118 protein-coding genes (1 of these 118 running past the window's edge) are annotated in these 115,343 nt (G+C 39.8%); 87 read left to right on the top strand and 31 right to left on the bottom strand.

Annotated features, from left to right (window positions below; genetic code table 11):
- From FN960_RS12530 to FN960_RS12455, 16 genes are all read left to right on the top strand, one after another.
- A protein-coding gene (locus tag FN960_RS12530; RefSeq protein ID WP_143849075.1) for a 1,2-dihydroxy-3-keto-5-methylthiopentene dioxygenase crosses the window boundary here: on the top strand, window positions 1-395 show its 3' portion. Its footprint begins 142 nt before the window's first position; 395 of the gene's 537 nt are visible here — the last part of the coding sequence; its start codon lies beyond the left edge, outside the window; its stop codon occupies window positions 393-395.
- Between the two features lie 841 nt (window positions 396-1,236).
- A complete protein-coding gene (locus tag FN960_RS12525) occupies window positions 1,237-2,190 on the top strand; it encodes a phosphate ABC transporter substrate-binding protein (protein WP_143849074.1) in 954 nt (317 codons plus the stop codon).
- A gap of 104 nt (window positions 2,191-2,294) precedes the next feature.
- Window positions 2,295-3,230: a phosphate ABC transporter permease subunit PstC gene (gene pstC, locus FN960_RS12520; RefSeq protein ID WP_143849073.1), complete on the top strand. Its 936-nt coding sequence runs from the start codon at window positions 2,295-2,297 to the stop codon at window positions 3,228-3,230.
- Window positions 3,230-4,120, top strand: a complete 891-nt coding sequence (pstA, locus tag FN960_RS12515) for a phosphate ABC transporter permease PstA (RefSeq protein ID WP_143849072.1) — start codon at window positions 3,230-3,232, stop codon at window positions 4,118-4,120. Before pstC ends, pstA begins: the two co-directional genes overlap by 1 nt.
- Before the next feature lie 18 nt (window positions 4,121-4,138).
- Window positions 4,139-4,942, top strand: coding sequence for a phosphate ABC transporter ATP-binding protein PstB (gene pstB / locus FN960_RS12510; RefSeq protein ID WP_260681999.1), 804 nt, complete (start codon window positions 4,139-4,141; stop codon window positions 4,940-4,942).
- A gap of 21 nt (window positions 4,943-4,963) precedes the next feature.
- Window positions 4,964-5,746 carry a phosphate ABC transporter ATP-binding protein PstB gene (pstB, locus tag FN960_RS12505; protein WP_143849178.1) on the top strand — a complete coding sequence of 261 codons (783 nt, stop codon included), beginning with the start codon at window positions 4,964-4,966 and terminating at the stop codon, window positions 5,744-5,746.
- A gap of 22 nt (window positions 5,747-5,768) precedes the next feature.
- Window positions 5,769-6,419: a phosphate signaling complex protein PhoU gene (phoU, locus tag FN960_RS12500; protein WP_143849070.1), complete on the top strand. Its 651-nt coding sequence runs from the start codon at window positions 5,769-5,771 to the stop codon at window positions 6,417-6,419.
- 123 nt (window positions 6,420-6,542) lie between these two features.
- Window positions 6,543-6,914 carry a DUF1516 family protein gene (locus FN960_RS12495; protein WP_143849069.1) on the top strand — a complete coding sequence of 124 codons (372 nt, stop codon included), beginning with the start codon at window positions 6,543-6,545 and terminating at the stop codon, window positions 6,912-6,914.
- 27 nt (window positions 6,915-6,941) lie between these two features.
- On the top strand, window positions 6,942-7,400 hold the full coding sequence (locus FN960_RS12490) for a GNAT family N-acetyltransferase (RefSeq protein ID WP_143849068.1): 459 nt from the start codon (window positions 6,942-6,944) through the stop codon (window positions 7,398-7,400).
- Window positions 7,393-10,254 carry a PD-(D/E)XK nuclease family protein gene (locus FN960_RS12485; RefSeq protein ID WP_143849067.1) on the top strand — a complete coding sequence of 954 codons (2,862 nt, stop codon included), beginning with the start codon at window positions 7,393-7,395 and terminating at the stop codon, window positions 10,252-10,254. Before FN960_RS12490 ends, FN960_RS12485 begins: the two co-directional genes overlap by 8 nt.
- Window positions 10,251-13,577, top strand: coding sequence for a UvrD-helicase domain-containing protein (locus FN960_RS12480; protein WP_143849066.1), 3,327 nt, complete (start codon window positions 10,251-10,253; stop codon window positions 13,575-13,577). Before FN960_RS12485 ends, FN960_RS12480 begins: the two co-directional genes overlap by 4 nt.
- 93 nt (window positions 13,578-13,670) lie before the next feature.
- Entirely contained in the window at window positions 13,671-15,656 is a 1,986-nt protein-coding gene (locus FN960_RS12475; protein ID WP_438799883.1) for a chemotaxis protein CheW, read from the top strand.
- Between the two features lie 26 nt (window positions 15,657-15,682).
- A complete protein-coding gene (locus FN960_RS12470; protein ID WP_143849064.1) occupies window positions 15,683-16,123 on the top strand; it encodes a chemotaxis protein CheW in 441 nt (146 codons plus the stop codon).
- Between the two features lie 19 nt (window positions 16,124-16,142).
- Entirely contained in the window at window positions 16,143-16,514 is a 372-nt protein-coding gene (locus FN960_RS12465) for a response regulator (protein WP_143849063.1), read from the top strand.
- Window positions 16,515-16,646: 132 nt separating this feature from the next.
- Entirely contained in the window at window positions 16,647-16,943 is a 297-nt protein-coding gene (locus FN960_RS12460) for an IDEAL domain-containing protein (RefSeq protein ID WP_143849062.1), read from the top strand.
- Between the two features lie 256 nt (window positions 16,944-17,199).
- Window positions 17,200-17,340 carry a lmo0937 family membrane protein gene (locus tag FN960_RS12455; RefSeq protein WP_143849061.1) on the top strand — a complete coding sequence of 47 codons (141 nt, stop codon included), beginning with the start codon at window positions 17,200-17,202 and terminating at the stop codon, window positions 17,338-17,340.
- Between the two features lie 24 nt (window positions 17,341-17,364).
- On the opposite strand, the gene FN960_RS12450 is transcribed toward FN960_RS12455, so the two are convergent.
- Window positions 17,365-17,559, bottom strand: a complete 195-nt coding sequence (locus FN960_RS12450; protein ID WP_143849060.1) for a hypothetical protein — start codon at window positions 17,557-17,559, stop codon at window positions 17,365-17,367.
- A 116-nt stretch (window positions 17,560-17,675) separates the two neighbouring features.
- Here FN960_RS12450 and FN960_RS12445 point away from each other — a divergent pair, with 116 nt between their 5' ends.
- The 3 genes from FN960_RS12445 (at window position 17,676) to FN960_RS12435 (ending at window position 20,744) form a co-directional block, all read left to right on the top strand.
- Window positions 17,676-18,509 (top strand): dimethylarginine dimethylaminohydrolase family protein, encoded by an 834-nt coding sequence (locus FN960_RS12445; protein ID WP_143849059.1) that lies wholly within the window; start codon window positions 17,676-17,678, stop codon window positions 18,507-18,509.
- 76 nt (window positions 18,510-18,585) lie between these two features.
- Window positions 18,586-20,073, top strand: coding sequence for an acyl-CoA carboxylase subunit beta (locus FN960_RS12440; RefSeq protein WP_143849058.1), 1,488 nt, complete (start codon window positions 18,586-18,588; stop codon window positions 20,071-20,073).
- 83 nt (window positions 20,074-20,156) lie between these two features.
- Window positions 20,157-20,744, top strand: coding sequence for a hypothetical protein (locus FN960_RS12435; RefSeq protein WP_143849057.1), 588 nt, complete (start codon window positions 20,157-20,159; stop codon window positions 20,742-20,744).
- Window positions 20,745-21,371: 627 nt separating this feature from the next.
- Here the strand turns inward: FN960_RS12435 and FN960_RS12430 are convergent.
- Complete coding sequence (locus tag FN960_RS12430; RefSeq protein WP_260681995.1) at window positions 21,372-21,935, bottom strand: GerMN domain-containing protein; 564 nt, start codon at window positions 21,933-21,935, stop codon at window positions 21,372-21,374.
- A gap of 175 nt (window positions 21,936-22,110) precedes the next feature.
- Here FN960_RS12430 and FN960_RS12425 point away from each other — a divergent pair, with 175 nt between their 5' ends.
- The 6 genes from FN960_RS12425 (at window position 22,111) to FN960_RS12400 (ending at window position 26,169) form a co-directional block, all read left to right on the top strand.
- Entirely contained in the window at window positions 22,111-23,199 is a 1,089-nt protein-coding gene (locus FN960_RS12425; protein WP_143849056.1) for an AI-2E family transporter, read from the top strand.
- A 61-nt stretch (window positions 23,200-23,260) separates the two neighbouring features.
- Window positions 23,261-23,632 (top strand): rhodanese-like domain-containing protein, encoded by a 372-nt coding sequence (locus FN960_RS12420; protein ID WP_143849055.1) that lies wholly within the window; start codon window positions 23,261-23,263, stop codon window positions 23,630-23,632.
- Window positions 23,633-23,715: 83 nt separating this feature from the next.
- Complete coding sequence (locus FN960_RS12415; protein WP_143849054.1) at window positions 23,716-23,991, top strand: YbyB family protein; 276 nt, start codon at window positions 23,716-23,718, stop codon at window positions 23,989-23,991.
- 59 nt (window positions 23,992-24,050) lie between these two features.
- A complete protein-coding gene (gene yjfP / locus FN960_RS12410; protein WP_143849053.1) occupies window positions 24,051-24,818 on the top strand; it encodes an esterase in 768 nt (255 codons plus the stop codon).
- Between the two features lie 39 nt (window positions 24,819-24,857).
- A complete protein-coding gene (locus FN960_RS12405; RefSeq protein ID WP_143849052.1) occupies window positions 24,858-25,679 on the top strand; it encodes a YitT family protein in 822 nt (273 codons plus the stop codon).
- A 13-nt stretch (window positions 25,680-25,692) separates the two neighbouring features.
- A complete protein-coding gene (locus FN960_RS12400) occupies window positions 25,693-26,169 on the top strand; it encodes a BsuPI-related putative proteinase inhibitor (RefSeq protein WP_143849051.1) in 477 nt (158 codons plus the stop codon).
- A gap of 865 nt (window positions 26,170-27,034) precedes the next feature.
- Here the strand turns inward: FN960_RS12400 and FN960_RS12395 are convergent.
- From FN960_RS12395 to FN960_RS12370, 6 genes are all read right to left on the bottom strand, one after another.
- Window positions 27,035-27,214, bottom strand: a complete 180-nt coding sequence (locus tag FN960_RS12395; RefSeq protein WP_143849050.1) for a hypothetical protein — start codon at window positions 27,212-27,214, stop codon at window positions 27,035-27,037.
- 14 nt (window positions 27,215-27,228) lie between these two features.
- Window positions 27,229-30,225 (bottom strand): DEAD/DEAH box helicase, encoded by a 2,997-nt coding sequence (locus FN960_RS12390; protein ID WP_143849049.1) that lies wholly within the window; start codon window positions 30,223-30,225, stop codon window positions 27,229-27,231.
- Window positions 30,218-31,477, bottom strand: a complete 1,260-nt coding sequence (locus FN960_RS12385; protein WP_143849048.1) for a hypothetical protein — start codon at window positions 31,475-31,477, stop codon at window positions 30,218-30,220. The genes FN960_RS12390 and FN960_RS12385 overlap by 8 nt, the downstream gene beginning before the upstream one ends.
- A gap of 163 nt (window positions 31,478-31,640) precedes the next feature.
- On the bottom strand, window positions 31,641-32,240 hold the full coding sequence (locus tag FN960_RS12380) for a YkzI domain-containing protein (protein WP_143849047.1): 600 nt from the start codon (window positions 32,238-32,240) through the stop codon (window positions 31,641-31,643).
- A gap of 775 nt (window positions 32,241-33,015) precedes the next feature.
- Window positions 33,016-33,474 carry a GNAT family N-acetyltransferase gene (locus FN960_RS12375; protein ID WP_143849046.1) on the bottom strand — a complete coding sequence of 153 codons (459 nt, stop codon included), beginning with the start codon at window positions 33,472-33,474 and terminating at the stop codon, window positions 33,016-33,018.
- 79 nt (window positions 33,475-33,553) lie between these two features.
- Window positions 33,554-34,372 (bottom strand): Cof-type HAD-IIB family hydrolase, encoded by an 819-nt coding sequence (locus FN960_RS12370; protein WP_143849176.1) that lies wholly within the window; start codon window positions 34,370-34,372, stop codon window positions 33,554-33,556.
- A gap of 150 nt (window positions 34,373-34,522) precedes the next feature.
- Between FN960_RS12370 and ctaG the strand changes: the two genes are divergently transcribed.
- The 12 genes from ctaG (at window position 34,523) to FN960_RS12310 (ending at window position 48,223) form a co-directional block, all read left to right on the top strand.
- Complete coding sequence (gene ctaG / locus FN960_RS12365) at window positions 34,523-35,437, top strand: cytochrome c oxidase assembly factor CtaG (protein WP_143849045.1); 915 nt, start codon at window positions 34,523-34,525, stop codon at window positions 35,435-35,437.
- 13 nt (window positions 35,438-35,450) lie between these two features.
- A complete protein-coding gene (locus FN960_RS12360) occupies window positions 35,451-36,047 on the top strand; it encodes an SCO family protein (protein WP_260681994.1) in 597 nt (198 codons plus the stop codon).
- Between the two features lie 221 nt (window positions 36,048-36,268).
- The gene (argC, locus tag FN960_RS12355) at window positions 36,269-37,306 is read left to right on the top strand and encodes an N-acetyl-gamma-glutamyl-phosphate reductase (protein ID WP_143849044.1); all 1,038 of its coding nucleotides are present in this window, start codon (window positions 36,269-36,271) and stop codon (window positions 37,304-37,306) included.
- A gap of 16 nt (window positions 37,307-37,322) precedes the next feature.
- Window positions 37,323-38,558, top strand: a complete 1,236-nt coding sequence (gene argJ / locus FN960_RS12350) for a bifunctional glutamate N-acetyltransferase/amino-acid acetyltransferase ArgJ (protein ID WP_143849043.1) — start codon at window positions 37,323-37,325, stop codon at window positions 38,556-38,558.
- An 18-nt stretch (window positions 38,559-38,576) separates the two neighbouring features.
- Entirely contained in the window at window positions 38,577-39,362 is a 786-nt protein-coding gene (gene argB, locus FN960_RS12345) for an acetylglutamate kinase (protein ID WP_143849042.1), read from the top strand.
- Window positions 39,363-39,380: 18 nt separating this feature from the next.
- The gene (argD, locus tag FN960_RS12340; RefSeq protein ID WP_143849041.1) at window positions 39,381-40,535 is read left to right on the top strand and encodes an acetylornithine transaminase; all 1,155 of its coding nucleotides are present in this window, start codon (window positions 39,381-39,383) and stop codon (window positions 40,533-40,535) included.
- A gap of 66 nt (window positions 40,536-40,601) precedes the next feature.
- Window positions 40,602-41,684, top strand: a complete 1,083-nt coding sequence (locus FN960_RS12335; protein WP_143849040.1) for a carbamoyl phosphate synthase small subunit — start codon at window positions 40,602-40,604, stop codon at window positions 41,682-41,684.
- Window positions 41,677-44,820 (top strand): carbamoyl-phosphate synthase (glutamine-hydrolyzing) large subunit, encoded by a 3,144-nt coding sequence (carB, locus tag FN960_RS12330; RefSeq protein ID WP_143849039.1) that lies wholly within the window; start codon window positions 41,677-41,679, stop codon window positions 44,818-44,820. The genes FN960_RS12335 and carB overlap by 8 nt, the downstream gene beginning before the upstream one ends.
- Window positions 44,821-44,839: 19 nt before the next feature.
- The gene (argF, locus tag FN960_RS12325; RefSeq protein ID WP_143849038.1) at window positions 44,840-45,790 is read left to right on the top strand and encodes an ornithine carbamoyltransferase; all 951 of its coding nucleotides are present in this window, start codon (window positions 44,840-44,842) and stop codon (window positions 45,788-45,790) included.
- Window positions 45,791-45,834: 44 nt separating this feature from the next.
- On the top strand, window positions 45,835-46,020 hold the full coding sequence (locus tag FN960_RS12320) for a YjzC family protein (protein ID WP_185971028.1): 186 nt from the start codon (window positions 45,835-45,837) through the stop codon (window positions 46,018-46,020).
- A gap of 500 nt (window positions 46,021-46,520) precedes the next feature.
- Window positions 46,521-47,264, top strand: a complete 744-nt coding sequence (locus FN960_RS12315; protein WP_143849036.1) for a hypothetical protein — start codon at window positions 46,521-46,523, stop codon at window positions 47,262-47,264.
- Window positions 47,265-47,320: 56 nt separating this feature from the next.
- Window positions 47,321-48,223, top strand: a complete 903-nt coding sequence (locus FN960_RS12310; protein ID WP_143849035.1) for an NAD-dependent epimerase/dehydratase family protein — start codon at window positions 47,321-47,323, stop codon at window positions 48,221-48,223.
- Here the strand turns inward: FN960_RS12310 and FN960_RS12305 are convergent.
- A complete protein-coding gene (locus tag FN960_RS12305; RefSeq protein WP_143849034.1) occupies window positions 48,220-48,591 on the bottom strand; it encodes a VOC family protein in 372 nt (123 codons plus the stop codon). The genes FN960_RS12310 and FN960_RS12305 overlap by 4 nt on opposite strands.
- A 1,562-nt stretch (window positions 48,592-50,153) precedes the next feature.
- On the bottom strand, window positions 50,154-51,746 hold the full coding sequence (locus tag FN960_RS12300; RefSeq protein ID WP_143849033.1) for a peptide chain release factor 3: 1,593 nt from the start codon (window positions 51,744-51,746) through the stop codon (window positions 50,154-50,156).
- 639 nt (window positions 51,747-52,385) lie between these two features.
- Between FN960_RS12300 and FN960_RS12295 the strand changes: the two genes are divergently transcribed.
- The 3 genes from FN960_RS12295 (at window position 52,386) to FN960_RS12285 (ending at window position 53,226) form a co-directional block, all read left to right on the top strand.
- Window positions 52,386-52,589 (top strand): hypothetical protein, encoded by a 204-nt coding sequence (locus FN960_RS12295; protein WP_143849032.1) that lies wholly within the window; start codon window positions 52,386-52,388, stop codon window positions 52,587-52,589.
- Window positions 52,590-52,657: 68 nt separating this feature from the next.
- Window positions 52,658-52,849: a ComZ family protein gene (locus tag FN960_RS12290; protein WP_143849031.1), complete on the top strand. Its 192-nt coding sequence runs from the start codon at window positions 52,658-52,660 to the stop codon at window positions 52,847-52,849.
- A gap of 56 nt (window positions 52,850-52,905) precedes the next feature.
- On the top strand, window positions 52,906-53,226 hold the full coding sequence (locus tag FN960_RS12285) for a hypothetical protein (protein WP_143849030.1): 321 nt from the start codon (window positions 52,906-52,908) through the stop codon (window positions 53,224-53,226).
- 25 nt (window positions 53,227-53,251) lie between these two features.
- Here the strand turns inward: FN960_RS12285 and FN960_RS12280 are convergent, their stop codons facing one another.
- A complete protein-coding gene (locus tag FN960_RS12280; RefSeq protein WP_143849029.1) occupies window positions 53,252-53,539 on the bottom strand; it encodes a hypothetical protein in 288 nt (95 codons plus the stop codon).
- 192 nt (window positions 53,540-53,731) lie between these two features.
- On the opposite strand from FN960_RS12280, the gene FN960_RS12275 reads away from it, so the two are divergent.
- The 6 genes from FN960_RS12275 (at window position 53,732) to FN960_RS12250 (ending at window position 60,122) form a co-directional block, all read left to right on the top strand.
- Window positions 53,732-54,670 (top strand): beta-ketoacyl-ACP synthase III, encoded by a 939-nt coding sequence (locus FN960_RS12275; protein WP_143849028.1) that lies wholly within the window; start codon window positions 53,732-53,734, stop codon window positions 54,668-54,670.
- Window positions 54,671-54,698: 28 nt separating this feature from the next.
- Window positions 54,699-55,940 (top strand): beta-ketoacyl-ACP synthase II, encoded by a 1,242-nt coding sequence (gene fabF / locus FN960_RS12270; protein ID WP_143849027.1) that lies wholly within the window; start codon window positions 54,699-54,701, stop codon window positions 55,938-55,940.
- 400 nt (window positions 55,941-56,340) lie between these two features.
- Window positions 56,341-56,862 carry an RNA polymerase sigma factor gene (locus FN960_RS12265; protein ID WP_143849026.1) on the top strand — a complete coding sequence of 174 codons (522 nt, stop codon included), beginning with the start codon at window positions 56,341-56,343 and terminating at the stop codon, window positions 56,860-56,862.
- Window positions 56,862-57,590: a hypothetical protein gene (locus FN960_RS12260; RefSeq protein WP_143849025.1), complete on the top strand. Its 729-nt coding sequence runs from the start codon at window positions 56,862-56,864 to the stop codon at window positions 57,588-57,590. The genes FN960_RS12265 and FN960_RS12260 overlap by 1 nt, the downstream gene beginning before the upstream one ends.
- A 17-nt stretch (window positions 57,591-57,607) precedes the next feature.
- Entirely contained in the window at window positions 57,608-59,506 is a 1,899-nt protein-coding gene (gene asnB, locus FN960_RS12255; protein ID WP_143849024.1) for an asparagine synthase (glutamine-hydrolyzing), read from the top strand.
- Window positions 59,507-59,720: 214 nt separating this feature from the next.
- The gene (locus FN960_RS12250; protein WP_143849023.1) at window positions 59,721-60,122 is read left to right on the top strand and encodes a hypothetical protein; all 402 of its coding nucleotides are present in this window, start codon (window positions 59,721-59,723) and stop codon (window positions 60,120-60,122) included.
- 125 nt (window positions 60,123-60,247) lie between these two features.
- Here the strand turns inward: FN960_RS12250 and FN960_RS12245 are convergent, their stop codons facing one another.
- Window positions 60,248-61,165 carry a phosphotransferase family protein gene (locus FN960_RS12245; protein ID WP_143849022.1) on the bottom strand — a complete coding sequence of 306 codons (918 nt, stop codon included), beginning with the start codon at window positions 61,163-61,165 and terminating at the stop codon, window positions 60,248-60,250.
- A 26-nt stretch (window positions 61,166-61,191) separates the two neighbouring features.
- Window positions 61,192-62,262 (bottom strand): DUF3900 domain-containing protein, encoded by a 1,071-nt coding sequence (locus FN960_RS12240; protein ID WP_143849021.1) that lies wholly within the window; start codon window positions 62,260-62,262, stop codon window positions 61,192-61,194.
- A gap of 144 nt (window positions 62,263-62,406) precedes the next feature.
- On the opposite strand from FN960_RS12240, the gene FN960_RS12235 reads away from it, so the two are divergent.
- Genes FN960_RS12235 through FN960_RS12215 form a run of 5 tightly spaced genes read left to right on the top strand, consistent with a single transcriptional unit; the run spans window position 62,407 to window position 65,752 of the window.
- Window positions 62,407-62,739 carry a PadR family transcriptional regulator gene (locus FN960_RS12235; RefSeq protein WP_143849020.1) on the top strand — a complete coding sequence of 111 codons (333 nt, stop codon included), beginning with the start codon at window positions 62,407-62,409 and terminating at the stop codon, window positions 62,737-62,739.
- Window positions 62,729-63,631, top strand: a complete 903-nt coding sequence (locus tag FN960_RS12230) for a permease prefix domain 1-containing protein (RefSeq protein WP_143849019.1) — start codon at window positions 62,729-62,731, stop codon at window positions 63,629-63,631. The genes FN960_RS12235 and FN960_RS12230 overlap by 11 nt, the downstream gene beginning before the upstream one ends.
- A gap of 11 nt (window positions 63,632-63,642) precedes the next feature.
- Window positions 63,643-63,822, top strand: coding sequence for a hypothetical protein (locus FN960_RS12225; RefSeq protein ID WP_143849018.1), 180 nt, complete (start codon window positions 63,643-63,645; stop codon window positions 63,820-63,822).
- Entirely contained in the window at window positions 63,812-64,690 is an 879-nt protein-coding gene (locus FN960_RS12220; protein WP_143849017.1) for a permease prefix domain 1-containing protein, read from the top strand. Before FN960_RS12225 ends, FN960_RS12220 begins: the two co-directional genes overlap by 11 nt.
- Window positions 64,691-64,702: 12 nt before the next feature.
- On the top strand, window positions 64,703-65,752 hold the full coding sequence (locus FN960_RS12215; protein WP_143849016.1) for a hypothetical protein: 1,050 nt from the start codon (window positions 64,703-64,705) through the stop codon (window positions 65,750-65,752).
- 26 nt (window positions 65,753-65,778) lie between these two features.
- Here the strand turns inward: FN960_RS12215 and FN960_RS12210 are convergent, their stop codons facing one another.
- The 3 genes from FN960_RS12210 to FN960_RS12200 all read right to left on the bottom strand — a co-directional run bounded on the left by FN960_RS12210 (window position 65,779) and on the right by FN960_RS12200 (window position 69,723).
- Entirely contained in the window at window positions 65,779-68,328 is a 2,550-nt protein-coding gene (locus FN960_RS12210) for a CBS domain-containing protein (RefSeq protein ID WP_143849015.1), read from the bottom strand.
- Between the two features lie 82 nt (window positions 68,329-68,410).
- Window positions 68,411-69,037, bottom strand: a complete 627-nt coding sequence (locus FN960_RS12205) for a hypothetical protein (RefSeq protein ID WP_221936805.1) — start codon at window positions 69,035-69,037, stop codon at window positions 68,411-68,413.
- Between the two features lie 95 nt (window positions 69,038-69,132).
- Window positions 69,133-69,723: a cell wall hydrolase gene (locus FN960_RS12200; protein ID WP_143849013.1), complete on the bottom strand. Its 591-nt coding sequence runs from the start codon at window positions 69,721-69,723 to the stop codon at window positions 69,133-69,135.
- A 358-nt stretch (window positions 69,724-70,081) separates the two neighbouring features.
- On the opposite strand from FN960_RS12200, the gene FN960_RS12195 reads away from it, so the two are divergent.
- Together FN960_RS12195 and FN960_RS12190 are read left to right on the top strand one after the other, a co-directional pair.
- Window positions 70,082-70,867: a CAP domain-containing protein gene (locus tag FN960_RS12195; protein WP_260681993.1), complete on the top strand. Its 786-nt coding sequence runs from the start codon at window positions 70,082-70,084 to the stop codon at window positions 70,865-70,867.
- Between the two features lie 290 nt (window positions 70,868-71,157).
- Entirely contained in the window at window positions 71,158-71,730 is a 573-nt protein-coding gene (locus FN960_RS12190) for a DUF2087 domain-containing protein (protein ID WP_143849012.1), read from the top strand.
- A 350-nt stretch (window positions 71,731-72,080) separates the two neighbouring features.
- Here FN960_RS12190 and coaA read toward each other — a convergent pair whose 3' ends face one another.
- Window positions 72,081-73,034, bottom strand: a complete 954-nt coding sequence (gene coaA, locus FN960_RS12185) for a type I pantothenate kinase (protein ID WP_143849011.1) — start codon at window positions 73,032-73,034, stop codon at window positions 72,081-72,083.
- Between the two features lie 171 nt (window positions 73,035-73,205).
- Window positions 73,206-73,955, bottom strand: a complete 750-nt coding sequence (locus tag FN960_RS12180; protein WP_143849010.1) for a GTP pyrophosphokinase — start codon at window positions 73,953-73,955, stop codon at window positions 73,206-73,208.
- A gap of 148 nt (window positions 73,956-74,103) precedes the next feature.
- Between FN960_RS12180 and FN960_RS12175 the strand changes: the two genes are divergently transcribed.
- The 3 genes from FN960_RS12175 (at window position 74,104) to FN960_RS23190 (ending at window position 75,935) form a co-directional block, all read left to right on the top strand.
- Window positions 74,104-74,940: a DUF2268 domain-containing putative Zn-dependent protease gene (locus tag FN960_RS12175; protein ID WP_260681998.1), complete on the top strand. Its 837-nt coding sequence runs from the start codon at window positions 74,104-74,106 to the stop codon at window positions 74,938-74,940.
- Window positions 74,941-74,994: 54 nt separating this feature from the next.
- Window positions 74,995-75,741, top strand: a complete 747-nt coding sequence (locus FN960_RS12170; RefSeq protein WP_143849008.1) for a YjbA family protein — start codon at window positions 74,995-74,997, stop codon at window positions 75,739-75,741.
- A gap of 65 nt (window positions 75,742-75,806) precedes the next feature.
- On the top strand, window positions 75,807-75,935 hold the full coding sequence (locus FN960_RS23190) for a hypothetical protein (protein ID WP_260681992.1): 129 nt from the start codon (window positions 75,807-75,809) through the stop codon (window positions 75,933-75,935).
- Window positions 75,936-75,997: 62 nt separating this feature from the next.
- Here FN960_RS23190 and trpS read toward each other — a convergent pair whose 3' ends face one another.
- Window positions 75,998-76,987: a tryptophan--tRNA ligase gene (trpS, locus tag FN960_RS12165; RefSeq protein ID WP_143849007.1), complete on the bottom strand. Its 990-nt coding sequence runs from the start codon at window positions 76,985-76,987 to the stop codon at window positions 75,998-76,000.
- Between the two features lie 150 nt (window positions 76,988-77,137).
- Between trpS and FN960_RS12160 the strand changes: the two genes are divergently transcribed.
- On the top strand, window positions 77,138-78,256 hold the full coding sequence (locus tag FN960_RS12160) for an MGDG synthase family glycosyltransferase (RefSeq protein WP_185971019.1): 1,119 nt from the start codon (window positions 77,138-77,140) through the stop codon (window positions 78,254-78,256).
- Here the strand turns inward: FN960_RS12160 and FN960_RS12155 are convergent.
- On the bottom strand, window positions 78,183-78,371 hold the full coding sequence (locus tag FN960_RS12155; RefSeq protein WP_143849005.1) for a hypothetical protein: 189 nt from the start codon (window positions 78,369-78,371) through the stop codon (window positions 78,183-78,185). The genes FN960_RS12160 and FN960_RS12155 overlap by 74 nt on opposite strands.
- Before the next feature lie 73 nt (window positions 78,372-78,444).
- Between FN960_RS12155 and FN960_RS12150 the strand changes: the two genes are divergently transcribed.
- Window positions 78,445-78,966: a TlpA family protein disulfide reductase gene (locus FN960_RS12150; RefSeq protein WP_143849004.1), complete on the top strand. Its 522-nt coding sequence runs from the start codon at window positions 78,445-78,447 to the stop codon at window positions 78,964-78,966.
- On the opposite strand, the gene FN960_RS12145 is transcribed toward FN960_RS12150, so the two are convergent.
- Window positions 78,950-79,495, bottom strand: coding sequence for an HD domain-containing protein (locus tag FN960_RS12145; protein WP_143849003.1), 546 nt, complete (start codon window positions 79,493-79,495; stop codon window positions 78,950-78,952). The two genes, FN960_RS12150 and FN960_RS12145, sit on opposite strands and share 17 nt — an antisense overlap.
- Before the next feature lie 145 nt (window positions 79,496-79,640).
- On the opposite strand from FN960_RS12145, the gene trhA reads away from it, so the two are divergent.
- From trhA to pepF, 9 genes are all read left to right on the top strand, one after another.
- Window positions 79,641-80,285, top strand: coding sequence for a PAQR family membrane homeostasis protein TrhA (trhA, locus tag FN960_RS12140; RefSeq protein WP_143849002.1), 645 nt, complete (start codon window positions 79,641-79,643; stop codon window positions 80,283-80,285).
- A gap of 155 nt (window positions 80,286-80,440) precedes the next feature.
- The gene (locus FN960_RS12135; protein WP_143849001.1) at window positions 80,441-80,671 is read left to right on the top strand and encodes an excisionase family DNA-binding protein; all 231 of its coding nucleotides are present in this window, start codon (window positions 80,441-80,443) and stop codon (window positions 80,669-80,671) included.
- A gap of 35 nt (window positions 80,672-80,706) precedes the next feature.
- Entirely contained in the window at window positions 80,707-81,903 is a 1,197-nt protein-coding gene (locus FN960_RS12130; protein ID WP_143849000.1) for a putative glycoside hydrolase, read from the top strand.
- Window positions 81,904-82,588: 685 nt separating this feature from the next.
- Window positions 82,589-83,164, top strand: coding sequence for a GNAT family N-acetyltransferase (locus tag FN960_RS12125; protein ID WP_143848999.1), 576 nt, complete (start codon window positions 82,589-82,591; stop codon window positions 83,162-83,164).
- A gap of 14 nt (window positions 83,165-83,178) precedes the next feature.
- Window positions 83,179-83,319, top strand: a complete 141-nt coding sequence (locus tag FN960_RS22840; protein ID WP_185971018.1) for a hypothetical protein — start codon at window positions 83,179-83,181, stop codon at window positions 83,317-83,319.
- Window positions 83,320-83,613: 294 nt separating this feature from the next.
- Window positions 83,614-84,009, top strand: a complete 396-nt coding sequence (gene spxA / locus FN960_RS12120) for a transcriptional regulator SpxA (protein ID WP_143848998.1) — start codon at window positions 83,614-83,616, stop codon at window positions 84,007-84,009.
- A gap of 276 nt (window positions 84,010-84,285) precedes the next feature.
- A complete protein-coding gene (gene mecA, locus FN960_RS12115; RefSeq protein WP_143848997.1) occupies window positions 84,286-84,939 on the top strand; it encodes an adaptor protein MecA in 654 nt (217 codons plus the stop codon).
- A 169-nt stretch (window positions 84,940-85,108) separates the two neighbouring features.
- A complete protein-coding gene (locus FN960_RS12110; protein ID WP_185971017.1) occupies window positions 85,109-86,326 on the top strand; it encodes a competence protein CoiA in 1,218 nt (405 codons plus the stop codon).
- A 50-nt stretch (window positions 86,327-86,376) separates the two neighbouring features.
- Window positions 86,377-88,179 carry an oligoendopeptidase F gene (gene pepF / locus FN960_RS12105; RefSeq protein ID WP_143848995.1) on the top strand — a complete coding sequence of 601 codons (1,803 nt, stop codon included), beginning with the start codon at window positions 86,377-86,379 and terminating at the stop codon, window positions 88,177-88,179.
- On the opposite strand, the gene FN960_RS12100 is transcribed toward pepF, so the two are convergent.
- The 3 genes from FN960_RS12100 to FN960_RS12090 all read right to left on the bottom strand — a co-directional run bounded on the left by FN960_RS12100 (window position 88,176) and on the right by FN960_RS12090 (window position 89,767).
- Window positions 88,176-88,346 (bottom strand): hypothetical protein, encoded by a 171-nt coding sequence (locus FN960_RS12100; RefSeq protein ID WP_498034074.1) that lies wholly within the window; start codon window positions 88,344-88,346, stop codon window positions 88,176-88,178. The genes pepF and FN960_RS12100 overlap by 4 nt on opposite strands.
- 104 nt (window positions 88,347-88,450) lie before the next feature.
- Window positions 88,451-89,359 (bottom strand): ClpXP adapter SpxH family protein, encoded by a 909-nt coding sequence (locus FN960_RS12095; RefSeq protein WP_260681991.1) that lies wholly within the window; start codon window positions 89,357-89,359, stop codon window positions 88,451-88,453.
- Window positions 89,360-89,374: 15 nt separating this feature from the next.
- Window positions 89,375-89,767, bottom strand: coding sequence for a globin domain-containing protein (locus tag FN960_RS12090; RefSeq protein WP_143848993.1), 393 nt, complete (start codon window positions 89,765-89,767; stop codon window positions 89,375-89,377).
- Between the two features lie 210 nt (window positions 89,768-89,977).
- Here FN960_RS12090 and FN960_RS12085 point away from each other — a divergent pair, with 210 nt between their 5' ends.
- Window positions 89,978-90,667: a lytic transglycosylase domain-containing protein gene (locus tag FN960_RS12085; RefSeq protein ID WP_438799881.1), complete on the top strand. Its 690-nt coding sequence runs from the start codon at window positions 89,978-89,980 to the stop codon at window positions 90,665-90,667.
- A gap of 461 nt (window positions 90,668-91,128) precedes the next feature.
- Here FN960_RS12085 and FN960_RS12080 read toward each other — a convergent pair whose 3' ends face one another.
- Window positions 91,129-91,719: a CYTH domain-containing protein gene (locus FN960_RS12080; RefSeq protein WP_143848992.1), complete on the bottom strand. Its 591-nt coding sequence runs from the start codon at window positions 91,717-91,719 to the stop codon at window positions 91,129-91,131.
- 181 nt (window positions 91,720-91,900) lie between these two features.
- Between FN960_RS12080 and FN960_RS12075 the strand changes: the two genes are divergently transcribed.
- The 5 genes from FN960_RS12075 to fabI are packed head-to-tail and all read left to right on the top strand — an operon-like array spanning window position 91,901 to window position 95,500.
- Window positions 91,901-92,284 carry a UPF0738 family protein gene (locus FN960_RS12075; protein ID WP_143848991.1) on the top strand — a complete coding sequence of 128 codons (384 nt, stop codon included), beginning with the start codon at window positions 91,901-91,903 and terminating at the stop codon, window positions 92,282-92,284.
- Window positions 92,285-92,305: 21 nt separating this feature from the next.
- On the top strand, window positions 92,306-92,938 hold the full coding sequence (yjbM, locus tag FN960_RS12070) for a GTP diphosphokinase (protein WP_143848990.1): 633 nt from the start codon (window positions 92,306-92,308) through the stop codon (window positions 92,936-92,938).
- A 23-nt stretch (window positions 92,939-92,961) separates the two neighbouring features.
- Window positions 92,962-93,759 (top strand): NAD kinase, encoded by a 798-nt coding sequence (locus tag FN960_RS12065; RefSeq protein WP_143848989.1) that lies wholly within the window; start codon window positions 92,962-92,964, stop codon window positions 93,757-93,759.
- Entirely contained in the window at window positions 93,752-94,660 is a 909-nt protein-coding gene (locus FN960_RS12060; RefSeq protein ID WP_438799880.1) for an RluA family pseudouridine synthase, read from the top strand. The genes FN960_RS12065 and FN960_RS12060 overlap by 8 nt, the downstream gene beginning before the upstream one ends.
- Before the next feature lie 60 nt (window positions 94,661-94,720).
- Window positions 94,721-95,500, top strand: a complete 780-nt coding sequence (fabI, locus tag FN960_RS12055; RefSeq protein WP_143848988.1) for an enoyl-ACP reductase FabI — start codon at window positions 94,721-94,723, stop codon at window positions 95,498-95,500.
- A 113-nt stretch (window positions 95,501-95,613) separates the two neighbouring features.
- Here fabI and FN960_RS22835 read toward each other — a convergent pair whose 3' ends face one another.
- A complete protein-coding gene (locus FN960_RS22835) occupies window positions 95,614-96,027 on the bottom strand; it encodes a hypothetical protein (RefSeq protein ID WP_185971016.1) in 414 nt (137 codons plus the stop codon).
- Between the two features lie 134 nt (window positions 96,028-96,161).
- Here FN960_RS22835 and FN960_RS12045 point away from each other — a divergent pair, with 134 nt between their 5' ends.
- The 3 genes from FN960_RS12045 to FN960_RS12035 are packed head-to-tail and all read left to right on the top strand — an operon-like array spanning window position 96,162 to window position 98,447.
- Window positions 96,162-96,509, top strand: a complete 348-nt coding sequence (locus FN960_RS12045; RefSeq protein ID WP_143848987.1) for a DUF1360 domain-containing protein — start codon at window positions 96,162-96,164, stop codon at window positions 96,507-96,509.
- Between the two features lie 7 nt (window positions 96,510-96,516).
- Complete coding sequence (gene rfbD / locus FN960_RS12040; protein ID WP_143848986.1) at window positions 96,517-97,341, top strand: dTDP-4-dehydrorhamnose reductase; 825 nt, start codon at window positions 96,517-96,519, stop codon at window positions 97,339-97,341.
- Window positions 97,338-98,447, top strand: a complete 1,110-nt coding sequence (locus FN960_RS12035; protein ID WP_143848985.1) for a glycosyltransferase — start codon at window positions 97,338-97,340, stop codon at window positions 98,445-98,447. The genes rfbD and FN960_RS12035 overlap by 4 nt, the downstream gene beginning before the upstream one ends.
- 271 nt (window positions 98,448-98,718) lie before the next feature.
- Here the strand turns inward: FN960_RS12035 and FN960_RS12030 are convergent, their stop codons facing one another.
- From FN960_RS12030 to FN960_RS12020, 3 genes are all read right to left on the bottom strand, one after another.
- On the bottom strand, window positions 98,719-99,666 hold the full coding sequence (locus FN960_RS12030) for a CgeB family protein (protein WP_143848984.1): 948 nt from the start codon (window positions 99,664-99,666) through the stop codon (window positions 98,719-98,721).
- A 4-nt stretch (window positions 99,667-99,670) separates the two neighbouring features.
- Window positions 99,671-100,381: a hypothetical protein gene (locus tag FN960_RS12025; protein ID WP_143848983.1), complete on the bottom strand. Its 711-nt coding sequence runs from the start codon at window positions 100,379-100,381 to the stop codon at window positions 99,671-99,673.
- Between the two features lie 96 nt (window positions 100,382-100,477).
- On the bottom strand, window positions 100,478-101,200 hold the full coding sequence (locus FN960_RS12020) for a BMQ_0737 family morphogenetic spore coat protein (RefSeq protein ID WP_143848982.1): 723 nt from the start codon (window positions 101,198-101,200) through the stop codon (window positions 100,478-100,480).
- Between the two features lie 499 nt (window positions 101,201-101,699).
- On the opposite strand from FN960_RS12020, the gene FN960_RS12015 reads away from it, so the two are divergent.
- From FN960_RS12015 to FN960_RS12000, 4 genes are read left to right on the top strand one after another with little or no spacing between them, the layout of a single operon-like run.
- Window positions 101,700-102,821, top strand: coding sequence for a DegT/DnrJ/EryC1/StrS family aminotransferase (locus tag FN960_RS12015; RefSeq protein WP_306461617.1), 1,122 nt, complete (start codon window positions 101,700-101,702; stop codon window positions 102,819-102,821).
- Complete coding sequence (locus FN960_RS12010; RefSeq protein WP_143848980.1) at window positions 102,818-103,864, top strand: Gfo/Idh/MocA family protein; 1,047 nt, start codon at window positions 102,818-102,820, stop codon at window positions 103,862-103,864. Before FN960_RS12015 ends, FN960_RS12010 begins: the two co-directional genes overlap by 4 nt.
- A 2-nt stretch (window positions 103,865-103,866) precedes the next feature.
- Window positions 103,867-104,817, top strand: coding sequence for an NAD-dependent epimerase/dehydratase family protein (locus FN960_RS12005; protein ID WP_143848979.1), 951 nt, complete (start codon window positions 103,867-103,869; stop codon window positions 104,815-104,817).
- A complete protein-coding gene (locus FN960_RS12000) occupies window positions 104,814-105,803 on the top strand; it encodes a glycosyltransferase family protein (protein WP_143848978.1) in 990 nt (329 codons plus the stop codon). The genes FN960_RS12005 and FN960_RS12000 overlap by 4 nt, the downstream gene beginning before the upstream one ends.
- 86 nt (window positions 105,804-105,889) lie before the next feature.
- Here the strand turns inward: FN960_RS12000 and FN960_RS11995 are convergent, their stop codons facing one another.
- Window positions 105,890-106,894 carry a DUF4855 domain-containing protein gene (locus FN960_RS11995; RefSeq protein ID WP_143848977.1) on the bottom strand — a complete coding sequence of 335 codons (1,005 nt, stop codon included), beginning with the start codon at window positions 106,892-106,894 and terminating at the stop codon, window positions 105,890-105,892.
- 149 nt (window positions 106,895-107,043) lie between these two features.
- Here FN960_RS11995 and FN960_RS11990 point away from each other — a divergent pair, with 149 nt between their 5' ends.
- The 5 genes from FN960_RS11990 (at window position 107,044) to FN960_RS11970 (ending at window position 112,115) form a co-directional block, all read left to right on the top strand.
- Complete coding sequence (locus tag FN960_RS11990; protein ID WP_143848976.1) at window positions 107,044-108,030, top strand: glycosyltransferase; 987 nt, start codon at window positions 107,044-107,046, stop codon at window positions 108,028-108,030.
- A 13-nt stretch (window positions 108,031-108,043) separates the two neighbouring features.
- Window positions 108,044-109,066, top strand: coding sequence for a glycosyltransferase (locus FN960_RS11985; RefSeq protein ID WP_143848975.1), 1,023 nt, complete (start codon window positions 108,044-108,046; stop codon window positions 109,064-109,066).
- Window positions 109,066-109,761 (top strand): N-acetyltransferase, encoded by a 696-nt coding sequence (locus FN960_RS11980; protein ID WP_143848974.1) that lies wholly within the window; start codon window positions 109,066-109,068, stop codon window positions 109,759-109,761. Before FN960_RS11985 ends, FN960_RS11980 begins: the two co-directional genes overlap by 1 nt.
- Before the next feature lie 131 nt (window positions 109,762-109,892).
- Window positions 109,893-111,146: a nucleotide sugar dehydrogenase gene (locus tag FN960_RS11975; protein ID WP_143848973.1), complete on the top strand. Its 1,254-nt coding sequence runs from the start codon at window positions 109,893-109,895 to the stop codon at window positions 111,144-111,146.
- Between the two features lie 12 nt (window positions 111,147-111,158).
- Window positions 111,159-112,115, top strand: a complete 957-nt coding sequence (locus tag FN960_RS11970) for a GDP-mannose 4,6-dehydratase (RefSeq protein WP_143848972.1) — start codon at window positions 111,159-111,161, stop codon at window positions 112,113-112,115.
- Here FN960_RS11970 and FN960_RS11965 read toward each other — a convergent pair.
- Window positions 112,112-112,564 carry a hypothetical protein gene (locus FN960_RS11965; protein WP_143848971.1) on the bottom strand — a complete coding sequence of 151 codons (453 nt, stop codon included), beginning with the start codon at window positions 112,562-112,564 and terminating at the stop codon, window positions 112,112-112,114. The genes FN960_RS11970 and FN960_RS11965 overlap by 4 nt on opposite strands.
- A gap of 94 nt (window positions 112,565-112,658) precedes the next feature.
- On the opposite strand from FN960_RS11965, the gene FN960_RS11960 reads away from it, so the two are divergent.
- Together FN960_RS11960 and FN960_RS11955 are read left to right on the top strand one after the other, a co-directional pair.
- Window positions 112,659-114,368: a glycosyltransferase gene (locus FN960_RS11960; protein ID WP_185971015.1), complete on the top strand. Its 1,710-nt coding sequence runs from the start codon at window positions 112,659-112,661 to the stop codon at window positions 114,366-114,368.
- Window positions 114,369-114,495: 127 nt separating this feature from the next.
- Window positions 114,496-115,343: NTTRR-F1 domain (locus tag FN960_RS11955; RefSeq protein WP_143848969.1), on the top strand; the 848-nt coding region annotated here is incomplete at its 3' end.

Genomic DNA, 115,343 nt, shown 5'->3' with positions numbered 1-115,343 from the left:
TAAATGATGAGAATAAAGAGCAGGTGCTGGCTACATTTGATGAAGAAATTCGTTCTTTAGCAGAGCGCCGTGGCTACAAAAACTGGGATGTGATCGCTCTTAATGAGGACACACCTGATTTAGAAGCACTGTTGAAAAAATTCGAACAAGTGCACACTCATACAGAAGATGAAGTTCGAGCGATTACAGCAGGATCCGGAACATTTGTCATTAAAGGAGAGGATACTGGATACTTTGATGTAAATCTATCCCCAGGAGATGTCATCTCTGTTCCGGTGAACGTGCCACATTTCTTTACCCTCTCAGATGAGCGTCAAGTTGTCGCCGTCAGATTATTTATCGACCCAGAAGGCTGGGTCGCACACTCATTTAATGATCCTGATTTCCAGAAATAAAGAATATTTGGACAGAGTCTCTGAAGAACTAAACTTCAGAGGCTTTTTTTTTTGGTGGAGATGAGAAGGAGTGTGAGCGTAAACGAATTGAAACAGGAAGAATTTGCTTAGTAAGAGCCAAGGGGGCATTACCAAGAAGAAAGCGCGTAATACCAAGAGGAAGGCCCAGCTTAGCAAGAGCCGGAGGATGTACCAAGAAGAAAGCACGTAATAGCAAGAGGAAGAACCCGCGTAGCAAGAGCCGGGGGATGTACCAAGAAGAAAGTGCGCCATACCAAGAGGAAGGTCCAGCTTAGCAAGAGCCAAGGGTCAATACCAAGAAGAAAGCGCGCCATACCAAGAGGAAGAACCCGCATAGCAAGAGCCGGAGGGTGTACCAAGAAGAAAGCACGTAATAGCAAGAGGAAGAACCCGCGAACCCGCATAGCAAGAGCCGGTGGTCATTACCAAGAAGAAAGCAGGTAATACCAAGAGGGAGAAGCGACATAGCAAGAGCCGGTGGTCATTACCAAGAAGAAAGCAGGTAATACCAAGAGGGAGAAGCGACATAGCAAGAGCCGAGTGTCAACACCAAGAGGAAACCCCGCACTACCAAGAGCCTGAGCATGTTACCAAGAAGAACCCCCGCAACACCAAGAGGAAGCCCTCACTTAGCAAGAGCCAAGGTCACTATCAAACTCAATTAACGCTTTGTAAAGAAAATAAAATGACGGCGCTTACTTTCTCTTTACACAATCTTTACATTCAAACCACAACAAATTAATAGTACAAGATTATACTTCAGTTGAAAGAGGGGCACATGCCCGGTTCACATTAGAAGAGAAAATGGGAGGGTCTATTCTTGAAAACAAAAAAACTTTTATTGATGATGGTTTTAACTCTTATGATTGCGATCATCGCAGCTTGTGGTAACGCAGAAGAGGGTGGCACTGACACTGGTACTGATACTGGTGGCACAGATACCGAGGAAACAACGGATGAAGGCGGAGACGATGCTGCTGCAGGAGATGCAGAAGGCTCACTTGTTCTTTCCGGTTCTAGTGCGATCCAGCCACTAATGGCTGCTGGAGCAGAAGAGTTTATGATGGAAAACCCTAACGCTGATATTCAAGTACAAGCTGGTGGATCTGGACAAGGTCTAAGCCAAGTTGCTGACGGTTCAGTTGATATTGGTAACTCTGATGTATTTGCTGAAGAAAAAGAAGAGATTCCTGCTGAAGATTTAGTTGACCACCGCATTGCAGTTGTAGGAATGGGACCTGCTGCCCACCCTGAGGTTGGTATTGAGGACATTTCTACTGAAGATTTAATCGCTGTATTCACTGGTGAAGTTACAAACTGGTCTGAGCTTGGTGGCGCAGATCAAGAAATTACTCTTGTTAACCGTCCGGATTCTTCTGGTACGCGTGCAACATTTGTAAACTATGCATTAGATGGCGCTGAGCCTGCTGAAGGAATTACAGAGGATTCTTCTAACACAGTTAAACAAATTATTTCTGAAACTCCAGGTGCGATTGGTTACCTAGCATTCTCTTATTACACGGATGATACGGTTCTTCCACTTAATTTAGATGGCGTAGAGCAAACAGATGACAATGTAACATCTGGTGAATTCCCAGTTTGGGCTTACATGCACTCTTACACAAATGGTGAGCCAGAAGGTCTAGCTAAGACGTTCCTTGATTACATGATGAGTGAAGATGTACAACAAGTAATCGTTCCTGAGCTTGGATATATTCCTTCTACTGACATGCAAGTAGAGCGTGACGCTGAAGGAAATCAAACAGACTTATAAAAAAACGTAATAATAGGCTGTAGAGGGTTGGGCATAGATAAAATCCAATGCTCTCCGGCCTTTATCTCATTATTCATTACTATCTTGCAAGGGGGCCATTCGTTATGGCGGCACAGCAGCAGACTGTCCACGACCGTTTATTAAGAAAAAATAACCGTAGTGCAGAGAAGATTGAGCGCAAGGGGAAACTCATTGTTTATGGGTGCGCATCAATTATCATTCTGGCTACCATTTCAATCACGCTTTTCCTGATGACTAAGGGACTTCAGGCATTTGTTGTGAATGGAGTTAATCCAATCAGCTTTTTAACAGGTTTAGATTGGAACCCAACCCGAAGTGAAGCCAATGGAGGACCTGTATATGGGGCTCTCCCGTTTATATTTGGTTCATTTGCCGTTACCATTTTATCCGCACTAGTAGCCGCTCCGCTTGGGGTTGGGGCTGCTATTTATATGATTGAAATTGCACCTTCTTGGGGCAGACGTATTCTTCAACCTGTCATAGAACTACTCGTAGGAATTCCATCCGTTGTGTACGGATTTATTGGTCTAACTGTCGTCGTTCCATTTGTGAGACAGTACGTTGGCGGTCAAGGCTTCGGATTGCTTGCCGGAACGATTGTTCTTTCAGTTATGATTCTTCCGACAGTAACGAGTATAGCTACAGATGCGCTTCGCAGTTTGCCGAACGGCTTACGTGAGTCTTCGCTTGCATTAGGAGCCACTCGTTGGCAAACCATAAGAAGAGTGCTTTTACCTGCTGCATGGCCAATGCTTTTAACGGCTATTGTACTTGGGATGGCACGAGCGTTTGGTGAAGCACTTGCTGTACAAATGGTTATCGGAAATGCACGGACCATTGCTGATTCACTTACAGATCCTACAGCCACGTTAACAACGATTATTACACTTAATATGGGGCATACGGTACAAGGAAGCGTCGATAATAACGTACTTTGGTCACTTGGACTAATCCTGCTTGTCATGTCTTACATTTTCATTATTATTATTAGATTCTTATCTTCTAGGAGGTCATTTTAATGAATACAAAAATGACTGATAAGCTTGCAACAGGATTATTTACAGTGATTGCAGGAATTATTGTTGCTATTTTGGCTGGTTTAATAGGATATATCTTTTACCGAGGATTTGGCGTGATCAACTGGTCATTTTTAACTTCACCACCTAGTTCATTTAGAGCTGGAGGCGGAATTGGACCACAGCTATTTAACTCATTTTATATTCTTTTCTTAACGATGGTATTTACAGTTCCTCTTGGTATTGGTGGAGGAATCTACATGGCGGAGTATGCAAAGCCTGGTAGAATTACCGACTTTATTCGTACGTGTATTGAAGTCTTAGCTTCACTACCTTCTATTGTCGTTGGTATGTTTGGATTATTATTGTTTGTTTCTATTACTGGATGGGGTTACACCATTATAGGGGGAGCTCTTGCGTTAACAGTGTTTAATTTACCGGTTATGGTTCGTGTGTCTGAGGATGCCATAACAAGTGTGCCTCGTGATCTGAAGGAAGCAAGCTTTGCTTTAGGTATAACGCATTGGGATACCATTCGTACGGTTATTTTACCAGCGGCGGTTCCATCAATTTTGACAGGCGTTATTTTAGCTTCGGGACGTGTGTTCGGTGAAGCAGCTGCGTTATTATTTACTGCAGGTTTGACAACACCTCGATTAAATTGGGGGAATCTAAATCCGTTTAGTGAGACTTCACCATTAAATGTGTTCCGTCCTGCTGAGACGCTTGCTGTACACATTTGGAAGGTAAATACGCAAGGACTTGTGCCTGATATTCGGGCCATTGCTGATGGTTCTTCTGCTGTATTGGTTATTGCTGTTCTGTTATTTAACTTATTGGCGAGATGGTTCGGTAAGGCACTTCATAAGAAACTAACTGCTTCAAAATCTTAAGGGGGTAAGCACATGTCTATGTTAACTGCGGAAAGGCAAGGGGCTAAATCTGCTAAGATGACGGATGAGGCGAATACAATTCTTAATGTGAAGGATTTAAATATTTATTATGGCAATAATCATGCGGTTCAAGAGCTTTCAATGGGGATTGATCAACAGGCTGTAACAGCTTTAATTGGACCTTCAGGCTGTGGGAAATCAACTTTTTTACGTAGTATTAATCGAATGAATGATCTGATTCCAATTTCACGTAATACAGGAGAAATTGATTATCAAGGGTTAAATTTATTGTCAAATGAAGTGAATGTGGTAGCGCTAAGAAAAGAAATCGGTATGGTGTTTCAAAGACCCAATCCATTTCCAAAATCAATCTATCATAACCTCGTTCACGGACTTCGTTTTCATGGAGTACCTAAAAATGAATGGAAAGAGCGTGTAGAGGATTCACTACGAAAAGCTGCTCTTTGGGATGAAGTAAAGGACCGTTTATACGAATCTGCACTATCTCTTTCAGGCGGACAGCAGCAACGTTTATGTATTGCACGCACGCTTACTATAAAGCCAAACGTGCTCTTGTTGGATGAACCAGCTTCGGCTCTAGATCCGATAGCCACGGCAAAAATTGAGGAACTTATCTTAGAGCTAAAGAAAGAGTTTACGATTGTTATTGTGACACACAATATGCAGCAGGCATCTAGAATTTCAGATAAAACAGCCTTTTTCTATAATGGCCGTTTAATAGAATACAATCAAACAGATAAGTTGTTTTCTACTCCGGATGTAAAACAGACAGAGGATTATATTTCAGGTCGATTTGGATAAGGGGAGTGTTGGGACATGACAATGACAGCTGAAAAGTCTTCACAAGCATTGCAGACCGTTTATAACATTAAAGATTTTAACTTATGGTATGGCACAAATCACGCGCTTAAAAATGTATCATTTGATATTAATGAATCAGAGGTTACAGCCATTATTGGGCCGTCTGGTTGTGGGAAGTCAACGTTTATTAAGACGTTAAACCTCATGATTAATATGAATCCGGTCGTTAAGATGTCAGGTGATATTGTTTATAAGGGTGATAGCCTTTTAACTGGTAAACCAGATCTGGTTGATTTACGTAAGAAGGTTGGAATGGTCTTTCAAAAACCAAATCCATTTCCAAAATCGATTTATGAAAATGTAGCTTACGGACCACGTGTTCATGGCATTAAGAAGAAGCAAGAACTTGATGAAATTGTAGAAAAAAGCTTACGAGATGCAGTTTTATGGGATGAAGTGAAGGATCGTCTGCATACAAATGGTATGGGGTTATCTGGTGGACAGCAGCAACGTCTATGTATCGCTAGAGCTTTAGCAACAACACCTAGTGTTATTCTAATGGATGAACCAACCTCTGCATTAGATCCAATTAGTACATCAAAGGTAGAAGAGCTAATTGATGAACTAAGAAAAAAATACACAATTGTTATCGTGACACACAATATGCAGCAGGCTGCACGTATTTCAGACCAAACAGCTTTCTTTTATATGGGTGAATTAATGGAAATTGGGGAAACAAACAAAATCTTTACGAATCCGGATAACCCTAAAACAGAGCAGTACATTTCTGGACAATTTGGCTAATAAAAAATAAGGGGGGGCGTTTATGCTAAGAAGTTCGTTTCATCAACATTTGGAAGATGTAAAAGACCAGATCACGCGATTGGGTGAAGAGGTTCTTATACAATTCGATAAGTCTTTGGAAGCTTTTGAACAATCGGATCGTGAGTTAATTGATCATATTATCCAACATGATGCGAAAGTGAATAAATTAGAATTGGATATTAACAATGAGGTTTTCCAGTTGATTGCGCGACAACAACCTGTAGCGACTGATCTGCGAAACTTAATTGTAGCCATGAAAATCTCAGGTGATTTGGAACGAGTTGGTGATTTAGCTGTTGACCTTGCTAAAGTATCGAAACGCATTGACCCGAGCTCGTATCTAGAAAAAAAACAAGAGCTATTGACTATGGCTGGCGATGCAAGAAGTATGCTTAAAGAATCCCTAGAGGCCTTTAAAACAAAGAACCTGATTGTTGCTCAAAAAATGGCTGCATTAGATGATAAGGTTGATGAGCAATTTGGTCGTTTTATTAAAAGATTGTTCAAAGATGGTACAACTGAGCACGATGCTGAACAGCTGACACAGCTGGCTTTTATTGCACGTTATATAGAGCGTATTGCTGACTACGCAACAAATGTCGCAGAGTGGGTCATCTATGAATCGAACGGAGAACATTTTGATCTAAACTAGTAGACCAAAGAGCAGGGGAGACCTGCTCTTTTTTTGTGTATGTTTATAAGCAATATGATACACTTTGAAGGAAGTATAGAATGGATGTAAGCATTGCCGGGCAAGTGAGGCAGGAGGATTATTATGGATGCGCAACTCTTTCTAATTTATTATAAAATACACGTGGCTACATGGCCGTTAATTTTAATATTATTTACCATTATTTTTGTAAGTAACAAGATAGGGCTTCTATTTTTTAATCGGATGCTGCGAACATTGCTTTGGTTTTTGTATGTGCTTTCCATGTTGTCAGGTACAGCTGTGCTTTATGCCTATCAGTTTCCTGCTCAGTATGTGATTAAAGGACTCATCTCACTAATCTTAATCTACTCTATGGAAGTCATTCTAAGGAAAACAAAACGGAAGCAACGTGGGACATCCATTTATTGGTTTATTGGCTTTGCAGCGTTATCTATTATTCTATTGTTAGGATTTAATGTGGGTCTACATTCATAATTTTGATAAGAAATGAGGAACAACTAGATGAATTGGGTTACTAAAACATTTACAGAACTGCACACACAGGAGTTATATGACATTATCCAAGCACGAGTGAATGTCTTTGTCGTGGAACAGGATTGTCCATATGAAGAGTTGGATGGTAAGGATCAGGAAGCCATTCACTTGCTAGGATATCAGGGAACGGAGCTGGCAGCGTATGCAAGACTGTTTCTTCCTTCCGCAGAAAGAGAGCATGCTTCTATCGGGAGAGTACTGGTAAAAAAAGAATATCGGGGTACAAGTAGTGGCAGAGAGTTAATGACAAAAGCAATTTCTGTGCTTGAAGGGTATCAACAGAAGACCATTCAAATTCAAGCTCAATATTACTTAGATCGTTTCTATCGCTCCTTTGGATTTTCGCCTATTTCAGACGTTTATCTTCTTGATGATATTGATCATGTAGATATGCTAAGAGTGCAAAAGGAAACATCGCATGCTTAGGCAGAAAGTTATCGGAACGGCACTTGTAGACATAGGAAGCAGTCAACGATTGGATCTATATGCCAAGGAAATGAGAGAGATGGATCCATCCATTCTCTATATAATGCCCTCTAGTTCATGGTTGAGAGCAGCTAGACAATCAAATCAGCCATTTATGTTTGGCACGTTTGATGATTTAGCCATTCGTACGCTTCAAATGCATAAGAAGGCGTTTCTTTCTTTATCAGAACAAGAAAGAACGCTTTTTTTTCAACAAATACTTGAGCAGGAACAAGCTAGAGACAACCGTTCGCCCAAGGAGAAAGCAAAAGCATTGTCAGATACATATGGTCAGTTAAAAAGGCTTGGCGTTTCTACGGATTCAATCACCCATCCATTAGAAGCATGTAAGCCCATATTTAAATCTTATGAGAAGTTAACAAAAGAGCAGCAGGTGCTAGATCCTGAAAATCGAATGCTATATGCTGCAGAACTACTTAAACAGCAATCCACTGCATCTAATTGGCATGTGATTGTCGATGGGTTTTATGATTTCAGCCCACTCCAATTTGTATTACTTGAAGCATTGCTACAAGCAGATATAAAGGTTACCGTCTACCTGCCTCATTTTGAATCCTTAGATATTGTGACAGAAACACTGGATGACCTTAAAAAAATGGGCTTCAACACAGATCGGTTTAAGATTCAACCAACTTCTCCTAAGACAAATCGTGTTTCTTTAATTAAGGCGACGACCACCCGTGAGCAATGGACGGGGGTGGTTCAGGCGATGGCAGACCAGACAGATGAAGTAGGGATTCTACATGCTCCTGATGAGAAAGAAAATTGGATGCGTGTAGCTAAAGAAGCAGGGGTTCCAATTACCCTACCTATCACAAAAAAAATGGGTCAAACATCCATCTATATGATCGTTGACTTTATTCTTAAACCGTTACACACAAAAGAAGAAGAGGTAGAACTGGCTTCTTTACTACTACACATATTTGGCGTAAGAGGAACGGCTTACGCAAAAGCGATGCATCAGCTTCAACGCAGTGGTACAACGGGTCTGGAAAAAGTAGAAGAAAGCCGTCAAAGGATCGGTCAGTTCGATCGAAATTCATATGAAGGGATTGTTGACTATTTACATAGGCTCGAAACCGTGTTGGACGAGCTAGCAATTGCTGAATGGTTAGATCGGCAAATAAAAGAAATGACCCAAGCGGGCGCGATCCAAGATCTTTTAATTGAAGAGAAGGCTTTGCAGCAATTAATGGATCTACTTCGTACAAAGAGGGAGAGCTTCAGCCAAAATCAAATTGGCCAATTTAAGGTATCTGCTTCTTTCATACATGATCTGGTAAGGGCTAACCTTGATCAAAAGGATCTACTTCGGGAACAAGGGTTTCGCAACGGGGTTCCATCATTGTATTGGCAAAATGCAGCTCAGTTTACAGGCAAAACATTATTTATTCCTTCCATGGGGGCGGAGCAATTCCCAGGAACATATAGATTATCTGGCTACGTTCAGGAAACGGATATCTATCTTTATGATATACCGTATGGAAAGCCTACGCACTTACATTTTCGTAAGAAGCAAGCTGCCTACTTTAGACAGTTGTTTTTTGTGGCAGAGGAATTGGTGTTTAGCTATGTCGAAGGAGTTGACCCAAATCATCCTTTGTTACCAACCGTCTTCCTTGATGGCCAATCCATCGAAAGTAGCTGGTCATTTGAAAATAGAATGAGAAAGAAAATGGCTCACACTCGTAAAGAGTATATAGAAATGATCGCGTATTGGAAGGGCAAAAAGAAAAGTGTGCAGGATCTTCCAGCGGATATTTCAGCGATGGAGCACTCTCTTCATCGTTTAGAGACTGGTGAAGAAGCAATCTCTAACGAAATGGAACAGCGGTTGAAACAACAGCCTACTGTTGCGATAACGGCTTTAGAGAGCTACGCTCGTTGTCCAATCAGGTTCTCGCTTGAGCGTTTATTACAGGTGTCAGAGCCGGATGCACAGGATGAAGGTGTTTCCTTTCTGCTTATCGGCCACCTCGTACATACATTAATTGAATGGTTGTATCAGGAATTAGAGATCGTTGGCCAACCCTTCTCCTCCTTATCCGAACAAAAAAAACAGCAGGTCCCTCAATTAATTGAACAAAAGATAGATGAAAGCTGGTTGCTTATTGAAGAAGAGAATCCACACATTTCAAAGCTTGAGCTGAATCTATTAAAGCAGCAATGGGTAAATAGATTGCTGGAATGGTGGGAAGCAGAACGTAAACTGTTCTGGGATAACGAATCGCTAGGTGCAATGTCCATTCACTCACTAGAGCAGTCACTGACATATGAGCTGCTAAGTAAAAGCGGGGAGCCGATACGATTAACAGGAAAGATTGACCGAGTGGATATGATCGATTCGGAGTTTGTTATCTATGATTATAAAACGGGTTTATCTACGTTAAAAATGGAGGAGGTACGTGCAGGGTTAAAGCTACAGCTTCCACTCTATAGTTATATTCTTAAACAGACCCTAGATCTTAGGAATGATCATGCTCATGAGGCATTGGGGGCTTCTTATATTTCTTTACGTGCACCTAGTCAAAGAAGTAATAATGGAATCTGGCATGAGCGCGAAATAGGTAAGCCATCTCGTTTTCTTGTCAGCTCTCGATGCCAGAATAAGGAGCCGGAAATAGGCACTGAGTCCTTTTTGAAGAAGTATGAGCTTGAGGAACGAATTCAGACACTTTGGCAAGGCATGAATAGCTCGTTTCCAGTTAAGCCATTAGATTGTCGGGATAGCTGCCCGTATGGTCCAATATGCCGTGTGACAGATGATCAAAAGGAGGCAGCCGCTGAGATATGAGTATGACATTTAATACACAGCAGGAAGAAGCGATTTATTCAAAGCAAACTCTAGTAGTTGTCGCAGCAGGTGCTGGCTCAGGAAAAACGAGAGTTCTAACAGAGCGAGTGTTGCATTTAAGTGAATTGGCTTATGCACAGCCTAAAGAGCCACATGGGGCAGCCATTGATTCAATTACTGCCATCACATTCACAGAAAAAGCTGCTCGAGAGATGAAGCAACGGATACGAGTAAGCATAGAAAATAGGATTCAATCTGCTCCATCTGTCCAAGAGCAAAACCACTGGATTGGGCAAAAGGAGGCATTGGATCGTGCGGTCATAACGACCTTTCATAGCTTCTGTCAAAGGCTGCTGCACCAGCATGCTTTTCAAGCAGATTTACCAGCAGCCTTTCAAATTATCGATGACGTGGATGCAAATCTTATCAAACAGGATGTACTTCAATCCCTTTTCTCATCTGTTGATCATTTTCGTAAGGCGGAACCATTTTTTGAAGCAATTAGTATGGACCAACTTGGGGACGCGATTGTTCAAATACACGATCAGTTAAGAGAGCTTGTTCCCGGGGAAGCAGCTATTCAGCAGCTTGATGTTGAGTGTATGTGGAACTCACAGGTAGAGGCAAGTAATCAGAGCTGGATCCAGCACATGAAAGCTTTTGATCACGCAGGTAAGGAAGCAGTAAGGAGCTTTCCAACTACGGGGTTGTCAAAAGCAAATGAGAATCATGTATCACGACTCACCGAATTCTTTGATCGACAGACACCTAAGTCGTTTAATGAAGAGTATATAAAAGCACTTACCGAAGTGATGCCAAAACGAGTAAACAGTGCTTGGAAGGAAGGCATTCCTAGTTTATATGATTTGTTTGAAACTCAGTGGAAACCACTTAAGGAACGTTTGAAGAAAAAGGAAAATTCGGTTGACCCAAAGCAAACAAAGGTCTTTTTGGAGAAATTCATGAGGCTTATCCAAGCATTTGACCTTCTTTATCAAGAGCGAAAAATGTTTCAAGGGGTGCTAGACTTTGCTGATCTTCAGCAGAAAGCGTTAAAGCTATTGGAGGATCCTGACATTCAACGGTCCTGCAGAGAAGAATTCAAGCACTTTATGGTTGATGAGTTTCAAGATACAAACGCGCTTCAGCTGGAGGTTTTACAACGAATTCAACCTATGTATCGCTTTTTAGTTGGGGATACCAAGCAATCCATTTATCAATTTCGTGGAGCCGATGTCACGATCATGAACGATCTTGAACAGCAAGCACAGGCTGCAGATCAAAGAATTTTAATGAATAAAAACTATCGAACGATTGAACCTATTGTCTCTGCGGTAAATACGATTTTTTCACATGCAATGGCTCAGATTCAGGAATACTCATATCAAACGTTATATCAGCCACTTGACGCCTTCCGTACACCAAATCCAGAGTTAACAGATGCTGTAGAGGTAGTCTGTGGCGAGCAAGAAGAGTATGACCTCATTGCCAATCGAATGATTGAATTGGTTCGTTCCAAAGAAAAAATCGTTGGGGAAGATTCTTTATGGAGACCTGCATCTTGGCATGATTTATCAGTATTAATTCCAACGAGGACACATTTACGTAAATTGGAGAAAGCTTTAAGAGCGAAGCAAATTCCATATGAAGTGCATAGCGGGGTTGGCTTTTTCGAACGACAAGAGGTCGTTGATTTTTTGACCTTGCTTCGCTGGTTAGATAAGCCTTACGAGGATTTTTACGTACTGGCCTTATTAAGAAGCCCGTTAATTGGGTTAACCATCAATGATTTTCTATATATAAAATCCGCCTGCAAAGAAAATCAGTCCATAGGGGAATACGTCTGTTTAGATGATCACGTACTACACCATAACCATTTGCCTGCAGAAATCTTGAATGCAATAGGTACGCTGAGGAAGTGGATTGAACAATGGGTTCCCTTTCAACCATTCCCAAGCCTTGAGGAATCTTGCTACGAATTATTGGAGGAAACGGGTTTAAAATCAGCTCTGTTACTACAATCTAATGGCCTGCAACGGGTTAGAAATGTCGAGAAATTAATTGAAATTCTGGCAGATCAAAAACAACCGAATTTGCGCAAGCTATTAACATCTGTCCAGGAGAGAGTGCAATGGAGTGAGAAGCAGGGTGATGCAACAGTAGAAAGAGCGGAGGGTGACACGGTTACGATTATGACTGTGCATGGTTCAAAAGGTTTGGAATTCCCAGTTGTATTCCTACCACAGCTGCACCAAAGACCTCAAAAGGACTCAGGAAGATTTCGGTTTCACCCGCAACTTGGGATTGTAATGAATTTGGAGGCGAAAGATCGTGGCTGGACCACTCCCGGTTTTGAGCTCGTTAAGGATGAAGCCGATCATAAAGCTGTCGAAGAAGCCAAACGATTATTTTATGTTGCAGCCACAAGAGCAAAAGACAAACTCATTCTAATCAATGGCGAGGACAAGGCTTCCGAGAACTCTTGGTTACACATGATTGAACAAACAAAGAGTACCGATACAACGTGGTTCACCGAGAAATACGTGAGTGATGAAGAGCCTTGGCTTGCTGAAGACACAGATGTATATACCCCACCTCCAATATTAAAGGATACAATTGAAACGCGGGTGCCTATCTCAGTCAGCGAGATTGTTGCATGTTTACACAATCCTTCTCTCTATTTTGATCAGTATTTAAGAGAACGTGATACCACTTCATTTCATGCTCATCATGATGGAGAAAGGGAGTATCACTTAGCTGCGAACCTTGTAGGTACCTTAGTACACCGTGCGATTGAGTTAGTTGATCTAGGTTGGACTGATGAGAGGGCGGTAACCATTGCTTTAGGGGAACAATATCAGACACATGAGCTTTATAAGCAATATGAGCGTGAAGTGAATCAGCTACTATCCGTCTATAAACAGCTTTCATTAGGTGAACAGATTGCTAACGAATGGCTGTTTACTATGGACTGGGGCAGAGCAGAGGTAACGGGCATCATTGATAAAGTTGTGGTTAAAAACGGTGAAGTAGGTATAGTAGATTTCAAAACGAATGTACTACCTCATGCAAAAGAAGAACTCATAAATTATTATAAACCACAGTTATTACTCTACAAGTGGGCATTTGAACAGAGGACCGGGAAAGCTGTACATAAACTGTACCTAGTTCTTTTAAGAGATAAAGAGCAGACCCTTTATGAGGTTAAAGTGACTGAACAAGATGAGCAGACTCTAAAAAATACGATTGAAAATATAGTGAAATTAAAAACAACTGGCTTAACTATTGAAACCTCTACACTCTCAGACCGATATAATGAATAGAAGAGATGAGACTACTCATTTTTATATCACATATCCGTTAGATGTAAATGTTGCAGAGTAGGTAGATCAAAGAATGAGGTGGACGTAGTTTTGATGAATTCAGAGTACTTGGCTGTTTTCCTTGATGAAAGTCAGGAACATCTACAAACAGTAAATGATAACCTGTTAAAGCTGGAAAAGCAGCCCGAGGATGAATCGATAATAGGTGAAATATTTCGATCAGCCCATACATTAAAGGGAATGTCAGCCACGATGGGCTTTGAGGATTTAGCACATCTTACTCATAATATGGAAAATGTTCTTGATTTAATCAGGAATAAACAAAAGCAAGCAACAACAGAGATCATTGATGTGATGTTCCAATCTGTGGATTCGCTTGAAAATATGGTCAATGATATTGCCAATGGTGGCACTGGTAAGCTCGACGTTACGGAGTTAGTTAGCTTACTCGAGAGTATAGAGCAAGGGAAAAACCCGGCAATACCTGAAGTAGCTGCCACGGCAGAGCAGGTAGATTTAATTGAAATATATGATGAGTATGAACGGACCGTTCTTGAAGAATCTCTTGAACAGGGTTACTCTGTTTATCAAATTAAAGTAGTACTTGATGAACATGCTATGCTCAAAGCTGCTCGAGTTTTTATGGTTTTTGATGTCCTTGGACAGGTCGGAGAAGTGATTAAGTCTTCCCCAGCAGCAGAGCTATTAGAGGAAGAGAAATTTGAATTGGAATTCCTTGTGACGGTTATTTCAAAGGTATCAGGCGATGAAATTAAGCAGCGAATTCAAAAGGTCTCTGAGATAGCAGACGTTTTCGTTCAATCAATGACACGTTTTGTACAAGCGGAGCAGAGGGAGCAAGAGGAATTAAAACCTGTTAACCCAGCTTCAGCTTCAACAGATAAAGAACCTCAACAAAAATCGGTAGAAACAAACAAAACCATTCGAGTGAATATTGAACGACTGGATGTCTTAATGAACTTATTTGAGGAGCTAGTGATTGATCGTGGCCGCCTTGAGCAAATTTCAGGGGACTTAGATAATGCAGAGCTTACTGAAACTGTTGAGAGAATGTCACGAATCACGGGTAACCTTCAAGAAATCATTTTAACCATGCGTATGATGCCAGTTGAGACAGTGTTTAATCGTTTTCCTCGGATGGTCCGTACACTTTCAAAGGAATTGAACAAGCAGGTTCGCCTTGAAATTGAAGGAGCAGAAACGGAGCTAGATCGAACCATTATTGATGAAATTGGTGATCCACTCGTTCATTTAATAAGAAACTCCATTGACCACGGCATTGAAACACCTGAACAACGTGAGGCGTTAGGCAAACCAACTCAAGGGACGGTTCAGCTTAAGGCTTACCATAGTGGTAATCATGTTTTTATTGAGATTATCGATGATGGGGCTGGAATTAGCCGCGAAAAGGTTTTGGCAAAAGCGTTAAAAAATCAGATTATTACAGAGGATGAGTCTGCTCAGTTAACAGACTCTCAAGTATTTGGACTTTTATTTGAACCAGGTTTCAGTACAGCCGAACAAATTACAGATATTTCTGGTCGAGGCGTAGGTCTTGATGTTGTTCGTAACACATTTGAATCACTTGGTGGGATTGTTACGGTTCAATCAGAGCTCCAAAAGGGCTCTACCTTCTTGATTCAATTACCATTAACATTATCAATTATCGATGTGATGCTTGTTGAAACAGGGAAAGAGAAATATGCTATCCCGTTATCATCCATTGTAGAGACTGCGATTGTTCATAAAAAGGACCTCTTTAGTGCACATGGTCAGAAGGTCATTGATTTTAGAGGCAAGGTTGTACCACTCGTTTTCATGAGAGATGCGTTTAACATACCTGGACAACAAGCAGATGAAGACTTCCTTTCATTAGTTATCATTCAAAAAGGCGAGAAGACCGCTGGCTTAGTTGTTGATTCATTAATTGGCCAGCACGATGTTGTGCTTAAATCACTTGGAAACTATCTAACCAATGTATTTGCTATTTCAGGTGCCACAATACTTGGTGATGGCGAAGTGGCATTAATTGTTGATCCAAACGCCTTAATTAAATAGATTGATGGAAAAAAGGAGAGTCTGCGATGAGTGTTGAGGTATTAGATGAGCAGATGAAAGTAATCATCTTTCAAATGCATGAAGAAGAATACGCTATTAAAGTTAGTGACATCCAATCAATTGAGCGTATGCAATCCGTTACAAGAATTCCAGGAACACCAACCTTTGTAAAAGGGGTTATGAATTTACGTGGTGTGATTACACCAGTCATAGATTTAAGAGAAAAATTTGGCTTAGAGAAAAAGGATTCGGATGAATCAACGCGAATTCTTATTACAGCTAGTGATGATCTAACACTGGGGTTGGTCGTTGATGGTGCCAATGACGTCATGGATATTCCTCTAAATAAAATTGAACCAACACCAGAGGTTGTAGGTGGTGTAGAAGCTCACTATCTTGATGGTGTAGTTAAGCTTGGTACAAGATTATTTAGCTTGCTTAACTTAGAAAAGGCAGTGCAGGAATAGCAAAGAAGAGGTGGACAAAATGACCTCCATATTAATTGTGGATGATGCAGCATTTATGAGAAAAATGATTAAGGACATTCTTCTTGATGCAGGCTTTAATGTAGCAGGCGAAGCTGAAAATGGAATTCAAGCGATTGAACAATTTAAGGCATTAAAGCCTGATCTCGTAACGATGGACATTACAATGCCCGAGCTTAATGGAATCCAGGCATTAAAACAAATTATTCAGCTAGATCCTTCAGCTAATATTGTGATGTGCTCGGCGATGGGACAGCAAGCATTGGTATTGGAAGCCGTTCAATCCGGAGCCAAGGATTTTATTGTTAAACCCTTTCAAAAAGAACGTGTGATTGAAACGGTGGAGCAGGTCCTTCAGGCAGCTCAAAGATAGAAAGATATAAGACAGTGTGTTCTTCGAGACAGCTGTCTTTTTGTCTACCTATTGGTTTCAATCGACAATAAACGGGGTAATTAAAAAATATCAGTATAATCGATAATTCATTTGGAATAGGAGGAAAATTAGATGAGCAACCAATTCGCAATGGATAAAGAGGTTCTTAAGCAGCTTGAGATCATAAAAAGTCTGCAGAAACGCTCGCAGGCTGCCGTCTATTCTCTCTATGCACAGGCTGTACTTGAATATTCTCTTTACTATCATAAAAAGGACCAATTGTTACATCTTATTGATGAAGCACTGGTTAAAAGAGACGAAGAACAGTTTATGTCCTTAACGAATGATTATGCAGCATTGCTTAATGAACATAAAGATGGAAAGACGATTTATGATCATGGGTTTAAATTGCACCTAACATTTCAATAAGAGTACGGGGCTGTCTAAAAGTATGACCCCTTACCACTTTTAATAGTGATAAGGGGTATTTTTTGAATTCACATGTTGTATCGGTCCGTGACTAAGATCTCTACATAATGTCCTATTTTTCATTAGGAATGTCGGTTCGAACAACACGAATGTGAGTAATCCAAACATAGTTACTTTTAGCGCAGCACTTATTTTACTAAATTGGTGCATACTATTGTTTGAATGAAAGTCTTTTATAGGGAAATGGGGTGATAACATGTTATGGACAATTATTATGATCATTCTCGGACTTTGGTTGGTTGGTCTTATTTTTCGGATTGCCGGAAACTTTATTCACATTTTGCTACTCGCAGCTGCTATTGTGTTAGTATATCAGCTAATTGTTAAACGAAGGTGACATAAGCAAAAAGCTGGCTGCCAGTCAGCTTTTTTGTTCATTCTCCAGAAAATCATGATAGCCGTTTAAGAGAATCGGTGAATTGGCAATATAGAGTTGATACATATAAAGTATCGCTTCTTCCTTATTACACATATTTAATTCTATATAGTGAAAAGCAGAGCTCAGATATGAATCGCGTTGAATCCAAGCTAATACTTTTTCTGGATCAACATTCATGGGAGGTAACCTCCTTTTTTTAAAGGCTCAGCATCAGTATATGTGATCCATTTTAAGCAGGTTCGCATCTAATAAAGAAAAGTCAATGTTCCAGATAATAATGATGAGGTGAGCTAATGAATACACTTTTATGTAAAACTGAGTATGATTCGTTAAAAGAGGTTATCCTATGTCCTCCCGAGTACATGAGTATAAAAGAAGTGATTAATTCGATTCAGGCTCACTACAAGCAAGACAATATCCATATACCGACGGCTTTAAAGCAGCATCAAGGATTAAAGCAAACACTTACGTCCCTTGGCGTACATGTAGTAGAACTCCAAGCGGATCGTCATTACCCTGAACAGGTGTTTACAAGAGATATAGGGTTTGTTATTGATGATATCCTTTATCTGGCTTCTTTGGAGCGCCCTATAAGGCAGGGAGAGGAGATGTACCTTAAGCAATATGCTGAGGAAAATCAACTAAGCTTCCAGAAGATGACGGAAGGAACCATTGAGGGTGGCGACGTTATCATTGATGGTGAAGATGTATTTATTGGAATTAGTAGCCGTACAAGCGCTTCGCTCATTGAACGCTTTAAACAAAATCATCCAGGCAAAACCATTCATCCTATTCATTTCGATGATTCTTATCTTCATTTAGACTGTGTATTTAACCCAATCTCAGAGGATATAGCATTAATCTACACAGATGCAATTGAGCCCGAGTTTGTTTCGCTACTGAAACAGAAGTACACATGTATAGAAGTATCTAAACGAGAACAATTTTCTTTAGCAGTTAATGTACTTTCCTTAGGGGAAGGAAAAGTGATTGTCTTACCAGAAAATACAGAGACGAATGCTCAACTTAGGGCAAAGGGCTTTGATTTATATGAAGTACCCTTTTCTGAAATTATTAAATCTGGTGGCTCCTTTAGATGTGTGACAATGCCCTTACACCGAGCTTGATGTACTTTCACTCATAGTATGCTGAATAAACCCACTCTTTATTGGACATATAAAAGAGAGATAGAGAGGTGGGTTTATGCACGGGAAGCATGCACTTGAGAACTATCAAAAACAGATGGAACAGATTCAGGCGGAAGAAGAGATCAAGAAAGATAAGCAGCGCCATAAAGGAAAATATTCCGCTCGAGAAAGAGTGGAAATGCTACTAGATCCAGATTCTTGGACAGAGTTTCAGCAATTTGCTTCGGGCTCATTATCTGATAAAACGCTAGTAAATGATGGCGTAATTATTGGAGTTGGCACGATAGACGGGAGAAAGGTATGTGTCTTTTCTCAGGATTTCACTGTAGCTGGTGGTTCTTTAGGTGAGATTCATGCCAAGAAAATTTCCTGGCTTATGGATCTTGCGGCGGATATGAACGTCCCGCTAATTGGATTAAATGATTCTGGAGGAGCTAGGATTCAAGAGGGAATCTCTGCCCTTGAAGGGTATGGCCAAATCTTTGAACGTAACGTTAAATATTCAGGAGTGATTCCTCAGATATCCGTCATTCTTGGTCCATGTGCTGGCGGTGCTGTGTATTCGCCAGCTTTAACTGATTTTGTCCTAATGGTTGAAAAGTCTAGTCAAATGTTTATAACGGGCCCAAAAGTAGTAAAAGCTATGAGCGGTGTGGCGATTGAAGCTGAAGCATTGGGTGGAGCATATATGCATGCGTCTCAAAGTGGTAATGCTCATTTGACTGCCATCTCAGAAGAAGAGGCATTTAAAAAGGTTAGGAAACTGATTGCACTTTGGACTCCTCAGACTCACCATATCAAGGCACCTCAAAAAACATCGTTAATCAACCTACTACCCGCCCATCACAAAAAAAGCTACGATATGCATACGGTCATTTCCTCAATTATAGATGAGGACTCTTTCCTTGAGATTCATGAAAAATTCGCTCGGAACTTAATTGTTGGTTTTGCCAGGCTTAATGGTAGATGTATAGGTATCGTGGCCAATAATCCTAAAGTAATGGCAGGCTGTATTGATCTGGACGCCTCAGACAAATGCGCAAGATTCATTAGATTTTGTGATGCATTTGAACACCCAATCTTGGTCTTGGAGGATGTTAGTGGATTTATGCCGGGGCTTCAACAGGAACAAGCAGGCTTGATCAGGCATGGAGCAAAAATTATTTACGCCTTTGCAGAAGCAAGCGTACCAAAAATTACCGTCATTATCCGTAAGGCCTATGGTGGCGCTTTTGTGGCACTAAACAGTAAAGCTATAGGCGCTGATTTTGTTTATGCATGGCCTGGATCTGAGGTGTCTGTAATGGGTCCAGAAGGGGCAGCGGCTATTCTATATTCGGATCAATCCCAAAAAAGTAAGGAAGAGAAAATGAATGAATATCGTGATCAATTTGCCGATTCACGTCATGCTGCTCAAAAAGCCTTAATAGATGAGATCATTCATCCGGATGATACCAGAAAACGATTAATTATGTCCTTTTCACTTATCCAATCGAAAAAAAGGTCAATTCTCAAAAAAAAACACGGAAATATGCCCCTATAAGAGGGTTCCTTTTCTTATGACTTCTCTCGTGTACTGCTCTGTGGTAGCATGAGAAGGAGAAATGGTAGGAGAGGAAGAGACGTTTGGTTGTATTAAGTGAATGGATTTTTCAGTTTCTTTTAGTTGGGGTGTTAGTCATTATTGCATTAGGGGGAGCTCTTGTAGCTACTCGCTTTTCTAAGGAAAAAAAGAAGAATAAACGTAATGATCATATTATGGCTATTCTTATTAGTGCTTTTTGTGTGGCTACATACTTTAGTGTGACACAGATCATACCACAAGCATTTGATGGAGACTTGATCGTAACAGAGAATCAGGAACGTTCAGTTGAGCAGGCGCATGTGCGGTTTATTTCATTGCCTTTTCCATATAAAATGAACGAATACGAGCTACAGCCGGTTTCAATGATGCTTAACCATTCAGAGCGGGAAGAGGTCATCATGGTAGAGACTAATGACTTTACGCAGCTGACGGCTTTCGCATCAGACAATCCATCCTTTGTACGTTCCGATCGTTCAGTTAATATGGTGCAGTATGTTCAGCAGGTGATTCAACCTGTAGCTAATGACATAGCTGAACAGGCAAGCAGTGAAGACGAGCTGAGCGAGTACATTCTTTCAGAGCTGTCTTTACAGTTTCCAGCGCATGATTTTTATAGCCAAGGATCGTAAGAAGGTAAAAACATACTAAGAGGTTGAGAAAGAACTTTATAACTAAAAGAAAAGCTGACAATGTTGGAGTCAATCCATTCAATTGTTCAGCTTTTTATATTGTATTGTCGCTCTAGAAATATACTTCGCTTGCATAAGGACATGGAGGGTATCAGAGAATGGGTTCTTCGGCTGCGCTCCCGAAAATGGGGGCACTTACCCGAGGCAAGGTAATGAGCTAACTCGACTCCGTCGATTTATCTCATTAAACCTTTTCATCCCGCAGGTGTCGGCCCGCCATTTTCGTCCGCTTGTTTAGATAGGTATTGGAATTAGTATTTATACAATCATAAGGACTTTACCCGTAAGGAAACGATTATTTTGGTAACGTATTTTAATTCTTGGCAAAATCCTCATTTGTCTAATTTAGAACATGAGCGTAGGTTTCTCCTGGAGCGGTGTGCCGAGCTCATCCAAACTTATAGCTCTCACGTCCTTATTACATACTATGAATAGCACTAAATATAAGTATGTAAGTTTTAAACCAGCGCAGTGTATTTCCGAAGCGGATCTTATCTCTTCGTTTCAAAATAGAAGACCCAAACGATGATATGTTAGATCAACATAAACGTTTGGGCCTTACTATTTTTAGGATTCTACTAATTCATATGATTCTGGGTCATTTTCAGCTGTAATAGGTTCATCTGTTTGAATGTGGCCAAATAATTGTTCCTGACTTTCTCCGTCTATTAAAATTTGCGTTTGTTCATATCCAAACTGGTCCATAATTAACGCTACTTGTTGAAGTAGCATTTCTTCTGTTCCAGATCCTACTTGAATGTCAAGAAATTCTGGAGAGAAGGACACATGGGCGATACCATCATGGTCTTCAACAGATTGTAGCTCGATCGATGTGTCAGTCAGTGAGGTTAATTCTGCTTCATCAGACTCTGGACCCTCAAGCCACATATTAAGCGCCTCTATCGCACCTTCCATTTCATCAGATGAGACCTCTCGTTCTACTCGATAAAGCTCCTCAACATTTTCATCTGGGAAAAATAAGTAAACACTATGCATAGCTGTTTCTTCATCCGACGTTTCCTCTTCCGGCTCGTTTTGTCCTGTGTCTGTTTCGGGTACCGGCTCGTTTCCTTGACCGCATGCCATTAGCATAAGGGATGTACCAAATGCGACTAGCAGTTTAACTTTCAATGAAACCCCTCCTAAGGTAGAAAAGTAACAGTCTTGATACTATCTCTTACCCTAAGCTAGTATATATTAAACAAATGACTTTTTGTAGACGGCTAAATCAAATTCTCTCTTTATTTCCGTTTGCGACTTAGAATGATATACTAAAAAAAATGAATGTGGAAGGAACTTGTCTATTATGCCTCAGTCAAAGTATTTTAAAATAGGTCTTGGTATTGCGCTCTTTTTGTTAATCGTATACCTAGCCTCGTTGGTAAGTTTTATTTTTCAACCTATCGCTGTTTTATTTCAAACACTTTTTGCACCGATTGTCATTGCAGGCGTTTTTTATTATTTATTACGCCCATTTGTTAATCTGTTAAGCAAAAAAATTCCTAGAGGGCTTTCCATTCTTCTAGTTTTCTTACTGTTAATTGGATTAATAACAACCTCTGTTCTGCTGATTGGTCCTGAAATTCAAAAGCAGACAAGAAGTTTAATCGATAACGTTCCTTCCTTTGTGGAACAGGGTGAGGAGATGTTGCTCACGTTACAGGAAAATGAATATGTTCAAAGCTTTCAACAATCTGGTCAGCATTCACTTGATGATATGATAGAGAATTTCTCAAGTAATATTGAAGGATATGTTGCTTCAATTGGATCTAATTTAGTCAAAGTTATTGGAGCTGTAGCTAGCTTTGTAATTGTTCTGGTCATTTTCCCATTTGTCTTGTTTTACTTACTTAAAGAAGGGGATAAGGCACCTGCGTTCATGCTTAAGTTTCTACCTGAAAAGCAGCAGCATGAAGGTCGTCGTATTCTTGGAGATATGGATAAAGCTTTAAGCTCTTATCTACAAGGGCAGATTCTCGTAAGTATTTGTGTAGGGATTCTTTGCCTCATTCTATACTTAAGCATTGGATTGGAATATGCATTAGTCCTTGCGATTATTGCCATGCTTACAAATGTTATCCCTTTTATTGGACCTTGGATAGGAACCGCACCAGCAGTTATTGTTGCCTTATTTGACTCGCCATTCATGGTGCTTGCCGTCATTATAGGTGTGCTTGTTATTCAGCAAATCGAAAGTAACTTAATCTCACCGCAGATTATGGGTCGACAGCTTAATGTCCATCCAGTTACGATCATCTTTCTCTTATTATTTGCCAGTCAGTTTGCTGGCTTGGTTGGATTGCTTCTGGCAGTACCTTCCTATGCTGTTGGGAAAGTAATTGTATCTCACACCTATCGCTTAATTAAACTGAGAAGAGGAAAGCCTGTTCATTGACAGAGGCTAGCATCTTCCTTACACTATACAGAAACTACACAATTAAAAGGGTGAGGGTAGAATGTCATATGAAGATGAAGGCATCATTCAAATGGATGCAGAAGAGCTCCGTGAATTGCTCGTTACAGGGGCAAAGGAACCTATTCTAATTGATGTTCGTGAACTAGATGAATATGCAGAAGCACATATTCCTGGAGTGCCACTGATACCAATGAATACTATCGCAAGTTTATCAGCAGAGTTAGATCGTTCTGCTTCGTATGTATTCATTTGTCGGAGTGGTAAGAGAAGTCAAAATGTGGCCCTATTTCTAAAGGAACAAGGAATTTTGAATGTACGTAATTTTGTTGGAGGCATGATCTCCTGGCAGGGCGACATAAAATCCGGGTTGGAATGGGTAGTAAAAGATGTTAATGAGCTGAAAAAAGATTAATTTTGCATTGAAACGCTAGGATGATGTTTAATAACCACTGGATTAGGAAATTATACTCAAGTAAGAGGGAAGGGGAGATATACATGGGATTAAAAAAATGGCTTGTATTTTCAGCTGTTGCTGGTGCTGTCAGTGGAACAGCAATTTGGTTAAATGATGAATCAAGGCGTGCCAGAGTTTCCAAAGTTATACGCAACTCTTACCAAAAAGTATCGAATAAGGTAACACCAGGCGGTGAGAAATCGACTGAAGAGCTTGGCAACCCTATTCCAGAATCAGCTGATAGTAAGATGGTTGGTGAAGGTGCCTTATACAGTGTTCAGCGTTACAACGAGAAACAACAATTGAACCATAAGTAAGCCACCTATTTTGGTGGCTTTATCTTTTGGTAGATACCATTAAAGGAGACGAAGGGACCATGATTTCGATTGAGAGAGAGCAGCTTGGGGATATTTCACTTCTTCATGTTGCAGAAGAGAAGGTCAGAGATCAACTAAATCAACCCGCAATTTTCTTTTTTCATGGGCTGACCAGTGCAAAGGATCAGAATTTACATATTGCGTATCATTTAGCTGAAGAGGGTTATCGAGTTATCTTGCCTGATGCGCTACATCATGGCGAACGAGAAGGTACAGTAACCGGCGAGCAAAGAACAATGCTTTTATGGGAAATTGTGATGAATTCGATTAATGAATTACAGCAGTTAAAGGATCATTTTACCCATAACGGCCTAATAGATGAGAAAAGAATTGGGGTTGCTGGAACGTCTATGGGGGGAATTACAACCTATGGTGCACTGACGCAATATCCATGGATTCATACGTCGGCAACGCTTATGGGTACTGCGTATTATGAACACTTTGCAAACCAACAAATTGAGCAAATGAGAGCTCATGGCATTTCGATTCCAGATACCCTCGCAAGCGCAACACTTAAGAGATTAGCGGCATTTGACTTATCAAAACAGCTTTCCACGTTATCAGATAGACCCTTGATGATTTGGCATGGTGAGAAAGATCAGATTGTTCCTGCAAGCTATTCTACAACGTTGTATAATGAACTTGTTCCCAATTATAGTGACAGACCAGATCATCTTGCATTATATTTGGAGAAAGAAACAGGACATGCTGTCTCCAGACAGGCAATTTTCCAAATGAAGAGTTGGTTTACTAAGCATATGTTATAGATGTAATACAGGCAGTGAGAAAACAGTAGAGGTGTACGAATGCTTAAAGAAATTCAGAAAGTTATAATCATTATCATTGGATCGGCTCTGCTTGCAGCCTCCTTAAACTTTTTCTTAATACCTGCAGATGTTTTTGCAAGTGGTTTTACCGGGATATCTCAGCTCTTGGCCTCGGTCTTTAATCTATCTACGGGGTTACTATTATTCCTTTTAAACATTCCTGTGGCTATACTTGGCTGGATGAAGGTTGGAAAAAGCTTTACCATTTACAGCTTTGCGAGTGTTGCGGTGACATCTTTTTTTCTTGAGGTCCTACCAGAGTATGCATTTTCACAGGATATTCTTTTAAATGCCGTATTTGGCGGCGTGCTTGGGGCTGTTGGCGCAGGATTAATGCTTAGATGGGGTGCTTCGTCTGGAGGACTAGATATCATTGCGTTAGTATTAGCTAGGTACAGTGATCGTCCAGTTGGCATTTACTTTTTTATTCTAAACAGTTTAATTGTGCTTGCAGCGGGGATCTTTTTTGATCCGGAAAAAGCCTTATACACTTTAGTTGCTCTTTATGTTACTTCACGTGTTATTGATGCCATTCATACGCGCTACGTGAAGCTTACGGCTATGATTGTGACCAAGCATGCTGAGGAACTAAGAACAGCGATCCATGAGCGATTGACCAGAGGGATTACAAGGGTGCCAGCAATGGGAGGCTATACTTCAGATGATAAAGAAGTGTTGTTTATTGTATTGACCCGTTATGAACTGTATGACCTAAAAACCATCATTGGTGATGTGGACCCATCTGCGTTTACCAATATTGTTGAAACCGCAAGTGTATACGGATTGTTTAACAAACAATAGGGAGTGAATAGCGATGATAAAAGACTGGAGAGTATTAGCAGCTACTGCGTTCATTCTGCTACTAGCAGCATGTGGTCAACAAACGGAAGCGCCAGGGGAAGGAAATAACGATGTGGAGGAGGGAGTAGAGGAAATGGATGGTTGGAATCTAGAAGTAACAGCAACAAATGAAAATGATTCGTTACTTGTTGAAATGGTTTTGACTAATGGCACGGGAGAAGCACAAGAAGTTGGATTTCCTAGCTCACAATCATATGAACTTGTCCTCACAGATGAAGCAGAGGAAGAAGTGTATCGTTTTTCTGAAGGCAAAATGTTCACGATGGCCATCGTTTCAGAAGAAATTAGTGATGGAGAGTCTTTCACTTATCAGGAATCGATTCCGACTAGTGATTTGGAGCCTGGTCCTTACACGCTGTTAGTTGAAATCGTTGGTAAAACTCAAGAGCAAGAAACGCTACCTTCAACAACCATTGAAGTGGAGATTTAATATTTATTAAAGATCCTGTAGTAGAAGTATCTTTGTTACAAGAGGGTGGGACAGAACGATATCTTATAGATAAAAGACGAACAATGCCGCTACAGAATGTGCCGCTTTCCACAGGCACGGACTCATCCATAAAATCGAAAAAGTGCCACTTCGCTTTCGGTCTGCCGCGTAGGAAGATTATCTAGCCTCTGTATGTGTCTACTTGGTGCCTGCCACTAACCAAGCGAACGAAAGTGGAGGGCCGACACCTGGGGGATGAACAGGACGTCACTGAAAAAGTCATATAATAATGAGCTGAATGGCGCCGCTACAGGAGAACCCTACGCTTTCCGCGGGAACGGCCTCAGCCCTCGAAGTGGAAAACCACCACTTCGATGTCTTCAGACTCGTTCTGTTCCGCAGGAGTCTACGGGTTCTCCTTCCGCTCATGTTCCTGATTAGACAAAGGACCAACTTTCCTATCTAGGGAAATGAGGTCTTTTTTTTGTTTAAAAGATAAATACCAGCATTCCTTTTTAAAAAAGTTATGTAGATCTTGCGTGTTTAATCTCTCACATACTTTGTGCCTGCTACTCATTAAGCGGACGAAAATGGAGGGCCGACACCTTTTCATCCCGCGGTAAGCGTGCCCCCATTTTCGGGAGCGGCAACCGAAGAACTCATTCTCAGTTTACCTCCAATTCCTCCATGTATTTATACAAGCGAAGTGTATTTCTGGAGCCACATCCTCCTTCTTATTTTTATACAATCAAAAAGCTGAAGAATGAATGGAGACTCCAACATTCTTCAGCTTTTCTATTAGTTATAATAATTCTGTCCCAACCACCTCCTATGTTACTCACATAGGAGTGGGGCGACGGTTATACTAAGCATCTTCTGTTTTTTCTGTATGAAGTCTTTCTTGGGCAGCTTGTTGGATTGCTTGGCGAAAAGCGGCCCATTCCTCTCCTTCATCCTCGCGAAAGCCTTCAGTTTTCATGACGTGCGTGTTTACGCGAGTTTGTGCATTCCAAAATTGTTTAAACAGTGGATCCACATTTTTCACCAAACAAACTCCTCTCAGTCTCGAGATAATCTGATAAGATCTAATACTTCTTCATCCGTCATTTCAGTAAATTTGGCAGCATCCGCAGATAGAATTTCATTCGCTAGTGATTGTTTGCTTACAAGCATTCTGTCAATTCGCTCTTCGATTGTACCTGTTGTAATTAATGTATGAACCGTCACATCAGAGGTTTGCCCTATTCTAAAGGCGCGGTCGGTTGCTTGGTTCTCTACAGCAGGATTCCACCAACGATCATAATGAATCACGTGATTTGCAGCAGTTAAATTTAATCCGACACCTCCTGCTTTTAAAGAAAGGACAAATGCCGTAGTGTTTTGATTTGATTGAAAATCCGTGATAACTTCCTGTCTTTTTGCTCTTGTTAAGCTCCCATGAAGAAATGGCACTGGTTGACTAAAGCGTTGCTCTAGCTCATGAGTAATGATTGCGCCCATCTCTTTGTATTGGGTAAAGACAAGTACTTTTTCTTGGTTGGCTCTAATTTCATCAATAAGCTTGAGAAACTCCTCCCATTTACCAGACTGATGGTCACTTACGCTTTTTAATTTTAAGAAGTGGGCAGGGTGGTTACAGATTTGTTTTAAACGCGTTAAGCTTTTTAAAATGAGGGATCGTCTTTCCATGTTTGTAACCTCATTAAGCTGTTTGCTGACTTCTTCTACAACCGCTTGATAATATGCTGCTTGCTCCAAACTTAAGTGAACATGATGAATCTTTTCGTGTTTTTCTGGTAAATTCAGCTTTAATGATAAGTCATCTTTTTTTCTACGTAAGACAAAGGGTTTAATGGTTGCCTGTAATTGTGCAAGGCGGTCTGGGTCTTTGTCTTTCTCGATGGGTTTAATAAAACGATTCTGAAAGGTAGTAAATCGTCCTAATAAACCTGGGTTTGTGACATCTAATAGAGACCAAAGCTCACGTAAACGGTTTTCAATAGGTGTTCCTGTTAAAGCAAGAATATGACTCGCTTTGAACTGTTTAATTACTCGCCTTTGCTTAGTGTCTACATTCTTTATATGCTGAGCTTCATCAAGTATCATACTATTCCATTGAATCATTTTAAACGCCTCAGCATCCCGGACAGCAAGCTGATAAGAGGTAAGTACGACGTCCCATTCCTCTAAAGCTTTACTGTTTATCATTTGGTTTATTCTTGTTTGTCCATGATGAATAAAAACCTTTAGATCGGGAGCAAATTGCTTTGCTTCTTGCGTCCAGTTGAATAGCAGTGACGTAGGGCAAATTAACAAAAATGGCGTGTTATGCTTTTTGGATTTTTTTTGAGCTTCTTTTATATACAGCATATAAACAAGGGTTTGAATAGACTTGCCCAAGCCCATATCATCCGCAAGAACCCCACCAAATCCTGCTCTGCGTAAATGTGAAAGCCAGGAGACGCCCTCATGCTGATAGCTTCTTAGTTCACCTTGAAAGTTTTCTGGCAGATCAATAGGAGTTGGTTTATCCTTAAACACCTGAGTCAGGCTTGCCTCCATCTCCTCTTGCCACTCGACCTCCCAATCAACATCAACGTCTTCAGCAAATGCAAGATTGTCTTCATCTAATTGAAGAGCATCTAAATACGTAGCTTGTGAATTGAATTGGTCTAAATAGGTCTGTAGTCTTTTGGCCATAGAAGGATCCCAAGCTACCCATTGGCCGTTTTGATAAATGAAAGGCCTTTTTTCTTCCACATATTGTGAGAAATCATCGGAAGATAATACTAAGTCCCCAATGGCTACGTTATATGTGAAGTCTGCAACACTTTGCCAATTTAATAATGGCTCGCTTGTCGCCAGTTCATGTTTAGGTGTTTCTACAGATAAGTGAACACTAAATTGCTTACGTTGCTTTAACCACTGTGGAACAATGAGGTAAATATCCTTTTGATTTAATACTTCCGCATAGCTGGTACATAATGAAAAGACTTCATCAGCACTCAATTCAACCTGAGACTCGGCTAAACTTAATTGATCTAAATAGGGCACAACCTTAGAGATGATCTGGCTATCTGATTTTAATTGACTAATTGGATTGATCCTCCAAGGATGATTACCTTTCTCCAAATCACTCATCTCAATAATATAAGATGGATGTAGACGATCAGCTAAGCAAAGCTTTACTTGCCAAGCTTCCTCAGGGTCAATTGGCTCCTCAATACGTAGAGCGGTCTGGAATGGTAAACGCTTTACGGTTCCTAGCTCTTGAGCGAGACTTTTAGAAGAAGTGGTTTGGTTAAGAGATTGAGATGAGGCAAGTGACTGCATAAACGATTTCCAGCGATTATCAACACTTTCCTGCCACTGCTTAAAGGCTATATCAACCTCCGGATCCGCCATGAGGGAACGGATGGCTGCGTCTGTTATTAGGTGCAGAGCAGACCTTACTTTTTCTTCTCTCTCAGACTGTTCAGACTCTTTTTGCATGAAGGACTGTTCAGCATATAAAGCCAAACTCGATAGTGGGACGGCCTCTGTCCACGAACGTAGCGGAATTTCTTCATCCTTGAGCTTCCAACTACCATTATTAGCAGGCTGGAAATGCCCCTGAGTAATTAGCTTCCATATTTCCTCAGCTAAATCTAACCACACCTTCAAATCTTGTCCTATTTCTACATTGGGAAGGAAACGCCAGCTTCTCATGAGGGGAAGCTGATGAAGAAACTCATCGTTTGATAAGCGAATGCCTTCTACTGGAAAAGGATAGGTTTTTGTTTGAGGATCAGCCTGATAAACAGTAGCCTCTCCTGCTGGTGATTGGATTTGACGATTAATAAGAGGCGTTTGTAAGACCGCTTGACTGGTTTGAACAAACGTTCCAAAAAAAGATGCCGGATCGTTTTGATAAAGCAGTAGCTTTAACTCAAAGGGTGAAAAAAGAAAAGGGTACTTAAAGCTATCAACCTGATCAAATCGTGATTTCTTTTCTTGCTCGGCCCAAATAAAAAAAACGTTTTGAATCCATCCCCCATGTATAATCATTTTACGCATGAATGACATTCAGCTCCTTGATAAATGCACGGTAGGTCTTATACTCTGATTTCATTAACCGCATATATTCTTGAAAACGCTCCATTTCATGTTCATTTGAATAGAGCAGTCGTAATTGGTTTACGTAATAAGCTGCTCTTTCATAATGAGCGCGTGATTTCTTTTCAGCTAATCTAACGACAAATTGATGAAAGATAGGGATCACTAATTTTGGTGCCTTTACCATCATATCTTCAAGCAATTGTTCTTTTTCTTCTTGTAACCGCAACGGATTCCGTTCATATAGTAAAAAGTACTCGGCAGCCGTCTCAAAGCTTTTTGACTCTTTAAGTAGCTTTACATAGACTTGTACGGTTTGTGATTGATGGAGCTGTTTTTTTAATCTAGGTAAAACGTATTTAATAATCTGCTCTTTCTTTTCTTGACTTTCATGTGCTGTCAAGGCTGTATAGCGCTGAAAGCTTGGTGCTAGTAGCCAGCGATCCCAAACATCGGGAAGCAAATCTCCGCTTTCATTTAGCTGGGATTTGCTTTTATCGGCAAAGCTTTGAAGGGACCCATAACGACCATTCCGTTGATCAGGAAACAATTGTTTTAGCCAAACTAAAATTGTTTTCCAGCGGGTACGCTTCTCTAAGCAGCGAAAATGAGGCGTAACTTGTTGCTCGCTCCATTTGTGATAACGTTGGGTGAGCTGTTCTAGCGCTTCTTTTTCCCGTCCTGCAAGTAGAGTGACATAGCTTTTAATCAGAATTGCATCTGCGGATTTAAAGTGAAAAGAATGAGTGCGAAGTTGCTCATCAATCTTTTCAATTTGACTTCCCGACAAATGAGGAACTAGTTGTTGCACAAGTTTAGGCCATGGCGAGAAGAGGGTTCCTTCTGTCTTTTTAATTTGGTTGGTCGTTCTTTTCAAAAAAGATGTCACGCTAACAGCATCTCGATCTGCAGCTATATGTTCTATCAACTTGTCACCTAACGACCCAAAAAAATGTTCAAATCGTCTATGTGTCTGCTCCAGAGCGTTTTCATTATGACACAGCGAAAATACTCCATTTATATATATATAATAACCAAGTAAGGGCATTTCTTTTACTTGTGTATGAATGATGTTCTTTGCTTCAGATGAAATTAATTCTAAATGGCTGGCTGTAAAATAACGAGAGGCAGCCAATTTTTTATACGTAGAATGGATAGCAGGGGTTAAGACTGCTATGAATTCTTTTTCCTTGTTATGATCAGGCATTTCCATGCACATCACCTCATCTGTTTTAAACCATCTCTCTATTGTACCTTTTAAATGTAGAGAAATAAAGTCAGAGAGGATTTGGTGGTAGGAAGCTATGTATGTATCCGCTCAAAAAATGCAAGCACCAGAATCTGTGCTTGCTGTATGAATATCTTTATGTGAGCCACTAAAGAAGCTGTCTAACTTGATCACGACGATTAATTAATCGTTTTAATCGTTGTTTATGAGCCAACACTTTTTCATTATCATTTGTTTGGAGTGATTCAAATAACTCCATTAGCACATAATCAATTTCAAGGTTCATCATATTAAAAATGGTTTGAGGTTCTAACGCTTTTCCGTCATCCCGATACTGGACCATCGAGCCATTTCGGTTCATCATGACCTTTTCACTCCCGTCGATTTCTATCATGGATTCAATGTCTCCAGCTTGGTATGAGGTAATGTACATAGGGCCATCGCTTGCCCTTTTTACGACTCCATTCCCTTTTTCACATTGCAGCAGCTTCTCCAATGCACCAGCAAGCGTTTCATCATAAATATTTAACTTGTCTGCCGATAATGTAAGGAACGTTGAATTCCGAATAAAAGGAAGCTCGTGAATGTAATCTTCCATTTCAATCATTAAGAAAATGGTGGTAGTATCGTATCTCCAGAAGAGTGAGTAGTGCTGACTCATCATTCGCTTGATGAACTGATGAAGAGCCGTTTTGGTCAGCTCGATGTAGACCTCTGAAAATTCCACATCTATATACGCATCTCTCATGAGTATGCACACCCCTTTTCAAGCATCAAAAACAGTAGTTAAGTTTGCTTCATCATATGTAAAACCAGCAAAAAAAAGACGCAAAAAACCCAAATCAACTAAAATTGGGCAGGGGATGTTTATACTGTTGGTCATATATAGCTGGACATGCTTTAAAATCTTCAAGTTTATGTGTAAATGAACTTGGGGATCTATGGATAGAGGACGGCTTATGATTCGTTTCTTCGTCCGTCGCTCCCGAAAATGGGGGCACGCTTACCGCGGGAAGGTAATGAGCTAACCCGACTCCGTCGATTTATCTCATTGAACCTTTATATCCCGCAGGTGTCGGCCCCCATTTTCGTTCGCTTAATTAGAGATGTATAGGAATTAGTATTTATACAATTAAGGTTTTCAACTGTGAGGCAAAGACTCTCTTAGTAACGTGTTTGGCAAACTATTCATTTGTCTAAACAGGAACATGAGCGGAAGGAGAAAACGTAGACTCCTACGGAACAGAACGAGGCAGACCGACATTGAAGTGGCGCCCTTCCACTTCAAGGGCTGAGGCCGTTCCCGTGGAAAGCGTAGGTTTCTCCTGGAGCGGTGCGAAGAGCTTATTACTACTCAGTGTATTTACGAAGCGGAGTCTAACTCTCGGCTCTGACACAGAAAACCCAAACGCTGATATGTTCGATCAATTGACGTTTGGGTCTTTGTGAGATTCACAGACTTATGTTCCAAGCTATTTTAGGTTTAACATATAATACATGATATATTATAAGAGGGATGAAAATTAAAATCGAAAGCCGTAGCGTTTGGAAATTACATCATAAAAACCAAGTGAATTGTAGAGTGCTTTAGTTGCAGCATTGTTCCGTCCCGTCTCTAGTTCAATTCCTTTGATTTGTTTTTGCTCAGCCCAGTAAATGATACGTAAAAGTAGCTTCTTGGCAATTCCACGATTACGAAATTCTTTTGTCACAAATAGATCATTTAACCAGATATACTGTCCACCTTTACCTAAGCTGAGGCCAACATTTAAAAAGGCAGCGCCGACAACTTGTTTTTCTTCGCATAGAGCTATAAAGAGGTGAGCCTTTGAATTCGGTTCAAGCGCACGGTTTATCGTTCGCTCAAGCTCAATGCGTCCATCCTTTGGACCGATGGACTCCATTTGTTCCATTAACAAATCAACAATTTGGGAACGCAGGGTCGTATCAGCCCCATTATCTACTTCCATAATCTCAACCATCGTTTTCCTCCTAACAGAACAATTAGCACTCTATAAGTTTATCACAAAAAAGCTTATAGAAAGACCATAAGTCACGGTATTACTTTATGGTCAGGTTCAGCACTTCCTCAAGATAGTCTGCTATGCCATCCTCTTCATTTGTTCCAGTCACAAAGTTGGCAGTGGTTTTTAACTCAGGGATAGCGTTACCCATGGCAATGCCCTTACCAGCGTATTCAATCATTTCGAGATCATTATCTTCGTCTCCGAATGCAATAATTCGTTCACGTGGAACACCATAATAATCAGCAATGCGCTTTAATCCGACTGCTTTATTTACTCCTGCACGAATAACCTCAATAATACTCCAAGGTGCTCCCCAAACTCGTTGTTCAATGACTTCTGCATGTGATTGATCAAGAAGGTCTCGTAATGCTTCACTTTGATTCTCTTGAGGGTGAATTAATACAGAGGTTGGATTGTCCTTTATTAACCTTAATAAATCACCATATTCCAGGGGATCACGTCCTGCAGTAAAGGCCTCTACAAATAATTCATCCTGATATCTTAAATAAAAGTCATCAATAACCTCAACCATAATGTTACTCACATTAAAAGCCTCGCAGGTTTCAATGACGGTTTTAGCGGTCTTAAGGTCAAGAGGAGTGTGAAAGGCTCCAAAGGCAGGTTCGTCTGGATGATGAACAAAGGCCCCATTAAAATTAACCATCGGGGTATTTAAAGCTAATTCCCGATAATACTGAATAGAAGCTCTCACTGGTCTTCCTGTTGAGATCGCTACGAAGTGGCCTTCTGCTTTTGCTTCGGCAATTGCTCGTTTAGAGCGATTAGAAATTTGTTTATTGTCGGTTAGCAATGTCCCATCAAGGTCCAATGCAATGAGATGTTTAGTGGTCATAAGTAATTCCTTTCTGTTCAATACACTTATAAGTTCACGTAATTGTGCCAAATCCCTACCTGCTAGTACGCTTTCATTTGTGGTATAGTGTAGAAAACAAATGGCTTTTAAGCGGGATGAGAGATGCCCGTCAGTAAGGAGGAGAACCTCGTGGAGTCAGTGTGGACATCGTTCGGGTTTCGTGCATTATGGACACCGGAACTGTTAGTAGGTATTGTTATTCTAGCTATTTTGTATGGGTGGCTAATTCATATAGAAAAAAAGCGTGTCGCAGTTGATAAGCACACCAAACTACGCCATAAATTGTATTTTGGCTTAGGTCTGCTTGCACTTTATGGTGGCTGGGGCAGTCCGTTCTATTTAACAGGTCATATGATCATGAGTATTCATATGCTGCAAATGGTTTTGGCTTATTTTGTAGCCGTACCTTTGTTGTTATTAGGTATCCCTACATGGCTACTTGAACAAATGTCAGCCTACCTTAAGAAAAAGGGACTTCAGCCAGTTATTCGTTTAATCGGTAACCCGATTTTAGCGCTTTTTCTATTTAATGGCCTCTTTTCATTCTATCATGTCCCTTTTATGTTTGACAGTCTGATGCAATCACCTGTGTTACATAGCTTCTATCAGTATGCTTTACTCTTTGCTGCTGTATTAATGTGGTGGCATATGTTAGCCCCACTTCCGAGTGCGTATCGTTTGTCAGACCTACGAAGAATTGGGTATATCTTTGCAAACGGAATCTTAATTACACCTGCATGTGCACTCATTATATTTGCACCAGAAACGATGTATGCTACATATACAGACCCGCTGGTTTGGGCTAATGTTATGTCATATTGTCTGCCCGCAGGTTCGGAAATACCTATGGGATTATTTAACGGTCCAGCAACATTTAATCTTCTAGACGCTAGAATGGATCAACAGCTCGCTGGAGTTCTTATGAAGATCATGCAGGAAATTGTTTATGGTATTACAATTGGCTATGTATTTAAACAATGGTTACGTAAAGAAAAGCAGCAAGAGGGTGCAGTGACTATAAGTGACGTTCCTACAACGCATTAAGGGAGAGATGAAAGTGACTAGGTCTATTATTTTCAGCTGTATGCTACTGTTCTTGGGTGGATGCAGTTGGATGTATGCTATAGATGGAGAAGATGAAGAGAATTTTGATATTAGTGCTGCAGGTATGGAGGTTACTGAACTCGAATTCTTGAATCAAGAAGGGGAAGAGCAACAAACAAATGACTTTGAAGGAGGGTATTGGCTAGCAAATATGGTATTCACCTCTTGTCCAGAAATCTGTCCAATAATGTCTCCAAACATGCAGAACCTGCAGGCGACAGCCATAGACGAAGGGATCCCACTCCAATTTGTGTCCTTTACAGTGGACCCTGAAACAGATTCACCAGAGCTATTAAAGCAATATGGGACTAATCTAGGGGTAGACTATAACTCTTGGACCTTTGCCACGGGTTACGAGCAGGAAGAGATTGAGACCTTTTCGCTTGAAACCTTTAAATCTCCTGTACAGAAAGTAGAAGATGGTTCAGATATCCTTCATGTAACGGCATTTTTTCTAGTAGATGACGAAGGAACAATCATTAGAAAATATGATGGCTTAGAAACCGATCAAACAGCTATCGTTCAGGATCTGAAGGACACGATAAAATAAATAATTATACATGATTTTTGAATAAATAATAAACGTTTGTTGGCAAAAGAGCGTAACCCGATTCACGATAATTGGGTTACACTCTTTTTTATTTGCGTGTAAAAGAAAAGAATAGATTAAGTTGAAAATAAAATAAAAATACAGTTGAATTTATTTTTATTCATATTTATAATGAAACACAAGAGAAAATCATAGAGATATAGAAACGGAGCGGGAGCTAGATGAGAATTGGTATTGTAGGGGCAACGGGATATGGTGGAGCAGAGCTTCTGCGTCTATTAAACAATCATCCCGAAGTGAAAAATATTCACTTATATACATCATCTAAGGATGGTGTACATATTGATGAAACGTACCCACACTTAAAAACAGTGTACGATAATACGTTACAACCGTTTAATTCAAAGGACGCTGGTAGCCAATCGGATTTAGTATTTATGGCGACACCACCGGGCGTTTCAGCTGAACATACTCAGGAGGTTAGGGAAGCGGGTGCCAAGGTCATTGATCTATCAGGTGATTTGAGATTAAAAGATCCAGACGTTTACTCTGCATGGTATAAGCGCCCTTCCGCACAAGCAGAAACCATTCATCAGGCCGTATATGGATTAAGTGAGTGGAATGAAGAAGCGATTCGCTCAGCGTCTATTATTTCCAATCCAGGATGCTATCCTACTGCGGTTTTATTAGGTCTTGCACCTCTTATTCAACAGGATGTAGTAGATACGCGCTCAGTAATAATTGATGCGAAAACAGGTACGTCTGGTGCGGGACGATCGGCGACAATGGTTACTCATTTTAGCGAAATGAATGAGAACTTTAAGATCTATCAAGTCAATACTCACAAGCATACACCTGAAATCGAGCAGCAGCTTTCCATATGGAATAGCAACATGGGTGCTATTACATTCCAACCCCATTTAGTTCCGATGGTCCGAGGAATTATGGCTACCATGTATCTTCAGCTGAATAAGCAGCTCACTGTCGAACAAATAGCTGATCTATACAATGAAGCATATGACAACAAACCATTCGTAAGAGCAAGAAATAACCATAGCTTTCCAGCAACAAAAGAAGTATATGGTAGTAACTACTGTGATATTGGTTTATCGTATGATGAGCGAACGGGAAGATTAACAGTGGTATCTGTTATAGATAATATGGTAAAGGGAGCAGCGGGTCAGGCAATTCAAAACATGAATATTATGAATGGCTGGGATGAAAAAACAGGGTTGAATTTCACCCCTGTTTATCCATAAAGGGGAGTTTTTAAAGATGGAGATGACAAAGCAATCAACATATGTGGAGTTAGTAGAAGACGGGTCTATTTTGACACCAGAAGGATTTAAAGCGACTGGGATCCACGCAGGATTAAAGAAAAAAAGAAAAGATCTTGGGGTTATTTTATGTGAGGTACCAGCAAATGTAGCAGCTGTTTATACATTAAATCAAATTCAGGCTGCACCCTTAAAGGTGACACAGGAATCCATTGCAGTGGATCACAAAATTCAAGCATTGGTTGTGAACAGTGCCAATGCCAATGCTTGTACTGGTGAGAGAGGGCTGCAAGACGCTTATACGATGCGCCAAGCCTCCGCTGAACAATTTGGTCTTGATCCACATCTAGTTGCTGTGACATCAACTGGAGTGATCGGAGAATATTTGGCCATTGATAAAGTGAAAGCAGGAATTACGTTATTGAATCCAAACAATGAAGCCGGTGCAGCGGTTGATTTTAATGAAGCTATCTTAACAACAGATACAACAACGAAGCAGACCTGCTTTCAAACAACAGTTGATGGGAAAACCGTCTCAGTGGGAGGTGTTGCCAAAGGATCCGGTATGATTCACCCAAACATGGCGACGATGCTTTCCTTTGTTACAACGGATGCTGTAATTGAATCTGACGTTTTGCAAAAAGCTTTATCATCCATAACAAATCAGACGTTTAATCGGATTACAGTAGACGGTGATACATCTACAAATGATATGGCGGTTGTAATGGCTTCAGGATTAGCGGGTAACCAAACGTTATCACCTGAACATCCTGACTGGGAAGCCTTTTATGAAGCATTAAAGCTTGCTTGTGAATCTCTCTCTAAGCAAATAGCCAGAGACGGCGAGGGAGCTACTAAGCTAATAGAAGTACAAGTTGTTGGAGCTCTAAACGATGAAGAGGCAGGAAAGGTAGCCAAACAAATTGTTGGCTCTGACCTTGTAAAATCAGCAATCTATGGAAAGGATGCCAACTGGGGCAGAATTATTTGTGCCATTGGCTATAGTGAGTGTACGCTCGATCCAGATTCCATTGATATTGCTATAGGAGATCTATTGACCTTAAAGAACAGTCAACCTGTTGAATTTTCAGAGGAGCAAGCAACGGCGTATATGACAAATAAAGATACAATCATCATTCATGTGAATCTAAATATTGCACATGGTGAAGGAAAAGCATGGGGCTGTGATTTAACCTATGACTACGTTCGTATTAACGCGGGATATCGTACTTAAACAAAAGGGGGTGCAATAATGTCAGGGATTGTAGTGATTAAATGTGGTGGAAGTACGTTAAGTGACCTATCGGATGCTTTTTTTCACAGTATTGTGCAACTAAAGCAAGAAGGCAAACATCCCGTTCTGGTTCATGGTGGGGGTCCAGATATTAATCGAATGCTTGAGCAACTTTCTATCAAGAGTGAATTTGTTGAAGGACTAAGGAAGACCACAACAGATGTGCTAGAAACCGTTGAGATGGTGCTCTGTGGAAGAGTTAACAAAAAGCTTGTGAAGCGGACTCAGGATAGTGCTGGATTAGCAGTTGGATTAGCAGGATGTGACGCAAACCTTCTTATGGTTCGTCCTGTGGACCTTGATAAGCTTGGATTTGTTGGGGAACCGATATCTGTACACACAGACCTCATCCACTCACTCATTGAACAAGACCTAATTCCAATTATTGCGCCAATTGGCGTTGATGAGGATGGTATTCACTACAATGTGAACGCGGATACTGCAGCAGGTGCGATCGCTGAGGGATTAGATGCTGAAGAACTCGTATTTGTAACAGATGTAGACGGAATCTTAAAGGACGGAAATGCTCTAGATCACGTGACGGATCATGAGGTTCATCAGTATATAGACCAAGGAGTAATATACGGGGGAATGATTCCAAAGGTTCGCGCAGCTCTTAAAAGTTTAAATGGATCATTACCGTTTGTACGAATTGTTAATGGCAAACATGCATTATTTGCGGCAGGAAAAGGGTTAAAGGGTACAAAAATTACGAAGCAGGCAACCATTGAATCTGTTTCATAAAAAGAGAGCAGGGATCCTATGAGTTCATTGTTTCCAACCTATCAAAGATGGGAGTTAAGCGCAAAATCGGGAAAAGGAGCGACATTAAAAGATACGAATGGAGCCACCTACCTTGATTTTGTTGGAGGAATAGCGGTTTGTAATCTTGGGCATTGTCATCCAAAAGTAATAGAAGCTCTTACTACGCAAGCAGAATCATTATGGCATGTATCTAACTTATTCCAGATTGAAGGACAGGAACAAGCTGCAGCCATGCTTGCTGAGCAAAGCAGTGGAGATTATGTTTTCTTTTGTAATAGTGGAACAGAGGCAAATGAAGCGGCGATAAAGCTGGCAAGAAAGCATTCTGGAAAAAATCACATCATTAGTTTAAAGAATTCCTTCCATGGTAGAACACTTGGAAGCATGGCGGCGACAGGTCAGTCTAAAATTCATGAGGGCTTTGGGACGATGTTACAAAGCTTTAGCTATGCAACCTTTAATGATATTGAGTCAGTTAAAGAACAAATATCAGCTGATACGGCCGCGATTATGATTGAAGTGGTCCAAGGAGAAGGTGGAGTTCGAATAATAGAGCCTGAATTTGCACAGCAGCTTCAAGCCCTTTGTAAGGAATATCATATTCTTTTAATTGTTGATGAGGTGCAAACCGGAATTGGTCGAACAGGGAAGCCATTTGGTTATCAGCATTTTGATCTATCACCAGACATTATCACTGTAGCAAAGGGACTAGGGAATGGTTTTCCAGTTGGCGCGATGATTGGAAAGGACTTTCTTCAGCCAGCATTTCAGCCAGGTAGCCATGGATCAACCTTTGGAGGCAACCCATTAGCGATGGCTGTAGTAAAGGCAGTCCTCGAAACCGTTTTTGAGGATCAATTTCTTCAGCAGGTGCAAGAGAAAGCTGAAGTGTTTCAAACCTATCTTCACCAATCACTTCAAGGCAAAAAGAGTGTCAAGGACATTCGAATTCTTGGTTTAATGGCTGGTATTGAATGCCATGAACCGGTTGCTGAATTTATTACACAAGCGAGAGAGAGAGGATTATTGGTTCTACAGGCTGGACCAAATGTCATTAGACTCTTGCCTCCACTCGTTGTAACGAATGAAGAGCTTAAACAAGCAGCAGATATATTGGCACAGGTTGTCGATCAAAAGACAGCGGCAGTTTAATATGCCATCAGATGAATAAATAAACGAAATGAAGAGTAAATATACATTTCGAAAGGGAGGGCCATCATGAAGGGCTACGTCGTACTTGAAACCGGCGAACAGTTTGAAGGTGTGCTACACGGAGTAGAACAAGATCAAGAAATACACGCAGAAATCGTTTTTTTTACAGGCATGACTGGCTATCAGGAAGTATTGAGTGACCCTTCCTTTAAAGGACAAATGGTCGTGTTTACGTATCCGTTAATTGGAAATTATGGGATTAATCCTTCTGATTATGAAAGCATCGAGCCCCAGGCAGAGGCGTTACTCATTAGTGAGTTAAACGGTACAGGTCATCATTATGAATCGAATCAACCTCTTGCTAGCTGCCTCAGCCATGCGGGGATTCCATATGTAACGGGAGTGGACACACGAGCGATTGTAAAAAGAATTCGTAAGCACGGGGACATGAGGGCGGTTCTGACCACAAATCCTGTGGCGGTCAACTTTAGTCACTCTAAACCTTTGGGAGAACAAGAGATTGTGCCTTCAGTATCTGTTCAATCAATTGAGACGTATGGATTAGGGGCTCATCATATTGTATTAATGGATTATGGATACAAAAAATCAATTTTAAGTGAATTGCTAGCACTGGGTCATAGAGTTTCGGTTGTACCTTATGATACCTCCTACAAAAAAATAAACGAACTAAAACCTGACGGAATCCTGTTATCAAATGGACCAGGTAACCCTAAGCAGCTTGAACAGTTTCTACCAACCATTAAAAAGTTAGCTGAAACGTATCCTACACTTGGTATTTGTCTTGGACATCAGCTATTAGCTCTAGCCTTTGGTGGTGACACAGAGAAGCTAAACTTCGGCCACCGGGGAGCCAATCAACCAGTCATTGATCGTCAAACGCATAAGGTTTATATGACATCACAAAATCACAGCTATGTAGTGAACGAAGCATCCTTAATTAACACTTCATTAACTGCTAGGTTTTACAATATAAATGATGGGTCTATAGAAGGGCTAGAACACCAAACGCTGCCGATTCTTTCTGTTCAGTTTCATCCGGAGGCACATCCAGGACCAAGCGACAGTGCAGAGCTATTTACACTATTTAATGAGATGATGAGTCAAGGGAGAGAGAGCTTGTATGTATAAGAAGGGAGACCTGCAGTCAGTACTCGTCATTGGATCAGGTCCAATTGTGATTGGTCAGGCTGCGGAGTTTGATTACGCAGGTACTCAAGCCTGCATGGCATTAAGAGAAGAAGGTATTAGAGTCATTCTTGCGAACAATAACCCTGCGACAGTTATGACCGATGAAGCATGTGCAGATGTCGTCTATTTTGAACCACTCACTGTGGCGAGCATTGAAGCTATTATCAAAAAGGAGAAACCAGATGGATTGCTGGCCACGTTAGGAGGTCAAACAGGACTTAATCTAGCTTTAGAGCTTCATGACTCCGGGATTCTTGCCGCAAATAACGTGGATCTTCTTGGTACTCCAATTGACTCCATAAAAAAGGGAGAGGATAGAGATTTATTCCGTTCATTAATGAATGAATTAAATGAGCCTGTTCCTGAAAGTGAGATTGTGACAACGGCAAATGAAGCCATTGTTTTTGCTGAGAAGGTTGGTTATCCAATTATTGTCCGCCCGGCCTATACATTAGGTGGAGCTGGAGGTGGCATTGCCAAGGATGAAGGGCATCTTCTTCAAATTGTATCTGGGGGTTTAGATTTAAGTCCCATTAATCAATGTTTAATTGAAAAAAGCATCGCTGGCTTTAAAGAAATTGAGTACGAGGTTATGCGAGACGCAAATGATACATGCATTACGGTGTGTAATATGGAGAACATCGATCCTGTTGGAATTCATACGGGGGATTCGATTGTGGTTGCACCTTCCCAGACGCTAACAGATGTTGAATATCAGATGCTTCGTTCAGTATCCGTTAAGATTATCCGGGCGTTAGGAATTGTTGGGGGCTGTAACATCCAATTTGCACTAGATCCAAATAGTAAGCAATATTATTTAATTGAAGTAAACCCACGGGTGAGCCGTTCTTCGGCGCTTGCTTCCAAGGCGACTGGGTACCCAATAGCTAGAATGGCAGCAAAGCTCAGTATCGGCTATTTGCTGCATGAATTAAAGAATCCAGTAACAGGTCATACGTATGCTAGCTTTGAACCTGCTTTAGATTATGTTGTTGTTAAATTTCCTAGATGGCCTTTTGATAAGTTTACGCAAGCGGATCGCTTACTTGGTACTCAAATGAAGGCCACGGGTGAAGTGATGGCAATTGAACGTCATTTAGAGGCTGCACTGCAAAAAGCAGTCCGCTCACTGGAGTTAAAAACTCAAGGGTTAAAGCTTGTTTCTATGAAGTCTTGGTCAACTGAACAGCTATGGCAGGTTGTCACACAGCCAGATGACAGGAGATTTTTCGCAATGCTTGAATTACTACGTCGCGGTGTAACAAAAGAACAGCTTCATTCAGCTACTGGGATTAATTCATATTTTTTAAGTGCTTACGAGAATCTTACTCATGCAGAGAAGCTCATCCAAGCAACCAGTATTGAAGCAGTTAGTAAAGCAGAGCTGCTTCATTTTAAAAAGTTGGGATTCACCGATTTGATACTTGCTGAATACTGGAAAGCAAGTGAACAAGATGTAAGAGCTCTTAGAAAAGCACATGGCTTATCACCTTCATATAAAATGGTTGACACCTGTGCTGGTGAGTTCGCTGCATCGACAGCTTATTACTACTCGAGTTGGGATGGTGAGAATGAGGCGATCCCGAGTGACAACAAGAAAGTACTTATTCTTGGATCAGGACCTATAAGAATTGGGCAAGGAATTGAGTTTGACTATTGTTCCGTACACGGGGCCTATAGCTTGCGCAATTTAGGCTACGAAACGATCATCATGAATAATAATCCAGAAACCGTGAGTACCGATTATGTAACAGCTGATCGTCTCTACTTTGAACCGCTAACTGTGGAAGATGTTCTTTCCGTTGTGGAGCTAGAACAGGTTGAAGGAGTGGTTATTCAGCTAGGCGGTCAAACAGCTATCTCATTACTTGAAGGACTGGAAGCAGCAGGTGTCCACGTATATGGAACGAGCTTTGATACCATTGACCAATTAGAGGATCGTGGACGATTTTATGAATTCATGAATAAAGTTGAAGTGCCACATATACCTGGTATTACGGCTCACAATGAATCAGAGTTGTTTCAGGAAGCTAAAGCTATCGGTTACCCTGTGTTAATCCGTCCTTCCTATGTTATTGGTGGTCAAGGCATGCGAATTTGCACGTCAGAGGAAGAGCTAGCGGCTTATTTAAATGAAAACGAAACGGTGTTATATCCACTCTTGCTTGACGCCTACTATCCTGGGAAGGAATTAGAAGTTGATGTGCTGACGGATGGAGAAGATGTGTATATAGCAGGAATCTTTGAACATATTGAGAAAGCCGGTGTTCACTCGGGAGACAGCCTGGCCGTTACTCCTCCATTCTCACTTTCAACTCAAGTGAAGGAAACGGTTTTAAACTATACAAAACAAATAGCAAAAGGCATGGACTTTAAAGGCATATTTAATATCCAGTTTGTTTATCATCAGGAAATCTTATATGTCATCGAGATAAACCCTCGTGCCTCAAGAACCGTGCCCATTTTTAGCAAAGTTAGTGGAGTATCATTAATTGATAGCACTGTAAAGCTGTTAATGGGTGCAACATTGTCTGAAGCAGGGCTTGAAGCAGGAGTTGCAAAAGAAAATTCATTCTACACAGTTAAAGCCCCTGTGTTCTCTTATCAAAAGCTTTCAGCCCTTGATCCATTGCTTGAAGCAGAAATGAAATCAACAGGTGAACTAATTAGCATAAGTCATTCACTGCCTGAAGCCTATCACAAAGCCTTTGCCTGGGCACAGGGTCAGGTGCCAGCCTTGTATAAACAAGAAGGCTCTATTTACCTAGATATCCATGATGACTATCAAGAGGTAGTTACACCTTATAAGCAACTGCTTAGTGAGCACGGCTTTCGCTTAGTGGACACTGACTTTGACAATTGGCTGCTCACTAAGGATGCCATTGCCTTAATCAGCTTACCTAAACCAGGATTTAAAAATGGCAAGGATCTTCGCATATCAGCCTTGGCAAACAGACTAACCGTCATTTCTGAATTAAATACACTTGAAGCCATGCTTAAGGGACGTAATGCTGACGCTATTTCCGTCCGTTCTCTACAAGAATGGAAGCAAAGTGATCAAGTCCCAGTATCATAAAATAAGAAAGGAGCACCAAATGTCACATTCACCTGAAATCGCACCTGCCAGTATGACAGGACGTCACCTCTTATCATTTTTGGAGTACAGCTCCGAGGAAATTAACCAGCTCCTTCATAGCGCAAAGACCTATAAGGAACATCCAGAATTAAAACAAGGCGTCCTTTCTGGGAAGTCATTAGGCATGATTTTCGAGAATGCCTCTACTCGTACACGTGTTTCATTTGAAGTTGGACTTACTCAAATGGGGGGACATGCATTATTTCTGAGCCCACGTGATCTGCAAATTGGTAGAGGTGAACCAGTTAGAGATACGGCTCAGGTCTTATCTCGGTACTTAGACGCCATTATGATTCGGACAAACTCTCATGAGCTCGTTGAAGAGTTTGCCCATTATGCTACGGTTCCAGTCATCAATGCACTCACAGATGCATATCATCCATGCCAGGCATTAGCGGATTTATTAACCATCCAGGAACAAAAAGGGATCCTAAAAGGTCTAAAGCTTGCCTATTTCGGTGATGGTAATAATGTTGCGCATTCGCTTTTAATTGCAGGGGCAAAAATGGGAATGCATGTTGTCTTAGCTACTCCATCTGAGCATAAGGCCGATCAAGAAATTGTAGCACTTGCAAAGGAAATTGCATTAACGACCGAAGCCATTATCGAAGAGACAACAGATGCACATTCAGCAGCTAAAGATGCTGATGTCGTCTACACAGACGTGTGGGCTAGTATGGGTTTTGAAACAGAACAGTCCTTACGTGAACAATCTTTAGCTGCTTATCAAGTAAATGAGGAGCTGCTTTCAGAAGCCAAAGAGGATTATATCTTCTTACATTGCCTCCCCGCTCATCGTGGAGAGGAAGTAACGGCTGAAGTAATAGATGGCAGCCACTCCGTCGTGTACGATCAAGCGGAAAATCGACTTCATGCACAACAGGCTATTCTTGCGGCATTAATTGGCTGAGTAAATCCTAGTTTAATGCGGGAAAAATAGATCCTAAGGGAGGGATTACCTTGGGACAAAGTCGACAATTCATTGCTGGACAAAAAGCTCCGAATAATGGAATTTACGTTGAAATTGGGGAAACGGGCAGTACGGTGAATGACCCGCAGTCTATCCAATTAAAAGCAGGTCAGACATTTCCTGAATTAACTAATCACAATCGTAAGTGGACACCAAAGCGTAAGCCTTAACTTGAAACTGTTACAAAGCCATTTAGCTTTGTAACAGTTTTTTTTAATACTATTTGGTTAAGGGGAGTCATATAATGAGGAACACAAACAAATGAAACCCAAATAGAGGCAGTAAATGCATGAGTTTGTAAAGTCGGTGAAGTCTTTATAACTAGGCTTATGTTCACCTCAGTAGGAGTCTCCGGCTTCTCCTGTAGCGGCGCCATTCAGCTCATTTTTAAATGACTTTTTCAGTGGCCCAGATGAAAAGGTTTAATGAGCTAACTCGACTTCGTCGATTTAGCTCATTACCTTCCCGCGGTAAGCGTGCCCTCATTATCGGTAGCGGTAGCCGAAGAAACAAACCAATGGCCTTTCTTTATCTCTATACATCGATGTCATTTACACAAAAGTATAGACTTATCGTATAGTGACCTAATTTGCTTGAATCATGGTCCAAGTCTAGGGACTAGTGCATACGCTATCCATATCAGTGACTGTATTGATTAGGAGAATGCACGATGTATGTATCACGTTATTACAAACTAAATAACCGCTGGAATGTGAAGTATATACCTGATAAACCAAATGGATTTGCTGTATTTTTAATCAGTGGTCAGAATGATTCTGTTGAGGAGGAAACGTCAATATGGGAGCACCATCCTGAGAAAAGGGTGTTTCTTGAGAGTCTTCTTAAGCGGGGTTACACAGTGTTAACATCCGAACTCATTCCAAATCATTGGGGAAATGATGCAGCCTGTATGCATTCTGAGCAGATTATTCACCTTCTGCAAAAGTCTGAGATAGTAAACAAACAAATTCATCTATTTGCAGAAGGTACAGGAGCTATCGCAGCTTTAAAATTACTTCGACGCGATGAGATTCAATTTCGCTCGATGATATTTTTTAATCCGTGCATTTACATTGAAGCATATTATGAGTTAGAGAAACAAAACAGACTTTATTATAAGAAGATGAAGCATGAGCTTGCCACTGCTTATGGTATGAAACCAGAACGAATTCACTCACAGTGGGCAAGACAGATTGTGGAACCTTCATTCCAAAAAATTTGGCCACCACTACTGCTCATTCATCGTATGGATGAAAAAAGATTTCCGTTACCCTTTCATTCACGAAGGTTGGAACAAGAATTAATACGCAAAAAACAGCTTGTTTTTTTAAGATTATATAGCTCTACTAGGCCATTTCATTCAATTGTTGAGCCGACGTTACTGTTTTTTCAGAAGCATGAGCATGTACTGTAACCCTCTTTGTAAATTCGGAAAGAGGGTTAAATGTATTGATGTAAAGGAGAAGAGCCGTGAAAAAAGCTGTAGTTACCGGAGGACTAGGTTTTATCGGATATCACCTTTGTCAGGCCCTGTTAGAAGAAGGTGTGGAGGTAATCTGTATAGATATAAACCAAAAAGAATGGAAGCAGGAGCATGAAGAAAAGCTTATGAGAATGGGGCGTAATGCGCTCTTTGAGTTCTTTCATATGGATCTTGACCAAATAGATTCTCGTTTGAAAACTCATTTATCATCAGCAGACGTTGTTTTTCATATGGCATCCCCAGTTTCAAAAGATAGCAAATGGCCGATGAAGCATCAAACCATCCATCAGGCAAATATGTGGGTCCAGCAATTGTGTGAGGGGATGAAAGAGAATGCTAAATTCATTTTTCCATCAACAGTAGAGGTATATGGAGATGTGCCAGGTCTTATAACGGAAGATACCCCCCTACAACCAGTATCGCCATATGGAGTAATTAAGGCGGACGTAGAAGAGTACATTAAAAAACAAACGCCAACAAACAGTGTCCATTATCAAATTGTAAGATTGCCTACAATCTACGGTCCATGGCAACGACCTGATATGACGTTTTGTCAGCTTATTCGAAAACAGCAAGACATCTATCAGGACCGTTCCACCTTGGATGTGCTTTATGTGACGGATGCAGTGGCTGGGTTAATTCTCTCGGCAAACAGTAATGATACTTCAGAGATTTATCATTTGTCTTCTGGAGAAGAGGGGCGATGGTTTACTTGCGCTAAACTTTTGGGTGCTGAAGCAGACTTATTAAAACGTACTCATTCCAGATCTTCACTCAGCCCCGATAAAGCTAAGAATCAGCTAGGCTTTGAAGCAAGGATGCCGATTGAAGAGGGAATTCAGTTACAGATAGACCATGAAAAACAATGGCAGAAGCTTCGAGACGTTTAGCTTTCTCGTTGTAAAATTTCAATGCGATTACGAAAAGGGTCGTACACATAAAATCGTTTATAGCCCTCATAACGAGTGTCGAACTCAACGTCAATTTGATACTGTTGAAGCCGCTCTGCAAGATCTTCTAAATGAGAAGTATAAAGAGCAGGGTGGGCTCTTTCTGCAGGGACAAAAGGTGTTTCAATCCCAATATGTAAAGAGATACTTCCTTGTTCAAACCAGCAGCCACCATTGGCTCGCATTTGTGCGGGCTTTTCAACTTCCGTAAACCCCAAGATGTCTTTGTAAAACCGGCGTGCTTTCTCTTCACCACCAACCGGCGCAGCTAATTGAACATGATGTATGGATTCTAAGTATTCAGTCATTTTTCATTCCTCCTCTTCTTTCTTTAAGTATACCTGATCTTGGAAGTAAGGTGCATTGGTTTTGATTAGATAGCTTAGTGAATCAGTAAATAACCTAAATTATCGTATAAAATAGCCAAATATAAGAATAACGAGAAGCGTAAAGCTCATTCAGACTAAGGTCCTCGAATCAGAATCACAAACTGAGTGAACAAATGAATGAAGGAATATATGTATAAACTAGCGAAGTGTATTTCCGAAGCGGAGCCAACCTACCTCTCCCGTTTTAACAAAGAAGGCCCAAACGCTGATGTTAGATCAACATCAGCGTTTGGGCCTTTAAAAGAATCAAATGCTTATATCTGAAGCTCGGTCAAGTGCTTATTAATATGTAAGGACTAATTGTAATATCGACCTAAAACTAGCGTACAAAATAGGAGGGGCGACACCTGCGGAATAAAAAGGAGGTCACTGAAAAGGTCATTTAGAAATGAGCACATTTGCACCGCTACAGGAGAAAACTTCGCTTTCCACGGGAACGGCCTCAGCCCTTGAAGTGGAAGGGCGCCACTTCAATGTCTTCAGACTCGTTCTGTTCCGTAGGAGTCTGCGTTTTCTCCTTCCGCTCTTATTCCCGATCAGACAAATGACCATCATTCCTGTCTAAAGAAATGAGGGTTGTTTTTTTGTTTGATAGAAGGTTCACTATCATATAAAGCTTCTTTTTCAGTAACCTCGGTAAAAAGGTTCATTGTATAAGATGGCGAAGCCCGTTAGTACAGGTACTCCCTCGGTAAGTGTACCCCATTTTCGGGAGCGAAGATCGAAGAACTCATACTCAGACTTGCCCCAATTTCCTTATGTACATCTGCAAGTAAATAAGTTGAAAAGTTATCTGGACTCCACGTAAGTCATCTCTCATATACTTGATGCCACCACTCTCACCAAGCGGACGAAAATGGTGGGCTGACACCTGCGGGATGAAAAGGTTCATTGAGATAAAAGGGCGAAGCCCGTTAGCTCAATACCTTCCCGCGGTAAGCATGCCCCCATTTTCGGGAGCGACAACCGAAGAACTGTTACTCAGATAACCTCCAATTCCTCTATGTACTTAAGCGTATGAAGTGTATTCTGGAGTAACATCTACCCTTATTTGTACAATAAAAAAGCCGAACAATGAATGGAGAGACTCCAACATTCTTCAGTTTTTAGATTAGTTATAATTCTTTTGTCCAGCCTCATTCGAAAATCCACTTCACGAACTAAATTAAAGGACGAACAAATCACTTGAATAGGATTTACAGAACCGCTACAGTAGAATTCTTCGCACCCGCAAGAACGGCCTCAGCCCTTGAAGTGGAAAACCACCACTTCGATGTCAGTGACTTGAAAATACGTGATACACTACATTGGAAAACAAACAAATAATAAATTATGAGACATCTATCTTTATTTCCTAAGCGGAGACTACCTCTCCCCTAATAACAAAGAAGGCCCAAATGATGATTTGAAAGATCAAAATCATCATTTGGGCCTTCATAAGGATCAACACTTATGTCTCAGGCTCTATAATAGTCACATTCCTATTGTTCTTTAAAAAACGAATTCTCATGGAAGGTGAGGTCAGGATATTTTTCTTGGGCGGTACGCATTTGGAATTCGTTTTCAAATAATGCCACAATGCGCTCGTCTCGATCCGTGACAAGATTTTTTTGTGTTTTTTTGAACTTAGTAAACGCTTCTTCTGGACCAGTTATCCAGCGAGCGAAAGTAAACGGCTGACGTTCTAACTGAATGTCTACGTTGTACTCGCTTTTTAATCGTTGCTCAAGCACTTCAAATTGAAGCACACCAACCACTCCCACAATTTGCTGCTCTACAAAGCGATTATAGGTTTTAAACAGCTGAATTGCACCTTCTTCGGTTAATTGATGAATACCTTTTTCAAACGATTTGTGCTTTAACGCCTCTTTTACTGAAATGGCGCTAAAGTGCTCTGGTGAGAAGTGAGGCATCTCTGCAAACTCAAAAGAGCCACCCTCCACAAGAGTATCCCCAATACGTAAATTACCTGGATCAAATAACCCTAGAATGTCCCCTGCATAGGCCTCTTCAACAATATTACGAGATTGAGCCAGAAGCTGAGTAGGCTGAGCTAACTTTATATTTTTGCCAATCCGCACATGCTTGACAGACATGCCACGCTCAAATTTACCAGAAGTGATCCGTAAGAAAGCAATTCGATCACGGTGAGCAGGGTTCATATTCGCTTGGATTTTAAAAATAAAGCCTGAGAACTTTTGATGCTCTAAAGGATCAATCAGACCATTTGAGCTATTTCTTGGGGCTGGGCAAGGAGCAAGATTTAGCATATGTTCCAGATAGGTCTGAACACCAAAGCTTGAGACAGCACTACCAAAAAAGATTGGAGTTAGTTGTCCATTGGCAATTAATTCTGCGTTGTACTCATCTCCTGCGACATCCAAGAGCTCAATTTCTTCACGGAATTGTGAAACAAGTTGTTCATCATTAATCGCTTCATCTAATTTAGGATCATCTGGTCCCGAAAGTTGGATGATATCAATATCTTTTGGGTTATCGGGGTTATAAAGCTCCAGCTTCTTTGCATGACGGTCATAAACACCTGAAAATGACTGTCCCATTCCAATTGGCCATCCCATTGGGTAAGAACGAATGCCAAGCAAATCCTCAAGCTCTTCCATTAATTCAAATGGATCACGTCCTTGACGGTCAAGCTTGTTAATAAATGTAAAGATGGGTATACCACGCATCCGACAGACTTTAAATAGTTTTTTGGTTTGGGCTTCGACCCCTTTTGCTACATCAATAAGCATCGTCGCAGAGTCAGCTGCTGTTAATGTTCGATACGTATCTTCACTAAAGTCCTGGTGGCCAGGCGTATCTAGAATGTTGACATTGTATCCATCATATTCAAATTCAAGCACCGAGCTTGTTACCGAAATTCCACGTTGCTTTTCGATTTCCATCCAGTCACTGACGGCGTGTTTACTGTTTTTTCTACCTTTAACAGTACCAGCTTCACGGATGGCACCACCAAAAAGCAATAGCTTCTCTGTTAATGTTGTTTTACCCGCATCGGGGTGCGATATAATCGCAAAGGTTCGTCTTTTTTCGATTGCCTCTTTATAATTCATTCTATATCCTCATTTCTTTCAGTAGGTCTTACAGTTTTTGTTATTTATCAAATTACATGTGTTATGTTAATTCTTACATTAACGTCTACCACCTTAATTAAGCGCACAAAATTGGAAGGTCGCCACCTACGAGATGTACAGGTGGTCACTGAAAAACGATCTTTCTAAGACTGTAAACGTTCATCAATTGTTTAACTCAGAACGTTAGCGAAAGGAGAATCCGTAGACTCCTGCGGAACAGAACGAGTCTGAAGACATTGAAGTAGTGGTTTTCCGCTTCAAGGGCTGAGACCGTTCTTGCGGGTGCGTGGGGTTCTCCTGTAGCGGCGCCAGTCTGCTCATTCTTACATGACTTTTTCAGGGACCTTGATGTACAGGGCAAGGTTGAAGTGAACTGGAAAGGCTAGTATAGTTCAACGCCTGACCTCGGGTAAGGGTGCTCTCCAATTTCGGTTTCCCGCTATTGTATATTACATAGAAATATCATAAATCCTGTTCATATGCACACTGCTTTTTATTATAGCAAGGTTTCAGCCTGAATACATCCTTCTGAAAAAAATAGCCTAGTAGCGAAACCTATAAAACAAACAGCTCGTAACAAAGAGTGGAGACATACTTAAGGATGGGAGAGGTTTATTCATGCAAGACTTTATTATTACCTTTGAATTCGAAAATTCCAGCTCTAAGCAAATTATGCTAACAAAGGAATCATACCAACAGCTTGAGGATGAGATCACACAATCAACGAATCAATGGTGGACAATTAAAGGAGAGCTTGTCAATTTATCGAAAGTGATGAGCATTAAAATTGTCAATCTGACAGAACAGCGAGGACTAGCGTAAGCTAATACTTGCGATGAACTCGTGACCATAGTATCTTTGAGTAGATATATTTGAATGAGGTGGATACAATGGTCAATCCAGAGTTAAATATGAAATTAATGCAGCTAGCCATGAAGCACCTTCCAGAGGGACAGGCGTTTTTTAATCAAAAAGGAATTGAGCTAGACTTTGAGGATATGCAGCCTATGCTAGAACTTTTTCTAAAAGTAATGGGTGAAGCGTACGAATTGGGTAAATCAGAAGCAGAGACACAAGAATAATAAAAAAGACTCAGACGGTGAACCGTGATGAGTCTTTTTCTATGGAGGCAATTGTAATGAATAAGGAAGACAAGCTTAAAGCATTAGGTGAGGAAATGAAAAAAGGAATTGAGTTAATTAGGGATAAGAAGGACCAAGAAGGACTCGAGAAGCTACAGCCCTTTGCTGAGCTTATGCGTTCAGGAAATGCAAGGCAAATGAGGGTATTTGTGAACATTGGTCTTGCTCAGTTACGTTTACAGGATATTGAAGGATTTTTGCAAACGTATGAAGAAGTTCAAGGTATTCCAATTAAATCAGAAAAGGATCAAACGTTACGTAACGAGATGGATGAGTGGTTTAAGTTATTGATGGAGCGATTAGAGAAGGAGCAATAAAAAAAGAGCAGAATCTTAATAAAGGTTAAGATTTGCTCTTATCTTTTGGATCTGTTGTATCACTGGAAAATTCTTTTATTTTTTTTGAGAGAAATGATTTAGCAGCTGTCGCCATTGGCGCTAGCTGTTCAATCACTGGTCCCATGGATTGAACAAGTTCTATGACCTGTTCCATTTGCGAGGCGTCTTTGTTTTCTGTATCTTTTGATTCAGATTTCTTACCCTGCTCAGCCTTTGGCTCAGGTCTTGAACCAAACATCATATTCGAAAAAAAATCATCCGGTCTATCTCGTTTAGGCTCTTGATCACTCATAACTTCACCTTCCTTAGGATTAATATATGATATGAAAATGCCTGGTGTGTGAGGGTATATGCCTGTTTTGGGACGCTCTGAGCGAGGGCTCAGTCTAGACAGAAAGATGAGTTTACAGTAAACTTAGTATCAGGTACTAATAATTTGTCGTAACACATGTGCGAGAGCCTAGTGTGAGAGGGGAAAACAATCATGGCAAATGCAGGGATTTTGGGTATGGGAAGCTACATTCCTGAGCGAGTGTTTACAAATGCAGACTTTGAGAAAGTGTTGGATACGTCAGATGAGTGGATTCGTACAAGAACAGGTATAGAAGAACGCCGCTTTGCTGGTGATGATGTGGATACATCAGATATGGCATATGAATCAGCTGTTAAAGCCTTAGCACAAGCTGAGGTCAAAGCGGAGGATATCGACCTTATTTTGGTTGCTACGGTTACACCAGATATGGCATTTCCAACAGTTGCTACTCTTGTTCAGAAAAGACTCGGGGCTGTGAATGCTTCTGCAATGGATATCAGTGCGGCCTGTGCTGGCTTTATTTACGGTATTGTGACAGCCCAGCAATTTATTGAGACCGGTGCATACAAAAATGTTCTTGTTATCGGTGTGGAGAAGCTTTCAAAAATAACTGATATGAGTGATCGAAATACAGCTGTACTTTTTGGTGATGGCTCAGGAGCTGCTGTTGTTGGTTCTGTTACTGAGGGTAAGGGAATTCTCTCTTTTGATCTTGGTGCAGATGGCGGCGGTGCTATGCACATCAACAAGCGAGGCGATTTTATGGAGATGAATGGTCGCGAGGTATTTAAATTTGCGGTCAGACAAATGGGGGAGTCTTCATTAAAAGTCATCGAAAAAGCAGGTTTAAATAAGGAAGATGTCGATTATCTCATTCCACATCAAGCAAATATTCGCATTATGGAATCAGCAAGAGAGAAATTGGACCTTCCTTTAGATAAAATGTCTGTAACAGTTAATAAATATGGAAACACTTCCTCTGCTTCTATTCCAATGGCAATGGTAGAGGAGCTTGAGCAAGGTAAAATTAAAGACGGAGATGTATTGGTCTTAGTAGGTTTTGGTGCAGGTCTTGTATGGGGATCCATCGCCATCCGTTGGGGAAGATAAATACAGATAACATAAAGGAGCAGATATCGTGGATAAAAAACGAGTAGTGATTACAGGAATGGGTGCCGTAACACCGCTTGGATTAGATGTAGATTCAACGTGGGAAGGAATTAAAGATGGGCGAACTGGAGTAAAACCACTTACACGTGTGGACGCTGATCAATTTCCAATGAAGGTTGCAGCCGAAATTACAGACTTTGAACCAGCTAATTATATGGACAAAAAAGAATCACGTAAGATGGACCGTTTTACACAATTTGCAGTTGCCTCAGCTACGATGGCACTAAAAGATGCGGGCTTAACGATTGATGAATCGAACTCTGCACGAGTTGGAGTATGGATTGGTTCAGGTATTGGTGGAATGGAAACCTACGAACAGCAATTTAAAAGCTTTCTTGAAAAAGGACAGCGTAGAGTTAGTCCGTTTTTTGTCCCAATGCTAATTCCGGATATGGCATCTGGTCAGGTGTCCATTTTAACAGGCGCAAGAGGCGTTAACTCTTGTTCAGTCACAGCGTGCGCGAGTGGAACAAATTCCATTGGAGATGCTTTTAAAGTTATTCAACGTGGTGACGCGGACGCAATGATTACAGGGGGGGCAGAAGCGCCAATTACAAATATGTCGATTGCAGGCTTTTGTTCAGCTAAAGCAGTAACTCACAATGAAGATCCGGCCAAAGCATCGCGCCCCTTTGATGCTAATCGCGATGGATTTGTGATGGGTGAGGGAGCAGGGATTTTAATTCTTGAAAGCCTAGACTCAGCTCTTGAGCGTGGAGCTCATATTTATGCTGAAATCGTCGGCTACGGTGCAACAGGAGACGCACACCACATTACAGCTCCAGCTCCAGGTGGAGAAGGTGGAGCACGTGCCATTCAGATGGCTATCGATGATGCAGGTTTGCAGCCTGGAGATATTCAGTATATTAATGCTCATGGAACAAGCACACCACTTAACGAGAAGTTTGAAACAATGGCTATTAAGTCTGTTTTTAAAGAGCATGCTTATGATTTGGCAGTGAGCTCAACGAAATCAATGACTGGCCACTTACTTGGTGCCGCAGGAGCGGTAGAGGCCATTTTCTCTATTAAAGCAATTGAGGAACAGATTCTCCCTCCAACTGTTAACTACGAAACGCCAGATCCAGATTGTGATTTGGATTACGTACCGAATGAAGCACGGAAAGCAGATGTTACAGCCGTTTTAAGTAACTCACTTGGTTTTGGCGGACATAACGCAACATTAATTTTTAAGAAATTCCAGCAATAATTATATAGGAAAAAGCTTGTCGACAAATATTAGTTGTCGGCAAGCTTTTTTTGGGTTGGATAGATGCCGCTTCTAAAAGTTTTTAAACATTTCTGTTATTTATAGGGTTTTCGTCACAATCTGATATGGAATTACCTTTCTTGTTCAATATTAAGTCAACAAATGTAAGGATATCGGTGTCATTTGCCCTATTCTTTTAATAAAACCCTACCTTATATCCAAATCTATTCAAGAAATCTCTGAAAATGGGTTTTCATTATAACGCACATCAAGTATGATGAAGTGTGGAATTTTTTACTTTTTTCAAATGGATGAAAACTTTTTAGCGAAAAGACAGGTATATATATAGAGAGCGTCTTTAAGGCGCTTGTCGGTTCGCGGGGTAGGAGGCTCTTAACCATTGGAGCAACATGAGATTGTTAGACGAGCACTTGCCGGGGATCGAGAAGCTTTTGAATTATTGTATGAGTTAAAAGCAGAACAAGCTCTTCGCACAGCAATAGCGATAACTAGAAATAGAGAAATAGCAAAAGATGCTGTACAGGAAACATTTATTCGGGTGTATCAAGCTAGAGATCAATACAATCAAGAGCATCCATTCGATCCGTGGTTCTATCGTATCTTGATTAATGAATGCAATCGCGTATTAAAAAAAGAAAACAAAATCATCGAGCGATTAAAGAAGATCATTTCCTTAGATACCACAGAGGAGATGACGCAACATGATTACTCTGATCTATATGAGTCTCTTCAGCAATTACCTGAAAAAAACCGAATTCCTCTTATTTTAAAATATTTAAGAGGATTCACGGAAATAGAAATAGCCGAAATAATGCAAGTAAATCAAAACACAATTAAGAGTCGTTTGTATAAAGGAAGGCAAAAATTGAAAGAAATAATAGAGAAGGGAGATCAAAATTGATGCAGGACTTGGATGACAAGCTAAAAAAAACATTAAATGACCATACAAAAGTAACGACACACGAACTTGAAGAAATGTACATTCATGTTGAGAAGAACTTAAATCGTAGACGAACTGAAAAGAATCAAATATCTTTTCATCTTGCTTTAAAAGTTCTGGCACCAATTCCTGTAATCGCTCTTTTCTGGTTTAGTTTAGATCAGTTATACTTTCAAGCTGAGCCTGATGAAGCTCCTTTAATGAAGGTGGATTCTGTTGAAAGAACATCGAGAGCTGAAGGAGAAGATAAGCAGCTAGTAGAGACTGAATACGTTCTTCCTTCTTTAGAAGATACAATGTATGAATGGACGAACCAAGACGGTTTGGTTCAAGAAATTAGACTCAGGGAACCTCTTGTAGAAGGGTATCCAGATGTATCTATGACCATAAAAAAAGAAGCAGAGTTATCGCCCGAAGAGGCAATGCAACATATCATGTTTGATTTAGAAGAAATGAACATTGAACGTGTTCACGCACCTGAACCGGTCTCTGAACCTCTTGATGCTATAAAACTATACGCAGACGAAGGCATGAATTGGGACGCATCCGTTTATCGCTATTATTTTGTAGATGATCTTAATGGAGGTAGCTACATTATTACACAAACCTTTTTTCTTGAAGCGTTAGATGGGCATGGGGCTAATTTTGATGATTATATTAGTGAATTTGAGATAAATAACATTAAGTAAGTTGGAGGAATATAGATATGTGCGGATTTATAGGAGAAATGATTTCGAGTAATACAACGTTCATTGAGCAAAACAAATGGGAACAAGCATTAGAAGCGATTCATCATAGAGGACCAGATTCAACCGGTACATATATGAACGACTTCGTTTCTTTTGGTTTTAAACGACTCAGCATTATTGATATAGAACATGGGCAGCAACCCTTGTCCTATCAAGATAAGTATCATATCATTTTTAATGGCGAAATTTATAACTATAAAGAGCTTCGCCAATCGTTAATTGAGGCAGGATATACATTTGAAACCCATACAGATACAGAGGTTATTGTTGCTCTTTATGCTCAAAAGGGACAAGACTGTGTGAAAGAGCTCCGAGGCATGTTTGGCTTTATGATTTGGGACGACGAAAAGCAAGAATTGTTTGCGGCACGAGATCAATTTGGAATTAAGCCTTTTTATTATGTAGAAACAAAAGAGAGGCTTGTTGCAGCATCCGAAATGAAAAGCCTTCGAATTCTTGATTCGTATGCAGGCGTTTCTGAGGAAGCAATCCAGCACTACCTAACCTACCAATATGTGCCAGAGCCATTAACACTTTCTCAGGCTGTTAAGAAGCTAGAACCAGGACATACATTAACCAAAAAGCCGAATCAGCCAGCCGTAATTAAACCATACTTTACAAAAACCTTTAACCAAGGGTCAAAGTCAGTTGATGTTTATGCCAAGCAAGTCATTAATGTGTTAAAGGACTCTGTAGCCAAACATATGCGTAGTGATGTTCCGGTGGGAGCCTTTCTTTCTAGTGGAATTGACTCAACCACAATTGTAGCCCTAGCTAAGGAACATAATCCAGGATTAAAAACGTTTACAGTAGGATTTGACCAGGAAGGCTTTAGCGAGGTAGATATAGCCTGCGATTCGGCAGCTAAATTAAATGTAGAGAACATTCATAAGCATATCTCACCTGAAGAGTTTACGCGAGAGCTGCCAAAGATTATTTGGCATATGGATGATCCCGTAGCGGATCCAGCAGCTGTGCCGCTTTATTTTGTAGCGAAAGAAGCAAGCAAACATGTCAAGGTTGTTCTCTCAGGAGAAGGTGCAGATGAGCTGTTCGGTGGCTACAACATTTACCGTGAACCAATGGCACTAAAATATTTTAATAGCTGGCCAGCTCAAGCAAAACGAATGATGAATAAATTGGCAGTAGGATTGCCTGAAGGTGTAAGAGGTCGTAACTTCCTCATCCGTGGAACAACACCGATAGAGGAACGCTATATAGGAAATGCCAAAATCTTTACAGAACAAGAGAAAAAACAAGTATTAAAGCTTTACCAAGACAATTACTCGTATACAAACCTAACTAAGAAGTTGTATCAAGAGGCGCTTGCCTATCCTGACTCAACAAAGATGCAGTATATTGACCTGCACACTTGGCTCCCGGGTGACATCTTAGTGAAGGCAGACCGTATGACCATGGCACACTCATTGGAGCTTCGTGTACCATTTCTAGATAAAGAAGTATTTGAAGTCGCAAGACACATTCCTGAGTCGGCCAAGCTAGCTAATGGAACGACCAAATATGTGCTTCGTGAAGCCATTAAGGATGTTGTACCTGACTCCATTCTTAACCGGAAAAAGCTAGGCTTTCCTGTGCCGATTCGTCACTGGCTAAAAGACGAATTGTATGATTGGGCAAAAGATATTTTGACGATTAATAAAGCTTCTACAGAGATTTTTGATCAAAAACAAGCCTTAGCTCTATTGGAAGAACATGCGACAGGCAAACGAGACAACAGTCGAAAGCTTTGGACGATTATCTGTTTCTTAATCTGGCATTCTCTTTATATCCAAAATCTAGGGAGTAGTGAGAAAGCGATTCAAGAGATCGCGGAATTGCAGAGAAGAACAAGCTAATTAAAGTTGAGCGAGTCTGAGATAGAAATGCTTTAAAGAGTCTAACAATTGTGTTGGTATCACGCATAATTGTTGGGCTCTTTTATGTTAGAACGGAGAGTTACAATTTATAGTACTGTAAACCATCAACGTAAAGAATATGTTCTCTTAAAAGACTATCAATAATTGGATAAACTTGCTAAAATATAGAAAAAAGAAGGAGGGGAAATATACTTTGTTTAAGCGTCTTAGGTCTACCGTTATTAGATATTCAATCTGTTTAATTTCTTTTTGTTTCATGGTATATATGCTCTTTAAAGATGAACCGTTTGGGCTGGACATATTGCAGGTCGGCACGCTATCATCTATTCTTTTACTAATCGTATTTGCTAATGTCTTAATCGTAGCTCTTATTGATTATGCACAAGGAAAAAGTCACTCAACATCCCCTTTGGAGGAAATCTTAACTGGAGCCTTTTTTCTTGTCTTCAGTTTGATATTGTATGTGATGAACGAGAAACAACTCATTTCTACTTCACTAGTATTTCCATTTGCGCTTTCCTTTGTATTTTTATTGAAAGGGAGCATCCGATTAATAAACGCTAGACGTAAAATGAACTTGGCAGAAGAAGAGTAGGTAAGTTAAGCAGAAGGTTTAGTTACTTAAGAGGTAACAATTATGAAGAAACTAGAGTGTAGCAACATGTTGATTTCAAAAGCAAAACCGGGTAAACGCACATAATTGTAGACCCGGTTCATTACTTATAATTCATTTAATAGCTGATATAATTTATTCTTTATAAACTGATAAGCCTCCATATTCTCCTGTTTCGCATAGAAACGCAAACCGTCTGTTGCTTTAAAGAGTAGAGTGGCATAAAGTCTTTCGTGAAAGTGTGGAATGTCTATGCCTTGTTTATTCCAAGCAGCTTTCATCTTTTCAGGAAAGTTTAATTCAGGTGCCCAGAAATGAAGTCCGGCTAAGTCAAAGACAAAATCTCCTTGCATCGACATCTCCCAATCTACAATACCTGTAACAAGTTGCCCGTCTGAGAGCATATTGCCCAAATGGAAATCCCCGTGAACTAAATAGGACTTCTGTGGAGCATAGGTGGAAAGCTCCATCATTTTAGTATAGCCATCATCAAACGCTTGCTTTTCTAGGATCTGTCCATCAAATAATTGCTTCCAATTTGCGTGAAAGCCATGATCCTCTTCCACAAAAAAGCTCTCTAATGCTTCAGACCATGTATCATATGTCGCCTGACCAGATGGCGAAATCCAGCCGAATGTATGATCAATCTCTGTTTTTACAATATCAGAATAGACGGTTGCTAAGTGCTGTAATATTGAGGCTTGAGTAGTACCATCAAATGAAGTGATAGGTTTTCCATTCGCTTTTTGGCTAAACATAAAATGTATACCGTCAAGCTCTCCTACATCTAGTACCTCTGGAATGGGTAGGGTATCCCCAAACCTTTCATAGATCATCTTGGCTTTTTTTAAGCTTTCACTCGTAAGCCGGAAGTGGGCGACATATTCTGAGTCTCCAGCCTTAAAAGTATAGACCCGACTAAGCTCTCCCATATTTAATTGTTCAATATTTGTGGCATAAGGATAATTTAAACGAATAATCCTTGAAACATTTGAATCGGATACATTCATTTTAAATGATTTCAATGAGCTCACCTCTAAGTGGGGAAAAGTTATGATTCAACACGTTTCCCATTAAGTCTTTCAATAATTTGATGTAAATCATCTGGTTTATGAAATTCAATAGGAGAGACACCTTTCTCAAATTGAATGGAATCTGCTTCTACAAGCAAAACGTATCGGCCGTTGATTTTTCCTAAATGAAGAGTCTCGCCAAAGTCTGCAAGAAGGCCTTTAATAGAGGTTTCCCCTACCTTCATCTTAAGCTCAGCTTCTGGCGTGTGCTCGACAATCTGAGCAGCTGCTTCCATTACCTGATGGGTGTCGAGCCTTTCTTGGATTTCTCTTTTTTCACTACCCTCCCAAATTTCCAGCTCATGATCAAATGTTTGACGCTCTTCGCTGTTTTCATCATAGGTTTCATAGACATGCTCCTGTACCATGCTCATCACCTGATTTTTCATAATGACAGGCATCGGTTCGCCGTATTCAACATAGCTAAGAAAATCCTCAAAATACCGAGCATGAGAGGCTTGGTGAATCTTGACCTCTGTATGCTCAATCATGCCCTCCTCAGGCATATATGGGTATTGAATGGATTTCATATTTTTTGTGGTGATCGCGTGCTCCACCTTCTGAATAAGTGAGGATTCGTCAGAAATGGAGGCTACCTTAGGTTCAAAATCACATTTCATAATAAACACCAACGAGTCATCATAGAATTTCCTTGGAACCGCTGTTGCGACAAGGAAGACACCGCCACGCACAGCACTTGTATTCAAATAAATGCGCACCAGCTGCTCACTTGCTTTATTAAAATCTTCTTTGGTTTCAGCAAAACGTGTTCTGTGCAGGAGCGCATAATTCGGATTAGAGTCGAGCGAGTGGCCGGGTTCCGTTACAAAGTGACCAATTTTGGTTGGCACCTGCTCAGATTTAGGATGATGATCAGCTTTACGCTTGACGATCTTTTTAAGCTCACCATCAAGAAAATCCTTCATTTCACTGTTTTCAAACTCATTTTTATCTAAGGTTTTAAAATGTTTAAAGCGTTTATCAGATTGGTCATCTCGACCCTCAACAGTAATCACAAAAAAAGATAGAAATTGAATTTCAAAATCCATTGGACATACTCCTCTATTTCGGTTTCAAGCAATGTTTTCAGTATAGGAGAAGAGTCATAGAGCGTCAATTGAAAATGACCCTTGCATTACGATGTACATAGTAATACAATGCAAATATAGAAAGACAAAGAAAGGAAATTGTTCATGGATAAGGAAATGATGAAGGGCAGCATTGATTTACTATTGTTAAGCTTAATTTCACAGGAAGATTTATATGGATATGAAATGGTTAAACGCTTAAAACAGCTAAGTGAAGAGGCGTATGCAATGAGTGAAGGCACTTTATACCCCGCGCTTAAACGAATGGAGAAAAAAGGCTGGATCTCGTCCTATTGGAAGGAAACCGACAATGGGCGCCGTAAGTACTATCAGATGACAGACGAAGGAGCTAAAGAGCTCGCTCGCAAGAAAAAAGACTGGGCTTTCTTGCAAACGCTTGTTGAGCGGACTGATTCTGGAGCTTCGTATGACACGTGATGTAAAAAGCTATGTTCACTCCATCGTGAAGCAAACCGATTGCACAAAGGAAGACTATGATGATCTTTTTGAGGAGCTTTTTGGTCATGTCACAATGATCCGCGACGAATATGTAGATGAGGGATACTCTCTAGAGGAGGCGACGGATAAAGCGATGAAACGATTTGGGCAGGAAGCAATCATTGGGAATGAGCTGCAACAATCGATGTTCCCTTATCGAAGAGAGTTATTGTATGTGCTGGCGATAGCGGGGTTTTTGCTGACGTTGGGCATGTATATGTATCTCCTTTTTACTATGAATGTCGCACTACCTTTTGAGCTCGGGATTGGTGTTATTAGTAACTGCTTAATCTTATTTTTTGCAATGAATACAACATTTAGAATTAATCGAAGGAGATGGTTAAATACCGCTCTTATCTTTCATTTAGCAGTTCTAGCTTATAGCTCATATTGGCCAATCAATTTGTTTTATGAAGGGCACCTTTTTTTCCCTATATTGATGATAGGAGTTGGATTTCTAAACATAGGGATTATCTTTTTAACTGCTTTAACGGGCCCTGAAGTTGGCAGGTCTGCTTTTATTCATTTAATTAATATCCCTATAGGCTTAATTCTCTCGACTAAGGCTCTAATTTTAGGTTTTGGTGGGATGGTTTTTGGGGCTTCATTCTTATATGTCATAGGAATGGGTACACCTGTTTATATTTGGGGACTTATATATGTCATTCAATACAAAGCGCTAAAAAGAGGTCGGATGCCTGTTGTAACAATTGCTTTAATTTGTTCTGTTTTAGTAGTTATTTATTCTGTTTTGTCCTTCTTTTTTATTGAGTTAACTATAGAAGGTAGAGTAGCACATTTCCTTGAAAACTTAATACATGCAAATAATTAGGAGGTGAAAAGGTGATTAGTAAACAGTTGAAGATCACTGTATTCACTAGTACGCTCCTTTTGACAAATGCAATGAGGATAATTGGTGAAGTTATTTGTTCAACTGCAACACTAAAAATGTCAGGTCAGTTTGATCAGAATAAGATAACGCTAGTCGAACGAATAGTTCCAGGAGCTTCGTATGAACCGTGACATAAAAAGCTATGTTCACTCCATCGTGAAGCAAACCGATTGCACAAAGGAAGACTATGATGATCTTTTTGAGGAGCTTTTTGGTCATGTCACAATGATCCGCGACGAATATGTAGATGAGGGATACTCTCTAGAGGAGGCGACGGATAAAGCGATGAAACGATTTGGGCAGGAAGCAATCATTGGGAATGAGCTGCAACAATCGATGTTCCCTTATCGAAGAGAGTTATTGTATGTGCTGGGGTTAGCGGGGTTTTTGCTGACGGTGGGCATGTATGTCTCTATGTTACTAACCGAACAAGTAGCATTACATATTGAACTCATTGCTGGTATGATCAGTCATTCATTTATCTTATTTTTTGCGATGAATACGATCTTCCGCGTGAATCGTAGGCGCTGGCTGAACACTGCTTTAATTATTCAATTGGCAGTATTCTCGATCCAGCTGAGTCCTGCTTCGCATTTCTTTTATTTAGGGCAATTGTATTTTTTAATTGGTCTGATTGGATTAATTTTACTGACTATATTTCTGCTTTATCGCACCGCCCTTAGTTCAACTTCCGTGAAACCTAAGTATACTAAAGTGGTTCATGCTGTAAATATTACAACCGGACTAATTATTATACCTTATTGTATATATGTAGGTTTAATTGGTTGGGGTATGGGTGGAGAGGTAGCAATCTTTTGGATGATGCAGTATTTTTCAATTTTGTGGCTTTTTTTCTATGTTGCTCAAATAAATTTATTAAGAAAATTTCCGAGAATAGTTTTGAGTAGTTTAAGCATGAGTGTTTTACTACTTCCGTATACCCTTTTTGCTTTTCTCATTCCTTCCGATTGGGGTTTTTGGTTTCTTAGATTATTTTAAGGAGAAATGATCATGAAATTGCGTTGGATGATAAGTATTTTTAGCTTTTTATTAGTGGTTACGTTAGGGTTATTTATTTGGGGGGCGAATGTAGAATCGTCGATTGACTCAGCACCTGAACTAAGAGGAGAATTTGCTCAAGGCAATGATGGCATGTATGTATTTACAGCTGAGGTAAATGGGATTGATGCACTTTATATAAGGAACGAGGGTGCAGATGTAAGTCAAATTGCTGTGGCAGAAGATGATACCGTACTCCATTCACCTGTGGTAACAAATCGAAATTCAGTTATTTATATTCAAAACAATTATGGGCTGATTGATCAGTTTCAAGCTGAAAATATAACTGTAAGTTCAGTTATTGAAGTTGATTTGTCAACAATGGAAGCGAATGTGTTGGTTGAAGGGAATGCAGCGATTCTTGAAGTCGTTTCTAGTAAAGTATCAGATCAGATTTATCTAATTGGTTCTGCTGGATTGAGCGACCCTGAGAGAAATTCAGAAGAACCACCTAATCAATTTGATCTGTATTCTTTTAATATAGATAATGAGGAACTAAACAATCTAACAGATATAGGAACTTATTCAATGATGTCACTGGTTTTGGATGATTCAGAAGAGCATGCTTTAGTTATCATGCCAGATGATTATAACAATACAACGCAAGAATCTATGTTTGAGGCAACAGAAACTGTTTATGATATTGGGTTAAATGATGAAAGTGAGATTGAAGTTGTAACAGATTCCGAAGATGAAATGCTCATAGCAGATGTTATTTGTTTGCCCAATGACCAGCTGCTTTTACAGTCAGTAATAAATAAAGATGAAGATGGAAATTACATTTACGACCTGATTTACTATGATAGAGAATCTGGAGAGGAAGGTGAACATTTAGGTATACGAGAAACGGTGTTACAGCCAACTCTAAGTTCGGATGGACAAACAATTTTATATATGAAGGAAGAAAGCGGATTTGACGGATACGAAGTAAGTGGATTTTTTGAATACTCATTAGAAAGAGGAGAAGAGCGGGAAATTAAATTACTAGAGAAAAATGAATAACAATTAGAAAAGAACCCTGATCGCTATCAGGGTTCTTTCTTATAAGCTTTCGCCCAGTCTAACGCTTCTTCTTTCGTTTGAAGTTCACCATCAAGCTGGAGACTGAAGGCTTTGATTAAAATGGTAGTGTAGATAGGACCAGGTTCGATGTGTAGCTGATGCAAGAGGTCTCGCCCACTAAGTAGGGGCTGCAACTCATCTCGAGCTTTGACGTATTCTAATATGGCTGGACCAACAGATACTCCAGGTACCAATGCTAAAAAAATCAGGCCTTCACTTGAAGCATAATGAAAGCTCTCATGCCATTCTCCTAATGTAAGGTTAGTAGAAGTGTGTTGAATTCTTAACTCTTGAACTGTGTGTAGTAAAGCTAGGTCTTTAGATGCCAGCGCAAACGTTTTTATCGCATCTACAAAATCCCCATTTGGCTGAAAGGCAAGGGCAGCAAGTAATGTGAACGGATCACCGTGATCATGCTCAACCAATTGGTGAACGTGCTCCCACTGCTGCTCACTTGGCTCCTCCTTCAATAACGTCTTCCAGACACCCAAATCATGTAACATATGCATGGATGATTCAAGCTGATCTTCTTGGTGCATTAAGTCTAATTCATGCATAATACGTGTTGTAGATAAGCCTTCTAAGGCCGTACCGGCTACTTTAGCTAATGCTTGCGTATGTGGATGAATTTGATAGGAAAAGCGCTGGGCAAAACGTACAGCACGGAAGATACGCGTTGGATCCTCAATAAAGCTTAATGGATGAAGGATACGAATTTGGCCGTTTTTTAGGTCGCGCTGACCATGAAAGTGATCAAGCAATTGTCCAAATGTCTTTGGGTGCAGACTTAAGGCCATGGCATTAATGGAAAAATCGCGTCTAGATAAATCCTCCCGTATCGTTGAAGCTGAGACCTCTGGCAAAACAGCCGGTTGCTTATAATGCTCGGATCTGGAGCTGGCGAGATCAATTTTTATTCCAGAAGTGGTTGTCCAAGTGGCTGTTCGAAATGAAGGGTGCTCCTTCACATTACCACCGTTCGTTTGAGCTTGTTCATGGGCGAAGGCAATCGCGTCTCCTTCTATGACAATATCAAGATCCTCGTTATGTCGGCTTAATAATACGTCCCGAACGCCTCCGCCAACAAGATAACTGTTTAGCTCTGATGCGGCAGCTTGTTTTCCTATTAAAACAAGCAACTCGTAATTCTCAGTGGAATAATGCTCGTGAAGTTCTTTAGCTAATGTCTGGTTCGCAAACACTTGAGCATCTGCTTCTAATTGCTTTCGAGTTCCCTCATTATGCATGATGGATAGAATATCGCTTCTTGAGACAATACCAAGCAAATCCTGATCCTCTAAAATCGGGATACGTCCAATATTAAAGGCAATCATCGTTTCTTGTATGTCATCAATGGTAGCTTCTGAATCAAGAAAAATAAGTTCTTTACTCATATATGCATGGACAGGCGCATGACCTAATCCGTAGCGCTGTGCCTTATCTAAATCACGTCTAGAGAGCATCCCGATCACTTTTCCTGAATCATCGATAACGGGCATGCCAGTGTGGCCATAACGAATTAACGTCGAGGCGGCTTCATCTATACTATCCTCTTCATAAAGCGTATGAACAGGCGAGGACATAAGAAGTCCAGCAGTTACGGCGGGTTCTATATGCTCAGTGAGGCTGTTTGAAATCTGTGCTAAAACCTCTTCATGCTTCGTCTGTTTAGCTATTGCTGCAGCTGCTTGCTTATGACCTCCGCCTCCAAAGGAAGAGAATAAAGAGGCTATATCTAGTCGGCTAGACTGACTTCTGCCTGTCAGATACGTATGCTCATTCATTTGTACAATCGAAAGCACAGCATCTACAGGAAGGATATCAATGAGTTTCTCTGTGATTGCAGCTAGACCGCTAATATACGCGTCGCATGTGCTAGAGCAAAGAGCGACATCTAACCCTTGCACTTTGATTTCTTGATACGTACCTGAAAGCTGATTAAATAGACTTTGCTGCTCAGTGGTTAACTGCTCCTCCAAAAAAGGCTTTATCACTTCAAGGTCTAGACCATTTTCATAAAGAAATGCAGCGGCCATTAAATCTCGATTGGTTGTTTGGTTATGCTGAAATGAACCTGTGTCACTATATAATCCGAGCCCCATTAATGTAGCCTGTTCAGAGGAGACTGGGAGATTATGTTCTTTAATTAATTCAATGAGTAGCGTTACACAGGCACCAACTTTTTCTTGATTGATGCGAGTGGCTTTTGAGTCAGGAGGTTGCTCATGATGGTCGTAAATGATAAGGGAGAGATTCTTAGATAGCTTCTCCTCAGGGACCCCGCATCGTTTTGTTGTGGAAGCATCAACGATCACAAGTTCGGTTACATCCTCCCAACGAATAGATGAAGCGAGCTCAATCTTCATATAATCTCGATAAAGAGAGAGGACCTTTTTAACACCTGGCTGCTGCTCATTTGGCAACACAATCCTGGCGTCCGTATGTATTAGGCTAGCTCCTAGTAAGGAGGCCAAACCATCAAAATCTATCTGTGAATGAGACGTTAGTATTTTCATAAACTGAGCTCCTTTCAGTGGTCACGCCCTTTCTATTGTAGCAAAAGACACAGCCGTTGGTCACGACTGTGTCTTAGTTAGTTTATCCATGTTGCTCAATAATCAGACCTTTCACATCTGCTGGTTGTTGATCATATGGGGATTCGGGTTCTGGGAAAGAAATAAAAAAGAGCTGGTGGTAAGCTTCATGAAGGGAGTGCTTTACTTTTTGCATTGATGAAATAGCGTCTTCATTATTGTTAACAACCTTTGTAAGAGTGGGTTTAGAGAGTACGAGTTTAAGGTCCTGAACGTTTACACCAATTGAATGAAGTAGATCTTGCTGCTCATAAAGATAACTTCTTAGTTTGGATTGGTGAGTCATGCCTAGTGATTCTAGCTTATTAACTTGGTTTATTGTCTCATTCCATGCATCTATAAAGCGTTCAAATTGTAGAATTCCTTTTTGCTTCTCGCTTATAGACGTCCAAAGGCGACGTTCCTTTGTATAGAAGGTTTGCAGAGTTCTCTTGAAGCTACTGACCCAGCTACTTCGTTCATATTCGTATAGATAATTAGCAGATTCATTTGCAGCTGACTCAGTTGTCCTTGCAGTCGGAGAAACAGGTTCAACACTTGTTACTGCACTTGGTCTGACAGCATTCTGAATACGATGTTGAAGAACCCGGTGCATCCTGAGTGAGGGTGTGGCCGTTATACGAGTCATCATTTACCTCCGTTCAGCCTTTTCATATATGTATTCCCTCAGGTAGAGTAAATAAGCTATGAAAAAAGACCCCTTTTTAGAAAGAGGTCCAAATGTATCTATTTTGCAAAAACGTGATTACCAATAACAATTGTTTGCTCACGAGTAGAAACCCATTTGCTTGTAGCTGTTTCTGGATTATAGAAATAAAGTGAGTTTTGACCTTGACCACGGAACTGAAGAGCTTCTTCAGCTGCACGATTCGATTCACTATCAGCTTTATTTGAAATGGCTCCATCAAGGACAGGAGAGAATGCGTAATGACCAGAAGCACTGCGCTCATAGACTACGTCGTTCACGCTATCGGGATACAAATCACTGTCTACTCTATTTAAAACCACTGTACCTACTGCTACCTTACCAGCATAAGACTCACCTTTTGCTTCTGCGTGAATCAGTCGGGCTAGTAGATCCTTTTCTTCATTAGATACAGAAGCTGGAATCTCAAGCTTGTCTCCTGCAACAATCGAATCTGAAGAAAGATTATTCATTCTCTTTATGGCTGCAGCCGGGATGGCGTATTGATCACTAATAGAAGAAAGTGATTCTCCTTTTTGTATCGTGTGAGTTGCTCCTGCGGCATCTGCAAGCTGTGTTAATGAAACAGTGAGTGCCAAAGCGAATAAACCTGTACAAACTTTTTTAAGCAATGATAAAACCTCCTGTTTAGAATCTGTTTACTAAACTACCAGACTTTTATGGAGAAAAGTGTACGTAAAATATACCAATTATCTAGGTGATTGTGTTTAAGTGTTGCTATGAAACGGCTATATGAGTTTTTTTACAGTTATGTAACAGAATATTAAGCTTTACGTTTATTTTGACATATTTCCTGTTTCATAGAATGTGTAATGTCGAGTTATGCTTAGAAAATAGCGGAGGGAGTGGGTTTTACAAAATTTACTTCACTTCCTATTGATGAAACTTTTACCATAGATTCATTAAAAAAAGCTGTGCTAAGATGCGAATTGTGGTTGAACAAAATACAACTCTAAGGAGGAATTCATTGTGAATTTCAAAAAATTCTTATTAACATCTGCAGCAGCAGCGACGATTACTGCCGTTGGTTTTTCTGGACAAGCCGACGCAGCGTCAGATAAACAAGTACAGGTACAAGGTCCATACGTGGTTCAGTTTGATGCAAAGGATGCCGAGCAAGCATTTAATTGTCTAGCTAAGTTTCCTGGAGCACAAGATATCAACTTTGAAGACGGTCAATGGGTGATTGATTTCATCAATCAATTTGATTTTAATCAAGCGATCCAACAACCTGAAGCAGACGTGGCAGAAGAGCCGGATGCAGAAGTTGTAGAAGAGACTGAACAAGTTGAAGAGCAGCCTGCAGAAGCGCCTCAAGCTGAAGAAGAAGCACAGCCTGAAGAAGAAGCTACTGATGTAGATGGATCATCTGAATTTTCTGCTGAAGAGCAGCAAATGATTGATTCAGTGAACCAAGAACGCGCACAGCAAGGTCTTTCTCCATTAGAAGCAGATCCAGAGCTAGCTGAAGTAGCACGTGTAAAAGCTCAAGATATGATCGATAATAACTACTTTGATCACAACTCACCTACTTATGGTTCTCCATTCCAAATGATGGACCACTTTGGTATTGAATATCGTACAGCTGGGGAAAACCTTGCTGGAAACCAAACAGTAGAAGCAGCACACCAAGCACTAATGAATTCTCAAGGACACCGTGAAAACATTCTTAAGTCTGATTACACAAACGTTGGAATTGGAATCGTTGACGGCGGCCCTTACGGAAAAATGTTTGTACAGCTTTTCAAAGGATAATCTAGCAATCAAGTAAACTATAAAAAGAGTGGACCTAGTGTCCGCTTTTTTTTGCTGTGTGGAAGTAAATAAGGGGAAAAGTCGGAATTACATCGCGAGAAGGCTGGATACATCGGAATGGGCAGAAAATACATCGCGAGAAGGCTGGATACATCGGAAGAGCAGAAAATACATCGTAATTCGTTTGCCGACAAAGAATGCAACCTAAGGTTATCAAGCGTATGCCTTAAATTATCTATTTACATACTCGTCTAATTAGATTAATATCTAATTAGATGAGGTGATAAAAAATGCAAATTAGTCGGATGGTTAATTTTCATAAGGTGATGGGAGATACAACAAGAATTCAAATTATTTCAATGCTAAAAAGAGGACCTTTACATGGTCAGGCGATTGCAGGCAAGTTAGGGTTAAAGCCGCCAACGATTTCGCATCATATGTCAAAGCTAAAGGAAATTGATGTTGTAAGGCAATCTCGGGATAAAAATACGATTTATTATCACCTGAATGAAAAAACATTACAGGCCTTGGCTATGGCTGTAACGAAGATTGGGGAGGATGAAGTGAAACAAGATTTTGTTATGGCAGAAGAAGAAAAGTCAGCTATTATCCGCAATTTTTTCACGCACACAAATCAACTAAAAACATTTCCTGCACAACGTAAGAAAAAGTTAGTGGTTCTTGAGTATATGCTAAGAGGTCTAAAAGAAGGGGAAGTTTACGAAGAGAAGGAAATCAACGAGCACATAAAACAATTCTTCGCTGACTATGCAACCATTCGAAGAGAGTGGATCATTTGTCATTTTATGAACCGTAATGATGGTGCGTATAAGCTGAACCCTAAAGAGATGTGGTTACTATAAAAAGAGGGATAAAAGTCAATTCATTGTCAGTCTGCCTCGTGCTGTCCTTTCCTATCACTTGCTATGTGCAGGAAAGTTTTTGAGATCCTTCGTTTGTCACCTCTCATATCCTTGATGCCCGCCAACCACCAAGCGGACGAAAATGGAGGGCTGACACCTGCGGGATGAAAAGGTTCAATGAGCTAAATCGACGGAGTCGAGTTAGCTCATTACCTTCCCGCGGTAAGCATGCCCCCATTTCGGGAGCGGCAGCCACCCTCATTCATTTTTATACCAATAAAAAAAGCTGAACAATTAACTGTTCAGCTTTTCCATTAGTTATAATACTTCTGTCCCAATCACTTGTCGGTTTAGCTTTTTTTGACCTCTACTTGCTCCACTCGGTGCCCTTCACCTTTAGTAAGAATCAGATCGGCACGGTGACGAGTTGGTCTTATATTTTTCTCGAGATTTACCCCGTTGATTGTTTTCCAAATGGATAAAGCAACATCCTCTGCTTCCGATTTACTTAAATGCCGGTAGCGGTGGAAAAATGAGTTGGGATCTTGAAAGGCCGTATTTTGCAATACTTTAAAGCGATCCACATACCACTTAATGATATTCTCCTCTTCCGCGTCAACATAAATAGAAAAATCAAAGAAATCAGAGACAAAGACGGGAGAGATTCTCCGGTCCTTTTTGTTAACCTGTAGAACATTAATGCCTTCCACAATAACAACATCCGGTTCTTCTACATGCTGTGTGCGTTCTTTCAACACGTCATAGGTTAGATGTGAATACATCGGGGCTTCTGTGCTTTTTCGACCAGATTTAATGTCGGAAAGAAAACGAATGAGCTTACGAATATCATAGCTTTCTGGAAAGCCTTTTCGTTTCATTAATCCTCGTTCCTCAAGAACATGGTTTGGGTAAAGGAACCCATCTGTTGTGACAAGGTCTACCTTAGGATGGTTCGGCCATCTGCTAATTAATGCCTGAATTAAGCGGGCTGTGGTGCTTTTTCCAACAGAGACGCTCCCTGCAATACCAATAACAAAAGGAACTTTTTTTGTTTCACGGTGAAAAAAACGATTCTGATCATTATGAAGGTTGACGGAATGCTTGGTATGCATATATAACAATTCCGTTAAAGGAACATAAATTTCTTCAACTTCATCGGGGGAAACCGTTTCGTTAATTCCCTGAAGCTGGGTTCTTTCTTCATCTGTAAGGCTTACAGAGGCTTGGTATGCTAAAGAAGCCCATTCTTTTCTTGTGAAATTGGTGTAAGCATCTGTACTGGAATGTACGGTTTTTGTTAACATAACGATCTCCTTTTAGAGAGTTCTTCTCCCGCAATTGCAGCACTTTAAGGGATAAAAGAGTGCATGTAAGCAGATTATCACTTGAGAGGCAGAGAATCAATAGAAGTCGCTTACATTTTGAAATAAAAAACGGAACCACTTATGTACAAAGTGTTCCGCATAGGTCCTACATTATTCCTCTTCTGTTTCCAACAGTTTCAATAAGTCTTCAGGAAGTTCAAATGTTTGATCCTGAATGGTTAATTGTTTGAATTGGGACTCGTCTTGAATTTCTTTTCGTTTCTTTAAATTATCTATCTCGTGATGGATACCTTCCATTTTTCGATCTAAAGCGGCTGCTGAATCGGCAGCATCTTTTAATTCGCGAAGCAAATGGTCAGGGACTTCAGCATCATATTTATAATAGATTTTATGTTCAAGACTAGCCCAAAAATCCATAGCAATTGTCCGGATTTGGACTTCCATACATACATGCTCCGTACGATCTGTCATAAAGACTGGTAACTCAAGTATTAAGTGAAGGCTTTGATACCCGTTTGCTTTTGGGTGCTTGATGTAATCTTTTACTTCAAGCACGCGAATATCACTTTGGTTCTGAAGCATCTCTGAAAGTGTATAGATATCTGAAAGAAAAGAGCATGTAATTCGAATGCCGGCAATATCTTTAATATGAGTTTTAATACTACTTAAGGATAAAGGATAATTCTTTCTAAGTACTTTATGAAAAATACTCTCAGGCGATTTAAGCCGGCACTTTATATGTTCAATGGGGTTATGTTCATGAACATATTCAAATTCTTCTTGCAAGATCTTTATTTTCGTTTCCATTTCATCCAGTGCGAATTTATACGTCATCATAAATCTGGTTAATTCCATTTTAAAGGATTGCAAGTTTTTTAAATCAAGGTTTGCCACATTCATTCTCCTCTATCGAAAAAATCGCAGTACATCATACCTTTATTTTGGTAGGTCTCATCTTGGAAGTCAAGTTAATGCTTGTGGAAGGTTGTCGAGAAATGTGGAATGGTCAATGGAACGGTGTCAGGAGGTGACGTTTGGCTTGAGTGTAGTGAGGACAGATAAATGGTTAAATTGGTATTTACAGGATCATTCTAACTTTCGCCAGTCAAAAGACAGTATCCAGGTACAGAAGCGTTTTTTTGTTGAGCCGCTAGTAAAGTGGTTTGATGAGGACTTCAAGGATTCACTGCATTCATTTTTGCTTGAACAGGGATTGTTTGCTCCTAAGGAGAGTAGGCTAGCTGAACTAAAGAAGCTTGCTGAACAATCTATTTGGCAGGATGTTCAGGAATGTTTCGTGCGTATCAAAGCACGATGGAATGGGCCAGATGTCCCCATTTATATCTTACCGGTTGATCCAGATATTGCAGAACCTACAAAAAAAGCAGGGCTTAGCTTTCCGTTTGCTGTCATTTTATTTATTGGCACACACTTAACAAAAGCAGAAATTGAAGCCTTATTTATACATGAATATCACCATACAGTTAGACTTTCCCACACAAATCGAACAGAGGACAATATCACGTTTTTGGAGTCGATGTATATGGAGGGTCTTGCTGAATGTGCCGTTTTGGAAATGGTTGGATCCTCTCAATTAGCTCATTGGACATCATTATACAAAGATACTTGGAAGCCGAAATGGGTTGAAAAATGGATTGTACCGAACCTAGATCTAATTGGCAGAAGTAAGCATCGAAAGTACCTTTATGGACAGCATCGACTTACTATTCCCCCAATGTTAGGTTATTACTTTGGTTATCAGCTGGCAAGGACCTCTTGCATGCTACGCCCTGACCGGGATATTGCTGACTGGCTTGCATTTACAGGAGATGAATGTGAGAAGTGGTTAAAAGAAGTGATAAAGAGTATGACGGCCGTGGAATAAATTGGTTGACCCTTGCCTATACTGTGGGTACATAGCTCGCAAGGAGGGTTTCAAATGGTCGTGATGCGTGATGTTTGGATAAACTGGTTTGAAGGGGAAGATAACAGCTATAACGTTTGTGATTTTGTTGAGTGGCGACCGAGTGACCGAGTAGAGGTGCTAGACCAGGTTGTTTTAATTAAAGTGACTCATCGTTTAATGGATTATTTGGAAAATGAGATAGCTGAATTACCTGAACGACTCCTTCAGGATGTCTATCAAAAAAGCTACCTCCGCAAGAATATGTCCCGCATTCAGTTAGATTATTGTTTTATTGCGACAGATGGTCATAGAATTCTTGCCGTCGACACAGCTGGATTTCACACGCCAATTAAAAAGAGTCGCTTAACCCCAAGGCAACAACAGCTTGTACATGAACATTTAAGTAATGGAGAATGGAAAGAATACGATAGTGAGAAAGATTGGGTGCAAAAGGAATACCATATTCTTTCACCGGCACCAGAAGAAATGATTGGCTTAACGAGAAAGGAAAGACAGCTTAAGGTGCTTCTGCATATGGTGTTAGATGAGCTTAAACAATCAGGAACAGATGCGGAGGTAAGGTATTGGTTTACGGAGTGGAAGCCAGAATCTTACGGAGCGATTCAATGTTTGAACAGAGAAGAAGCCTGGCAACAGTTCTATCAGGAGGTTCAGTCTGGATGGACGAGCCAGCATTATGAGCTTTGTGAAACAATGATAAAGGGGCAACCATTTTTTGAGAAGCTTTGGGAGCAAGAGCATCCTGAAAGTGTGAAATGATAATGGTGGTTTACTTACTACGCAACTTCTACTATACTTAAAAAAAAGGCAGTGGGGGCGTTTTCATGGGAACTGAGACAATGGACGGTTTTGCATACTTAGTCATGCAGATACTTACAGTCATCCTATTAGTAGGAACTTTAGGTCTATCATTTTTTGTCGGTAAGATTTGGAAAAAGAATAACGGATACTAAGTTGTTAAGATAAAAGGCTCTGAGGAATGTTCCTCAGAGCCTTTTATACGTTCAAGACTGAATTAACGTGTACGGCGACCTAGTCCCATCGCCCGTTCCGCTTTATGAAGCATACGGACAGCTTGTTTGTTAGCACGTTCTGCCCCGTCATCTAAAATGTGATCAAGCTCTGGTGATTGTATGAGCTCGTTATACCTTTCTTGAATTGGTGATAAGGTATGAACAATAACTTCCGCAAGCTCTGCTTTAAAATCCCCATAGCCTTTGCCATTATATCGTTCTTCGATCGTAGCAATGGATTCACCCGAGCAAGCTGAATATATGGTTAAAAGGTTGGAGACGCCAGGTTTCTGTTCCTTATCAAAGCGCACAGTTCCTTCCGTATCGGTTACGGCACTTTTAATCTTTTTACGAATCGTATTTGGTTCGTCAAGAATTGAAATATAGCTCTTAGGGTTTGGACTTGATTTACTCATTTTTTTTGAGGGTTCCTGGAGAGACATGATGCGTGCGCCTTCTTTTGGAATCTGTACCTCAGGAATTGTGAAGATTGCGTTGTACTTGTTGTTAAACCGTTCTGCAAGGTTGCGAGTTAATTCTAGATGCTGCTTTTGATCCTCACCTACAGGTACGATGTCTGTTCCGTATAATAAAATATCTGCTGCCATTAACGGCGGATAGGTTAGTAATGAGGCAGAGACCGCTTCTTTCCCACTTGATTTATCTTTAAATTGCGTCATACGTTCCAGTTCACCTATATATGAAACACATTGCATCATCCAGCCAAGCTGAGCATGAGCAGGAACTTCTGATTGAATAAATAGTACGGCTTTTTTAGGGTCAAGCCCAACAGCAACATACAAAGCTGCTAAACTGCGAATGTTGTCGCGAAGCTTAAGTCGCTCTTGGGGTTGAGTGATTGCATGCTGATCTACAATACAAAAATAAGAATGATAATCCTCCTGCAAGTCAACAAAATGCTTCATCGCCCCAAGATAATTACCAAGCGTTACCGTTCCACTTGGTTGAATACCGGAAAATACAGTTTTCATTGTCTTCATCCTTCCATTCGAACATCTATCATGGGTATCATACCATATCTATGTGTCATAGGTTTTGTTTACCTCTTAACAAGGTTGTTCAGTATATTTCCTTATTTAGACCATATACTTACTGTAACCTTGGGAGAAGAGGTGGACAAGTTGGAAAAGAAGCCTTTTATTATTCATGCTTCTATAGGGCATGGCCACTGTAGGGCAGCGGAAATTCTTCAGCGAGAACTAAAATTACAAACAACCATTAATCCTCAAGTCTTGGATCTGGTTCTTCATGCCCCTTATTGGAAGAGTATAAAACAGAACTATTACAGGCTGCTTCAGCACGCTCCTTTTTTATGGGGGGGTATGTACAAAAGTACGGATGTCATAACTATCTGGACACTGTTACTAAAAAATGTACTGAAAGCGTGTATGATACAGAATTCCTGGTTAACCGAAATTGAAAAAGCTCCTTTAATCATCTCTACCCACCCCATAGTAACAGCAATGCTCGCAGAATGGAAAAAGGCTCGACATATCCAGTTACCACTTTATCATGTACATACTGATTTTGGTTTTCATCAGGTAGCCGAGCATTCTGAGGTAAACGGCTATTTCTTATCAAACCTCGCTACACCACCAGCACATACATCCTGCTATTATCAATTTGGCATCCCGGTGGAACCCAAACGACAAACTCTCCTCCCAATTGATTACAACAAGAAGAAGTACAGTATTCATCTGAATAAAAAAGTAATCATGATTGCAGGAGGCGGAGAGGGCCTAGCTCCATTTGAGAAGATCATTCATGAGTGTAAATGGTTTCCACCGTCTATTTTCTTATGTATGACTGGTTTAAAGCATCATAAACAGAGAATCTATACCCAATATGGGCATGAAATTCATGTCATTCCCTTCACAAGTGCATTCTCTGACTATGTTCAGCTGGCTGATGTTCTTATTACCAAGGCTGGTGGCTTAACTTTAGCACATGCTCTAACTACAAACACACCTGTTGTCTTGTTCCAACCAATTCCTGGTCAAGAAACAGAAAATGCATATTTGCTTGAAGAAAAAGAGGCTGTATGCTTTGTTCAATGCATAAACCAGCTCTCGAAGTCAGTTAATAAACTTCTGAGAGATCCAGTCTTCCGTGATGAACGAATACGTAATGCCCATCATATTAGCAGACCAGATGCTACTAGGAATATCATTCAGCAGATTGTTTGTGATCACGGTCTTTTTTCCGTTCCACTTGCCTCAAAATCCATAGCAGAATATTAAGAGCAGCAATGGGAATAAATAGAGCGAGCATTCGATTTCCTGATTGAACTGTATAAAACATAAATCCAATCAGTAGGAGAATGGCTCCAACCTGAGCCATTTGAATTTTAGTCATAAGTACCTCCTAAAGAATTTGTCTTGCTTGTTTATTATAACAAGCACCATTTTAATCAGAAAGGTGGGCACTCATGCGTTCACTAAAAAAACTTCAGATAGTATGCATCATTTTAGGTGTTGCTCTTTACATGTACCCATTTCATCATGCATCCGCTTCAACCAATACTCATGAAAAGGCAACAGAGATAACATTAGAAAGCTTTGCAGGAGAATTAAAGTCTCTTAAGGATTATAGAGGGAAAAAAGTAGCGGTGCACTTTTTTTCGATTTGGTGTCATCCTTGTCAAGAGGAAATGCCTTATATTGCAGAGTTTGCGAAGCGGGTTGAAGAAGCTGGAGGCATATTTATTCCAGTCCATCTGACAAAAGTGGACCAAGGGACAAATCAATTGCAAGCATTTCTCACCCATTATCAAGCTGATTTTGATCCACTTCTTGATAAAAAAGGTGAGATGATGAACATGTACACGATTAATGGTATACCTACTACGATTTTTTTAGACGAAAACGGTCAAGTTGAAAAACGAATTAATGGCATGTTACCTAAGGAAGCGGCTGATGCATTTATTCATCAGGTTACGACGAGGAATTAAGCTCTTTTAAATCTTCTTTATTTAGATACTCATTAATAAGTTCATCAAGCATAGCGAGAGAAGAGCGGGCTTTCTGATCATCGATTTTGCGATAATGATGCCCTCCACTTGGCTCTTCATCCGCTTCATCCGCTAGGTGGACAACCTTTTGCAGTGGTTTGAGGTGCAACTCACCTTGTGGGAGGTAAGAATCAGTATGCAAAAGCACAGCCAAAGCTATTTCTTTTGCGGCCTTTGGGTGTTCTCCGAGACGAATCAGTAGCTTATGAGCACGCTCAGCCCCTTTAATCGCATGAATGTCATTTTCTTTATATAATGAGTAATCCCATTTGCCATTTCGATACCAGGTGTAATGACCAATATCGTGCAATAGGGCCGCTTTTGCAGCTAGGTCGGGGTTTACTCCATACTGTTTTGATAATTTAAACGCATGATACGCACAAGCGATGGCGTGGGCCATTCCGGAACGCTTTACATATTTCTGCGTGATGGGGTGGTCGAAAATCTGAACAAGTGTAACATCCCTCATAGAGTGTCTCCTTTCAAATTAGATAAAAACCTGTTAGGATTAATTTATCTATTATATAGACTAGACCATTGATGTTGCAACAAAATTGCGTATCATTTATATACTAAGAAAAAGGAATCAAAAGAATATGAAAGGAGGCCACAGCTTGTCCGAGACACATGTTTTTTCAAAGGGTGAGGAAATAGCAAATGCTATTACTCATGGTATTGGTGCTCTGCTTAGTTTAGCTGGCTTGGTCCTACTCATAGTGTATTCAAGTCTTTACGGTACAGTTTGGCATATTGTTAGCTTTTCAATATATGGGACATCTATGCTGATTCTTTATGCCGCATCCACTCTTGTGCATAGTTTTCCACCGGGCAAGGTAAAGGATTTATTTGAAATCCTAGACCATTCAGCTATTTACCTATTTATCGCTGGTACGTACACCCCCATTTTATTTATTGTTGTTCAAGGAGCATTGGGTTGGACGTTGTTTGGAGTCATTTGGGGAATTGCAACCTTAGGAATTGTGTTTAAGATCTTTTTTGTGAAAAAATTCCTGGTCATTTCAACGTTATTCTACCTCTTGATGGGGTGGATGGCCTTGTTTGCTATTAAGCCGATTATAAGTGCCTTGCCACTTGCCGGAGTTGCCTTTCTCGTAGGCGGAGGCTTGCTTTATTCACTAGGCACCATCTTTTACATCTGGAGAGGGTTCAAATTTCACCATGCAGTTTGGCATCTATTTGTCCTTGGAGGAACCATTCTTCATTTCTTTTTAATTATAGGTTACATTTTGCCATTATAAAGAAGCCGTCACGTCAAACTGACAGGCTTTTTTATTTTGGTGGCATGTTTTTTATTAAAGCGGGAATGGTAAGTAAAATACGTAAAATTATCTATTTGTTTAAGACGGGTGTTGTAAGAATTAAAAACAAGATATACTCACGGTGGAGGCTAGATATGTACATAACATTATCAGAATTAGCGGAATACCTTGATTTACCGATGGAGTATATTTTGAAGCAGCATGCAGCCGGAGCAATTAAGGCGATTTATACGGGAGAGGACTTTGTTGTAAGTAAAAGTGACTTTGACTGGTACAAAGAACAATTGGACCTAAAGCGCAAACAAATCTATGAGGAATTAAATGAACCCATACCAGAAGACTGGGACGCAAAGGATGAGGATTAAAACCCGAAAAAATGATTATGAGAGGCGTGGAATGAATGTGGAAGAAAACTGTATCTGCATTGGCAGTAGGCACAGCGGCATTATTTATTTTTTCATCAGAAGGACATGCCGAGAACGATTCAACTCAAGAGCTACAACATAAGCTTACGGGATTAAAAAGTATGAATCTGCCAGATCGATTGGCAAGATTTGTGCACTCCTCAGATCGAGAGTTTACATATCCAGAAGACGGAGTTAAGGGCATTTATGTCACGGGAAATTCAGCTGGAGGAGAACGGTTTAATTCTTTAGTGAATTTCTTAGATGAAACAGAGTTAAACAGTATGGTAATAGATATAAAAGAGGATAACGGCTACCTTACATATCGTCCTGATGAGGATTCTCCTTTTTATGATATTGCCCAAAACTATATCGGCGATCCAGAGCAGATGTTTGATGTATTAGAAGAACACAATATCTATCCAATTGCGAGAATTGTTGTGTTTAAGGATTCAGTTTTAGCAGAGAAACGACCTGATCTATCCTTTCAGGAGAATGGTGAGGTATGGAAGAATGGACGAAATGAAGCCTTTGTGAATCCTTTTCTTGAAGAGGTGTGGGAATATAACTTAGATATAGCCGAAGAGGCAGCAAAAATGGGGTTTCAAGAAATCCAGTTTGACTATGTACGGTTTCCTGAAGGATTTGAAAACAGAGACGAAGACTTAGAATATGATGTAGGGAAATATGAGGGTGGAGATGGCGATAATATCCATCGTCGTGTAAATGCAGTTAACGACTTTGTTGCGTATGCGAAAGAAAACTTAGAGGCCTATGATGTCGATGTGTCTGTAGACGTATTTGGCTATGCTGCAACAGTAGAATACGCACCAGGCATTGGTCAAAGCTTTTTAGGAATATCGGACAATGTGGATGTTATCTCTTCTATGATTTATCCAAGTCATTGGACCTCCTATTTCGGTATTGATAAGCCTGACTTACATCCTTATGAAATAACTAAAGAATACGCCAAAGTTGAAAATGAACTGCTATCAGAGCTTGAAGACGGCCCAGTTTCAAGACCTTGGATTCAAGACTTTACCGCAAGCTACCTTCCAGATGGTGACTGGCAACCATACGGGAAAGAGCAAGTGGAGGATCAAATAAGAGGCCTAAAAGAAGAAGGCATTACAGAATTTCTGCTATGGGACGCAGGTAACTCATATACAGAAGGCGTGAACTATTCTCCTTAAGTTTTAGTAACCAAACGCTTCCCTCAAAAAGGGGGGGGACAAAGGAGATAAGGTCAGTAAAAAGAATAATGATCCGTAGGCACACCCCAAACGTTAGAGGAAACTTCTAACTTTTGGGGTGTTTTTTATATCTACAAAGTGCGGCATGAGTGCCCACCCATTAGATTCAAAACCAATGTTAATAGTGCTCTCTAAACAAGCGGACAAAATAGGAGCGCTAACACCTGAGGGAAGAATATGAGGCCACTGAAAAAGAAGTTTTTTATTAAAATGAATTTTATTTCAGAAAACAACCTTGATTTTCATAAATAGGAATGGTGGTCATTTGTTTAGTCCGAAACAAGAGTGGAAGGAGAAAACGTAGACTTCTACGGAACAGAACGTGTCTGAAGACATCGAAGTGGCGGTTTTCCACTTCGAGGGCTGAGGCCGTTCCCGTGGAAAGCGAAGTTTTCTCCTGTAGCGGTGCATGAGCTCATTACTAGATGACTTTTTGGTAGTGCCCCCTATTTTTGAGAACGACGAAAGAAGAAACGATTCATAAGCAACCACTATCCATAGAGTCCGATACATTAAAAAATCATCTAGTTCATCACAAATGTTTATAGATATTTAAATAAAGGAATATACTAAGGGTGAAAAAAGTACCGTACCTGGCAAAAGAAACGTGAAGGGGACTTAAAATATGAACTGGTATCAGAAGCTAAGCAAATACTTTCCAATCGAAGAGATGAAATCAAAGGAACATATGGAGCTATTATTAAAAGATAAAGCAGATATTTACCATAAAGACGAAGGTGAAAATCATGTTATAATGTATGTAGAAACAGATGACTTTGTTTTTGTAGATTATTTATTTGTATCTAAGGATGCTCGTGGTCAGGGTCTTGGCAAACAATTGCTACAAAAGCTCAAGGACAAAAACAAACCCATTATTTTAGAAGTCGAGCCGGTGGATTATCAGGATACGGATACAGTGAAACGTAACCGCTTCTACAAAAGAGAAGGATTTACTCATGCACAATCTGTTGGTTATCGTAAACGATCACTTGCAACAAATCAAATTAATGAACTAGAGATTCTTTACTGGTCACCGACAAATGAGTCCGAGCATAGTATTTATGAAAAGATGAAACATACCTATGAGACCATTCACACCTATAAGGACAAAGATCTCTATGGACAGTCATATGAGGCTGTTGATAAGGCTGTAACATTTAATCAGGTAGAGAAGGATACAGAGAAAACGCCAAACGGCTAAAGGTGGTGTTTCTAATGAAAAATAAGGATAAATTGAAACAACAGAAAAAAAAGCGTGAAATGCTAAAAGATCTCTTGAAAAAAAACGTTGAGAACTGGAAGAAAGGTCCTGCTAAAAATCCTTCACCCCATTCATACAACAAAATTACTGCGTAAGACCGCCATCTAATGGTGGTTTTTCTTTTTGAATTGAGTAACAAAATGTAAAATACTTAATAAACATTTTTGTTTAAAAAGAATTTTAGTATAATTGGTTTAAATCAAAACAATACAGGGTACAAAACCTATAACTACATACCAGTAGCTTCGGTATAATGTTAAAGCTTTGTACAACTTTTATACAAGTTGCTGTATACTTTTTGCTGCAAAATCTGTATAATGAAAATGTGCATACAGATGTTCGTGTTTTTGTAACGGAAGAATTAAGTTTTGAAGGGAGAGGTTGGTAAGATGGTCACATTGTTAACTTCACCAAGCTGTACATCTTGTCGTAAAGCTAAAGCATGGTTAGAAGAGCATGATATTCCGTTTGAGGAACGTAATATTTTTTCTGCGCCACTCTCTGTAGACGAAGTAAAAGAAGTGGTTCGAATGACCGAAGATGGAACGGATGAGATTATCTCAACACGCTCAAAAGTATTCCAAGAGTTAAACGTTGAAGTGGAAAACTTACCACTACAAACATTGTTTACAATCATTAGTGAAAACCCTGGCTTATTAAGACGTCCAATTATTTTTGATGAAAAGCGTCTTCAGGTTGGATATAACGAAGCTGAAATTCGCCGCTTTTTACCAAGAAAGGTTCGTACATTTCAGTTGCAAGAAGCTCAACGTCTTGTTAATTAATCATAAACCTTCTACAAGAACTTGTAGGAGGTTTTATTTTATAAAGCAGAGCACTTGACAGTAAGGGGGCTTTCAAGGAAAATAGGGTACTACATTAGCTAAATAGCTAATGGAAAAGAAGTTTTTGAAAAATCTGTTTTTATGAATTCCTTTTCTACAGGAAATATCATAAAATAGAAGTAAGACTTTTGGTCATGTCGATTTAAAAGAATAAAGTGTGTGAATACGCCTTCAAGCAGTTAAACTGCTTAGAGTAATGATCGGAGGAGAGCGATTATGGATATCGAACGCGTTAATGACACAACGATTAAGTTTTTTATTACGTATAAAGATATAGAATCAAGAGGATTTGAACGTGACGAGATTTGGTATAATCGTGAACGTGGTGAAGAACTCTTCTTTGAGATGATGAATGAAGCTAATAATAGGGATGATTTTGAATTAGATGGTCCTTTATGGATACAAGTACATGCTCTAGATAGAGGTTTAGAAATTCTCGTAACACGAGGCCAGGTAACAGATGGTAACATGAAGCTTGAAGTACCTGGTTGGCAAGAAAAGCACTCTTACGCTAACGATTCCGAAGAGGGTGAGAACTCTTCACAAATTCTTGAACAAGATGAAGTTAATGGTGAGCCTCTTGAATTAGTGATAGGTTTTAAAGATTTTGAAGATATCATTGATTTAAGTCATAGTTTTGCTGTGACGAACCTTGATAATAGCTTGTACCACTTTGAAGGACAGTACTTCTTGCATATTCTATTTGATGATGAACAATATTCAGAGGATGAACAGGATAACATGTTAAGTCATATTCTTGAATACGGTTTTGAATCGGATATGTCAATTCACCGTATAGAAGAATACGGAAAATGTATTATTCAAGCTGAGGCACTTCCCGTGCTTCGCGATCAATTCTCACCAAGATGAAATACCAGAGCCTGTCGATAGTGTCCTCTTAAGGGACGATTGACAGGTTTTTTATGCGGTGCCTACTCATCTTTTTCAATATGAGGGATTTTTTCTTTTAATATATGATTTGGAAAAAGGAATTAGCAGAATAATGTCGAAAAGATATATTACATACGGAGGTGAAGCTATGTTACATGCTGTCCTTGAAAATGGGACAAGAATATCAATGGCTGATAAATGGCACGAAAATGAACTCAACGATTTACGAAAGCAACAACGTTTTATATGCCCAATTTGTCAGGAGAGAGTCATTCTAAAGCTTGGCACTAAGCGGCAGTGGCATTTCTCTCATGAACAAAACCATTCATGCAGGATTTGGCTCGAGCCAGAGTCTGCCTATCACCTTCAAGGCAAATTAGATATTTATAAATGGCTCAGAAAGCAAGGTGTTAAAGCTGGATTAGAGGTCTATTTGCCTGTCATCCAACAGAGGCCTGATGTTATTTGTAAGCTCAATGGAAAATTGTATGCAATTGAGTACCAGTGTTCTTCCTTATCAGAAGAGCGGTTTCTAGATCGTACCAATGGCTACAACCGAGTGGGGATCATTCCTATTTGGATTTTAGGTGGCAATCGTTTAAGAAGAAAACAGGGCGTCCATTTTCAAATACAAGGTTTTGAGTGGCTAGCGGCACCCTTTAGTCCACATCATGGAAATCAAAAGTTTTTAATTTATTTTTGTCCCGAAACAAAAAGATGGGCAAGATTAGACCGCATCACAAGTTATTCCTCGAACCGCGCAATCGCTAGTTTATCTGTTATGAAATACAATTCTCGTATCTCAGTTGAAGAATTAATCGCTCCCACTGACCACCTACCATTTAATATGAGCGCCTGGTTGAAGCAAAAGAAGAAATGGCGAACTCAACCAATGCAGCCATACTCCTCAAAAAGTTACAAAACGTTTTCAAAATGGTTATATATTCATCGTATTCCCCCAGGATTATTCCCAGCAGAAGCAGGGTGGTTTCTTCCTACACAGCATGAAATTGTAACATCCCCTCATATCTGGCAGTCATTTCTCCTCATTCAATGTTTTCTTCCAAAAAAGAAAAATGAACGAATTACTCTTGAGGAATTAGCTTATTCTTTAACAGACTTTATCATGAAAGGGTTTATGGTGTCTCGAGAGAACTTTAAACAATCGATGAATAAATTTGTTAGCGAGCTTGTTTATGAATATGCAGAGCTACTTACTACTTTCCATATACTAAAAAAAATCAATTCCTCTCATTACGTTTATCAAAATGAAATTAGCATCCTATCTACTTATGATGAGGCAATAAAAAGGGACCAATTTCTTTCAAAATTAAAACATAATACTCCCAATCTTACTTCAATTTAGAGATAATAGAAGGAGGCCTTTTTGTGGCCATCTACTTGGAGGTGTTTTAATTGTCAGAGAAAGTATTAGAGCGTCATGAAGTTCCTAAAGAGGACACGTGGGATCTCGAAGCCATATTTTCAAATGATAACGAATGGGAAAAGTCTGCAGAGTCTTTAAAGAGCAAGCTTTCTGAGATGGACGCTTTTCGAGGAAAGCTTGGAGATAATGCTGAGACATTGTATCAAGCATTACGTAAGCAGCTAGAATTAGAGGAACAAATTGGTCTGCTGTATACATATGCACATATGCGGCATGATCAAGATACATCAAACTCCTTTTATGCAGCACTTCAGGATAAAGCATATGGATTGGTTTCACTGCTAAATCAGAAAACAGCATTTGTTACACCTGAGCTATTAGCCTTAGAGGAAACAAAACTAAATGCCTTTATCAAAGAGAAGAAGGAATTAAGCCTGTTCGCTCACATGTTTGACCAGCTTCAAAAACAAAAAGCTCATGTTCTCTCAAATGAAGAAGAAGAGCTCTTAGCTAGAGCAAAGGAGGTCCTAAATGCTTCAAGTCAGGCATTTAGCGCATTAAATAATGCAGACATAGAATTCCCTTCGATTCAGGACAAAAATGGGAAAGATCTTCAAATTACTCATGGTCGGTTTATAAGTTTGTTACAGGGCAAAGATCGAACGGTACGAAAAAAAGCTTTTGAAGCTGTCTATCAGACATACAATTCTTATAAAAACACATTTGCGGCTACTCTCAGTGGTCAGGTGAAAGGTGATATCTTCACTGCTCAATCACGTCGTTATGAAAGTGCTAGAGAGGCAGCTTTATCAAGCACACATATTCCACTTGCCGTATACGATCAGTTAATAACTACAGTAGAAGAGCATTTACCACTGCTACATCGGTATGTGAGTCTAAGAAAGAAATGTCTAGATGTGGAAGAGCTTCATATGTATGATTTATATACGCCAATTGTAAAAGACATAGAGTATCAAGTAACGTATGAAGAAGCGCAAAAGGAAGTGATTGCTGCCGTTAAACCTTTAGGAGACGAGTATGTTCAAAAACTAAAAAAAGGTTTTGAACAGCGCTGGGTAGATGTACAAGAGAATAAAGGGAAACGGAGTGGGGCGTATTCCTCAGGGACTTATGGCACCATGCCTTACATTCTTATGAATTGGCAGGATGATGTAGATAATCTTTTTACGCTGGCTCACGAATTTGGTCATAGCTTGCATAGTGATTATACACGTAGCACTCAACCTTACTTATATGGTGATTACACTATATTTGTGGCAGAAGTTGCTTCTACTTTAAATGAAGCACTGCTACACCATCATCTTATTCAAACATTAGATGACAAGCAGAAAAAGCTTTATATTTTAAATTATTTTTTAGAAGGCTTTAGAGGAACGGTATTCCGTCAGACGATGTTCGCTGAATTTGAGCAAATGATTCATGAAAGATCTGAATCAGGAGAAGCCCTAACAGCTGATGATCTAACTTCCATGTATTATGATTTAAATGTTAAATACTATGGCCCTGATATGGTTGTTGATAAGGAAATAGGTTTAGAGTGGGCAAGAATTCCACATTTCTATTACAATTTCTACGTTTTTCAATATGCGACAGGGTATAGTGCAGCCCAGGCGCTATCCAAGCAAATTATTGAGGAAGGCCAGCCTGCTGTTGACCGTTTTATTGAGTTTCTTAAAACGGGTAGCTCTGATTATCCTATTGAAATGCTTAAGAAAGCCGGTGTAGACATGACTACGTCTCAGCCAGTTGAGCAAGCAATGAAGTTATTTGAAGAAACATTAAAGCAAATGGAAGAGCTAATGGAGAGTTAAAGCCTGAAACCTTTAAACTTTTGTTTTTTTTGATAGGGACGAATAGCAAAAAAAATAGCCATAAACAGTAGGAAGCTGCCAAGCAGTACGGGAATGATTTTCATTAGGCCAAGCAAATAAAGGATAAAGGCAACAAATATTAGACCGAGCCGAACTATCCAGGCCATTACGTTCAATTTTGTCACTCCTTTCATGTATACACAGACAAAAACAGGGCGCCGTGAAAGGATGCCCTGTTTTTAGTATATGAGTCTGTCCATTTGTTCATGCCTTACTTTTTAACATAACGCCAGAAGTAGCCGTATTTATATGGCACAGCTTCTACCTTCTGTTGAAGTAATAAGGCTTTTAATTGCTTAGTTGCTTCTTCCTCACTAATATCAAGAACAGCAGCAACCTCAACTGTTGCTACAAAGGAATGCTGTTTTAGAAAACCTTCTATTCCAACACACTCTGCTCGTTCTGGCTTATAGCCAAGCATCTTTTCTAAGATGTCTACATAAACGTGGTAAGGATACTGTCCTGATACCTTCATTCCTTCTTCTTCATAGTTATCATTAAAAAAGACAAAGGTTGGGACGGTTTCAACATCCATTTCCTTGGTGGTTTTAGCGTCGCATTGCAACGCTTTAGCAGCGCTTGGTGAATGAAGATCAAATTCAAATGACTCGACGTCAAGACCAGAATCTTCTGCGCATTGAATGAGTACCTGTTCCTCAGTAATATTCATCTTTTTTAGAAATAAGTATTCTCTTAACTTACGTAGAAATCTTGTGCCTGCCTGTGGACCTTGCAATTCTGCAGCCTTGATAGCGAGTGAAGCACGATATGGCTCAAGCTGATCTGCATCAAAATGTACGGATCCTTCACAAGCCATTCCCTTAGCTCCTGCAGGATCTTCTTGAAATGTCCGTCTCTTATTAGTTTTCACAAGAGAAGGACAAGCATTCCACACCTTCAGTTGCCCTGCTAACAACACACGTATTCTGAAATAGGCTCCATATTCGTGGTACAGCTTCTTCAGTGTTGGCTCAATAGCCCAGCAATCTGAGCACAATGGATCAATAAAAGTATAGATCTCAATTGGTTTTTGTTGTTTAGCGGGATACGACACTCCGGGAACAAGACCACAAACACCTTGTTTGTCATCACAAGCTGCTAACATTTCCTGAGGTTTCAATGGTCATTCTCCTTTCTATGGCGTATTGTTTGGTTGATTGACCATATGGTGGGCCGTTAGCGTTAATCGTTCCATCATATAATCACAAACAACTGGGTTCACACCCACATCCTCTAAAGCCTGCTGCATACAGGTAAGCCATGCTTCGGCATGCTCCTTTGTAATAGGGAAAGGAAGATGTCTAGCACGTAGCATCGGATGTCCAAATTCTTCAGTATATAGAGGGGGCCCTCCAAGGAATTGAGTCATAAATAGCTTCTGCTTATAAGCAGTCTCTGTTAAATCAATTGGGAATATATCTGACAATAACGGGTGTTTGGCCACATAATCATAAAATGTATCAATTAAAGTTGAGAGTACTTCCTCGCCACCTAATGCTTCATAGGGCGTGGTAGAAGGTTCTGGCATTACTAGAGCAACTCCTTTTGTCAAACCTTGATCATATTGTAGCAACCTTCATATAGAACATCAAATAATCTGTACTTAGTTGGGAAATGCTCAAGCACTTATCCACATTATAAGACAAAAAGTCATCAAAAAACTACAAAAATGGTTGTTCGTCAAATAGGACTTTTGTATAATGAAATTAAAATGTTTTAGAGAGATGAGGACATACCATTGGATTATACGGTACTAAAGAATCAATTGTTTAGTATTAGAAATCAAACTCAACAAGCTTGGATTAATCCGTCTAACTCGTCACCATCAGACACGTCTTCTTCATTTTCAAGTGTTTTCTCCAGTCAATTATTGAACCAGAATTCAGTTCAGCAGCCTTCATCTTCCCTTGTTAGTGATCTATTTCTTTCGCAAGCAGCTTGGGAGAAATTTGAACAAGTTCAACAGCAATTACCTGGTTTAGACAAACAAACAAAAACGGTGAGTCAAACAAATTCTGTATATGAAGCACCCAGTCAACAAGGTAAATTAGGCAAGTATGATGAGCTAATTCAAAAAGCAGCAGCCCGTTATTCATTAGATCCAAAATTATTATATTCTATTATTAAACACGAATCGAATTTTAATCCAAATGCAAAAAGTCACGCTGGTGCCTCGGGACTTATGCAGCTGATGCCTGCCACTGCAAGAGGTTTAGGCGTACAGGATGTATTTAATCCAGAACAGAACATTAATGGTGGAGCAAAATATATAAAAAGCATGCTAAATAAATATAACGGCAATATTGAAAAAGCATTAGCTGCGTATAATGCAGGTCCAGGAAATGTAGATAAATATAAAGGCATCCCGCCTTTTAAAGAGACAATGGCGTATGTGCCAAAGGTAATGAACACATATCGCAACGTATAAAAAACCCCGTTTTTTTAGCTTACACATCTGAACAGATTAATCACTTCTCTTTGAACGTTTGTTTTAACATAGAAGTGCCGAGGCTGGGCATGAGTGTTTTAAGCTCATGAAGGACCATACTTCGAAAATACACTCCTCTTTCCACGGGGACGGCCTCAGCAAATAAAGTGGCAGACCAACCCTTAAATGTCGGTCTGCCTCGTGCTTTTCTTTGGAATTTAAATCAGATTATTTTCACTGACTAACTCCTCTTAACCCTGATGCCTGCCACTAACAACAAGCGGACGAAAATGGAGGGCTGATAGCTTCGGGATAAAAAGGTTCATTGAGATAGATCGACGTAGTCGAGATGGCTCATTACCTTCCCGCGGTAAGCATGCCCCCATTTTCGGGAGCGACAATCGAAGCACTGATACACAGAACCTCCAATTCCTCCATGTACATTCATCTTTATAACAATATTATTCCCCTTCTATCTCAGCTTTCCTTGCAAAAAAACGAGCTACTTTGTTTGCTGTTTCCTGCTGGGGAATCCCTTTGTCTTCTAAAAGTTGTTTAAGTGTCTTCTCAGCATAGTCTAAAGAGTGGCCCTCAAATTCAATTTCATAGTCAACGGCTTGAAGATAGCTACTTTTATCAAGAAAAACAGCACCGTCCGCGAATGGTTTTTCGATCCGTTCCGTTGTTAGTGTTCCAAGGAAACGAATGGTTTTTTCGGCGAGTCCAAGCCCCTCCAGTTGGTGATACACCTTTCCACTGGGCAAGGTGCCTTGCGAAAGAGCAAGGTTCATTTCCTCCTTGCTTAGCTTCTGGTGGGTTTCAAGGAGACCACCGTTCTCAGCTGGCTGCTTAAGAGTTAGTGTGAAGGATTCGTTTTTCTCTCGAATTCGTAAAGCTGATCCCATGCTTCGAAAGGAGAAATCACTGGTTTCAAAATAATGATTATGTTGTTGGACTTTTTTCTCATCCAATAATTTTAAGTCGTTAATTAGCTTTGTAAAGTCAGTAGCATTGAGCAGGCTTTTTGCCTCATATTCTAGTTCTTGTGACATAATGATTCTCCTTCAAATTTTAACGTGGGTAATAAGATAATCAATATATTATGTCATACTCTATTTTAATGCTCAACACTAGCGGAAATCACCACTATTGATTCGCTCATAAGCGAAAATGTGATAAAATAAGAGCGGAATCACCTTGCACGTTTTTGCCAAGGAATGAGGAGACTGCTAAATGCACAAATTACACATAGTAGATATACAAGAGGATGGCCAGAATTGGCTGGCAAAAAGCCATGAATGGTTACCAAATGACGTAGCAAAGGATCTAAATCCTGGAGCACGTCTACTAGTTGATTCAGATGGTTTTGCGTTTATTTACATACTTGAGAATGAAACGGGTTTCCACCATATTATTTTTCATCGGGAAATGTGGCCAGTGCTTCGTAAGATCTATGAATCAAAAAAACCAATTGTAGTAGAGCTGCAACAAAACGTAAAAAAGGAGCTTTTTCAGTTTCAGGAGGAGCTCTCATTTCTCTTAGAAAATATAGAGGGTAACGGGAATTATGGGGAAAAATTTGAACAGGCTGTTCGTACAGCCTTTACATTTGAATAAACCTTTAATGGTGGTGATTATATGAATAGCTGGGACGAACTCCTGTCACCATATAAACAGGCAGTTGAGGAATTAAAGGTGAAGTTAAAAGGAATTAGAGAGCAATATCAAAAGTCCTCAAGACATACACCAATTGAGTTTGTAACGGGGCGGGTAAAACCGGTATCCAGTATTTTAAATAAAGCAGCTAGAAAAAAGATTTCGTTTGACTGTTTAGAACAGGATATGCAGGACTTGGCTGGGGTCAGAATCGTTACACAATTTGTGGAGGATATTGAGACAGTTGTTGATTTGATAAAAAAACGAACTGATTTTGAAATCCTTGAAGAGAGGGATTATATCCTCGAACAAAAACCGAGCGGCTACCGCTCGTACCATTTGATTATTTGCTACCCTGTTCAAACCATACATGGTGAGAAGAAAATTCAAGTAGAACTGCAGGTTCGCACATTATCAATGAATTTTTGGGCAACAATTGAACACTCTTTGCGATATAAGTATAGTGGTGAGATACCAGAAGAAATTAGTAGTCGTTTAATGAGAGCTTCAGAGGCTGCGTTTAAGCTGGATGAAGAAATGTCCATTATTCGCGATGAAGTTCGAGAAGCACAAAGATTGCTTATGGCTAAGCATCAGCAGCAAAATATTCAGTAATTCATGTGAAAAGAGGCGAGCCTATGAAATACGCAGTAGCTTCTCGAGGAGATACCATTTCGGATGACTTAATTACACAAATTACAGCATCATTAAATGAATTTGGATTATCTCAAGACCAGGAATCGCCTGAGGTTGTAATCTCGGTAGGAGGAGATGGCACACTTCTTCAAGCCTTTCATGATTACAGTCACAGGCTGGAAGAAACGGCATTTGTAGGAGTGCATACGGGGCATTTAGGGTTCTATGCAGATTGGATCCCAAGCGAAGTGGATAATTTAATTATTCACATTGCAAAAACTCCTTACCAGGTTGTAGAATATCCCCTTTTAGAAGTAGTTGTACGTTACGGCGATGAAACAAAACCGAAAAGATATCTTGCATTAAATGAATCAACGATAAAAAATTCTGAAGGATCTTCTCTCGTTTGTAATGTAGAAATTAAAGGAGAAGTATTTGAAACCTTTAGAGGCGATGGACTATGTATATCAACGCCATCAGGCAGCACCGCCTATAATAAGGCACTTGGTGGAGCCATTCTTCATCCATCCCTGGCTTCTTTACAAATTTCTGAGATGGCATCCATTAATAACAGAGTGTACCGAACAGTGGGTTCACCGCTTGTCCTTCCACAACACCATACCTGTTTATTGAAGCTACTTGATAATACGGATGTTCAAGTGACGATTGATCATTACACGATTAATCATGAGGAGATTGCCTCGATTCAATGCAGAGTAGCAGAGGAGAAAATCCGCTTTGCTCGATTCCGACCTTTTCCGTTTTGGAAACGTGTAAAGGAGTCATTTATTGGTGAATAATCAGCCAAGCTTTGTTTGGATCGTGGATGAAGCTTCCGACAAGATGAGTCTAAAAGCTTTTTTACGTGTGAAGAAACAAATTTCAAAAAAGATGCTGGCTTCTATTAAGTTTAATGGTGGGGAGTTAAAGGTTAACGGTGAAGTGAAAAATGTTCGAACTATCCTTCAGACAGGTGATACTGTGTTTGTGAAGCTGTCACCTGAAACGCCGTCACCAGGCTTAATGGCGGAAAAGGGGTTCTTTTCTATCGTTTTTGAGGATGAGCATTTCCTAGTCATAAATAAACCTGCTGGCATGGCAACCATTCCATCTAGAGAGTATCCGATGGGCACTCTTGCAAATGCAGTATTAAACTATTATCAGGATCAAGACATCCAAGCGACTTTTCATCCTGTCAATCGTTTAGATCGAGGAACATCAGGACTTCTGTTAATAGCAAAGCACAGATATGCACATGATCAAATGAGTAAACAGCAAAAGGCGGGGACGCTGAACAGACGTTATGAAGCACTTGTTCATGGTCAGGTTAACCCAGAAGCTGGCACTATTTCTGCTCCAATTGGCAGAAACCCTAATAGTATCATTGAAAGAATGGTCACGCAGGACGGTAAACCAGCTGTCACACATTATGAGACTAAAGCAGTTGGAACAGGTTTCACACACGTTCGTGTTGCGTTAGAAACGGGGAGGACACATCAAATTCGTGTCCATTTTGCCTTTTTTGGTCACCCTCTTGCAGGAGATACACTATACGGTGGCGAATCTGCAGGATTAACTCATCAGGCTCTACATAGCTGTAAATTATATTTTACTCATCCATTTACAAATCGAGAACTAGTATTTGAAGCAGAGGCACCAGAGGATTTTCAACGCCTACTGGCAGAGTGTCACCAGAACTAATAGAAGTATGGTACAATCAGTAAGATTATAAGCTAGTAGCTATAAATAGGAGGAAACAGAATGTATCAATTATCGCTTGAAGATCGCACATTTGTTGTTATGGGAGTAGCAAACAAAAGAAGTATTGCTTGGGGAATTTCACAATCTCTTGCGAACGCGGGAGCCCGTTTAATCTTTACATATGCAGGAGAACGCCTAGAAAAAAATGTACGCCAGCTTGTCGAAACGCTGGATCGTGATGACCATTTGGTATTGCCTTGTGATATTACAAATGATGATGAGATTGCTAACACATTTAATCAAATTAAAGATGAAGTAGGCACGATTCATGGCTTGGCTCACTGTATTGCATTTGCTAATAAGGATGAGCTTGAGGGAGAGTACCTTAATACAACGCGCGACGGATTTTTGCTAGCGCAAAATATTAGCGCGTACTCTTTAACAGCTGTGGCAAAAGAAGCTCGTCCGCTTATGTCAGAAGGCGGCAGCATCATTACGCTTACATACCTAGGTGGAGAAAAAGTAGTTAAAAACTATAATGTTATGGGTGTTGCTAAAGCGTCTCTAGATGCAAGTGTAAAATACCTAGCTAATGATCTAGGTAAAGATGGAATTCGTGTTAATGCTATTTCTGCAGGCCCGATCCGTACTCTTGCGGCTAAAGGAATTGGCGGTTTTAATGATGTGCTTAAGGAAATTGAAGAGAAGTCTCCTCTGCGCAAAACAACGACTCAAGAAGAGGTTGGAGATACAGCTCTTTTCTTAGTTAGTGATCTGGCAAGAGGCATTACCGGTGAAATCCTTCACGTAGATGGTGGATATAATATCCTGTCGTTATAAAAAGGAAAGAGTCTGGAACAAAAGTAAGGCCCAAACGATGATGTTGACCTAATCATCGTTTGGGCCTTTTTGTTTTGCTTCTGAATTATTAAAAGATAGGGGCTAGATTATTTTTAACGTTGTTGACTGCCGCCAAATTGGGTCCAAATCCATGGCCAAAATCCACCCTGCCCGCCGCCAGGGTTCCAGGGTCCTTGCCCACCGCCAGGGTGCCACGGTCCTTGGCCGCCACCACCACCGCCACCGCCGTGTCCCGGTCTTGGAGGTGTAGGACCAAAATACGGACTAACTCCTACCAAATCCGTATTATGCACTTGAACAAACTGTTGATTATAAAAAGGTGCTTGATACACAAGCAAGGATACCATCCCCGTATTACGATTAAAATCGGCTACATATGCAATGACTCTTCCGTATCCAGGAATCGTTGTATAGATCCATTGATGCAAATATTGTTCTACAACAACAGGAGGAAGCAAATAAACAGATGGTTGTTGACGTCGATTGTTTTGAAAAAAACGATTCATAAGAAATACCGTCCCCTCTCCAATGTTCTACAGTACTATATGCACAAATACAAAGAGGGTGTTTGTCTAGAAAGAGAATAGGACAAGTCTAATTAGACATACATCTAGAATAGTAGGTGCTAGGAGGGACGGGGATGATCGAAGGCTATGCTTGGCTAGTTTTAATACTCGCTGCATTTAGATTAACCAGATTACTTGTTTATGATGAGATTACGAGCTGGGTTCGGCAGCCTTTTGTTGAGACAAAAGAGGAGGTTGTAGATGGTCAATCTGTGTACTATTTGGAGCCATCCGGTAAAGGGTTGCGCAGATGGATGGGTAAGCTATTAAGCTGCCATTGGTGCATGGGTGTATGGACTACATCGTTTTTATATGGAGGCTGGCTGCTTTGGCCAGGCGTGTTTATTTATCTAGCTCATATTCTTGCCTTAGCTGGTGCGGCAGCCATTATAGAATCTCTTATCCAGGTATTAAAGGACTGATGGACACATGAGAATTGTCATAACTGGCGCAAATGGTAGATTGGCAAAAGCATTTATTCGTTTTTTGAATGGAGAAACCATTTATGCTTTAACAAAAGAAGAGTTGGACTGCACAAACCGTTTAGACGTCATTCAAACGATAAATCGGTTAAACCCTGATCTTATCCTGCACTGTGCAGCGATGACAGATGTTGATGCGTGCGAACAAGATCCAATGAAAGCCTTCTCCATCAATTCTCTTTCCGTTCAATATGTAGCGGAGGCTTCAGGTTCATGTCCACTTTTTATTTTTAGTAGTGATTATATTTTCTCGACAAATTTTGAACTGCCCTATACGGAATTAAATCAACCTTCTCCATCTAATGTTTACGCATTAAGCAAATGGTTAGCAGAGGAACATGTGCGATATTACCCGAATGTCTATATCATTCGAACCTCCTGGCTTTTTGGTGGCCACGGAGACTTTATTGATAAGATCATTAATAAAGCTGAAATAAACAATGAAATAGCTGTTGTGAATGATCAAATAGGTACACCCACCTACATTCATGATCTTGTTCAGTGGGTATGGACCTTACAAGCATATCCACCAGGCACTTATCATCTTGTGAATAGCGGATTTTGTAGTCGATACGAGTGGGCTGCTGAAATTATATCTACTCTTACACTAAATGCTAAGCTGAAATCCATTCAAACAGAAAAGTTACTTCAAATAGCGATGAGACCAAATCGTAGCGTTTTATCAGCTGAAAAATTTGTAAGGATGACAGGGCAACCGATGAGAAGCTGGAAGGAAGCACTTAAAGAATATCTGTTAGAGACATACCGATGAGTAAAAAAAGCGTGCTTGTGATTCATCATAATGGTGGCGGTGGTGTAGATCATTTTTTAAATGATTGGAAACAAACGTGTAGTTACAATATTTATGAGCTTCACGCTAATCAACACGAGCTTTATATGAAAAATCCTGAAGAAACTAAAGCAAAAAAGGTGAACTATAAAGAACTCTCAGCTTTGGTTGAAATGTATAATATAACAGAGCTACACATTCATCATCTTTGGAATGTTCAGCTTACTGAACTCAATTTGTTTCTAATCAATTCAAACATTAAGTACCATGTCTGGTTGCATGACTTTTATTCTATTTGCCCATTTGTATTTTTCGTAACTCAGAAGGGGAAATATTGTGGCATGCCTAAGAATGTAGCTGTATGTAATCAATGTGCAGCTAAAGGAGCGAAGCATGTGCAGATGAAGCATATGGTAGGAAGTCCCACCCCATCAATTGAGGATTGGAGAGGTATGTTTGAGTCAATACTCAAAGGTGCAACTCAGATCATTGCTCCGAGTGTATCAACTAGAGATATCTTCCTGGAGTATTATCCAGACATTACGATTAACGTAGTACCTCACAAGCTAACGCTTCAATGTACGCCAACCTTACCAACCCAAAAGAGTAATAGGTTGAAAATTGCGATCATTGGTGATCTTTTTTATCATAAAGGGGAAAACGAACTCGTCACACTCATCAATCAATCGATCAATAAGCATCTTCACTGTGACTTTGTATTATTCGGAAAAGCGGGACGTGCATTATCACAGCTCAAAGTTGCTAACTTCTCTTATAAAGGACCATATCCTTCACCAGAATCACTTGACATTTTACTTAGAACAGAAGAAATTGACATAGTGCTTATCCCATCCATTTGCCCAGAGACCTTCTCTTACACCACACATGAGGCACTTGCTCTTGGTTATCCCGTCCTTTGTTTTGATCTTGGAGCACAAGCTGAAGCTGTGAGAACAAGCGGGTGCGGATGGGTCGTGCCACTAGCAATACGGAATGCCCTGTTTCATAAAGTAGTCGAATTAAGTAGGGAACCTGACCAGGTGCAGCGGATGAAAATTAAAGCATATGAGCGTCAAATAAAATTATAAAAGGAAGTTTACGCATAAAAGACATGTGTTGCCCCTTCGTTGTATGAAAACCCTTTCCTCCATGGATTGTACCCTATGAATTTAGACAGTTAAAAAAACTTATTCAACCACTAGAGGACCTTGATGATATTCTGGGATCATTCTTTTTTACACCGTTTAAGTTTTTTTAGTGTCTGTATGAGAAGAAAACAAAAAACCGAAAAATGGATACTTTCTAAATTCCATTTTTCGGTTACGTTCATCATTCGACGATGCTTTATTATCTTTCCTCCTAAATCCATTCTAAAAGTGTGCTCAATCGATTCATATAGGAATGCTTAGCTGTGGCAGTTTTAAAACTATTAGTTGCGTATGTCTGACGTTTATGAGAATCATTCAGTAAACCTTCTGTCTGTTCAAATAGTTCTTTGTAGTTGGAAAATGTGGCGATGTCTTCAGAATTAAACCACGGACTCCAGTCTTCACGTAATTCACTTAATTGGCAAGTGTGACAACCAGCTGCTTCAAATAAGCGATTGTTAGGACTTAAACCCCTTATAGAGAGCGAGTTTTTGTTTTGAACTAGGTTACAGTTACGAAAGCTATTTAAGACGATTTTACTATTTGAATAATAAAGTGCGCTTTCCTGTGGAGAGAGCCAATGACCTACAATATTTACATTACTAGGTAAGCGGTAAGGATACCAATTTCCCGCTACGTTAATGGTGACAGGAAATGACTCGGCCAAAAACGTAATCATATCTACTCTTTCAGGATAAGGATAACCAATTAAACATAAATCGCTTGCAAAGTTTTTGTTTTGTTTTATAGGTTTAAAGATGGAGTAATCAGCGCCAAGTGGCAGATGTAAGGAATGATATCCTTTCTGTTGATAATAATTCCAGGCAGCTTTTTCAATTGTAAGAATATGGGTAGCGAAAGGTGCTACTTCCAAAGACAAGTCCATAGAATAAGGATCTTCTGTTTGCCATAGGATGAGTGGAATCTGCGCATCCTGCACCCATGTAAGAAAACTGTGAGGAAGCTTATATCCTAACAGTGTGATAATATGTGTTGGGCTTTCTTTTTTACATATATTTTCTAATTGAGAAAATTCATTCACTGGAATACATCTGTTTTGACATAAATTAATAGTGAGTTTCTCAAATGCTTGTTTAATGGCCGCTTCAATATAGACGTAAGCCCCATGAAAACCTGAACTTATAAATAATACCTTCATTTTATCACGTGATGTTACAAATGATGGAGTTTATAGCACGCTGACCTTCAGGTATTTCTCTTCCATAAATATAACCATTAATATTTACAGATAAGGAGACCTTTTGATAAGGAAGCAAAATTTCAAAATGATTAAAAGAGAGCTCCTCACTATTTACAAGTTCTTGTTTATTAGGTTTAAGCCAAAACTCACCTGTTTCCCTTACTTTTTTTATCGAATGGTTATCAAGATATTTCCAGGAGATCTGATCTTCCTCTTCAACCAAGTGCTCCTTACTATAGCGACGGTTGTTTTGAGTAACCTTCCCAGACAAATTTGCTAATTCAGGTTTGTTAAATGATAGACAGATTAAAGGTTCATGTAAGGTTTGGTTGGTCAAGTTACGCACAATAAAATTCCCCCTAATGAGACAAGGCTCTTCAACCTCTTTTCCGGAATCTTTGGGAAATAATATAGAGTATGCAAAGTAGGCAAACAGATTTTCCATCCTACCAGAGGTTTTCTGCTGATGATCTACTTCATGCTGAAAGGACGTTGACTGATTGTTGACTGCTTTTTTTAGTCCTTTTAATTCCTCTTCTTGATTACTAATCTTATTCTTTTGTAGATGAATGATACGTTGAAATTTCTTAATTTCAGACCGGTAATGAAGTAGTTTCTGCTCCAACTGAATGCCGTGATTGTATGCAGAAGGTTCTTGTGATTGTTTGGACATAACTATTCCTCCTTCTAAACACTGTATAACCATATGTATGAAGTCAAGACGAAGAAAAGAAGAAAAACAGGAGCTGTTATTACAGCTCCTGGAAAATTAATCTTTATGTTTCTCTTTTTCTTTTTCTTTATGTTTCTCTTTCTCTTGGCCTAATGTTCCTGGGAACACAAGTGGGGAAACCGGTGGTCTATTTTGAGTTCTGCAGATTATATCTGAAATCGGAAACTCGTGACGAGGTTTCACATAGGAAGCTTCCACTTCTAAGCGAACGTCAGCTATTACATGAATATCTAAACAGAAAGTGATCGTAACATCCAATTGAGAAAATGCCTCATCACCAACTACATCTGCTTCAAAGTATCCAGAAGAAAGAAACGCGTTAACCGTTGTATCTTCTGGAGCATGTAAGTAGAAAGTTTGAACAGTTGCAAATTCAATTGGATTAGAGGTAGCAATGACATTTTCATTTACGTCAAAAATGTCAACTTCTAGTAAGCCTCTAGCTAAAATCTTCACTTTCTCGAGTGTTACATCGTCTCCATTTGGTAGTGTCACTTCAACACTAGGACGGTCTAATTGATTTGACACCTCCGAAGTATAAAGAGACTGTTCTAACACCCGTGCTTCAGTTGTGTACCCTGGATAGGCTTGAAGAAAGTTATAAAGATCGCTAGCCCCTGGTGATGGTCCAATAATACCTGGGAACAGGTTTGAAAGCTCTGGCTCTCTAAAGTTGAGAATAGGCAGATCAACCTGACGAGTCACCCAGTCATAAACCTTTGGTACGTTTATAACGACGTTGTGTTTCTTTGAGCTCATTACTTTACCTCCTTTTAGTTTACCCAGTTCAATCCATATTTTTGTGAAGCTGGGTGTTCAAACTACTGTATTGTATGAATCGAGTCTCAATTGGTGCAAAATGACCCAATTTATTTTTAAAACGGGCACATTTTTTCTGCTAACCAAAATGGTTTTCTGTCATATGTTATAGAAGAAAGGGAGTGTGTGTGATGATGAGACCTAATTTACAAGCGTATTATGCAAAGCCTGTTACATCATTAAAACGAGGAACAAAAAAGAAACAAACTCCAAAACCGTTTTCTTCATTCCCTAAGCCTCCACAACCCCAAAAACACTCAGTAAAATGTTGTGGAAGAAGTTAATAAGAAGAAAGCTAATAAGAAAGCTCACCTTTTGAGCTTTCTTATTTAATTTCAATTTTAATTAGGAAGTTTATAAATCTTGAGAGAATCGCCGTGCCTTACATTGGCCATGGTTCATATAACTAGACAGAAGTAATATGAGCCGATACAGGAGTGTGAGAATATTGATTCCATTTATTAATCTCGAACCTCAATTAAAGTTAATGAAAGAACAGGCTATGCGTGCGTTAAATAGAGTGTACGATAGTGGTCATTATATTCTTGGTAGCGAGGGCAATCAGTTTGAAGAAGAAGTAAAAAAATATCTCCAAATACCCTATGCAATTGGTGTAGGAAACGGGACGGATGCCTTAGTTTTAGCTCTACATGCGTTAGATATTGGACCTGGTGATGAGGTCATTACTACTCCTTTTACTTTCTTTGCAACAGCTGAGTCGATTTCTCGAGTTGGAGCAACACCAGTTTTTGTGGACATCGAACCTAAAACGTACAATATTGACCCAGCCAATATAAAAAAAGCCATAACAAAGAGAACTAAAGCGATTATGCCTGTTCATTTATTCGGCCACCCTGCACAAATGGATGTAATCATGGATATTGCAAAAGAACACACTTTATATGTAATCGAGGATGCATGTCAGGCTTTTGGAGCTTCTCTCAATAACCAGAAAGCCGGTACATTTGGAGATATTGCTTGTTTTTCTTTTTATCCTACTAAAAATCTCGGCACCTTAGGAGATGGCGGTCTAATCGTAACGAAGCATAAATCCATATCTGATCGTATCCGTCTGCTTAGACATCATGGCAGTACAAAAAAATATTTTCATAAAGAAGTTGGATATAATAGTAGATTGGATGAGCTTCAGGCTGCATTACTCCGAATTAGCTTAACGCATATTGATGCATTCAACCAAAATAGAAAAGACATTGCTGCTAGGTATAATCAAGAATTAGAAAAAATAAATGGCATTGGTGTTCCGACGAAGCAATTACATGCAGAGCATATTTACCATTTATATTCGTTAGACTTAAAAAACCGAGATGCTGTTCAAGCCATGTTAAACAAAGAGGATATCGCCTGTGGGGTTTATTATCCGCTACCTCTTCACCTGCAAGAAGTGTATGAAGATATGGGATATAAAGAAGGCACGTTTCCAATTGCTGAGGAAAAGTCTCGAACATTGCTAGCTATCCCTATGCACCCTTTCTTAACAAATAAGGAGCAGCAAACCATTATTAAAGTCATTCAGTCAGGTGGAGCGGGGATTACAATATGAAGATAGGAATAATTGGGTGTGGAAGGATAACTGTAAAGCATATAGATTCCCTTAACCAGATAGAAGAAATAGAAATAACAAGTTTGAGTGATTTATCGATTGAGCGAATGAAACAAGCAACTGAACAAATATCCTTTAATAAGAAGCCAACTCTATATATCGATTATCTCGATTTATTAAAAAGTGACTGTGATCTTGTTTTGGTCGCGACCACATCCGGAAGTCATGCAGATATTACAGAAGCAGCACTTCTAGCTGGAAAACATGTACTTGTTGAAAAACCACTAGCCCTCTCGCTAGCTGAATCAAAAAAATTAATTAAGCTAGCGAACGATAGCGATAAAAAGCTTTTTATCTGCCATCAACTTCGTTTTAGATTAATCCTAAAAGAGATAAAAGCCTTAATTGATTCAGGAAAATTAGGGACCATTCATTTAGGCACTGCATCTATGGCTCTGCAGCGACCCTCTGAGTATTATAAGGCCGCACCTTGGCGTGGGACATGGGATCAAGACGGTGGGATGCTTATTAATCAAGGCATTCACCTGGTTGATTTGCTTTTGTGGTATATGGGTGAATTAAGTGAGGTAACGGGGCAGTTAAAGAAGCTGAATAAGCATAAAGAGACAGAAGATATTGCTTTAGGGCTGCTACGCTTTAAAAATGGCTCTACGGGTATCATTGAAGCCAATGCAGTCACTTGGCCAAAAAATCATGGATACTGTATAAAGCTCATTGCAGATCATGGGACCATTATTCTTGAAGGACGTAATTTTGATCTATTAACGAGAGCCACCATTAAAGGAGAGCCATGGAGTGGAAAAGATGTGGGAGCTTGGTTAGAGAAAAAAGATGAGCAGGAACAAATGTATAAAGAAGTATTAAAAAGTATGCAAGGGAAACAAAACAATGCGGTGACTGCACAAGAGGCAGAGGGTGCTTTGGAAGCAATCTTTGCGCTATATCAATCCCACAAACAAGGACATTCGACTGTTTTACCATTGTCTTCCTTTGCTACTTCGGATATGAAGGGAGTGTTGTAGAATTGCCATTATTTAAACATGTGCTAGTAACAGGAGGAGCTGGGTTTATTGGCTCTCAGCTTGTTCGTGCTCTTTTAAAAAAAAGTGAACACATTACAATCGTAGATGATTTAACGACCGGAAACCGAGACGAAATCAGTGATTCTCCAAACATTACGTTTATTGAAGACAGTATTCTAAATGAAAAATTACTTGAAGATATTTTGCCAGATATTGATGTAGTCTTTCACATAGCTTGCCGTAATTTAGTTTTATCTGTAACGGATATGCATGAGGACTTTGAGGTGAATTTGAGAGGAGCGTATACATTATTAGATCAGATTAGGAAACATGGAAAGCAAATTAAAAGATTCGTATATACGTCCACGGCCTCTGTCTATGGAGATGCAACCATTTTACCTACTCCACTCAAAGAAATTAACATCCGAATGCCATATGCGGCGAGTAAATATGGTGCAGAACAATACGCTCACGTATTTTATCATTTGCATCAAATTCCTGTTACGATTTTGAGACTCTCTAATGTCTATGGACCTGGTCAGGTAGCTACTAACCCTTATTGTGGCGTTGTAGCCAAATTCTTTGAAGCAAGGCATGCAGGTCTTCCTATGACTATATTCGGCGACGGAAGTCAAACTCGAGATTTTACATTTATTGATGACACGATTGAGGCTATACTGTTAGCTGCTCAAAAGAAAGAAGCAATTGGAGAAATATTTAATGTAGCAACAGGAGAGGAAACCAGTATATTAGAATTAGCCGTAGAGGTAGCTACTGTTTTTGGGGATAAAGAACCAAATCATTTGTTTTCAACAAAACGAACTGTGGATACAATCAACAGAAGGTGTTTAGCCATCGAGAAATCCAAACAACTTCTATTATGGGAACCTAAAGTCAAGCTAGCTGACGGTATTCAAAGAACATACACCTGGATAATCGGTGATAAAGAATGAAAATATTTCAAGGAATTACAGAAATAGCAGGACAAATGGGGATTATGGCAGGAGAACTAAAGAAATTAGGCCACGAAGTAAACTGTTATAATTCATTCCAATCATATTTAGGCTACAAGAATCATTTGCAGTACATGACACGAGAGAATATTGGTGAAATAGCGGAGGAATTAATTAATGATCACGAGGTTTTTCATTTTCATTATGCTCAAACATTGAGAAATGATTTTAGTGATCTTAATTACTTAAAAGGCTCTGGAAAACGAGCAGTTATGCACCATTGGGGAAACGATGTTAGGTTTCATGAACAAGCAAAAGAACGTAACCCATATGCATATACAGGGGATTCTCCCCCAAATCAAAAAATGGATGATCGATTAAAGCAAATTAGTTCTGTAATTGAGGACGCTATCGTTCAAGATTACGAAGTGTACGACTATGTGAAGGACTATTATAAAAGGGTACATGTCGTACCGATAGCGATTGATTTATCTGAAATTCATTATGAAGATTGTACACCTAATGATCCGCCTCTTCTTGTTCATGCGCCGACCAACCCATTTTTTAAAGGAACCATTCATGTAGAGAGAGCGATTAAGAGGCTAAAAGATACACATTCTTTCCGATATCGGCGTATTGAAAAAATGAATCATGATGAAGCATTAAAGCTGTATAAGGAAGCAGATATTGTCTTGGATCAAATTCTGTGTGGTTCATATGGGCTATTATCTGTCGAATCAATGTCCCTTGGAAAGCCAGTGGTGACATATGTAAGAGAAGATTTAATGAATAAATTTCCTGAGGAGCCCCCCATTATCAATGCTAACCCAAGTACTGTATATTCAGTTATCAAAGCTTTACTTGACAATCCGAAAAGTTGGAAGGAAATTGGCTTGAATGGGCGTAAATATTCGGAAGCTTATCATAATAGTAAAGTAGTCACAGAACAAATTCTTACTATTTATAATGAGCTGCCTAAGCTATAAGGAAAAGGAAGTCATAAATAAACCAAACCAATCTCATTTGAGTTCGGTTTGGTTTATTTATTGAAAAATGAAGGTAAATTGTTTTGTTAATATGTTCGACCAGGGTAGCTTTGTTCTACATATTGTTTTTTCATAAAATGTCGAATCTGCTGATACTCAGCTGGTGAATTCTCAGCAAATTCTTTAAACGTTAGATTATAAAAAGAGAATACTAAGAAATGATTATTTATATAGTTATTGCGACTTGGTAATCCAAAATTTAAAAAATCATAAACATGATATGGACTGAATGTCCAGCCTTTTCCAATATTTAATTGTAAGCCGCAACCAAATACATTTGAAAACATACAGGCGTGGTTAATCCATTCTGTTCCCATCATTGTGTTACCATAATAATTTGTATTCACCGCAGTAACATCAAATTTAAGATGATCTCCTTTCCAGGGTTTCATTGCTCCATATCCCCCGTAATTCGGAAGCCACATGGTTTTAAAACCATCTAAATGAATAATCGCGTTAATCTCTTGAATAAGATCTTCATCACTTTCACTTAAAACTTCCTTTATCCAAAAGAACCCTTGTAGTTTTAAGTTCGTTAAGCTCGCGTCGTTCCAATGTTGTATTGCCTTATTATACCACCACGTTAATGCTTGTAATCGATCTTCTTTATTATTAAAGATCAACGTATGCTCAGAGTTCACTGTTCCAAAAGGATTCTCACTGATAAGTGGATAAGGGAGACCAATCCAAATATCTAGTTCTTTTGAGGCTAAACTGTTTAATGCATGTAAATTAGCATCCTGTTCAAATAGCAGATCTAAATAATCTCTCCAGTCGTCTTTGTTAGCAGGTGTCCCAAAGCCACTGTATAAAGGGTGCATAAAGGAACCTTCTCGAGGAGAGATCGGATTAAAAATAAAACCTTCAAAATAAGTTTCCCCAGTGGAATGCCCGTTTAAAGAATACTGAACAGCCGGCTCTAATTCCTTGGCAGACCATGCTCGAATATTGTTTTCATCAAAGCCTCCTATGTTAATAATAGCTAAATGGTTTTTAATGTTTAAGCTTTCTCCTTTTAAAAGTCCTCTCATCAAATTTTCCACCTTCCTTGGGTACTCTTAAAGCTTATGCCATCATTAGCACAAAAATGATTTTAAGAAATGTATAAGTACTATTAACGTAAGTCACTTGAGTTGAATAGACATAGATAAGGAATTAGGCGAAGGGACGGAGGAATAAAATGAAGGTTATTCACATCCCAACAGAAATATCCGGGCAAATGGGTATGATGTGTGAAGCGTTAAAAAATGAAGGTCATCAAGTAAATGGGTATAATTGGTTTCACTCGTACCTAAATTATAAAAATCATATTATCCCTACAGATGCTTATGAACTGTATAAACACATAATTCCGCTCATGAATTTTGCAGACGTTTATCATTTTCATAATGGGAATACATTTACAGTGAATGGGGAGGAGTTACCTTACCTAACTGGTAATGGAAAAAAGCTCGTGATGCATCATTGGGGAAATGACGTCCGCACGGTGAAGATGGTTAATCAATTGAATCCTTATCCATTACCCCCAAGCTATAATTCAGATGAATCCATTCACGAAAAGCTTAAGTATTTATCCAAATATATTGATACCGCCATTGTACAAGATTATGAAATGGTTCCATATGTAAAAGATTATTATGCGCGAGTACATGTTGTTCCACTAATTTGCTTAGCCGACCGGTTCGAGGTGTCCTATCCTGCTCACGATAGAGTAAAACCAATTATCGTTCATGCCCCAACTAATCAAGCTTTTAAAGGGACAAAGCATGTCCATGAAGCAATAGAGGTCCTTGAACAACAAGGATATCAATTTGAATACAAAAAAATTGAAAATGTCAGTCATGATCAGGCATTAGAAATGTATAAAGAAGCAGACATCATTATTGATCAGCTTCTTTGCGGAACCTACGGAGTGTTAAGTGTTGAGGCCATGGCGCTTGGTAAGGTGGTTATTGCAAATATTCGTGAGGACGTGCGCTCTCATCTACCAAATCATTTCCCTATTGTTTCAGGTAAGCCTGAGACACTAGTGGAGGTACTTAAGCCATATATTGAGAATGCACAATTACGCTATGAAACAGGGAAACAATCAAGAGCTTTTGTTGAAACATTTCATAATGCTGAATTAATTGCCAAAAGCTTAGAACAGATTTATAAGACAGTTTAATGGAGGTGATGAGGTGAAAATTTGCCATGCTCCAATGGAAATTGCAGGTCAGGTAGGGCTAATTAATAAAAAACTTCGTGAGGAAGGTATGATCTCAGCTGCCTTCAATTATTTTCAAACTAGTTTTAATTACCCTGGAACATATCCCACTGACTCGTATGATATGCAAAAGGTTTCTCTAGCAGCGATACCATTTTTTGATATCTTTCATTTCCATAATAGTGGTACGTTTATTGGAGACTTCCGTGATCTAGAATGGATTAAGAAGAGTGGAGCGAAGGTGATTATGCATCATAGAGGCACCGATGTGCGTAAAAGAACAAGCGCAAAAATAGGAAATGACTATGAAAATCCGTTTGTAAATGCAGAATCATCGTTACCTGATGATATGATTCACAAAAACTTAGAGACATTCTCGTTGTTTGTTGATGCAGTGATCGTTCAAGATTTTGAACTATACAAATATGTTAAACCTTATTATGAGTCTAATGGTGTGCCTATATATGTACTACCAAGACTATGTAATGTAGAAGAATATAAGCCGTTGTACCCGGATTTTTCTAATAATCGACCACTTATTGTTCATGCCCCAACCCAAAGAGATTTCAAAGGCACAGACGTCATTGAATCAGCTATTACAGAGTTGAAGGATACATTATCTTTTAACTTTCAACTCATCGAAAACACTAATCATAAAGAGGCTTTACTTCTTTATCAAAAGGCAGATATCATTATTGATCAAATTCTTTGTGGGATGTATGGAAATTTAAGTGTGGAAGCTATGGCTTTAGGAAAGCCAGTTATTGCTTATATTCGCCCGGATCTTGTGAGCACATTACCCGCAGAACTACCTATTCAATCAGCAAACCCTGACACATTTAAAGACGTCTTGAGCGACCTCATTATTGATTCAAATAGAAGACATCAGCTTGGGAAAGAGGGACGTAGGTATGTTGAAATGCATCATAATGCGAATACCATTATAAAATCGTTAAAAACGATTTATCAATCTGTGTTAAAAGGGGAAAAAGACTGATGACGATCCATTCAAGTGTTATTTTAGGCACAGATGTTGAAGTTGGAGAATATGCTGTTATCGAGATGGGCGTTCGTCTAGGCGATAGAGTTCGTGTTGGCTCGCATGTAGTGATTAAAGAAGGTACTGTCATAGGTAATGATGTTGAAATTGGAGACCATGTTATTCTTGGCAAACGACCCGGTTCTAATAAAAAGATGGCTAGAAAACCTTCAAATGATTTAGGTCCGTTAACGATTGATAGTGAGGTAACAATTGGAAGTCATGTGACTCTCTACACAGGATTATCTGTTGCTGAAGGGGTCTTCATCGGTGATCATGTAAGTATCCGTGAGCAAGTATTTATTGATAAGTTAACGATTATTGGTCGTCATGCCATGATTGAACCCAATACTCGTATAGGAAAAGGCGTTACCATTCAAACAGGTTGTTATGTTACAGCTGACACGACAGTAGAAGATTCTGTGTTTATTGGCCCTTGTTGCTCGATGTCTAATGATAAATATATGGCAAGTGGAAAAGGAACTCATACTGGACCCTATATAAAACAAAATGCAAAGATAGGTAACCATGCCACGTTATTACCAGCGATCACTATCGGAGAAAATGCAATTATTGGTGCAGGTGCAGTTGTAACAAAAGATGTACCAGATGGGGTAATTTCATACGGAAATCCATCTAAAGCAAAGACATAAAAGAAGTAGGCTAACTCATTATTTATAGCCCATCTTTCCACACATTTGGTTAATCGGTTTAACGAATAGACAATCTGCCACATATCAATAGTTAGATTGATATTCTAATTGTTGAAAGAAGGGCTGCGGGAATGGCATTTACGGTCGCTGTCATTGGGCTTGGCTATGTTGGGCTGCCATTGGCAACATTATTTCATGAAAATGACTTTAATGTAATTGGAATTGATGTGGATTTAAACAAAATGGAGAGTTTAAAAAAGGGGATTTCCTACTTATCTGATATCACTGATGCGGACATTCTACAGCTTACATCCTCTGAAAAATTTAGTTACTCAGATTCTTTTCAGGCCTTAGTAGGTGCAGATGCTATAGTGCTTTGTGTACCTACACCATTAAGAAATCATCAATATCCAGATCTAAGTTATTTAGAGTCAGCAGTAAAAGGAATGCTTCCACATCTTCAGAGAGATCAGCTAATTGTATTAGAAAGCTCAACATTTCCTGGTACCACTGAAGAAGTATTAGTACCATTAGTCGAATCTTCTGGTTTTATCGTTGGGAAGGATATTTTTCTTGGTTATTCTCCAGAACGTATTGATCCAGGAAACAAAGATTACTCGTTAGAGAATATTCCAAAAGTAATTAGTGGCGTTACAAAAAAATGTCTACAAAAAACAGAATTAATTTATTCAAAGGCTTTTAGAAAGTTAGTCCCAGTAGGAAGTCCTCGCAGCGCAGAAATGACGAAAATCCTAGAGAATACACAACGTTTGATAAACATTTCATTTATAAATGAAATGAGTCAATTATGTCATCAGTTAGATATTGACATTTGGGAGGTCATTCAAGCAGCTTCTACTAAACCCTATGGCTTTACTCCATATTTCCCCGGACCAGGTATTGGTGGCCATTGTATACCTGTAGATCCACTTTATTTAAAATGGAAAGCAAATTTATTAAGCTTAGAGACTCCCTTTATTGATTTAGCAAAAAAAGTAAATGACAATCAACCTAATTATATTATCTCTCGAACGACGTCAATCTTAAAGGATAAGGAACATCCGAATATTTTATTGGTGGGATTGACCTATAAAAAAGATGTTAATGATGTGAGGGAATCCGTGTCTATTCCGATATTTGAAAAAATGATTGAAAAAGGTTGGGATGTTCAATACACAGATCCTTTCATTAAAGAGTACGTTGTGAAAGGAAAAAAATATCAATCCATTAATATGACTGAAGAGAAGATATCTGAATTTGATGTGATATTAATTTTAACTGATCATAGCATGATGAATTATGATGATCTCATCCAGCATTCCAAACAAATATTAGATACTCGGAATTGTATAAAAGAGACTTATAAAAATGTCATACGATTATAAAGAGGTGAGAGTGTGAATCTTCTGGTTACCGGTGGTGCTGGTTTTATAGGTTCCCACCTATGTGATGCATTGCTAAATGAGGGACACAATGTCTCCGTGCTTGACAATTTCTCTAATGGGCATTATGTAAATATTGACCATTTACAAGAGCATGAGAAATTTCAATTAATTGAAGGAGATAGTTCGCACCACAATACCGTAGATCCACTCATTGCTGAAGCGGATGCTGTATTTCATTTTTCAGCCGTACTTGGCGTCAAAAATTGTGTGGATCACCCCTTAAAGGTAATACAAGGAAATCTAGAAAGTACAACAGTAGTATTAGCGTCTGCCGCAAAGCATCAAAAAAAAGTTATCTTTTCATCTAGTTCAGAGGTTTATGGTAAAAGTAAAGAAAGCCCGTTCAAAGAGAATGGTAATCGACTTTTGGGATCTAGTGATATTCACCGTTGGTGCTACGCAACAACTAAATCATTAGAAGAACATATGTGCCTAGCTTATGGAAAGGAAGGCCTTCCTGTTACCATTCTTAGGTATTTTAATGCTTACGGTCCTCGTGCTACAGATACCATGTATGGCGGGGTGGTACCAATTTTTGTGAAGGCTGCTCTACAAAATAGACCTTTATATGTTCATGGGGATGGGAGCCAAAGTCGTTGTTTTACGTATGTCAAAGATACAGTTAAGGCAACGGCTCTTGTCCTTTCAAATAATACCGATCAAGAAATTATTAATATTGGAACTAATCATTCCATTACTATTCTTGAGTTAGCTAACATCATTAAAGAAGAAGCGCAATCCTCCTCTGAGATAATTACTATTTCATATGATAAGGTCTATGGAAAAGGCTTTGAGGACATGAGGGAGAGGGTCCCTGATGTGAACAAAGCCAGAACTTTACTTGGGTACGTGCCAGATACAGATTTGCAAAAAGGTATAGCAGAAACAATTAGATTTTATAGGGATTAACGTTCTTTTTTATTCTTAACTGAGCGAAGGAACCATTCAGGGTTTTTTTGAGTAGGTTGATTTGATTCAGTTGTGATCATTTGATCATAAATAGGTTTTGAATCAATTTCTTTTGAATAATCTTTAGTTTCTTCTATAGGTGTCGCATGCTTAATGGCAGATAGCTTTTCTGCCATTTCTTTTTCTTTATGAAGCAGCTCTTTAAGCTCTTCTTCAATTTGGTGTAATTGAGTACGTGTAGCTATAAGCTCGGCTTCAAACTGCTCTTTTTCTTTTGCCCACTGCTTTTCTTTTAATTTTAATTCGTCAATCATATTGTAATAGTAATCATTTTGGTATTTTTTAACTTGAGATTTGTACTTATTTAGCTCAGATTGAGTATAAATTAAACGTTGATGTAATTGAACTGGAGTTAATTTAGTCCTAAAAGATGACGACTGATTTTCCATTCTCCTCACCCTTTACTATTTGATTATTACTGTGTATATGTCCCAATTGTCCATAACATGCAACTGATCTTTCAAAATGGAGGTATTTTATCTCATGAGAAATCATCATGTAACCTATAGAGTGATAAAAGATAAGGAAACGTATTTAAAAAAAATGAACGCTTCACGACATTCAACCCAGAATGGTGTCAGCTATTTGAAAACTTTATTGCGAAATAAAAATAACACTCTTCATGTTATAATCCCTGCGATGAATGAAGCTGATACAATTTCAGGAGTATTAGATGAAGTAAATCGTCTTGACCCTGATAAAGTAATTGTAGTTGTTAATGGATCAACTGATCAAACCGCACGAATAGCTAGAAATAAAGGGGCAAGTGTTATTTATTATTCCGAACCACTTGGAAATGACCTGGGTAGAGCAATTGGCGCTATGGATTCGGATGCAGATATTTACTTATTTACTGATGCGGACATTGTTATAAAGGCAGAAGATCTACTACCGTTTGTTCATGACATCGAGAATGGAACGGATGTAAGTATTAACTCGGTGGACAATGTGACAAAAGTTAAGGGTGCAGACATGATTTCATTTGCCCGCTACTATCTCAATTTTATTCAACAAAAACCTGAGTTACGTGCTGAGAATATATTAACTATTCCACATGCATTTAGTAAAAAAGGACTAGACATTATTCATAAAGCAACTTTGACTAACCCTATGCTCGCGAATGCAGTAGCAGCTGATAAAGGGCTTAATATTTCTGTACCTCATTCAATTGATGTCTTATCTATTAATAAAATTCGTCCTAATCATCTTTTGAAGGAAGGAGAAGTTATGTCTGGGGCTATGCAGCGAATGCATGGGGATATGGTTGAGGCTCTTGATTACCTTACTTCTACTCATGGTGCTAGTTTACATTACCCTCCTTTGACAAATTATCAAGCGATTTCAGATAGGTTAAGGTTGAATTGGCAAGCGGTCTCAAAGGTTAAGAGTACTACAATCGTATTGGCCATACCTGAACAGTCCAATGTGCTAAATGACTTATGTATTTTATGTAAATCCTTAGATGCTGAGATTATTCCTGTTTTAAGTAAAACAAATTCAAGAGCGATGTCAATCTTACAAGGTTATAACCTCCCATATATCTTATTACATGAAGAGAAAGCTCTGTATACGTATTTTGATATTGGAGGTCAGTTGGCACAAGGAGATGTAATATTCTTTCATTCGGCAGACATCTTGTTAAATGAAGCGCAAATAAACACTTTCATTCATGATGTTGCACATAATAATTATGATATATCTCTAAATAATCAATTGGCAGAGGTTAAAGAGATAGAGAATATGAACATTATACACATAGGAAATCGTTTATTAACAGCTAGCATAAGAAGCCATAATTATGACTTAGATATTTCGTCATTGTTAGTTCCACCATTTGCTTTAAAGCGCACAGTGTTGGCTAAGTTATCTCCTATTACTATGCAACATTTAGGAAGAGCCTATGTAAAATCGCTAGAGCAGGGTTTAAAAGTTTCGAAAGCGACGTTCATTGATAGTTCAACTTTTCTTCGTACTTATGAATCTCAAATTCTTTCACATCAGTTGGATGGAATATATTATCTCCTCAAAAAGTATGGACCAAGAGCATGTTTTACAGATGGGTACCGTTTACGTAAAATTATTCATAATGATGTAAATGTTATTAAGAATACAGATCAACTGTATTTTAATGACATTAATGAGTCTTTTTCAATGTTATCAGAACTACCTCTTGAAGTATTAATAGTGAGTTAAAATGTGACGCGCTGTGTCGACAATTAACTATTTTTAATGATTGTAGGCAAACAAGGAAGCCACCTTTTCTAAAATTCATACTATAGATAAGCTCCTGATTTTATTGAAAGGAAAGGGAGGTTATATATTGGTTATTAACCGAATTGTTAATAGTGGATTTGAAACAGGTGTTCTAACTCCTTGGACCACTGTAAATGGTTCTATTACATCTATTTACAGTCATACTGGCTTCTTTTCAGTACAGCTTCCAGGAGTTACTGGAGCAAGTCTTTCTCAGAGTGTTGTAGTTACTGAGGGGGAGAGTTTTGAAGTATTAGTCTCACTTGCTAAAACAAGCGCGTTGCCATCACCACAAGTAACTTTAACTGTTGAGTTCTTTGATGGAGGTGGTGTTTCTCTAGGAACAGGACTTTTGGTAGATGTTACATCTGATGGTCTACCCGAAGTAACCGCGTCGACTTGGCTTTCAGTTTATCAAACTACAGAGTCAGCGCCTTTAAGTACTGTATCTGCGACAATAACCATCGAAGTTCTACCATCAGCTGGAGCAGCGGATATTATAGTAGATGATGTGGCTATGGTTACTACTGAATTTTTATTTGTTCCGAGTGGACCAACTGGACCAACCGGACCAACCGGAGAACCAGGACCAACTGGACCAACCGGAGAACCAGGACCGACAGGAGCCACGGGAGCGACCGGAGAACCAGGACCGACAGGAGCCACGGGACCAACCGGAGAACCAGGACCGACAGGAGCCACGGGAGCGACCGGAGAACCAGGACCGACAGGAGCCACGGGAGCGACCGGAGAGCCAGGGCCAACGGGAGCCACGGGAGCGACCGGAGAGCCAGGGCCAACGGGAGCCACGGGAGCGACCGGAGAGCCAGGGCCAACGGGAGCCACGGGAGCGACCGGAGAGCCAGGGCCAACGGGAGCCACGGGAGCGACCGGAGAGCCAGGGCCAACGGGAGC

It is taken from the genome of Alkalicoccobacillus porphyridii (assembly GCF_007293315.1).
GTDB classification, from domain to species: Bacteria; Bacillota; Bacilli; order Bacillales; family Bacillaceae_D; genus Alkalicoccobacillus; species Alkalicoccobacillus porphyridii.
This window is presented reverse-complemented; position numbering and strand designations above follow the sequence as displayed.

Bases quoted from the DNA above. Each gene is read 5' to 3' on its own strand.
- pstC (WP_143849073.1), top strand. From the start codon at position 2,295: ATGGCGGCACAGCAGCAGACTGTCCACGACCGTTTATTAAGAAAAAAT.
- pstA (WP_143849072.1), top strand. From the start codon at position 3,230: ATGAATACAAAAATGACTGATAAGCTTGCAACAGGATTATTTACAGTG.
- pstB (WP_260681999.1), top strand. From the start codon at position 4,139: ATGTTAACTGCGGAAAGGCAAGGGGCTAAATCTGCTAAGATGACGGAT.
- pstB (WP_143849178.1), top strand. From the start codon at position 4,964: ATGACAGCTGAAAAGTCTTCACAAGCATTGCAGACCGTTTATAACATT.
- phoU (WP_143849070.1), top strand. From the start codon at position 5,769: ATGCTAAGAAGTTCGTTTCATCAACATTTGGAAGATGTAAAAGACCAG.
- FN960_RS12495 (WP_143849069.1), top strand. From the start codon at position 6,543: ATGGATGCGCAACTCTTTCTAATTTATTATAAAATACACGTGGCTACA.
- FN960_RS12490 (WP_143849068.1), top strand. From the start codon at position 6,942: ATGAATTGGGTTACTAAAACATTTACAGAACTGCACACACAGGAGTTA.
- FN960_RS12485 (WP_143849067.1), top strand. From the start codon at position 7,393: ATGCTTAGGCAGAAAGTTATCGGAACGGCACTTGTAGACATAGGAAGC.
- FN960_RS12480 (WP_143849066.1), top strand. From the start codon at position 10,251: ATGAGTATGACATTTAATACACAGCAGGAAGAAGCGATTTATTCAAAG.
- FN960_RS12475 (WP_438799883.1), top strand. From the start codon at position 13,671: ATGAATTCAGAGTACTTGGCTGTTTTCCTTGATGAAAGTCAGGAACAT.
- FN960_RS12470 (WP_143849064.1), top strand. From the start codon at position 15,683: ATGAGTGTTGAGGTATTAGATGAGCAGATGAAAGTAATCATCTTTCAA.
- FN960_RS12465 (WP_143849063.1), top strand. From the start codon at position 16,143: ATGACCTCCATATTAATTGTGGATGATGCAGCATTTATGAGAAAAATG.
- FN960_RS12460 (WP_143849062.1), top strand. From the start codon at position 16,647: ATGAGCAACCAATTCGCAATGGATAAAGAGGTTCTTAAGCAGCTTGAG.
- FN960_RS12455 (WP_143849061.1), top strand. From the start codon at position 17,200: ATGTTATGGACAATTATTATGATCATTCTCGGACTTTGGTTGGTTGGT.
- FN960_RS12450 (WP_143849060.1), bottom strand. From the start codon at position 17,559: ATGAATGTTGATCCAGAAAAAGTATTAGCTTGGATTCAACGCGATTCA.
- FN960_RS12445 (WP_143849059.1), top strand. From the start codon at position 17,676: ATGAATACACTTTTATGTAAAACTGAGTATGATTCGTTAAAAGAGGTT.
- FN960_RS12440 (WP_143849058.1), top strand. From the start codon at position 18,586: ATGCACGGGAAGCATGCACTTGAGAACTATCAAAAACAGATGGAACAG.
- FN960_RS12425 (WP_143849056.1), top strand. From the start codon at position 22,111: ATGCCTCAGTCAAAGTATTTTAAAATAGGTCTTGGTATTGCGCTCTTT.
- FN960_RS12420 (WP_143849055.1), top strand. From the start codon at position 23,261: ATGTCATATGAAGATGAAGGCATCATTCAAATGGATGCAGAAGAGCTC.
- FN960_RS12415 (WP_143849054.1), top strand. From the start codon at position 23,716: ATGGGATTAAAAAAATGGCTTGTATTTTCAGCTGTTGCTGGTGCTGTC.
- yjfP (WP_143849053.1), top strand. From the start codon at position 24,051: ATGATTTCGATTGAGAGAGAGCAGCTTGGGGATATTTCACTTCTTCAT.
- FN960_RS12405 (WP_143849052.1), top strand. From the start codon at position 24,858: ATGCTTAAAGAAATTCAGAAAGTTATAATCATTATCATTGGATCGGCT.
- FN960_RS12400 (WP_143849051.1), top strand. From the start codon at position 25,693: ATGATAAAAGACTGGAGAGTATTAGCAGCTACTGCGTTCATTCTGCTA.
- FN960_RS12390 (WP_143849049.1), bottom strand. From the start codon at position 30,225: ATGCGTAAAATGATTATACATGGGGGATGGATTCAAAACGTTTTTTTT.
- FN960_RS12385 (WP_143849048.1), bottom strand. From the start codon at position 31,477: ATGGAAATGCCTGATCATAACAAGGAAAAAGAATTCATAGCAGTCTTA.
- FN960_RS12380 (WP_143849047.1), bottom strand. From the start codon at position 32,240: ATGAGAGATGCGTATATAGATGTGGAATTTTCAGAGGTCTACATCGAG.
- FN960_RS12375 (WP_143849046.1), bottom strand. From the start codon at position 33,474: ATGGTTGAGATTATGGAAGTAGATAATGGGGCTGATACGACCCTGCGT.
- FN960_RS12370 (WP_143849176.1), bottom strand. From the start codon at position 34,372: ATGACCACTAAACATCTCATTGCATTGGACCTTGATGGGACATTGCTA.
- argC (WP_143849044.1), top strand. From the start codon at position 36,269: ATGAGAATTGGTATTGTAGGGGCAACGGGATATGGTGGAGCAGAGCTT.
- argJ (WP_143849043.1), top strand. From the start codon at position 37,323: ATGGAGATGACAAAGCAATCAACATATGTGGAGTTAGTAGAAGACGGG.
- argB (WP_143849042.1), top strand. From the start codon at position 38,577: ATGTCAGGGATTGTAGTGATTAAATGTGGTGGAAGTACGTTAAGTGAC.
- argD (WP_143849041.1), top strand. From the start codon at position 39,381: ATGAGTTCATTGTTTCCAACCTATCAAAGATGGGAGTTAAGCGCAAAA.
- FN960_RS12335 (WP_143849040.1), top strand. From the start codon at position 40,602: ATGAAGGGCTACGTCGTACTTGAAACCGGCGAACAGTTTGAAGGTGTG.
- carB (WP_143849039.1), top strand. From the start codon at position 41,677: ATGTATAAGAAGGGAGACCTGCAGTCAGTACTCGTCATTGGATCAGGT.
- argF (WP_143849038.1), top strand. From the start codon at position 44,840: ATGTCACATTCACCTGAAATCGCACCTGCCAGTATGACAGGACGTCAC.
- FN960_RS12315 (WP_143849036.1), top strand. From the start codon at position 46,521: ATGTATGTATCACGTTATTACAAACTAAATAACCGCTGGAATGTGAAG.
- FN960_RS12305 (WP_143849034.1), bottom strand. From the start codon at position 48,591: ATGACTGAATACTTAGAATCCATACATCATGTTCAATTAGCTGCGCCG.
- FN960_RS12300 (WP_143849033.1), bottom strand. From the start codon at position 51,746: ATGAATTATAAAGAGGCAATCGAAAAAAGACGAACCTTTGCGATTATA.
- FN960_RS12295 (WP_143849032.1), top strand. From the start codon at position 52,386: ATGCAAGACTTTATTATTACCTTTGAATTCGAAAATTCCAGCTCTAAG.
- FN960_RS12290 (WP_143849031.1), top strand. From the start codon at position 52,658: ATGGTCAATCCAGAGTTAAATATGAAATTAATGCAGCTAGCCATGAAG.
- FN960_RS12285 (WP_143849030.1), top strand. From the start codon at position 52,906: ATGAATAAGGAAGACAAGCTTAAAGCATTAGGTGAGGAAATGAAAAAA.
- FN960_RS12280 (WP_143849029.1), bottom strand. From the start codon at position 53,539: ATGAGTGATCAAGAGCCTAAACGAGATAGACCGGATGATTTTTTTTCG.
- FN960_RS12275 (WP_143849028.1), top strand. From the start codon at position 53,732: ATGGCAAATGCAGGGATTTTGGGTATGGGAAGCTACATTCCTGAGCGA.
- FN960_RS12260 (WP_143849025.1), top strand. From the start codon at position 56,862: ATGCAGGACTTGGATGACAAGCTAAAAAAAACATTAAATGACCATACA.
- asnB (WP_143849024.1), top strand. From the start codon at position 57,608: ATGTGCGGATTTATAGGAGAAATGATTTCGAGTAATACAACGTTCATT.
- FN960_RS12240 (WP_143849021.1), bottom strand. From the start codon at position 62,262: ATGGATTTTGAAATTCAATTTCTATCTTTTTTTGTGATTACTGTTGAG.
- FN960_RS12235 (WP_143849020.1), top strand. From the start codon at position 62,407: ATGGATAAGGAAATGATGAAGGGCAGCATTGATTTACTATTGTTAAGC.
- FN960_RS12230 (WP_143849019.1), top strand. From the start codon at position 62,729: ATGACACGTGATGTAAAAAGCTATGTTCACTCCATCGTGAAGCAAACC.
- FN960_RS12220 (WP_143849017.1), top strand. From the start codon at position 63,812: ATGAACCGTGACATAAAAAGCTATGTTCACTCCATCGTGAAGCAAACC.
- FN960_RS12215 (WP_143849016.1), top strand. From the start codon at position 64,703: ATGAAATTGCGTTGGATGATAAGTATTTTTAGCTTTTTATTAGTGGTT.
- FN960_RS12210 (WP_143849015.1), bottom strand. From the start codon at position 68,328: ATGAAAATACTAACGTCTCATTCACAGATAGATTTTGATGGTTTGGCC.
- FN960_RS12205 (WP_221936805.1), bottom strand. From the start codon at position 69,037: ATGATGACTCGTATAACGGCCACACCCTCACTCAGGATGCACCGGGTT.
- FN960_RS12190 (WP_143849012.1), top strand. From the start codon at position 71,158: ATGCAAATTAGTCGGATGGTTAATTTTCATAAGGTGATGGGAGATACA.
- coaA (WP_143849011.1), bottom strand. From the start codon at position 73,034: ATGTTAACAAAAACCGTACATTCCAGTACAGATGCTTACACCAATTTC.
- FN960_RS12180 (WP_143849010.1), bottom strand. From the start codon at position 73,955: ATGAATGTGGCAAACCTTGATTTAAAAAACTTGCAATCCTTTAAAATG.
- FN960_RS12170 (WP_143849008.1), top strand. From the start codon at position 74,995: ATGGTCGTGATGCGTGATGTTTGGATAAACTGGTTTGAAGGGGAAGAT.
- FN960_RS23190 (WP_260681992.1), top strand. From the start codon at position 75,807: ATGGGAACTGAGACAATGGACGGTTTTGCATACTTAGTCATGCAGATA.
- trpS (WP_143849007.1), bottom strand. From the start codon at position 76,987: ATGAAAACTGTATTTTCCGGTATTCAACCAAGTGGAACGGTAACGCTT.
- FN960_RS12155 (WP_143849005.1), bottom strand. From the start codon at position 78,371: ATGACTAAAATTCAAATGGCTCAGGTTGGAGCCATTCTCCTACTGATT.
- FN960_RS12150 (WP_143849004.1), top strand. From the start codon at position 78,445: ATGCGTTCACTAAAAAAACTTCAGATAGTATGCATCATTTTAGGTGTT.
- FN960_RS12145 (WP_143849003.1), bottom strand. From the start codon at position 79,495: ATGAGGGATGTTACACTTGTTCAGATTTTCGACCACCCCATCACGCAG.
- FN960_RS12135 (WP_143849001.1), top strand. From the start codon at position 80,441: ATGTACATAACATTATCAGAATTAGCGGAATACCTTGATTTACCGATG.
- FN960_RS12130 (WP_143849000.1), top strand. From the start codon at position 80,707: ATGTGGAAGAAAACTGTATCTGCATTGGCAGTAGGCACAGCGGCATTA.
- FN960_RS12125 (WP_143848999.1), top strand. From the start codon at position 82,589: ATGAACTGGTATCAGAAGCTAAGCAAATACTTTCCAATCGAAGAGATG.
- FN960_RS22840 (WP_185971018.1), top strand. From the start codon at position 83,179: ATGAAAAATAAGGATAAATTGAAACAACAGAAAAAAAAGCGTGAAATG.
- spxA (WP_143848998.1), top strand. From the start codon at position 83,614: ATGGTCACATTGTTAACTTCACCAAGCTGTACATCTTGTCGTAAAGCT.
- mecA (WP_143848997.1), top strand. From the start codon at position 84,286: ATGGATATCGAACGCGTTAATGACACAACGATTAAGTTTTTTATTACG.
- FN960_RS12110 (WP_185971017.1), top strand. From the start codon at position 85,109: ATGTTACATGCTGTCCTTGAAAATGGGACAAGAATATCAATGGCTGAT.
- FN960_RS12100 (WP_498034074.1), bottom strand. From the start codon at position 88,346: ATGGCCTGGATAGTTCGGCTCGGTCTAATATTTGTTGCCTTTATCCTT.
- FN960_RS12090 (WP_143848993.1), bottom strand. From the start codon at position 89,767: ATGCCAGAACCTTCTACCACGCCCTATGAAGCATTAGGTGGCGAGGAA.
- FN960_RS12080 (WP_143848992.1), bottom strand. From the start codon at position 91,719: ATGTCACAAGAACTAGAATATGAGGCAAAAAGCCTGCTCAATGCTACT.
- FN960_RS12075 (WP_143848991.1), top strand. From the start codon at position 91,901: ATGCACAAATTACACATAGTAGATATACAAGAGGATGGCCAGAATTGG.
- yjbM (WP_143848990.1), top strand. From the start codon at position 92,306: ATGAATAGCTGGGACGAACTCCTGTCACCATATAAACAGGCAGTTGAG.
- FN960_RS12065 (WP_143848989.1), top strand. From the start codon at position 92,962: ATGAAATACGCAGTAGCTTCTCGAGGAGATACCATTTCGGATGACTTA.
- fabI (WP_143848988.1), top strand. From the start codon at position 94,721: ATGTATCAATTATCGCTTGAAGATCGCACATTTGTTGTTATGGGAGTA.
- FN960_RS22835 (WP_185971016.1), bottom strand. From the start codon at position 96,027: ATGAATCGTTTTTTTCAAAACAATCGACGTCAACAACCATCTGTTTAT.
- FN960_RS12045 (WP_143848987.1), top strand. From the start codon at position 96,162: ATGATCGAAGGCTATGCTTGGCTAGTTTTAATACTCGCTGCATTTAGA.
- rfbD (WP_143848986.1), top strand. From the start codon at position 96,517: ATGAGAATTGTCATAACTGGCGCAAATGGTAGATTGGCAAAAGCATTT.
- FN960_RS12035 (WP_143848985.1), top strand. From the start codon at position 97,338: ATGAGTAAAAAAAGCGTGCTTGTGATTCATCATAATGGTGGCGGTGGT.
- FN960_RS12030 (WP_143848984.1), bottom strand. From the start codon at position 99,666: ATGAAGGTATTATTTATAAGTTCAGGTTTTCATGGGGCTTACGTCTAT.
- FN960_RS12025 (WP_143848983.1), bottom strand. From the start codon at position 100,381: ATGTCCAAACAATCACAAGAACCTTCTGCATACAATCACGGCATTCAG.
- FN960_RS12020 (WP_143848982.1), bottom strand. From the start codon at position 101,200: ATGAGCTCAAAGAAACACAACGTCGTTATAAACGTACCAAAGGTTTAT.
- FN960_RS12010 (WP_143848980.1), top strand. From the start codon at position 102,818: ATGAAGATAGGAATAATTGGGTGTGGAAGGATAACTGTAAAGCATATA.
- FN960_RS12000 (WP_143848978.1), top strand. From the start codon at position 104,814: ATGAAAATATTTCAAGGAATTACAGAAATAGCAGGACAAATGGGGATT.
- FN960_RS11995 (WP_143848977.1), bottom strand. From the start codon at position 106,894: ATGAGAGGACTTTTAAAAGGAGAAAGCTTAAACATTAAAAACCATTTA.
- FN960_RS11990 (WP_143848976.1), top strand. From the start codon at position 107,044: ATGAAGGTTATTCACATCCCAACAGAAATATCCGGGCAAATGGGTATG.
- FN960_RS11980 (WP_143848974.1), top strand. From the start codon at position 109,066: ATGACGATCCATTCAAGTGTTATTTTAGGCACAGATGTTGAAGTTGGA.
- FN960_RS11975 (WP_143848973.1), top strand. From the start codon at position 109,893: ATGGCATTTACGGTCGCTGTCATTGGGCTTGGCTATGTTGGGCTGCCA.
- FN960_RS11965 (WP_143848971.1), bottom strand. From the start codon at position 112,564: ATGGAAAATCAGTCGTCATCTTTTAGGACTAAATTAACTCCAGTTCAA.
- FN960_RS11960 (WP_185971015.1), top strand. From the start codon at position 112,659: ATGAGAAATCATCATGTAACCTATAGAGTGATAAAAGATAAGGAAACG.